Source organism: Rothia uropygialis (genome assembly GCF_004137765.1).
Classification (GTDB): domain Bacteria; phylum Actinomycetota; class Actinomycetes; order Actinomycetales; family Micrococcaceae; genus Rothia.
The window spans coordinates 57,672-173,014 of sequence record NZ_NOIS01000002.1 but is presented as its reverse complement, the minus strand read 5'-3'; the positions used below and the strand labels follow the sequence as shown (position 1 = coordinate 173,014).

Here is a 115,343-nt window from a genome sequence, read left to right as displayed (position 1 = left end):
GGACAATTTCTTCAGAACCGGCAATGACGCTTTGATTCGACCATCGTCGGTCACCGTGGTGCCGTCGAGGGGCACGTTCAGATCCGAACGGACCAGAACGTGCCTGCCCTCGACACCATCGGCAATCAGCTCATCGAGAGCATGTGCCATGGTGATTTTCTCCAAACCTCGTTGTAGGGAAAGTGAACCAATCCCTATCTTAGAGCTCTGCAGCCAGCTTGTTCACGAACTTCACGGTGCGGGACGTGAAACCCCACTCGTTGTCGTACCAGGCGAAGACCTTGACCTGACCGTTGAGAACGGAGGTGAGCTCGGCATCGAACACGGTGGAGATTTCTTCGCCGACGATGTCCGTGGAGACGATGGGATCCTCGGTGTACTTGATGATTCCCTTGTAGTCGCCTTCTGCTGCTTCCTTCACAGCCGCGTTGATTTCTTCCGCGGTCACGTCCTTCTCGAGAGACAGGGAAAGGTCAACAATCGAACCAGTGATGGTAGGAACGCGGAAGGCCATGCCGTCCAGCTTTCCAGCAACCGGTTCGTAGACCTTGCCCACGGTGCGAGCGGCACCAGTCGAGGTCGGGATCATGTTGACGGCCGCGGCGCGAGCACGACGCAGATCCTTGTGCGGGGCGTCCTGCAAACGCTGGTCAGCTGTGTAGGAGTGGATAGTGGTCATGAGTCCGGCCTTGATACCGAAGTTCTGATCCAGAACCTTGGCCAGCGGAGCCAAGCAGTTGGTGGTGCAGGAAGCATTCGACACAACATGCTGGGTGGCGTTGTCGTAGGTGTCATCGTTCACACCCATGACGAAGGTGCCGTCCAGGTTGGTGCCGGGAGCGGAGATGACGACCTTCTTGGCGCCGGCTTCGAGGTGAGCCTTGGCCTTCTCACCATCGGTGAACAAACCGGTCGATTCCAGAACGATGTCGATACCGAGATCCTTCCACGGAAGGTCGGCAGGGTTCTTTTCGGAAAGGACCTCGAGCTTCTTGCCGTCGACGAAGATGCTTCCGTCCTTGACCTCAACCTCAGCCTTCAGCGGTCCGAGGATGGAGTCGTACTTGAGGAGGTGAGCAAGGGTCTCAGGGCTGGTCAAGTCGTTGACAGCGACGATCTCGATGTTCTCGCCCTGCTCACGGACGGCGCGGAAGAAGTTGCGGCCGATACGACCAAAACCATTGATACCAATACGTACAGTCACTTGTGATCAAACTCCTCAGTTTGAGTGTTTATCGTTGAGGGCGGCTCCGTATGGAGTCCATCCCGCCGAACTGACGCGCCACCGAATTTCCACGGCTCGTGGAACTACTGGTCTACGCGTTCCGTTCGGTTCTGTTATTAGTTTACGTGATTTTGTGTGTGTTTGGGTGTGTTTTGCGGAAAATTTTCCAAACGCACCCACGCCTTCGCACCAAATATCAATCGTCGGGACACGCAAAAGGCCCGAGATGACGCTTCATCGCGGGCCTTTTCGTGCTCTTTTGTGGGAATGTGTGGCTAATTTGCGCTATCAGCTGACCGGACCGTGAGTTCGGATGTGAGTTTCTTCGGAATCGCTGACCCGAACGGATTAGCGAGAGCTCCCCTGGGGCGCAGTATCTGTACCCGGAATTCCTTCGGCCGATGCTTGTTTGTCTGCCATGGCCAGGAGACGGCGGATACGGCCGGCAATTGCGTCCTTGGTCAGGGGCGGATCGGCGAGACGACCGAGTTCGTCGAGGCTCGCGTGCCGGTGCGCCAGCCTGAGCTGACCGGCGTAGTGAAGATGTTCCGGAACGTCATCACCCAGTATTTCCAATGCCCGTTCGACTCGGGCACCCGCCGCGACGGCTGCCTGGGCCGAACGCCTAAGGTTGGCATCGTCAAAATTGGCCAATCGGTTGGCCGTGGCCCGTACTTCTCGGTGTGTTCTCCGGTCCTGCCACTGCGAGAGAACATCGCTGGCACCCATGCGGCGCAGTAGCTGCCCGATGGTTTCACCGTCACGTACCACCACGCGGTCCGCGCCCCGGACTTCCCTCGCCTTCGCGAAAATATCGAGGCGACGTGCCGAGCCGACGAGAGCCAGGGCCGCCTCCGGACCGGGACACGTAAATTCCATCGCGGAGGATCGTCCGGGCTCGGTCAGGGAACCATGGGCAAGGAATGCTCCACGCATGACGGCTTCTGAATCGGCCAAGGAACCGTTGACGACAGTGGGTGGCAGACCGCGAACAGGCCGGCCACGTGTGTCCAACAACCCTGTCTGGCGTGCGAGAGCCTCGCCTCCGCGCTGGACGCGAAGCATGTAATGCCCGCCCCGCTTCAAGGCCCCGCCCGAAACCGTCATCAATTCGCAGCGATGTCCGTAGAGTTCCTCGATCGCGGTCTGGATGCGCTGCGCGGTTGCACGGTGATCCAACTCGGCTTCGATGACGATCTGGCCTGAAACGAGGTGCAGTCCGCCTGCAAATCGCAACACGGTCGCCACCTCGGCCCGGCGGGTCGAGGACTTGGGGACCTCGAGCTTCGCCAATTCGTCTTTTACGAGAGCCGTCAGGGCCATTCAGTATTCCTCCAGGCTGGATGTTTTGGAGCGCTGACCACGCCCTCGCAGGGGCTTTGGGTCACTACGCGAGATTACACGCTCGGCGCGTCAGGTTCCACGCCAAAGGAGTTGTCCGGAACCCGCATGGCCTCTTGGTAGGCGGCCGCGAGTCTCAGAGGGTTGTGCAGGTTTTCCCTTCGCCGAGTCCGCAGGCGGTTCCACACCAGTTTTGCATTTCTTTCGGAGACGGCCTGCTCGAACAGTTGTTTCTCTTGAACAGAACTGGGATCCGCGATGACAGCGTCGATACTGAGTTGGGGGGCGTATCTTTCGAGAGCTTCGAGGTGACCGGTAGCCCCCAGACCCGCGGTTTCCTTCTCTTCGAGGCCCAGATTCATGGATACGCAGACCTTCGCAGAAGTCTCGCACAGCGCTTTTCGACTCTCGCGCAGTAGCAGGTGCGGAATCACAGAAGTAAACCAGGATCCCGGCCCCAAAATCACCCAGTCGGCATCCATGATGGCTTTAACCGATTCTTCGCAGACTCGTGCGTCGAGAGGTTCCAGGCTTAAATTCTCCACGCGTTCGGCCTTCGCTAGCTTGGCCTGCCCGACCAGGCGCTCCCGGAGGCCGTCGCCAGTAATGGCGTCCCCCGAGATCACGAGTGGATCCAATGCCATCGGCAATACCCGCCCTCGTGCTTCGAGAAGACGTGAGGCCCACTCCAAACCAGCTACCGGGTCCCCCAACAGTTGCCACAGGCTGACGAGCAGAAGGTTGCCCATCGCGTGCCCGTCGATCTCTCGTGGGGCGTCGGGCAGTGCCGAGAATCGATGCTGGATCGCTTCTCGCCACAGATGACCCCATTCCGAATCATCGCAGAGCGCAGACAACGCCATACGCAGGTCGCCCGGTGGCAAAACGTTGAATTGTTCCCTCAGCCGACCCGAGGAGCCTCCATCGTCGGCCACCGTCACGACGGCAGTGATATGCGGAGTGACGAGGCGCAGAGCACTCAACGAGGCGTACAGACCGTGCCCACCACCCATGGCAACTACCTTGGGTGAATGCCGAGAACCTGGAATTCTCCGGTCGGGACGGTGACGAGAACGTGTCATTGCGGGCTCCTATTCGCGACCCAAATCGCGGTGTTGGACGTTGGCTGTCACGTTGTCCAGTGCTCCGAGTCGGCGGGCAATTTCTTCACTGACGGCCACTGAACGATGCTTGCCGCCCGTGCAACCGATTGCGATGGTCGCATAATGCTTATTCTCGGTGCGGTACCCGTCGATCACGGGTGTCAAAGAGTCTACGTACAAGTCCACGAATCTTTTCGCTCCGTCGTTGCCCAGGACGAATTGGCGCACGGGCTCGTCTTGCCCGGTGTGCGGCCTCAAATCGGGTATCCAATGGGGGTTAGGGATGAAGCGGACGTCAGCAACGAAATTCGCGTCAGCGGGAACACCGTATTTGAATCCGAAACTCATGACCGTGATGTTGACGACCGATGGTCCTTCCATCGAATACGTCTGTGAGATCACGTGGGAGAGCTCGTGGACGTTGTAGCCTGTTGTATCCAGCACGACGTCCGCACGCTTCTTCAGATCCGAGAGCAAGTCACGTTCGGCCTGGATACCGTCCAGAATGCGTCCATTTCCTTGCAGCGGGTGCGGACGGCGTTGTGCCTCGTATCGGGCGATAATGGCCGCGTCCGAAGCGTCCAGGAACAGCATGGTGAATTCCACCGGCGCATTTTGCAGCACGTCCAGAGCTTCTTTGAAATCCGCGAAGAGAGCCTTGCCGCGAATATCGATGATGACGGCCAGTTTGGGCATCGACTGCGGAGCACGAGCAACGAGATCCACGAGTGGCCCCAGCAAGTTCGGCGGAATATTGTCCACGACGTACCAACCCGCGTCTTCGAGGGTGTGGGCCGCCGTTGAACGACCAGCGCCAGAGATACCGGTAATGACAAGCATTTCCGTCTGCTCAGGCTTCTCAGGCGTCAAGTCCTCAGGATTGAACGATGGATTCTCTTGGGTCACTGGAGAGCTCCCGGAGTCGCGACGAATCAAAAATGCCCGCTCGTGGGTGCGCTCGAACACGCCCCCAAGCGAAGCGAGGTACGAGTCCAGACTACCCGGATGCCTCGCCATTTTCCCCGGATTCACCGGAATCTGTGGACAAGTGGTCGCTTATTTTCTCGGCGAGCTTGGGGCCCACCCCTTTGACCCGCGTCAGGTCCTCGGCAGTGGCTTCCCGTATCGCTTTGAGCGACCCGAATTCCGCAATCAGAGCTTCTCGTTTTGACTTGCCTAGGCCTTCGACCCCGTCCAAGGCAGAGACAAGCATGGCCTTGCCGCGTTTGGTGCGGTGGAACGTGATGGCAAAACGGTGGGCTTCGTCGCGAAGTCTTTGCAGCAAGAACAACCCGTGAGAAGACCTCGGCAAGATCACCGGGAATTCGTCCTCCGGAACCCAAATCTCCTCGAGTCTTTTGGCCAGCCCTACGACGTAGACATCGGTGATCCCAAGATCATCGAGGGCCTGCTGGGCCGCGGCCACCTGCGGCGGTCCGCCGTCGACAACCACCAGATTGGGCGGGTACGCAAACTTCGCCGGCTCTTTCTCGGTCGAGATGTCCACCTCGCCCGAAGCCTGAGGCGAATGCCGACGCGCTTCCTGATCCGCAAGGTGCCGCTTGAAACGTCGCGATATGACATCGTACATCGAGGCCGTATCGTCTCGTGCGGCATCTCCGCGAATCGAGAATTTCCGGTAATCCGATTTGCGAGGAAGGCCGTCTTCGAAAACCACCATCGAAGCCACGACATTGGTGCCCTGGACGTGCGAGATGTCGTAGCACTCGATACGCATGAGCGGATCGGGCAGGTCGAGTGCTTCCTGCAACTCCTGCAACGACGCACTGCGTGTGGTGAGGTCTCCGGCCCGCCGGGACTTGTGCAAGGTCAGTGCTTGCTTCGCGTTGTCCGCCACGGTCCCCATCAACTGGACACGCTCTCCGCGTTGGGGCACCGAGATGGTCACTTTGCTTCCTCTGAGGCCGGACAACCACTCCTGAAGTTGCTCGGCGTTTTCCGGCATGACCGGGACTAGGACATTCCGGGGAATTTCGTTGAGATTGAGCTCCGCGTCGTCCGGCGCACTCGCCATGGTCACGGCCGACTCGCCGTAGACCTGTTGCAGCAGCTGTTCAACCATTTCGGGAGCTGACAGGTCTTCGACTCTCTCCACAATCCACCCGCGCTGACCCCGGATTCGGCCGCCGCGGACGTGGAAAACCTGGGCTGCGGCTTCGAGCTCGTCCTCGTGGAACGCAAACAGGTCAGCATCCACGGAATCGGACAGCACGACGGCGTTTCGTTCGAAGGCCTTGCGAAGCGCTTCGATGTCGTCCCGCAATTTCGCAGCGTGCTCAAACTCCATGTTTTCCGCGGATTTCTGCATGTCCGCGGCGAGTTTCTTGATGTATTTCTCGGAATCCCCCGCCATGAATTTGCACAACTGGTCCGCCAAATCCTTGTGGTCTTCTTCGCTGATGCGACCGACGCAAGGGGCCGAACACTTATCGATGTAACCTAACAAGCAGGGCCTGTCCGCAAGCTCGGCTCGTTTGAAAACGGCTCGGGTGCAGGTTCGGACGGGAAATACCCTCAGCAATGAGTCCAAGGTCTCTCGGATTGCCCAGGCCTGTGAAAACGGGCCGAAGTATCGCGTGCCCTTTTTCTTGGACCCGCGCATAACTTGGGCACGGGGAAAACGGTCCCCCATGGAGACGGCGAGATAAGGATAGGATTTGTCGTCCCGGTACATGATGTTGAATCGCGGCGTGTACTGCTTGATCCACGTGTACTCCAGCTGGAGCGATTCCATTTCGGAACCGACAACAGTCCACTCGACACTCTCCCCGGTATGCACCATGGCATAGGTCTTGGGCGGGAGCTGTTGGGGACGTTGGAAATAGGAGTTCAGGCGGTTCCGTAAATTTTTGGCCTTTCCGACGTAAATCACGCGTCCGAACTCGTCCCGGAAGCGATACACACCCGGTTGGGTCGGGATCTCGCCCGAGGCAGGCCTATAATTTGCCGGGTTTGCCATCTACTCTATTTCCTCCTTCTCCTCCACTCAGTCGGTGGTTCCCGCGTCCTTCTCGAGCGACGGCGATGTGTTGTACTCGTTCTTGCGGGATTGTCCGGAGAGCTGGGCGATATGGTCCATGATGATGTCCGTTGTTTCGCGTCGTTGCTTGCCCGTCTGCTGATCTCCGAGCTTGTCGAAGTACAAGGGCTTTCCCACGCGAACGGTGAATCGGACCGGACGGATCATCCGAGATCCCGAGGGCTGCAGCTTGTCCGTGCCGATGAGCCCTACCGGGACCACGGGCGCTCCGGTTTTGTGGGCGAGCCAAGCCACCCCGATCCGTCCGCGGTACAGAAACCCGTCCCTGGAGCGTGTTCCCTCGGGGTAGATTCCGAAAACCTGTCCCTGGTCCAGACGCTCCAGACCTTTTTCCAGTGCTTTGAGTCGCCCTGTCTGATCCGATCGGTTCACTGGAATGATGTCTATCAATTCGAACAGTGCCTTCATGGCTTTTCCCCTGATACCCGGCGAATTGACATATTCTGCCTTGGCCAGAAAGGCTACTCTGCGTGGCATCAATGCGGATATGATCACGCTGTCCAAAAACGCTTTGTGGTTCGAGGCCACAATCACCGGACCGGATTTCGGAAAATCCTCGAGCCCTGTCACTCGGGCCCTGAACCCGATCTTCATTAACCCGGTGACGGTGGTTTGTGCCAAGTGGTACAGCTTCACGGATTGCTCCCCTCACAAAGAATCGTCGAGATTACTGTACCCGTTTCCACGACGATGCACGGTCGTCGAAATGATGTGCCGATGCGAGCTGGTTCACTATGCGTGGACCAGCGCTTCGAGGCCGGTTTCTTGGGCAATGGCCGCCCGCAATTGCGCGGCGTCGTCCACCACAGTGATGGCACCCGCGCTGGCTAGTTCATCGTCGGATGCGAATCCCCAGGAAACGCCGATGCACGGAATCCCGTGGGACGTTGCCCCCGCGACGTCGTATTCACGGTCTCCGATCATGACCGCTCGCTCCGGGTCTGTCTTGCCGTACTCGGGATTTTGCTCAACACGCTGGTCGAGTAGAAGAAAGGCCCGGTCGATGACCCCAGCCTTGTCGGAAGGAAGATGCATCGTGGCTGGTTTGAGCTCGTCGCGGGCTCCCGAGACCACGTCGAAGTACCGAGCGATGTCAAAGTCGTCCAACAGCTTCTCGGTAGTAGGAAGGGGCTTTTGGGTCGCAACGCCGATCGCCGCAGGGAGCCGGGACAGGTCTTGAAGCAACTCCAGCATTCCGGGATACAGTTTGGAAGAGACCCGAGCTCGCTCCAAGTAGCCTCCTCGGTAGGTCGCAAGGATTTCCCGGTGATATTTTTCCGGAATGTCCGTGTACCTGCCCAACGACTGCTCAGTCGACGGCCCCACGAATTTGCGGAGGATCTCCGGGGCAGGCCGTTCGAAACCGTGAGCAGCGATCGCATCGGATAGACCTTCCGTGATCGCACCCGCCGGATCGAGCAGTGTTCCGTCCAAGTCGAAGAGGACTGTGGCAGTCGCACGCGTACTCATCGCTCACCCAGAATTTCGGCCAGGAAATAGCCTGTATGGCTGTTTTCGATACCGGCCACTTGCTCCGGTGTCCCTTCCGCAACGACCTGTCCCCCACCGGATCCACCCTCCGGACCCATGTCCACGATCCAATCTGCAGACTTGATGACATCCAAATTGTGTTCGATCGTCAGAACCGTATTGCCCTTCTCGACCAGCCCTTGGAGAACATGAAGTAGCTTGCTGATGTCCTCGAAGTGCAGGCCGGTGGTCGGTTCGTCGAGCACGTAGATCGTGCGCCCGTTCGAACGCTTCTGAAGTTCTGAGGCCAATTTGACGCGCTGCGCCTCGCCACCGGAGAGCGTCGGTGCAGGCTGTCCGAGCCGAATGTACCCAAGCCCCACGTCGACGAGAGTATTCAAGTGACGGGCGATGGGAGTGAAGGCCGAGAAGAATTCCGCGGCTTCTTCGACGGGCATGTCCAGGACGTCCGCGATGGTCTTGCCCTTGTACCGGATCTCCAAGGTTTCCCGGTTGTAGCGGGCTCCGTGACAGACTTCGCACGGCACAAAAACATCCGGCAGGAAGTTCATCTCGATCTTCAGTGTCCCGTCGCCGTGACAGGCCTCGCAACGGCCGCCTTTGACGTTAAACGAGAATCGCCCGGGAAGATAACCCCTGACTTTCGCTTCATTCGTCTCGGCGAACAGCTTTCGGATGTGATCGAACACGCCGGTGTACGTTGCAGCGTTGGAGCGCGGCATACGGCCGATAGGGCTCTGGTCCACATGAACGATCTTGTCCAGGTATTCCAACCCCTCGACACGCTGGTGTCGGCCCGGAACCTGCTTCGCTCCGTTGAGCTGATTGGCCAGGGATGTGTAGAGAATGTCGTTGACGAGGGTCGATTTTCCCGAACCGGAGACGCCGGTAATGGCTGTGAACACCCCGAGCGGAAATGAGACGTCGATCCCCCGGAGGTTGTTCTCCTTGGCTCCGACGACCTTGATCATACGTTTCTTGTCGATTTTCCTGCGCTTGGTTGGCAGCAGTATTTCACGACGTCGGTCGAGGTATGCACCCGTCAATGACCGTTGATTCGACAGCAACTCCTCGTAGGGGCCCGAGTGGACGATCTCCCCGCCGTGCTCCCCGGCCCCGGGGCCGACGTCGACGACCCAGTCGGATTCCTTGATCGTGTCCTCGTCATGTTCGACGACGATCAGGGTGTTGCCGAGGTCTCTCAATTTGGTCAGGGTTTCGATCAGACGCCGGTTGTCCCGCTGGTGAAGGCCAATAGACGGTTCGTCGAGTACGTACAGCACACCCACCAGTCCTGAACCTATTTGTGTCGCCAGGCGTATGCGCTGAGCTTCACCGCCCGAAAGGGTGGCCGCTGCACGCTCCAGATTCAGGTAGTCGAGGCCCACGTCCAAGAGGAATTGAAGACGCGCGTGTATCTCCTTGAGCACCTGGTCGGCGATTTTCGTCTCTCGTTCGGTCAGCTCGAGTCCCTGCATGAACTTTTGTGCGTCGGTCATGGACATGGACGTGACCTCGGAAATTGAGGCGCCACCGACCGTGACGGCCAGCATGGTCGGGTTGAGCCGTGCCCCGTTGCAGGCTGGGCAAGCGACCTGCCGCATGTACTGCTCATAGCGGTCCTTGGCCCAGTCCGACTCAGTTTCTTCGTGCTTGCGCTTGATGTAGGCGTACACGCCTTCAAATCCGGAGGTATATCGGCGTTCACGACCGAACCTGTTCCGGTAGGAGACCTCGACCTTGAAGTCCTTGCCGTCCAAGACGGCGTTGCGCGCCTTCTTGGAGAGGTCTTTCCACGGCGTGTTGAGGTCGAAACCGACTTCCTTGCCCAAACCGGCAAGGAGCCGAAGCCAGTACTCCGTGGTGGACTTGCCTTGGGACCAAGCGGCGATGGCGCCCTCGCCCAGGCTCTTCTCTGGGTCAGGTATGACCAGGCCCTCATCGACTTCGAGGCGAGACCCGATGCCGTCGCACTCAGAACACGCACCGAATGGGCTGTTGAATGAGAATGCCCTGGGCTCGATCTCCGTGGTCTCGATCGGATGTTCGTTGGGGCAGGCAAGATTCTCGCTGAAAGTTCTTTGGCTGTCCTCTGATTCGTCGTCGACGAAGTCCACGACCACGCGCCCGTCCGCGAGGCCGAGGGCGGTCTCGATCGAATCCGTCAGCCGTTGGTGGATTGATTCCTTGATGACCAAGCGATCCACCACCACAGAGATCGTGTGCTTGTACTGCTTCTTGAGTTTGGGGGCTTCGGAGAGCTGAACCTGCTCACCGTCGATGATGGCTCGCGAATAACCCTGTTGGGTCAAGGAAGTGAAGAGATCGGCGAACTCGCCCTTGCGCGAGCGAACCATCGGTGCAAGAACTTGCACACGAGTCCGCTCGGGATAGGCCATCAACTGGTCGACGATCGCCTGCGGGGTCTGCTTCTCGATGGGCTCACCGCAGATCGGGCAATGCGGATGACCGATCCGAGCCCACAAGAGGCGCATGTAGTCGTAGATCTCGGTGATCGTTCCGACCGTGGACCGCGGATTCTTGGACGTGGATTTCTGATCGATGGACACTGCCGGCGACAGGCCTTCGATGAAGTCCACGTCAGGCTTGTCGACCTGTCCCAAAAACATTCGCGCATAGGCTGAGAGGGACTCCACGTATCGACGTTGCCCTTCGGCGAAAATGGTGTCGAAAGCCAGGGACGATTTCCCCGAGCCCGAAAGTCCGGTGAACACGATCATTGCGTTACGCGGGATATCCAGATCCACATTCTTGAGGTTGTTCTCCCGGGCGCCCTTCACAAGGATACGGGTGAGGTCTTGTGGGGTACCGGGTTCGTGTCCCTGAATGTGCTGCGTGGTCATGAACTGCCTGTCTGCGTGGTTGCTAACGATCGGGAGTCCGCATCCGAACGCGGGCCCTTCCATTCGAAGATTTATTCTAACGAACCTGTGACTTTTCGGGGGCGGAATCGGCCCAGGGTGAACGTCACCCTCGCGCGGGTTGCGCGCGAGAGCCGGATACGACCTACACTCGAGAGCATGATGGCAATCGCTACCGAAAAGATCGATCTGAGTGACGTCACCATCCGTTATATCAGCGTCTCCGAGATGGACAACAAGGTCTACCTGGTGACCTGCAAGCAAACGGGTACTCAGCTCCTGATCGATGCGGCGGATGACCCCGACGCAATATCACGGCTCGTGGCCGCCGGCGCTCACGACGTCGACGCCGAGTGTGCCTGCTGCGGAAACGTGCAGTTGATCGTCACCACCCACTCGCACTGGGACCACGTCCGGGCCCTGCCCGAGATCAAGTCTCGGTCCGAGGCACTGACCGCATGTGGAGCCGAGGACGAGTCCGACATCAACGTGCCGATGGACATTACGTTCGAAGACGGTGACACCGCCGATCTGGAGGGGTTCTCGTTGGATGTGATCGGACTGTCAGGGCACACACCAGGCTCCATAGCATTGGCTTACACTCCGGAGGAAGGTCCCACCTACATCTTCACCGGTGATTCCTTGTTCCCCGGCGGCGTCGGAAAGACGGGTTCCCCCGGAGCATTCGAATCGCTCCTCCACGACGTGACGACCAAAATTTTCGACGTCTACGATGACGAGACCGTGATCCTGCCCGGCCACGGCGATTCGACCACTCTGGGAGCCGAACGGCCTCACCTAGAGGAATGGGCCGAACGCGGCTGGTAGTACAACCTATCCATGAGTGAGACCTCCGTTCCGGTCAAGGCGTAGACTTCCCGGCGCGGGGGTCTGTCACATGTGGAGGAGCCAGGTCAGAAGAGCCCCTGCATGTTCCCGGCGTCGTCGAATCCGATGCGTTCCGCAGCGGGGTGGTTCGAAAGCCCCGGCATAGTCCGCATGGTTCCGCAGATGGCGTAGACATAACCCGCACCTGCGGCGAGGCGAACTTCCCTCACCGGAAGCCTCCAACCGCTAGGGGCGCCTTTGAGCCCCGGATCGGAAGAAATCGACAGGTGCGTCTTGGCGATGACGACGGGAAGATCGCCGAAACCCAGTTTTTCGTATCGGCCGAGCTGTTTTGCCGCGGCCGCACTCAGGTCTACACCGTCGGCGCCATAGATATTTGTGGCCACTTTCTCGATCTTGTCAAGGATGGGTTCATTCACGTCGTAGGTGAACTGCAGCTCTCCCGGTTCCTCGCAGGCCCGGACGACCGAGTCAGCAAGGTCCGTGGCCCCGGCTCCTCCCAAGGCAACACCCTGGTGAATGGCGGCCTCCGCGCCGGCTTCCCGGGCTATATCGCGGATGACCTGATGTTCGGAATCGTGATCCGTGGGGAAAGCGTTAATGGCCACCACGGGCGAGACCCCGAAGGACCGCACAATATCCAGGTGCTTGCGAAGATTCGGAGCTCCGGCAAGAACGTCCTCCGGGCTCTCCTCCAGCATCTCTGCCGGCAGCGGTCGGCCAGGCACGATGTTGTAACGGCCGGAATGGGACTTGAGCGACCGCACGGTGACCACCAGCACCGCCGCATCCGGCCGAAGGCCGCTGGTGCGGCACTTGACGTTGAAGAATCGTTCCGCTCCCATGTCAGCGCCAAAGCCGGCTTCGGTAATAACGTAATCCGAATGTTCCAGGCCCACGTAGTCCGCCAGGATCGATGAGTTCCCCGTCGCGATGTTCCCGAACGGCCCCGCATGAATCAGGGCAGGACTGTGCTCCAGTGTCTGCATGAGGTTCGGTTTGATCGCATCGGCCAGTATCACAGCCATCGCACCATCCGCTTTGAGGTCTCGAGCAGTAACGGGCTCGCCATCGTGATTGAAACCGACGACGATTCGGGCCAAGCGGTCTTGAAGGTCGTCGATTCCCTTGGCCAATGACAGAATAACCATGACCTCGCTGGCCGAGGTGATGTCGAAGCCCGTCTGCCGGGTCACTCCGTCCGCCCGTTCCCCGAGCCCGATGACGACCTTGCGCAGCGCCCGGTCGTTGACGTCGAGGACCCGACGCCACGTAATGGTTCGCTCGTCGATGTGAAGGTCGTTGCCAAAGTGCAAGTGGTTGTCCAGGATGGCCGCAAGCATATTGTGGGCCGCTGTCACCGCGTGGAAATCCCCGGTCAGGTGGAGGTTGAGTTTCTCCATCGGAACGATTTGGGAATATCCGCCGCCGGCAGCACCGCCTTTGATTCCGAAGGTCGGGCCCATCGATGGCTGACGGAGGGCAAGCATCGCGTTTCGTCCGGTGGCGGACATCCCCTGAGCCAGCGAAACGCTGGTGGCGGTTTTCCCCTCACCGAGCGGCGTGGGGGTAACCGCCGTCACGACCACGTATTTCCCCCGCCGCCGACTTGCGTCCGGCGTCGAATCGAGCTCGATTTTGGCAACGTGCTTGCCATAGGGTTCGAGTCGGTCTTCTGGGATTCCCGCGCGTGCGGCAACGTCCGCGATGGGTTCAAGTGTAGCGGCCTGGGCGATCTCGAGGTCGGTGGGAAAGGCTTCGCTCATGCGTGACTCCTGGTTTCGTGGATGACGGCATTCATTATCCCGCGGCAGAACCGGAACTGACGAAGTTTTCCACACCGCATGTCCTGGCGGCCTTAGACCTCCTTAGGGCCCGGTATCATGGCGAGCAATGAAACTTCTCGAAGCCCTGGACCCTCGATTCGCCGAACCGGACCACCACTATTTCCGCGGGGACTACGCCTCGAACCCTCTGAGCCACGAAGAGATCTACGAAGGCTTCTCCGAGTGGATTGCGTCGCGGGACATGGAGCTTTACCCGGCGCAGGAGGAAGCAGTTCTTGAGATTGCCGGAGGAGCGAATGTCATCCTCGCGACTCCGACGGGATCCGGCAAATCGACGGTCGCGGTTGCTGCCCACTTTGCCGGTCTGGCGCAGGGTCAGCGTTCTTACTACACCGCTCCGATCAAGGCGCTGGTTTCTGAGAAGTTCTTTGACCTGTGCGCGATCTTCGGCGCGGAAAACGTCGGCATGATCACCGGCGACTCTTCCGTCAATGCGCAGGCCCCGATCGTGTGCTGCACAGCAGAGATACTGGCCAATGTTGTGCTGCGCGAAGGCGACGGAGCCGACGTGACACAGGTGATCATGGACGAGTTCCACTTCTATTCCGATCCACAACGCGGGTGGGCTTGGCAAGTCCCTCTCCTTGAACTTCCTCAGGCCCAGTTCCTCCTGATGAGCGCTACCCTCGGGGACGTCTCCCGATTCGAGCGCGAGCTCTCGGACCTGACGGGCCGCGAAACCGCTTATGTCACCAGCTCGGAGAGGCCGATTCCTCTTCATTATTACTATTCCGAAGAACCGGTCCATGAGGCGATCGAGGAATTGGTCGCCACGGGGCAGGCGCCCGTCTACGTGGTTCACTTCTCCCAGCTGCAGGCAATGGACCAAGCCCAGGCGCTCATGAGCCTCAATATTCTCAGCAAAGACGAGAAAGAGCGGATCTCCGAGTCGATTGCAGGTTTCCGGTTCTCCTCCGGGTTCGGCAAGGTCCTCAACAAAATGGTCCGCCACGGCGTCGGCGTGCACCATGCGGGCATGCTGCCCAAATATCGCAGACTCGTCGAACAGCTCGCCCAGACCGGTCTCCTCAAGGTCATCTGCGGCACCGATACACTGGGCGTCGGCATCAACGTTCCGATCCGCACCGTGTTGATCACGGCCCTATCGAAGTTCGACGGAGAACGAACACGCCGCCTCAAGGCTCGTGAATTCCATCAGATCGCCGGTCGCGCGGGTCGCGCCGGATATGACACGGCCGGCACCGTGGTCGTACAGGCGCCCGAGCACGACATCGAAAACGCCAAGATCACGGAAAAGGCCAGGCAGAAATTCGACGGTGATGAAAAGAAGATCGCGCAATCGACTCGAGGGAAGAAGAAAAAGGCACCCCAGGGTTTTGTGGCCTGGTCCCGGAAGACCTTCGATCAGCTCGTGCAAGCTGTTCCCGAGCCGTTGACCTCGACCTTTACCGTGACTCACTCGATGCTTCTGAATCTTCTCGAGCGTCCTGGTGACCCGTTCGCTGCGGCCAGGAAACTGTTGACCGAGAACCATGAGCCCAGACCCCGCCAGCTTCAATTGATCCGGAAGGCACTGGGGATCTATCGCGAGCTCTTGGCTGCGGGAGTCGTCGAACGGCTGGATCAACCCGATCAAGACGGCCGAACCGTCCGGTTGACGGTCCAGCTCCAAGAGAACTTCGCACTGAACCAGCCGCTGTCCCCCTTCGCTCTCGCAGCTCTCTCGCTTCTCGACAAGGAAGACCCCAATTACGCCCTTGACGCGGTATCCGTGATCGAAGCGACCCTCGAGAAACCCCGCCAGGTGCTCAACGCCCAAGAGAAGAAGACCCGTGGGGAAGCTATAGCCGCGATGAAGGCCGAGGGTCTGGACTACACCGAGCGGATGAACGCGGTGGACAACATCACATATCCGCAGCCGCTCGCCGAAATGTTGGAGGAAGCCTTCGAAACGTATCGTTCCGGTGCACCGTGGATTGCCGAATTCGAGTTGGCACCCAAGTCGATCGTTAGGGACATGTACGAACGGGCGATGGGTTTCGGCGATTACGTGCAGTATTACCAGCTGTCACGGTCCGAAGGTATCCTCCTCAGATATCTCTCCGATGCCTACCGTGCTCTGCGCCAGACGGTTCCGGTCTCGGCTCTTACCGAAGAGCTCGAGGACCTCGTCTCGTGGCTCGGCGAATTGATCCGACAGACCGACAATTCCCTGATCGACGAGTGGGAGAAGATGACCTCGGGCGAGGACGTCGAACCCACGCAGGATTCCCTCGAAGATTTGGTAGCCGAGTCCGCGCCCAAGCTGACCGACAACAAGCGGGCTTTCACGATCATGATCCGCAACGCGATGTTCCGGCGGGTCGAACTGTTCGCTGAGGAAAAGGAAAAGCTCCTCGGAGAACTGGATGCCGACCATGGTTGGGATGCGAACCGCTGGGCGGATGCGATGGATGAGTACTTCGACGAGTACGACGACATCTTCACCGACGCCGAAGCCCGTTCGCCACGCCACCTGACCCTGGACACGTCCGACCCAGAGGTTTGGACGGTACGGCAGGTCTTTTCCGATCCCCAGGACAACTTCGACTTCGGTATCACCGCGAAGGTCGACCTCTTGTCCTCGGATGACGTCGGGGCACCAGTGATCCGCGTTGACCACGTGGGAGCTCTGAAGGATGCGCCTCGGGACTGAATCCGTGGATCTAGAATGGGGCCATGTCTCATCCCGGAACTTCCCCCGTCCCTCACTCCTCCGGCCCGACCCACCGCATTGGTGATCTGGAGCTGACCGAACATCGCTTCTGCGTCCCGTTGACGCACGCTTGGTCATGGGGGCACGAGACCGAGTACAGCGACGTGGATCATCACGGCTTCGATGGTCTGTCGATCGATCTCTTCGCCCGCGTCGTGACGCATCGTGGTGCCGAGAGTTTTGGCGAGCCGGAGGCGCGCCCGTATTTGGTCTATCTCCAGGGCGGCCCCGGCATGGCCTCACCGCGGCCCATGACGGACTCCGGTTGGGTCCGGCACATGGCGAAGGCGTATCGGGTGGTCCTCCTGGACCAGCGCGGCACGGGTCTTTCCACCCCGATCTCGGCGGGCGGCCTGGCTCGTCTTGGCTCCCCCGAAAAACAGGCCGCCTACCTCGAGCACTTCCGGGCGGACTCGATCGTGGCCGACGCCGAATGCGTGCGGGCGACCTTGACAGCGAATGAGTCGGAAAAACGGTGGGCCAGCCTCGGACAGAGTTTCGGCGGATTCATCACGTTGACGTATTTGTCCTACGCGCCAAATTCGCTCCTTCATTCATGGATGACCGCCGGACTGGCACCCATCAACAGTTCACCCGCAGAGACGTACCGCTCGACTTTCGACCGCGTGGCAGAGCGGAATGCCCAATACTACGAGTGGTACCCCGAGGACCGGGCCCGCGGCGTGAGGATCGCGTCCTTCCTCGAGGCCCACGACGTCCGGTTGGCCTCCGGTGAGCGTCTCACGGCTCACCGGTTTCAAATGCTCGGTCATCACCTCGGTGGAAATTCGCGCGTCCACGGCTTGCATTACCTTCTCGAGTCGGCCTTCTCAGAAGGACCGGAACGACTCTCGGAGAGATTCTTGACCGACGTCGGAAACGCCGTGTCCTTTGCGGGCCAGCCGTTGTATGCACTCATGCATGAAGCAATATATTGTGACGGGCCAGGGGTGTCCAGCGACTGGTCGGCGGACCGGGTCCGCTCCTCCCGCCCGGATTATTCCGAAGAAGCCGATCCGCTGCTCTTCACAGGAGAGATGATTCATCCCTGGTACTTCGTCGAAGATCCTGCCCTTTCGCCCGTGAGTGAAGCGGCAGAGTTGTTGGCCCGCAAGAGTGATTGGGGAAACCTGTACGACATGGACCAGTTCGCTCGCAATACCGTGCCGGTAGCCGCCAGCGCCTACCGGCACGACGTCTATGTGGACTTCGACCATGCGATGGAAACGGCGTCGAGCGTTGCGAATCTGCGCACGTGGACATCGAATTCAATGCACCACGATGCGCTCGGGCACAATACGGAAGAGGTTTTGGCCAATTTGGGCCGCATTCTCGTGGAGGAGGGTGCGCTCGAAGAAAGCCCTGTTCCATTCACCGATCGCAAGACCGTCTGAGAGTTCTCAACAGGACGTCACCACACGATTTGTCGGCTCGTATTTCTTGGAGTCATCCCGTAAATGCAATCTGACAGCTAGGCTAGTAACTGACACGACCCACGGTCACACGGCGTGACCGGACGGAAAGACTCGGGAGGTTATCGTGAGCGGCACGATCACACTTATCGGAAAAACGTGGGCCAACACCCGCCCCCTGAAGGTCACGACGCGACCGGTCACGGCCGAGGACTCGGACGGCCTCGCCAAGCTCTTTTTCACCTCGTACGACGACCAGGACGTCATCGGCAGCCAAGCCGAGGCCCTGGAAATCATCCATAAGGTTTTCGCCGGGGAATACGGCAACCTCATCGAATCCGCTTCACCGGTGGTCGTCGACGACTCGGGCCGACTCGTGGCCGCTGCCCTGGTACTGGATTCCCGGGTCGGCAACGACGTCCCGAATGCCCCGTACGTGTTCGAATTGTTCACGGCCGCCTCGCGCCGGCGCGAAGGGTTTGCGGAACAGCTGCTGCGCATCGCAATCGATGAACTCTATCGTCAAGGACACGAAGAAGTTGCACTGCGCATTGCGGAAGACAATTCTGCCGCTCTGGCCCTGTACCTCACGCTGGACTTCAAGCGGTGGGTCCCGGAGGATGACTCCGAGCTCTAGCATCGTGTGAGCCGACGGGCCGGACTAGATCAGTCGGGAAACCGGCTCTGTCAGTTCCGGCCCGTTGTTCGCAACCGAGCCCACCTCCCGGCCGACTTCGGTCAGCACCCACTCCGCCGCGACGTCGTAGGCATTGTCCCGGAGCCGCGCCACTGCCTCCTGGGGAGCGTGGACACCACGCAACCAGGTCGTCAATTCGTCCTCCTCCCCCGTGTATCGCAAGGGTATGGGGAGACGGTCGTGAAGACGGCTCAGTTCAGCCAACGTTTGGTTGTCCCGGATCTGGGCGTCATCAGGCGAGGAGGTGGTGAGAATGGTGGTCGAGAGAAGCCATTGCCCCTCGTTCTCCCCCGACGGGATCTTCCACCACTCGTAGAGTCCGGCGAAGTAGATGCTGTCCTTCGGGTTCTCCGGGTGGACAAAGTACGGCGTTTTGGTCGTCTTGCCTTTGGACGAGCCATCATCAACATGTGTTTTGGCCCATTCGTAGTACCCGTTGGCGGGGACAGCGCATCGTTGAGCCTTGACGGCGTGGCGGAAAGTCGGTTTTTCGACCACGGTCTCCGAACGGGCGTTGAATGCTCGCGACGAGAAAGACTCGTCCTTGGCCCACCGCGGCAGGAGACCCCAACGAGCCGAATGGAGTTCACGGGTCCAAGACCCCTGGTCCTGGTGATCGACCAGTATCGGCACGGTCTGCGTCGGTGCCACGTTGTAGTTTCCCACGGCTTCGGTCAGTTCCACGCCGCCCAGCAGGTCGCCTACGGCTCTCGCAATCACGTATCGTCCGCACATCGCCTATTCCACTCCTCGTACTCGTCAAACACCGCATCTTCGACATCATCCCACTGAACTTCGGGCACGGTCATCGACAGGGCTCCGACCGTTTGCGGATCCATGGGGATTCCGAGGGCTTGATATACCTCGTCGAGGACCGAGCGCAATGGTTCCGGTCGCCTGATGACGATTCCCGCCGAGAACCACCACCCGCCGGCGACTACCCGTTGCGCGGTGCCAATCAATTTGACTCGCTCTCCGCTCGCGAGGACCCCGTGAACGCTAAATTCCCCCGCGCAATACTCGCCCGTCAGCTCACCGATTCCGGCTCTCACCCCGAGGCCTTCGAGAGCGCGCACGTAGAGGCCGCCAAAGTCCCGGTACCGCCTCTTGTTCCCGCTCGTCGCATCGGCGTCATGAGCGAGGTGGTCCACGATCATGCAATCCTCGTGGTATGCCGCGGCACGTCCCCCAACCTTCCGTACCCATGGGGTGAAACCATGTTTTTCGCAGGCGGACAGTGCCTCATCGAAGCCGGGATTGAGTTCGTCCCGTCGGCCGAAACCAACGACGCGGTTCGGTCGCGAGATCCGGAGGAGAGATTCTTCCTGCCCCGCAGCAATCCGACGCAATCGGCTCAAAGTTGACTCGTAGTCCTCGACGACGGAATCGAGGTGACGTTCAAACAGCATGTTCTGCTCCGCTCTGGAATCCGACTCTACGAGGTTACCGTTTTCCGATGACGTCTTCGTTGCCGGGAATCGGGATGGGTCCGATACTCTTGGTTCTGCTATATCTCCAGGTCAGGAGCGTATCCTCGTGGCATCTTCGTCCGCACCCCCTTCACATCGCGTCACCGTGATGTCCGCGCTGCGCAGCCCGCGCCGCGGCATCACCGAAGTTCTCGCGGGCGTCGTCACTTCCTTGGCGCTTATCCCGGAAGCGACCGCATTCGCGATTGTCACCGGCTTGGATCCACGCACCGGACTCTTCGGCGCCGTGATCATCGCACTCGTGACCTCAGTGTTGGGCGGCCGCCCGGCTATGGTGTCGGCGGCTGCGGGCTCGGTGGCCCTGGTCGCTGCCCCGCTCATCATGAGCCACGGCCTCCAGTACTACCTGACGGCTGTCATCATGTCGGGGGTCTTCCAGATTCTCTTGGCCGCATTGGGCGCGGCCAAGTTGATGCGTTTCATCCCGCGGTCCGTGATGAAGGGGTTCGTCAATGCCCTGGCTATCCTCATCTTCAGCTCACAGTTGCCCGAGCTGATGGGGGTCCCTTGGCTCGTGTTTCCTCTTGTGGCTCTGGGACTCCTGATCGTCTTCGTCCTCCCCCGGTTGACCACCGTGGTGCCTGCTCCACTGGTTGCCATCGTGGCGGTCACGGGGGCCGCTCTCCTTGCGGGAGGCGGCGTCCCGACCGTCGGGCAGAAAGGGGCCCTCCCCGATGCATTGCCTACCCTTGGCTTGCCCGACGTCTCCTGGACCGTCGATACGTTCACCACAGTGGCCCCCGTGGCCTTCGCCATGGCGGTCGTCGGCCTGATCGAATCATTGTTGACGGCTAAGCTCGTCGACGATCTGACGGATACGCATTCGTACAAGACGCGAGAGTCGTGGGCCCTCGGTGTCGCGAACGTGATCTCAGGGATGTTCGGATGCTCGGCCGGGTGCGCGATGATCGGCCAGACCATGATCAACGTGAAAGCGGGCGCGCGTACACGGCTCTCCTCCACTGTCGCAGCGTTGTCCGTGCTTGTTCTGATCCTGAGCCTCCATGGGGTTCTGGCGATCATTCCGATGGCCGCGCTCGTTGCCGTGATGATCTACGTTGCTTTCACGACCTTCGATTGGCATTCGATCAGCCCGCGTTTGCTCAAACGAATGCCCCTCGCGGAAACCCTGATCATGATCCTCACGGTCCTGGTGACGGTACTGACCAACAATTTGGCTCTCGGCGTCGGTGTGGGCGTCATCGCCGCAATGATCGCTTTTGCTCGACGAGTCGCGCACGTTGTGAACGTGGATCGGACGCTCATGTCCAACGCTGAGGGAAGACCCGTGAGTGTGAGGTACACGATCCACGGGACGCTGTTCTTCGCGTCATCGAACGATCTCTACTACTCGTTCCGATATGCGGACGATCCGCAGGAGATCGTCCTGGACTTCGGTGACGCCCAGATATGGGATGCTTCCACGGTGGCCGCGGTCGATTCGATAACCCACCGCTACGAAAGAGACGGGCATGAGGTCCAGGTGGTTGGCCTGGACCCCACGTCCGCGCACCTACATGGACGGCTGAGCGGCAATCTCTGACCGTGGTTGCGGCTTGTTCTAGGAGACCTCGGCACCTTTGTAGAAGGCTGCGGTGCGTTCGGCCTGCGCGCGGGCGGTCTCCTCATCCGTTCCGGCTTTGACCTGTGCCTGTTCCCAGGCTTTCGACGTCGCGTCGATGAAGCGGTGGCCTTGCTCGGACCCTTCGAGTTCACTCATCCGCTGACGGACTGTGGCGGCGCGGCCGTTGAGGAATGCGTGAAGAGCAAGGAAGGCGCCGTCCCAGCCGACGCCGGTCGCACCGGCACCGTATTTGTCCCAGTGATCATTGGCGGCAACACGGTGTCTCAGGGTCAGTGAGGAGCCGGCCGCGGTTTGAGTGATGGAGATCTGCAATTCCCCGACCTCGCCGCCGTTTTCCCACGTCAATTGAAGCAGTCGCGGAGGATCGAAGATTTGGATTGTTCCTTCGGTCCCCGTTTTCTCGGTCTTGAACCGACGATCTTCCTTCGAGGTCAGGTTTACCGGCTCAAGCCAGACGGCTAGGTTCTCCGGTTCCGTCAGCGCCGCCCAGACTTCTTGGGGAGGGTTGGTGAAGGTTTGTTCCACCACGATGACGTGGTGGTTTTCCTTGTTGCCGACCTGTCGGTAGACACGTTCTAGTTGCAACTCCGCCGGGTGCTGGGGCTTGGTCGACCGAGCGAAGGGATCCTTGCGCTCCTCGGCCTGCTCGTCCTGGGGTTCCGAAACAGGTGCTGCGGTATGTGCCACGGTGAGACTCCTAACCTCGATGTGCTTCCCTTCGAGAATACGGCGCGATGGCGCTCATCGCGACTCCGACGCTGGGCCGTATTAGGGGTCGCCGCAGGCGCCCAGGCGACGACGGCACACGGAAGCCATAGATCTCAAGCTGTCGATCGCCCGCGGAGCGGTTATCGGCCGAAAAGGGGAATTAACCCCGACTTCGAACGGTCACCGCTTCCGCGGCTTGCGACGGGAAAGACCCCGCACGGCGGCAAGGCCGTGAGTGGTCATCTTTAGAAGTCCCAGTCCTCGTCTTCGGTGTTCACGGCCTTGCCGATCACGTACGAGGAACCGGATCCGGAGAAGAAGTCGTGGTTCTCGTCCGCATTGGGCGAGAGCGCCGAGAGGATCGCCGGGGATACATCCGTCACCGACGACGGGAACATAGCCTCGTAACCCAAATTCATGAGTGCCTTGTTCGCGTTGTAGTGAAGGAACTTCTTGACGTCCTCGGAAAGACCGACGCCGTCGTAGAGCGAGTGGGTGTAGGCGACCTCGTTCTCGTACAGTTCGTACAGCAGATCGAAGGTGTAATCCTTGAGCTCCTGGCGACGCTCGACGCTTTCCTTCTCCAGCCCGCGCTGGTACTTGTATCCGATGTAGTAGCCGTGCACGGCCTCGTCGCGAATGATGAGGCGGATCAGGTCCGCGGTGTTGGTCAGCTTGGCGTGGCTTGACCAGTACATCGGCAGGTAGAAACCCGAATAGAACAAGAAGGACTCCAGCAGCGTGGAGGCCACCTTCTTCTTGAGCGGGTCGTCTCCCTGGTAGTAGTCCATGACGATATTGGCCTTCTTCTGCAGGAACTCGTTCTCACGGGACCAGCGGAAGACCTCGTCGATCTCTTTCGTCGAGCATAAGGTCGAGAAGATCGAGGAGTAGGACTTGGCGTGCACGGACTCCATGAAGGCGATGTTGGTGTACACGGCTTCCTCGTGCGGGGTCAACGCGTCCGGCAGGAGGGCGACGGCGCCCACGGTGCCCTGGATCGTGTCCAGCAGGGTCAAACCGGTGAAGACCCGCATGGTGAGCTGCTTTTCCTCGTCATTCAACGTCGCCCAGGACTGGACGTCGTTGGACAGCGGGACCTTTTCCGGGAGCCAGAAGTTACCGGTCAACCGGTCCCAGACCTCGAGGTCCTTCTCGTCGGGTATGCGGTTCCAGTTGATGGCCTCGACGTTGTGGACCAGTTCGACCTTTTCGCTCATCATGACGGGCATGACTCCTTTTGCGCTCGCGGCGCCTCGTCGCGTGGAATTCGGGATGTATAGGGGCGGCGCCCTCGGAGAATGGGACGCCAGGGCCTGACGAGGGCCGGTGGTACGTGCACCGGCCCTCGATTGGCACTACAGCATGCAGGAAACGCAGCCTTCGACCTCGGTGCCTTCCAAAGCCAGCTGACGCAAGCGCACATAGTAGATCGTCTTGATCCCCTTGCGCCACGCATAGATCTGGGCCTTGTTGATCTCGCGCGTCGTCGCTGTGTCCGGGAAGAACAACGTCAGGGACAGTCCCTGGTCCACGTGCTGGGTGGCAGCGGCGTAGGTATCGATGATCTTCTCGTAGCCGATTTCGTAGGCATCCTGGAAGTACTCCAGGTTGTCATTGTCCAGGTATGGGGCCGGGTAATAGACACGACCCAGCTTGCCTTCCTTGCGGATCTCGATCTTGGAAGCAATCGGGTGGATCGAGGAGGTCGAGCCGTTGATGTAGGAGATCGAACCGGTCGGCGGGACAGCCTGCAGGTTCTGGTTGTAGATACCGTGTTCCATCACGCTGGCCTTGAGGTCCTCCCAGTCCGACTGGGTCGGAATGTGGACCTCGGAGAACATCTCACGCACCCGGGGAGTCTGGGGCTCCCACGTCTGCTTGATGTACTTCTCGAAGAATTCCCCCGAAGCATAATCCGACTTCTCGAAGCCCGCGAAAGTCTCGCCGCGTTCGATCGCCAACTTGTTGGAAGCACGCAAGGCGTGGAATAGCACCGTGTAGAAATAGATGTTCGTGAAGTCGATGCCTTCTTCGGACCCATAGAACACACGTTCACGGGCCAAGTACCCGTGAAGGTTCATCTGACCCAGGCCGATCGCATGGGACATCGCATTTCCCCGCGCAATCGAGGGAACCGATTCGATATCCGACATATCCGACACGGCCGTCAGACCCCGGATCGCGGTCTCAATGGACTGGCCGAAATCCGGGGAATCCATGGTACGGGCAACGTTCAACGAACCGAGGTTGCACGAAATGTCCTTGCCGATGGTCTCGTAGTCCAGCCCCGGCTGGTATTCAGAGGGCTGGGATACCTGGAGGATTTCGGAGCACAGATTCGACATGATGACTTTGCCGTCAATCGGGTTGGCCCGGTTCACGGTGTCCTCGAACATCACGTACGGGTAGCCCGACTCGAACTGAATCTCCGCGAGGGTCTGGAAGAACTCGCGAGCGTTGATCTTCTTCTTTTGGATGCGCGAGTCATCGACCATCTCGTAGTACTTCTCGGTGACGTTGATGTCCGAGAAAGGCATACCGTAGACGCGTTCCACGTCGTACGGAGAGAACAGGTACATCTCTTCGTTGCGCTTCGCCAGTTCGAAAGTGATATCCGGGATCACGACGCCGAGCGAGAGGGTCTTGATGCGGATCTTCTCGTCCGCGTTCTCGCGCTTGGTATCGAGGAACCGGTAGATATCCGGGTGGTGCGCGTGCAGGTATACCGCACCCGCGCCCTGACGCGCACCCAACTGATTCGCATAGGAGAACGAGTCCTCGAGCAACTTCATCACGGGGATCACACCGGAGGACTGGTTCTCGATCTTTTTGATCGGGGCACCGGACTCACGCAGGTTGGTGAGAGCGAAAGCGACGCCACCGCCTCGCTTCGACAGCTGGAGAGCCGAGTTGATCGAACGACCGATCGACTCCATGTTGTCTTCGATGCGCAGCAGGAAGCAGGAGACCAACTCGCCGCGCTGCTTCTTGCCGGCGTTGAGGAAGGTCGGCGTGGCCGGCTGGAATCGACCCGAGATGATCTCCTCGACCAAGTTGGTGGCCAGCTCCTCGTCACCGCGTGCCAGGGAAAGAGCCACCATGACCACCCGGTCCTCGAAGCGCTCGAGGTACCGCTGACCGTCGAAGGTCTTGAGGGTGTAGGAGGTGTAGAACTTGAACGCCCCCAGGAAGGTCGGGAACCTGAACTTCTTGGAATAGGCAAGCTTGGACAGAGACCTGATGAAGTCCATCGAGTACTGTTCCAGAACCTGGGGCTCGTAGTACTGGTGCTCGACCAAGTACTTGAGCTTCTCCTCGAGGTCGTGGAAGAACACGGTGTTGTTGTTGACATGTTGCAAGAAGTACTGGCGGGCCGCCTGCCGGTCGGCGTCGAACTGGATCTGGCCGTCCGAGTCGTACAGGTTCAACATCGCGTTGAGCTCGTGGTAGCCCAACCCCTTGTACTTCTCCGGGATGGTGGGGTCGTCGTGACCGCGTTCGGCGTTCACTCCGGGTGCGGGAAGTTTTGTGTCCAAAACGCTTTCAATCCTTCGTTGACGCGGGCAACATCATCGCTGGTGCCCATGAGCTCGAATTTGTACAGGACGGGGACCTGACATTTCACCGCTATCTTGTCTGCCGCGATGCAGTACAGCTCCCCGAAGTTGGTGTTCCCGGCCCCGATGACACCGAGCAACATTTCTCGGTTTTTCGGTTCTCTGAGGAACTTCATGACTTGCGGAGGGACGGCCCCGCCCGAGCGGGGACGACCGTAGGTCGGAACGCACAGCACGAAGGGAGTGTCCATGCGGACAGTGTCTTCTGCGGTGCGCAGAGGAAGTCGAATCGATTCGACATTCAACTTCTCGACGAATTTGTGCGTGTTGCCGGAGACGGAGGAGAAGTAGACGAGCACGGGCTCGTTTGCCGACACCGGTTTGCCGCGTTGATCTTCAAGCACGGTTTCCATGTAGGGCGCCCCCAAAAAGCTTGTGATCTGATGCGTGGTTTTCACATCACTGGGCCTAGTCGAATGATGCCCCGCTGACATATTTAACGCCCGTGGGCCGCGGAAATGTTCCGCTGCTCGGCACCGGACGTGCCCAAACGCCTCCACACGGAGGTGGACGCGTTGTGGCGCTCGCTCAGGAGGCGAGAGCGGCTTCGAGGGTGCCGATCTTGTCCGGGCGGAACCCCGACCAGTGATCGTTCTCGGTCTCGACGACCGGGGCCTGCATGTAACCGAGGCCTTTGATGTGTTCGAGTGCTTGAGCGTCCTCGGTCACGTCGACGACGTCGTAGGAGATCCCACGCTTGTCCAGGGCGCGGTAGGTCGCGTTGCACTGGACGCAGGCAGGCTTGGTGTAAACGGTGATGGACATGCAATCTCCTCTTGCAGTGGTGTGGCAACCTCTGTTCCCATCCACGGTTTCGCTATGGAGAACCGTGGAGTGGGAGCCGGTTGAAGGGCTCGGCTCAATACTACATCTAGTGTTGCGCGGAAAAAGGCCCCACAACATATTAGGTTTTTCACCAAATGGGTTATCCCCAGCCTGTGCAAATGACACCGGTGTAGTTGTACCGCGGAAACACGCGGACGAAGCTTTCCAGAACGCGTTCTGACCACAAATTGTCCACAGACACGAGGGCGGAAAATTTTTCGTCGTGCCCGGATTGAACGTGTCGCGAAGAGAAACCTAGAGCAATCCCGAGTGCTTGAGCTTGTCCGAAAGGGTGCCGCCGTCGTTGGCTTCCATCCAGAGCGATCCCGCGGCGATTTCCCGTGCCCGATCGTCTCCCCAAACCCGCCCGGAAGCGAGAACCGTCTCCCCCACGGATAGATTGCGGATCACGATCGCCGCCACGTTCTCCGGGTAACGGAGGGCGAACCCGTTGTAGATATCAGGGTCACGCTGGCCGTCGTCGCCCACCAGGATCCACTTCATATCCGGGAACTCCTTGGCGAGACGTTTGAGCGAATCGACCTTGTGGGCAGCGCCGGAACGGAACCAGCGCGTTCGGGTCGGCCCCCAATCGGTGAGCAACAAGGTGCCTTCCGGATACGCATTTCTCGACAGGAAGCGACGAAGAGTAGGTGCCACGTTCCACGCGCCCGTCGACAGGTACATGACCGGCGACTGCGGGTGGGCACGGTGGATGCGTTCAAGCAGAACGGGCATACCCGGCGTGGGCATTCGAGCATGTTCGGACAGGACAAAAGAGTTCCATGCCGCGAGAAGCGGTCGCGGAAGCGCCGTGACCATGATCGTGTCGTCGACGTCGCAGATGATCCCTATCTTCTCGTCATCCGGAACCACGTAAATGCTAGACGAGACAGTCCTTGATCCCGCGGTACTCATTCTGACCTCGTGTATTCCGGGAGGCAGCTCAATATCGAGCTGCACGTCGAGGACGCCGCCACGATCCGCGGAAACCTGGAAATGCCGATCCGCGATCACGACATCGATCTCAGCGTTGGAGATGGGTACGGAAGTGAATGACCGCCACCCGCGGGCCGGGCTGGTTGCCCGCTGGTCCCCCGCAAAGGATTCGATGATGTCGGAGAACAACATGGTTTTGTACAGCGCCCTGCCGAGGACACGGACCCAACTGGTCGTTCCGTATCCGACAAAAGCAACAATGACAGGTTCGTTGCCGGCTTTGACCGCGGACTTGGCGCGTCGCTCGTGAATACGGTCTGCGACCCGATACGCGATATTCACGGCCTCGCGCCCTACCGAGGGCGATCGGCGCTTCTGAGGGACGAATCGTCGGGCCAGAGGCCGGGAGTCAGGCATGGGTCCAGTTTGTCATATGACCCGTGCGCCCGGGCGAGTACGTGGCCCCTGAATGTGGCGAACGGAACCACTTACAACGCCTGCCCTTGGGCTTCATCGGAGACCTGGTCGGAGGGCTGTCGCACTATGTTTCTGGGCCGGCCGGCATGATCTACGGCTCGGGGTAGGTCACCACCGGAGAACGGTTCAGGGTCGGTTTCTCCGCGTCCATCATCAACGTCCAGATCTGGACGGTTATCGGCTCCGCATGAACGTTCGTGATCGGAATGTGGAATTGGCGGTACCGATTCACGGACCATGTCGAGGCTTGCAGACTGATTCCGTACGATGGTTGACATGTCCGTCACGTCATTGACCGAAAGCACGCAGAACTACCTCAAGACCATCTGGTCGCTCAACGAGTGGTCCGACGAACCCGTCACGGCTTCCGCGATCTCCGCGGCAACCGGGTTACGGTTATCCTCGGTCTCTGACGCGGTTCGCAAACTCACCAACCAAGGCTTCCTCAAGCACGCTCCGTACGGAGCCGTGGACTTGACGGAGCAAGGCCGTCAACATGCCGTCGCCATGGTGAGGCGCCACAGACTGTTGGAAACTTTCCTCGTGGAGACTCTGGGGTACACCTGGGATCAAGTCCACGATGAGGCGGAAGTCCTCGAGCACTCCGTCTCGGATTTCATGATTGAGCGAGTTGCCGAACTCTTGGGTCATCCGGAGCGGGACCCCCACGGTGATCCGATCCCTTCGGCGGATGGCACGATCAAGTCGCCTTCGGCCACTCGACTGACAGACGTACAACCTGGTCAGTCGGTCCAGGTAGAGCGGATTTCCGACTCGGATCCACAACTGCTCCAGTATTTTTCGGCCCAGGGCCTTGCCGTCGGCACAAAGCTCAACACTTCTGCCGGCGCCCCCTTCTCGGGTGCGCTCGACGTGTCCGTGGACGGCGATGGGGCCTCGCTGAGTTTGGGCCGCGAGGCCACCGACGCCATCTTCGTCTCGGAAGACTCCTAGTAGCTTCCCGGTACCGTCATCCGGTTCGATCTGCCCCGAGTCGGCGGCCTCGCGCGACGAGGAGCCGTGCCAGCTGGCCATTCCGGGGAGCCAGAAGATAGACGATGAGGAACAGAACCCCTTGGCACAGGACAACCGTTCCTCCCGTGGAAGTATCCGCGAAATAACTCGTGTAGATTCCCACCAGCGAGCACAAGGAGGACAGCACGGGTGCAACCACAAGCATCCGTGACATTCTTTCGGTCAACAAACGGGCAGTCGCTCCGGGTATGATCAGCATCCCGACCACGAGGACCACGCCCACGGCCTGAAGCGCGACCACGCAGGTCAATGCCAGAACGCCAAGCAACGTCGCACCCAAAATGCGCGGGTTGAGGCCAATATTTCTGGCGTGGCCAGGGTCGAACGCATAGAGGCTCAGGTCGCGTCTCTTGAAAATCAGCACCGCCAAGCACACGCCGGCGAGCGCAGCGACCTGTCCGAGGTCCGAAGGCGATACACCCAACAGGTTCCCGAAAATGATGTGGTTGAGGTCGACTTGGGAGGGCGTCACGGAGACCAGGACGAGTCCCAGCGCGAAGAGAGTCGTGAAGACTATCCCTATGGATGCGTCCTCCTTGATGCGTGTGGTCTCCTTGACGCCTCCGATCAGGGCCACCGCGAGCAGCCCGAAGATCGCCGCGCCAAGGGCGAATGGCAGCCCCAGCGCATAGGAGAGCACGACGCCGGGCAGTACCGCGTGCGAGACAGCATCGCCCAGTAATGACCATCCCGTGAGTATCAGCCAACATGACAGCACCGCGCAGAGGATCGAGGCCAAGAGCGTTGCCGAGATGGCCCGGACCATGAATTCGAATTCGAACGGTTCGAGGAGAATGTGGACGAGGTTCATTCCTCACCTCCGAACGCCAACGCCAATTTCTCGGGTTTCAGCACGTCGAAGGCCTCACCTCTGTAGACGACACGACGTCGCAGGAGGATGGCTTCGTCGGCCCACTGGGCTATGTTGTCGATCTCGTGCACGGTGATGAGTACGGTGATTCCATTATGGGCCAAATCGCGCAGGACCTCCGTCATGGTCTGAGCGGAGACCCGGTCCACCCCGGCAAACGGCTCGTCGAGGAGAAGGACTTGGGCGTTCTGAGCGAGTGCTCGCGCGAGGAAGGTTCTTTTCTTCTGGCCTCCGGAGAGGCGACCGATCTGTCGTTGCGCAAATTCGGTCAGGCCCACGCGGTCCAGCGAACGATGGACAGCTTCCTTGTCCCGGGAGCGGGGGCGCCGGGAGGGTCCCATTGCTCCGTATCTGCCCATCATGACGACGTCGTGGACGCTGACGGGGAAATCCCAGTCGACGGCTTCGGCCTGGGGCATATAGCCTAACAAGCCTGATTTCTGGGCTTGTTTGACCGTGCGGCTAAGGATTTTCACGGACCCCGCCGTAGGGCTGAGGGCACCGGAGATCGCGTTGAAGAGCGTGGACTTGCCCGACCCGTTCATGCCGAGGAGGGCACATACCGTTCCTTTCTGAACGGTGAAGGTCACGTCTTCTAGCGCCCGGTACTTTCCGTAGTCGACGTTGATCCCGTTGACTTCGATGGCTGGTACTTCCGCCGAACCGCTCAATGGTTTGCCTCGTGTTTCCGACCGGTGAGTCCGTCGGAAATCACGCGGGCGTCGTATCGCAGCAATTCGAGGTATGTGGGGACTGGCCCGTTCTTGTCGGACAGCGAATCGACGTAGAGCGTTCCGCCGAATTGCGCGTCCGTGCTGCCGACGACCTGTTGCATGGTGCTGTCGGAGACCGTTGATTCGCAAAACGCAGCGGGTATCTGGTTGTCTCTGACTTCGCGTGTGATGTTGGAGACGCGCTGTGCCGACGGTTCTGCATCGGAGTTGACCGCCCACAAGTACTGCTCTTTGAGGCCGGCATCGCGAGCGAGATAGGAGAATGCGCCTTCACAGGTGAGCAGGGTCCGACGGTTCTCCGGAATTGCGTGAAGAGTGGAGGTCAGTTGGCCGTGAATATCTTTCAGCTGTTCTTTGTAGGCCGAGGCGTTCTTCTCGAAGTCCTCCCGATGCTCGGGGTCGAGCTCCGAGAGGGCCTTCTGGATATTGTCGGTGTACTTTTCGGCGGCTACCGGACTCATCCATGCGTGTGGATTCGGCTTCCCCTCGGCTTCGCCCTCGCCGATGGCTATGGGTTCGACCCCATCGGAGACCGTCGCTTTGGTCGCGTTGGAATCCTGCGTGAACTTGTCGAACCAAGCTTCAAGGTTCATCCCGTTCTCGAGGATGAGATCGGCCTTCGAAGCTTTCTTGATGTCTTCGGGGGTCGGCTCGTATTCGTGGATCTCGGCTCCGGGCTTGGTAATCGATTCCACCTGGACATGGTCACCTGCGATGGCTTGTGTCATATCGGCCAACACCGTGAACGTCGTGAGGGCTACCGGTTTCTTGTCGGCACCGACTGCCTTGCTGTCCTGTCCCCCGGCGCATGACGCGATCACGGGTACGACTACCAGGACCGCCGGGATTTTCAGCAGTCGGGACAGCTTGCGTCGACGACGAGGCGCGGGGACTACAGGGTGGGTTTGGTCGGGTGACTGCTCTCGATGCATCTTGGCTTCCTTGCCTCAGTACGGGTGCGGGCGAGAGCGGGTGGGCGTGTCCATGAGTAGGAGCTGGATCATCTTCAAGGAGTACCCCTCGGGGTGCCCACCCGCCTGTCAACATCATATGTTCGACTGAGCGAACTTTCCACTACCACTATGCCGTACTTGGTGAAAACATCATGCATCAACTGTCGATTCGTGGAAGTCGAAATCAACCATGCCCCCCTCATCGGGGGGGTCGTCCCACGCGCGTTGAGGCTTCAGGAATATTGCGGCCGAAGGATTCGACGCCCGCCGTAGTCGCGGACTTCTCGACGGCGCGCAGGGCATGGTCGTAGCTGTAGTCGCTGATCCACAGCTTGGTGTTAATGAAGACGTCGGACCGATCGACGTCCGATTGTCTGATACCTCGCCGGACTTCACATTCAATGAACATGTGAGGCAGCGGTGTCTATGAGTCGATAACCGACACACAAGCATTCTCGACGGTTGCAGCGGTGGTTTCGGATGGTGCGTGGAAGACGCCGAGCCCCAGCGCTGGCATCTCGATGCCAATATTGAAGGGCATGCTATTGCTCATGCTTCGAGCAGAGATACGTCTCCATGAGGTGAAAATGGAGCTGCCAGTAGGCATATCGGACGGCAGGCTCGATAACCCGAGGCCAGGCCATACACAAAAACCCCGCCCGTGAATCCACGAGCGGGGCTGTTGATATTCGTCTTGCGATATTCGTCTTAGTGGAGCTGAGGGGACTCGAACCCCTGACCCCCTGCATGCCATGCAGATGCGCTACCAGCTGCGCCACAGCCCCAAGAACTTCTATAGCTTAGCAGAGCTCGTCGCCGGATGCGGAATCCGGGCGACGAGCCAGCCGGCCTCAGTTCAGGTGCACTACCTCGAACTCGAGCAATCCCTCGGAGTTCGAAACCGTGGACTTGGGGTCCCTCGGTTGGCGTTGCGAGGCCCACGCCTGAAAACTCGCCTCGTCGGCCCACCGCGTCACCACGAAGTATTCCTTCTGTTCGCCGGCGGGACGGAGAAGTTCGAATCCTTCGAAACCTGGGGCGGAATCCACGGAATGCTTGCGCTCGGCGAATCGACGCTCGAGTTCCTCATGGGCCCCGGAAGGAACGGACAATTTGTTGATTTTGACGACGGTCATTGTCGGCCTCCTTGTACGTTGATACGGCCATTTTAGGCGGATCAAACATGCCCGCTCTGGTCGTCTCCGGCCGCAACGGGCCATGAATGAAGCCCGTAAGCGTCGGAGTCGCGGACTATTAAAAAACCATCCCCCGATAACCTTTTCGGTCATCGGGGGATGGTATCCACGGGTGGAGCTGAGGGGACTCGAACCCCTGACCCTCTGCATGCCATGCAGATGCGCTACCAGCTGCGCCACAGCCCCATGCTTCTCATTGAGAATCCATGATTTTTGTTGCCGGCCTCGGCAACTCCTCTACTATACGAACACCATGGGGTGGGGCGCAAACCGACGGAACGTGATGTACCCCACCCTTAATAGGACTTCGTTTAGGAGCGAGGCTCAGGTGCAAGCTCACTCGCATCCGGGAGGGCCTCGACCTCGTCGAGCTCGCTCTCAACACCCAACGGGATGCGGGGAGCTTCAGCCCAAAGCCGGTCCAGGGCGTAGAACGCACGCTCTTCCTCGTGCTGAACGTGCACGACGATGTCGCCGAAGTCGAGAAGCACCCAGCGTCCACCGGATTTTCCTTCCCGACGCAGCGGTTTGATATCGAGCTGCTCGCGCAATTGGTCCTCGACCTCGTCGACGATCGCATCGACTAGCCTCTCGTTCGAGGCCGAAGCTATCAGAAAGCCGTCGATCAGGCCCATGATCTCGGAAACGTCATATGCGTTGAGTTGGGTAGCCTGTTTGGACTCTGCGGCACGAGCCGCGAGTTTGATGGCATCGACTGATTCTTGTGTTGCGGTCATGGTGTCCTTTCGGGACGATTGTGCGGCCTCGTCAGATGAGGAAGATGATTCCCAACACCACGGCCACAATGAGAAGTAGAAGAACAACGGTGATCAAAGCAATCCGCCCACCGGATTTGGGAGCCTTACGATCCATTCCGGACAGATCCAGCCCGTGAGCATCCATCGCCCGCACGGGCTTGACGTCGGCGGGCTCCGACTCGGGTGTAACCGTCGATTGGCTCGGCTCCGCCACATCGGACTCGCCCTGTGCACGAGACAACGGCTTCTCGCCCGAAGAAGACTCCGCGTTCCCGGCCTCGGTCACATGGGAGCCGCCGATCCCCGGCTCGTCCTGCGAAGCACCCGAAGATTCGGCCGCCTGTGAGGATTCCGTCTGATCCGGAGCAGCCTCGGCTGGCGACGCAACCGCTCCCTCACCGGAGACGGAGCCTTGGGAAACCGAAGAACTTGCCGGCCCCAGAACCACGGGGACCCCCATGGTTACCGGACCCAGAATGTGTTCGTCGTAGTCGCGCTTGATATCTGTACTACTGAAACCGGAAAGGTGCGCAGGGTTGATCGACAGGCTGGGTGTGTCCGCGACGGTGCCTGACTCCCCCAGGATGTGCCGTTGCACGGCGTTGAGGACATCCTCTTCCTGGAACTGGACCGCGGAGGCATCCGCGGCGATCAAGGTCTCGAATTCGGCGTCCTCGCTGAGCTCCACGAACTCGCCGTCTTCGTTCAAAGCCCCGGCCAAAGCCTCGAATCGGCGCTGAATCTCGAGAACCTCTGGCGGCGGCTCGTGGACAGGAACAATCGGAACGCCCTGGGTGTGGAGAGGCGGTTCTCCCCTGACCTCAGACAGGTGCTGACGCCGGTAGCGGGCAAGGCGACGCGGACCATACGCCTCCGGTGCCGGAGGGACCTTCGTTCCGTCCTCCGCCACGTACACCTTTTCCGGTTCCGAATAAATATCGGTGGTGGTGGGAAGATTGCTACTCAGCTGAAACTCCTTGACGTGTCCGCTCGTCGCACATGCTAATGCGCTCCTCTCGAGTCTACCGGGGTTGTCACGGCATCGTGGTCCCCCGGCAGGCGATCAGGATTCCGACGGCTGTTGTCGTCACCGGAATCCTCGAGCGGATCATACAGGTTGTACTTGTTGATGTACTGGACGACTCCGTCCGGCACGAGATACCACACGGGTTTTCCTGCTGCGGACCGTCGTCGGACGTCGGTAGAAGAGATCGCCATGGCTGGTACTTCCAGAAGCCCGACGCCATCCCCATGATACGGCGCGGACAGCTCGTGGCCGGGCCTCGTCACTCCTACGAAGTAGGCGAGGTCCCACATTTCTGCGGCATCTTTCCATGAGAGAACCTGCGCCATCGCGTCCGCCCCGGTGATGAAGAACAGGTCGGCAGTGGGGCGAATCTCACGCAAATCGCGGAGAGTGTCGATCGTGTAGGTCGGCCCGGGGCGATCGATATCGACTCGCGAAACAGTGAACCGCGGATTGGATGCCGTCGCGACCACGGTCATGAGATACCGATGTTCCGCGGAGGAAACTTGTTTGTCCGCTTTCTGCCAAGGTTGGCCCGTGGGCACAAATACGACTTCGTCGAGATCGAAGACGGATGCGACCTCACTCGCGGCCACAAGGTGCCCGTGGTGAATCGGATCGAACGTTCCGCCCATGACGCCGAGGCGCGTGCGCCCCGGGCGGCGAGGGGGAACGGTCAGGCCGTCAGCGGTGGTGGCTTTGAGCTGAGGATTCATGGAACACAGAACCGGGACCGCACGCTGCGGAACGCCTGCGCGGGCCCCGGTCTCCCTATGACCGTCGTCTAACGGTGATGCTTTTCGTTGTACTCGGTCATTGCGTCTTGTTCATCCGGTGAGATCTCGGCGGGATTGGACAAGCCATCGCGACGGACCCCACGGCCCGAGAAGGAAACAACGACCAACAACATGAGCAGGAAGACGCAGAAGAAGATCACGGCAACCAACCAATGGGGAATACCGAGGTCGTAGCCGGCGCTTTCTTCCGCGACGGTTGCGGAGGCCAGGATGGCTGAGTTGAGCATGTGCCTATTGATCCCTTCCGGCGTGTCGCCCAGGGCGACCGCCGCTTATTTCCAGTGCGATGAAGTCACCCCTAGTTTAGCCCCTTGTGTGGCCTTCTCCTCGCACAACCCATTGTGAGGAAGTCAATTGGGCCAACCCCATCGGCCCGCGAGCATGGAGCTTCTGCGTCGAAATTCCGACTTCTGCCCCGAGGCCCAGCTCGCCCCCGTCGGTAAACCGGGTGGATGCATTGACCATCACGGTCGCCGAATCGATGCGAGCGACGAACTCGTCAGCCTTTCGGAGATCATTGGTAATGATGAGTTCCGTGTGACCGGTCGAGTACCGCTGAATATGATCCAGGGCCTCGTCCATCGACTCCACGACCCGAACCGACATCTCCAAGGCGAGACTTTCTGAGTCCCAGTCGCCGTCTTGTGCCGCGACGACCTGCTCGGAATATCCGCCGGCAAGTTCTGCAGCGGCTTCGTCGACGTGCAAGCGGACTTCGGCATCGAGCAGGCCTTTGAGGACGGCCTCAGCCGCCGGGGCATCTTTCTGGATCAGCAGGGTCTCGGCCGAGTTGCACGCAGAGGGACGATGAATCTTGGAGTTCACGACCAACGGAACAGCATTTTCCTCGGTCGCCGTCGTGTCAAGGTAAATGTGCACATTGCCCTCGCCGGTTTCGATCACCGGGACGCGCGCGTTATTCACGACGGACTGGATGAGATTTCCGCCGCCTCGGGGAATCAGCACATCGACTTTGCCGCGCGCGAGCATCAAAGCGTTGGCTCCGTCGCGACCGTACTCGTCGACCGATTGGACGCAATCCACGGGCAGGCCCGCGGAGTCGAGGGCATCGCGGATTACGCCGACCAGGGCTCTGTTGGTTTCAAGCGCAGCGGAACCGCCCCGCAACATGGCAGCGTTTCCGGATTTGAGGGCCAGGCCAGCAATATCGACCGTGACGTTCGGGCGAGCCTCGTAGATGGCTCCTACGACGCCGAGAGGCACCCGAACCCGGGAAACCCGAAGCCCGTTGGGCAGGATCTGGCCGTCCAGGATCTCCCCGATCGGATCGACCTGCGAGGCCAAGCTCTTGAGCGCCTCGATCAAACCGTCGATGCGGTCGTCGTTGAGCGTCAACCGGTCAACCAGGTTCTCGGCGAGACCTTTCTCCGCACCACGGGCGACGTCGGCCTCATTCGAGCGAAGGATGACTTCGCGTTGGGCATCGATCGCCTCGGCGATACGGAGCAACGCCCTATCTTTCCGACTTCGGTCCGCGGTGGCCAGCGTGCGTGAGGCCGCGCGGGCGTCATCGGCCATCGCATTGACCGCAGACTGGATGTCGTCCGGAACGGAAAATGTGGACTCTCGTGCCTGTACGTTTTGGCTCATGACCCCAACCTTAGCGGGAGCGTCGTCGGGATTCAGCCGCTTTCACTCTGAGTAAAAGCCACTGCCTTCCCCAACGGCGCCCCGTTGCCTTGCCTTCACGGGCGGAGCGCCGCCGCCAGAGATTCAATACTTACGGCGTAAAAGAGCGAGATTGTCGACATGGACCAGCACGCCGTCGAATCCCTCCCCGAGCTCGTCGAGGGCGTCATCGGTATGTTTGCCTGCCGTCTTGGCGCAATCCTCGCTCGAGTAAGCGGCGATACCATGGGCGATAGTCTTCCCGTTCGGCGCCTTGAGCGCGATGGCTTCTCCCGGCCGGAATATGCCTTCTACTTTGGTAACACCGGCGGCGAGCAGCGACGTGCGGCGACGAATGGCCTTGACGGCGCCGTCGTCCAGGGTGAGAGCACCCTTGGTCTTGGCCAATTGGGCCAACCACACCAGTCGAACCGAGCGTCTTCCGCCCGTCGGTTTGAACCAAGTGCCGACGTCCTGGCCTTCGAGAGCCGCTGCGGCGTTGGCCGTGGAGGTTACCAGCGCCGGGATTCCGGAGCTGGAGGCGATCTTGGCTGCCTCAACCTTGGTGACCATGCCACCGGATCCGACGCCGGCTCGACCGATCGTGCCGATTTCCACGCCTTCGAGGTCCTTCTCCGGATCCGTCACTTCCGGAATCCGCTCTCCGCCTTCCGCGGGGTGCTTGGTGTAGAGAGCATCCACGTCCGACAAGAGCAACAAAGCGTCCGCTTTGATGGTGTGGGCAACCAACGCGGCAATGCGGTCGTTATCCCCGAATTTCAGCTCGTGGGTCGCGACGGCGTCGTTTTCGTTGACGATCGGAAGCACGTTGAGGTCCAACAGGCGTTCCAACTGCCGGTGGGCGTTGTGGTAACGGTTGCGGTGCATGAGGTCCTCGGCCGTGACCAGGACCTGCGAAATCGTGACGTCGTACCTGGTGAAGAGCTCGGTGTACCGGGTCATGATCAGTGACTGCCCCACCGAGGCCGCCGCCTGCTGTGTGGCGAGGTCCTTGGGACGGCGGCTCAACCCCAGGGGGGCCAGACCCGCTGCGATGGCGCCCGAGGACACGAACACCACCTCGACATTGCGCGCATGTGCTTTGGCCAAGACATCCGTAATGGTCGCGACGGCCAACTCGTCCAACGAGTTGGCTATCGAGGTCAGAGACGATGAGCCGACCTTGACAACCACGCGCCGCGCCTTGGGAATGTCCGACCTGCTCTCAATGGGGCTGATTCGGTTCTTCCCGCGGTTTTCTGCGGAACGCTGTACCTCAGTCCTCTTGAGTTTGCCTCTAGCCTTGCTCATGCCCTGATTCGTCTCCTTGCGTGTCGCTCGTCCCGGCCGCCGACTCCCGCGCTTTGCGTTCCCGCCTTTGTTCCACGGATTCGGTCCATTTGCCCGCGAGGCGCTCGGATTCCAGCTCGTCACGAGCCGCAGCTCGTGCGTCCTTTCGCTGCTGGTAGTCCTCGCGCTTCTCAGCACGCGTGGGCCGAATGAGTTCTTCGAGACGGACGTCGGACCCGCGCGGACTCGTCAGATTCTCCGCACCGGTCACCATAGTCGGCTCCCAATCGAAGATCACTGCGTCCGCCTCTGATCCGATGACCACGGCGTCGCCGGGTTTGGCGCCCTGTTTGAATAATTCGTCTTCCACACCGAGCTTAGCGAGACGATCGGCCAAGAACCCCACTGCTTCATCATTTGAGAAATCGGTTTGCTTGATCCAACGCTCCGGCTTCTCACCCAGCACACGGAAGAGAGGCTCCAAATTTCGTTCTTCATGACGGATCGTGAACTCGGATTCTTTCTTCCGGCGGTAGCCTCGGGGCCGGATGACGGCCGGGGCCGGCTCCTCAACCTCCGCTTCGGCTTGGTGGGCGCGAGCTTCTTCGACAAGCTCTGCCATGGCGAAAGTCAGTTCGCGCAACCCCTCGTGCGAGGCCGTGGAAATCTCGACGACGCGCAGTCCGCGTTCCTCAAGATCGTTCCTCACGAACTCGGCCAATTCACGAGCTTCCGGAACATCGATCTTGTTCAGAACCGCGATGTGAGGCCTTTCAACCAGCGGAGTTGAGGTTCCCGCGGAGGGATCCACCTCATACCGAGAAAGTTCCTGGTTGATGGTCTCGAAATCGCTGATGGGATCCCTGCGGGGTTCAAGGGTCGCGCAGTCGATCACGTGCACGATCGCGGCGCAGCGTTCAACGTGTCGCAGGAAGCGGTGGCCCAACCCTTTCCCGTCTGAGGCACCCTCGATCAGGCCGGGTACATCGGCCACCGTGAAACGGGTGTCCCCCGCTTCCACGACGCCCAGATTGGGCACCAACGTGGTGAACGGGTAGTCGGCGATTTTGGGGCGTGCAGCACTGATCGCAGCGATCAGCGAGGACTTGCCGGCAGACGGGTAGCCGACCAAGGCGACGTCGGCTATCGACTTCAGCTCGAGGACGATGTCCCGCGTCTCGCCGTCCGTACCGAGGAGAGCAAATCCGGGAGCCTTGCGCTTGACGGACGCCAGCGCGGCATTTCCGCTGCCACCTATTCCGCCGTGCGCTGCGATGAATTCATCGCCCTCACGCACGAGATCCGCCAGGACCTCGCCGTCTTTCGTCTTGACGACGGTCCCCTGCGGCACGGAAAGGACAAGATCCTCGCCGTGGCGACCGTGGTTGAGAGCGCCCCGCCCGATGTCTCCCTTGGGAGCCGTCTGATGCGGGGAGTGATGGTATTCCAGCAATGTGGTCGATTGCCCGTCGACCCGGAGAATAACGTTGCCGCCGTGACCACCGTTGCCACCGTCGGGTCCGCCCAAAGGCTTGAACTTTTCTCGGCGCACGGACACGCAGCCATCGCCGCCCGCCCCGCCGCTGGCGTGCAAAACGACCCTGTCCACAAAATTCGCCACACAAACTCCTCGAACTGACACGTGCGCTTTGGGTGATTCTAACGATTTTAAACGAGAAAAGAGGGCGTGCGCTGCGAATGAGCACATGCCCTCTCATCTCTGCCGGTCAAAACGGCCGGCAGTGAAGCAACGAGTGAATTACTCGGCCGCTTCCAAAATGTTGACGACCTTACGACCCCGTCGACGGCCGAATTCGACCTGGCCAGCGGCCAGAGCGAAGAGCGTGTCGTCTCCCCCGCGGCCGACGTTGTCGCCCGGGTGGAAGTGGGTGCCGCGCTGGCGGACGATGATCTCGCCGGCGTTGACGGCCTGGCCGCCAAAGCGCTTCACACCCAGGTACTGGGGGTTCGAGTCGCGACCGTTACGGGTTGAGCTTGCACCTTTTTTATGTGCCATACCTGCCTACCTTCGGTTAAAATTTTCTGACGGAAAACCGTGTTGACGGTTACTAGGCGTTGATGCCGGTGATCTTGACCTTGGTCAGATCAGCACGGAAGCCCTGGCGCTTTTTGTAACCGGTCTTGTTCTTGTACTTCTGGATAACGATCTTCGGACCACGCAGGTCCTCGACCTTCTCTGCAGTGACCTTTGCGGATGCCAAGCTCTTGGCATCTGCAGTGACCGACTCGCCGTCGACCAGCATCAGCACGGGCAGCTCAATGGTGCTGCCGGCCTCGCCGGCGACGCGGTCAAGGGTCACGAGGTCTCCGACGGAAACCTTTTCTTGGCGGCCGCCAGCGCGGACAATCGCGTACACCACTTGGGAACTCACTTCTCTCGACGTTATATGTACAAAGTTTCTAGGGAGGGCGCCTGCTCAGACGACCCCTCACTGAGACGGAGGGTCGGCCTTCTCGCTTCCAGCGGCATAAACCGCGGGCATTGCGCTCTCATGCTCATCTCCCGTCTCAGCCCGCTTCGAACGGCCCGGACCATAACGCCCGTCATGAGGTGGCAATGAGCACCGACTAACAAGCCTACGGTACCGCACGAAGACGGGCAAGTGGAGGTGATGCGTGTCGCCGCCGTTCATGGGCGACCCGCATCACATTCCTCTACTCCGGTCGCCGGATTTCGGAAGCCTTGACTCCGACGCCCAACATCGGGACGTCCTCATTCGACGACGAAGGCTCGGCGGCAGCCGAATACGAGGCGGTGGACACGGAGCCGCCCTGGGCCTTTCCGCTCTCACCTGCTTGGATCGTGCCCCCGACTCCCGTGCTCGAGGCCGCACGCCGGCTCCGTCGCTTCTTCGGTTGAGTGGCCACGGCCTGGGGCGCGGCGGCGGCCTTCTCAGCAACAGGTTCCGGCGTATTCGACGGCTGTCCTGGCGTCGCAACGCCGGTCAGATTCTGATCATTCTCCGGCTCCACAACCGCCCGTGACGTCTTGCGCCGCGGAGTATCTCGCTGCTGCGGCTTGTCGGAACGCTGTTGATCAGCCTGTTTGCCCTGATTCGATTCCTGCGCAGGCTTCTTACGACGTCCGCCGCGGCCCCCGGGCCTCATATCCTCAAGCGCCTCGAGTGCCGCACGACGCGCAGCTTCTGCGCCTTCTCGACCCGAGCGGTTCCGAGCAGCATCACGGCGTCCGCGCCTGACCGGACGAACTTCACGGGCCTGCTGGTCCTCTTCCGAACGGTCCGCCTCGGAGACCGACTCCTCCGAACTGTCGAGATTGCTTGAGTCCCCCTTGTTTTCGAAGGCTGCCGCGAGAGAATCGAGGCTGAACGAGCCTTGCTCACCGTAGGACTCTTGTTCCTCGTCCGCCTTGGAGCCCTGAGGCAAGCTGACGACCTCACCCTGAATCGTCAGGACGGCGTCCGGCTCCCCCTCGGCTACACCCTTCTGGTGGCCGCCCGAACGCTCCTGGCCGGAAGGGCTGTCGGAGGTCTGGGCCTCGTTGGACCCGGCCAAAGGATTGCGGTCCTTGTTCCGCTTGCGGCGCTTACGCTTCTTCGCGGACTTCGATTCGCCCGATTCGGGTGTGTGCTGTCCGCGGTTGCGGGAATCCTCACCGGTTTCGGAGGTTTCCGAGTCTTCCTGATGAGAGGAAGCTGCCGCTATATTGGCCAGAGCATTGCGCGCGGCCTCGGCCTTCGCCTCGTCCTGCTTCGAGTGCTCGTCATGATTTCGCTGTTTGCCGCGGTCCTTGTTGCGCTTGCGGTCGTTGCGACCGTTGTGCTCTGTTCCGGCTCCGCCGGCGCGACCCTTGAGCGGCTGGTCGTGGACGATGACACCCCGACCTGCGCAGTGCTCGCACGTCTCGGAGAAGACCTCCAGGAGGCCCGTGCCCATGCGCTTGCGAGTCATCTGGACCAAACCAAGCGAGGTCACCTCGGCGACCTGGTGCTTGGTTCGATCCCGTCCGAGGCATTCGATGAGTCGACGCAGGACAAGATCGCGGTTCGATTCCAGAACCATGTCGATGAAGTCGATGACGATGATTCCGCCGATGTCGCGCAGGCGCAGTTGACGGACGATCTCTTCGGCCGCCTCCAGGTTGTTCTTGGTCACGGTTTCTTCCAAGTTTCCGCCGGAACCGGTGAACTTTCCCGTGTTGACGTCGATGACGGTCATTGCTTCGGTGCGATCAATCACCAAGGAGCCTCCGGAGGGCAAGAAAACCTTGCGATCCAATGCCTTGGAAAGACCTTCTTCAATGCGGTAATGGTCGAAGAGGTCTTCCTCGCCATCCCACTTCTTGAGTCGGTCGATCAGATCCGGTGCCACATAGGTCACGTACGCCTCAATGCTGTCCCACGCTTGGTCGCCCTGAACGACCATGGCGGAGAAATCTTCGTTAAAGACGTCGCGAACCGTCTTGATGGTCAGGTCCGGCTCTTGGTAAAGCATCTCCGGAGCCAAGGTCTTCTTGGACTTGGACTTCGATTCGATGTCTTCCCACTGCGCGCGCAGTCGGTTGATGTCGTGGGCCAGCTCTTCTTCGGCAGCGCCCTCCGCGGCCGTGCGGACTATGACTCCCGCCCCGTCCGGCAGTTTGTCCTTGAGGATCTTCTTGAGACGGGCTCGCTCGGTATCCGGCAATTTGCGGGAGATGCCCGTCATGGACCCGCCCGGGACGTAGACCAGAAAACGGCCGGGGAGGGAGACCTGGGAAGTCAAGCGGGCGCCCTTGTGACCGATGGGATCCTTGGTGACTTGCACCAAAACCGAGTCGCCTGACTTGAGCGCATTCTCGATCTTTCGAGGCTGGCCATCGAGTCCGGAAGCATCCCAATTGACCTCGCCGGCGTACAAGACCGCATTGCGCCCGCGACCGATGTCGACGAACGCGGCTTCCATGGACGGAAGAACGTTCTGGACCTTGCCTACGTAAACGTTACCGATGAGCGAGTCCTGCTGGGTTTTGGACACGAAGTGCTCCGCCAGGACACCGTCTTCCAGAACGCCGATTTGGATCCGATCGTCTTTCTGACGAACGATCATCTGGCGTTCGACCGATTCGCGACGGGCCAGGAATTCCGCTTCAGTGATCACATGACGACGCCGTCCTGAAGCGCGGGAATCGCGGCGACGCTGACGCTTCGCTTCGAGCCGCGTCGAACCCTTGACCGAAGTGACCTTGTTCGAGGCCGCTCCCTCGGTCAGACGCGGGGTCCGGACCTTGGTCACGGTGTTGGGCGGGTCGTCGTCGTTCCCTCCCGTCAGTTCGAGATCTTCGCCGCCCCGGCGTCGACGTCGACGGCGGCGGGAAACGACTTCGCCGTCTTCGGCCGAGTCGTCTTCCTCCGGCTCTTCGTCGTCCTCGTCGGAGTCCTCGTGCTTTTTCTTGGTCAAGGCTGCGGCCTTGATTTCGTCGAGGTCCGGGGCGTGAAAAAGAAGAGAGGTCGGAGACAACGCAGCGACCGGAGTGCTCGGTTCTTCTTCCTGCCCCTGATGGGGTTCTTGTCCCTGCTCCGAAATATCGGGTTCGCCCGGCTGGGAAGCCTCGGGTGTTCCGGGCTGTTGGCGCTCGACGTCGGTTTCGGCGGTCTCCTGCGACTTCGCTTCGGGGGCGTTGGTGGGTTCGTCCACTTCGGCCCCGCCTTCTGCGGCGGTGCCTTCGTTCTGCATGCTCATGTTTAGTTAGTACTCCTATGGAGCCGATCCCGAGCCGCACCCGCGATCTGGCCGTTCATGTCGGTCCTGCCGCGATCTACGCGACGACCGGAAGTCGTTCTCTACCCGGGTGGGGCTCATCGAGCCTGCGCTGTGGGGATGCCGGCGAAGGGCTCCACACGGGCCAATGGATCCGCCGAGCTTCGCATCCCGCTGAAGTCTTGTGCAAAGGTGGTCTTCGCTTCGTTGTCCGAAGCGGTGCACGGCACCTGTCGGCGTCACATTGGGCTTTGAGCCGCGTGCGGCGCGACTCTCACCTCTCTCAGTATCGCACAGCCAAGCCTTGGCTCGCTGTTCATTGAATTGCCAGCGACCTTTGAGACGAATTCGTAACGCCTCAAGTACCACATTCATGTCGCCTCGATAGGATGAATTCGTACGTGCACAGAAGGATACTGTGCGGAACCGACCCCAAGGAATGACCAGTGAGCACATCCAGCGTCGATCCCGCGCCAAGGCGTCGCGCGAAACCCTCATCCTCGAGGACCACCGATGCCCGTGAGAAACCATTTGCTTGGCTTCTGGTTACCACAGGCGCTATTGGATTCATAGCCTCCGCGGCGTTGGTCTTCGAAAGGCTCCAGGTATTTCTCGACGCCGGCCACAAGTCCAGTTGCGACATCAATGCACTTCTCAACTGCGGAACCGTGATGCGCACGCCGCAGGCCGAGCTCTTCGGATTCCCCAACCCTTTCATCGGGATCGTGGCCTACGCCGTCATCCTCACCATCGGCGTGGGAGTCTTCGCAGGAGCTCGGTTCGCACGCTGGTACTGGATCTGCGTCGAAGTGGGAGTGCTCCTGGGGTCACTCTTCACATTTTGGCTGTGGTACGAGACCACTTTCCAGATTGATGCTCTGTGCCTGTACTGCATGATCGTTTGGATCGTTCAGACCGCGTTGGCGGTCAACCTCACGATGCGGAATGTCCGGACAGGGGTGATTCCCGTATCGCCGCGCTTGGCCGAGTCGCTGCCGGGATGGTCCTGGTTCCTCGTCATTATGATTCTGCTGGTTCTCTTCGGAATCATTTTCATCCGGTTCTTCTCTAATATTCTGACTTTGATTTGAGTCAGCCTCTCGACGACGACGCCCCCGGCAGATGGATCTGCCGGGGGCGTCGTCGTCAATGCCGAAGGGCGTCATGCCCGGGCGTGTCTAGCCGAACCAAATGCTGATCTCGCGTTCGGCGGACTCGGGCGAGTCCGAACCGTGGACCAAGTTCTTCTGCACTTTCTCTCCCCAGTCCCGGCTGAGATCGCCACGGATGGTTCCGGGGGCCGCAGCGGTGGGATCCGACGGCCCCATCAGGGTCCGAACGGACTCGATGACGCGGTCGCCTTCGACCACTGCCGCCACAACGGGACCGGACATCATGAATTCGAGGAGAGGCTCGTAGAAAGGCTTACCCTTGTGTTCCTCGTAATGCTGCTCGAGGATCTCACGGGTGGGCGTGAGCTGCTGAAGCTCAACAATCTTGTAGCCCTTGGTTTCGATGCGGGACAGGATGGCGCCGATAAGATTGCGCTCGACTCCATCGGGCTTGACCAGGACCAGCGAACGTTCGGACATCAATGAACTCCTAAATATGGGGTAAGTCTCCGTTACCGATCCTAACGGGGCTGAAGAGGCGCGTTGTCATGACCCCGATCTCATTCAAGACGGAAGTACCGAAAGTTATGGTTCCGGCAAGCAACGAATGCGGGTGCAGGCTCTCGAGGAGACGGTCCCGCGATGCGATCCGCAGGCGACCGGCCATTTCGGCGGAGAGATCGTAGTTCAAATGATCGCTCTGGAGGGGAACGAAGAAATGTTCGATGCCCCGGTCCTCGAGCCACCGGGCCATCCCCTCAATGTCTTTGGTCGTGGGAACCGACCAGTACACTGTCGATACCTCGCCCCAGCGCTCCTCTGCCCGTTCGAGCGCGGCCCCCAGACCGGAAGGATCGATGCACGCGTCGAGGCAGAACTCGGCCCCGTTCCGAGTCACATAAAACTGCCCGCGACCCGGACGGTCCAATTCAACCGTGCCCGAATACGGTTCCCGTCCCAGGGCCGTCGCGGCGTACGAGGCCAGTTCACATCCCAAATTCTGATTCTGACTCAGGAAATCTCCGGCCGGAATCTCGTGCGGTTCGACAGCGCGAATCGCGCACAGGGAGCGCATGACGTCGGCCGCGACACTGTCCTGCGGAACGGTGAAAACAACGTCGTGAGGTCGGATCAGACCGAACTTCTCTCGCGCAACATCGGCCAGAGTAGGTCCGAATACATCCAGATGTTCGGGAAATACGCTCGTAAAACCTACCGCCAAGCGATCGAGAACTGAGATTTCGTCGTGCGCGCCGCCCATCCCGGCTTCATGGACAATCACATCCGCTCCGTTCGCCTGGAGCATCGCATGGCCCATGACAGTGAACAGACCGGTCGGCGACAGGTATCCGTCGGGCTCAATGTGAACACGACGAACGGCGTCTTCGGTTCGCCCGAGCCACCGATTGTACTCGTGTACTCCGACCACCATCCCGTCCAGGCTGAACCGGTCAAGATTCGACAGAATACCCGGGGAGGTAACCAACCCGGTCCGCAAACCTGCGGCACTCAGGTACGCCGCGGCGGTCGCCGCCGTCTGGCCTTTGCCCTTGGACCCTGTGACGAGCACGGTAGGTGTGCCCTGCGTACCGCCAAGGGCCTCGAGCACGGACCGGGCGGCGGCGACGTTGCGACGAACACCAGGCCTTTTCCGCCCCCAGGATCCGAAGATCGCCCCTGATTCAAGCACCTGATCGATCTGCTCGGGGGCAGGTTCTCCGGCCTCGCCGCCAACCCATGGGGTCATCCGGTCAGGCCCGCCCGTGGGTGCGCTCCCACTCCTGCTCGGCTTCCCAGCGCTCCTTCTTCTCTCTGTCGATCTTGGTGCCCGTGACCATGGAGTACCACCATGCCGCGAGGAAGCAGAGACCGACGATGAACATCGCGGGAAGCAGGAATCCGGTGGCGACCAAGAGCAATTGGAGGATCCAGCCCATCGCGTACCCCCACGACTTCCTCAGGACCGCACAGTTGTAGACGAATGCCGCAGCCAGGACTATTCCCCCGACCATCACCGTGATCTTGGTTCCGGTGCCGGAGTGCAGGTGCTGAAGACCGAAATACGCCAATGTCCCGAAGAACACGACGAAGGCCTCCAGCAGAAGCACCGTCGAGGCGAACATGACCTTGACCGAGCCGGGCTTCTTGACCTGGCCGGGACGCCACTCGCGTTGTGCCTTTGTCAGGCGTGCCATGTGATCCTCCTACCGTCCGAGAAGTACGCGTGCTTCGCCGACAACGGTGATTGACCCCGTGATCAGCACGGCGGCGTCGAGCTCTTCACGGGTTGCGGCATCCGAAATCGCCGCAACCGATGCATCGTCAATGCGTTGATGAATCTCGATCGCGTCGTCGTCAAAACCTGCGGTCAACGCGAGATCGGCGAGTTCCTCGGCGGGAATGGCCCGCGGGGACGTCGACGCCGTCACGTACAACCGCGTTTCGAAATCCGTGGACTCCGCGTACTTCTCCCGCATGATCTCGAGCATTCCCAACGCGTCCTTGTCCTTCAGGATTCCTACGACGAGGTTCAGTTGCCTGATGTCGAAGGATTCACGAACCGCTGCGGCGGAAGCGACTATCCCATGAGGGTTGTGGGCTGCATCCAGCACCACGACCGGAGCAGTTCGGACGATCTCGAGTCGGCCGGGAGAGGTGACCTCTTCGAAAGCCGTACGGACGAGATCAATGGACAGCTCTTTCTCCCCGCCTCCCAACAACGCTTCGACGGCGGCTATCGCCAGGGACGCGTTCTCGGCCTGGTGCTCTCCGAACAGTGGGAGGGCCACATCGGGGTAACGAGCAGCCAACCCCTGTATCGTCACGACTTGGCCGCCGACCCCCGGGGTCCTTTCCGTGACACCGAATTCGACGCCTTCGAAACGGAATTCGGCGCCGCGGTCTCGGGCTCGGCCGAGGAGAATCTCCGCCACCGAAGGCCGTTGGGCGGCCGAAACCAGGAAGCCCTCGGCTTTGATAATGCCGGCCTTCTCCGAGGCGATGTCCTCGACCGTGTCTCCCAGCATGTGAGTGTGGTCCAGATCGATAGGAGTCACCACGGAAACCTGCGCGTCCGCAACGTTCGTGGCATCCCATTCGCCACCGAGGCCGACTTCCAGCACCATGATGTCCACCGGGGCGTCGGCAAAGATCGCGAACGCCAAAGCCGTCATCGCTTCGAACTCGGTCAGGGGCACATCGCCCTGATCCGCCAAACGCTGATCTACAAGCTCCAGGGACGGACGAATTTCGTCCCACACCCGTACGAACGTGCGATCATCGACGGGTTCGCCGTCCACGCAAATACGTTCGTTGACGCGCTCAAGATGCGGCGAGGTGTACCTGCCGGGGCGCAGATCATGGGCCATCAGAAGTCGTTCCACAAGGCGGGCCGTCGACGTCTTTCCATTGGTCCCGGTGATGTGGATGACCGGGGCACAATGTGCGGGATCTCCCAGGAAGTCCATGGCCATCCGCATCGCATCCAGCCGCGGAGCCATCTGAGTCTCCGGGGCTCTTCCTTTGAGCTCCGCGAAGATCGATTCGACCGAAAAGGCATCGTCTCTCGTCTCCCCCGAATCCTCCGACGTCGGCGAGGCCGCATCGGCGTCCTCGTCCAGGTCGATCTCTTCTGCTTCCTCGATGTCCTCCGGCCCCAACGGGCTCAGCTCCTCCGGAAGGTCATCGGAAGGATCCTGGGATTCGTCATCGTTGAATGGTTGCTCGCTCATGCATCACTCTTTACGGTTTCGTCCGCTACCGTTTCCACGGTCACGGACCGTTTCGGGTCTTCTTCCAAAACCAGTTCGGTCGTCAGCGTCTCCCCCGCGACCAGTTTTTCATTCTCACGCAGGGCCTGGACGACCTCGGCCGAGTCGCGAACGACGGTCCGAATCCGGTCGGAAACCTGAAGGCCTGCGTCTTTCCTCGCCTGCTGAATCACACGAACCATGTCGCGAGCGGTTCCTTCCGCCTGCAGGTCAGGCGTCAGCCGAGTGTCGAGCACGATGAAACCACCGTCGATCACTGACACTGCCTGGTCCGCGTCGTTGCCTTCGGCGACCACGGTTTCCAGTTCGTACTCGCCTTCCTGCAGAGCGAGGCCGGATTCCAATGTCTCGCTGCCCACGACGACGGTGCCATCCTGCTCGACCTTCCAGTCCCCGGACTTAGCAGCCTTGATTGCGACCTGGACCTGTTTTCCCAAACGAGGGCCCGCAGCCCGAGCGTTGACTTTAAGACTGCGCGAAATGCCGTACGACTCGGCCGAAACCTCCCCGGACTCCAATACGACGACCTTCTTGATATTCAGTTCGGAGGCGATGATGCTGGCGAACGTGCCGGCCAGCTCCTTGCCCCTGGGAACTGCGACCGTCATGGTTGCCAAGGGCTGACGAACCCGAAGGTTCTCGGCCTTCCGCAGAGCCGATCCGGCCGAGCAGATGGCCCTGGTGGTCTCCATCAGGTCGATCAGGTCGTGCTCCTGGGCCAGGACCCCCTCCTTCGGCCAGTCCGTGAGGTGTACGGAACGGCCTCCGGTCAGCCCACGCCAGATCTCTTCGGCCTCCATCGGCAGCAAAGGTGCTGCGATACGGCACGCGGTCTCCAAGCATGTGTACAGAACGTCGAATGCCGCGATGTCTTCGTCGAAGAAGCGTTCGCGTGAGCGGCGCACATACCAGTTGGTCAAGGCGTCCGCGTAGACGCGGAGGTGCTCGCACGCGCTCCAGACGTCGTACCGTTCGAAATCCGCCGTGGTTTCTTCGATGAGCTGCCGCGTCTTCGCCAAGATGAAACGATCCATCACGTTCTCGCACGAATACCGGAAGCGGGCGTCATAGCCACGACCGTCGAAAGCCGCATTCGAGTACAACGTGAAGAAGTGATACGCGTTCCACAGAGGCAGCATGACCTGTCGAACGCCCTCGCGAATTCCCCGCTCGGTGACGATCAGATTGCCGCCCCGAAGGATCGGCGAGGACATCAGGAACCAGCGCATCGCGTCGGAACCGTCTCGGTCCAAGACCTCGGTCACATCAGGGTAGTTCTGCAGTGACTTGGACATTTTCTGTCCGTCAGAGCCGAGAACGATGCCATGGGAGATCACGTTGGTGAATGCCGGTCGGTCGAAGAGCGCCGTAGCGAGGATGTGCAGAGTGTAGAACCATCCACGGGTCTGACCGATGTACTCGACGATGAAATCGGCCGGGTAATGGTTCTCGAACCATTCCTTGTTCTCGAAAGGATAGTGAACCTGCGCGTACGGCATCGATCCGGAATCGAACCACACGTCGAGCACGTCAGGTACGCGACGCATTGTCGATTTCCCGGTCGGGTCATCAGGGTTCGGTCGGGTCAGCTCGTCGATGAACGGGCGGTGCAGATCCGGCTCCCCCTTATGGTTGAGCGGCATCCTGCCGAAGTCGGCCTCCAACTCGGCGAGTGAACCGTAGACGTCCGTCCGCGGATAATTCGGATCGTCCGAAACCCATACCGGGATCGGTGAACCCCAATACCGGTTTCGGGAAATCGACCAGTCGCGAGCGTTTTCCAGCCACTTGCCGAACTGACCGTGCTTGACGTTTTCGGGGATCCAATTGATGTCTTCGTTGAGCTCGACCATCCGGTCCTTGAACTCGGTGACGGAGACGTACCATGAGGTGATGGCGCGGTAGATCAGAGGATTCCGGCACCGCCAGCAGTGCGGATACGAGTGAACATACGATTTCTCCCGCACCAGCACGGCCTTGGAACGCAGGTGCCTGACGATCGGCGTATTGGATTCGAAGACCTGCAATCCGACGATGTCTTCGAGCTCGGTACCCGTGAAGAGGGGCAGCACTTTGGCTCCCTCATCGATCGTCAGGACGACGGGGATTCCGTAACGTTCGCAGGTTGCTTGGTCGTCTTCACCGTAGGCCGGGGCCTGATGGACGATGCCGGTGCCGTCCGTGGTCGTGACGTAATCGGCCAATAGGATCTGCCACGCATTTTCGGTCCGGTACTTCTCAGTGTCGGCGAAAGTATTGAAAACCGGTTCGTAGCGGATCCCTTCCAGGTCCTTGCCCTGGTAGTGGGCTTCGACGGCACCTTGTGCCGCTTCGACGTCCTCATAACCCAGATCCTGTGCGTAATCGGCCAGACGCTCGGTCGCGAGCAAGAAACGGCTCGCGTCCGTGTCGGTTCCGTTGGGGCCGGCCGGAACGACGACGTAGTCAATCTTGGGTCCAACCGCAAGGGCGAGGTTGGCGGGGATCGTCCAGGGTGTAGTGGTCCAGCCGATGGCCGCGACTCCGGCGAGATCGTGGCTGATCTCGGATCCACCGTCTTTGAGCGTGAACGCGACCGTCACCGTGGGATCTTGACGGTCCTTGTAGACGTCGTCGTCCATGCGCAGCTCATGGTTGGACAAAGGAGTCTCGTCCTTCCAACAGTATGGAAGGACCCGGAACCCCTGGTACGTCAGACCCTTGTCATGCAGGCGTTTGAAAGCCCAGATGACCGATTCCATGTACTCGACGTTCAGCGTCTTGTAATCGTTCTCGAAATCCACCCAGCGCGCTTGACGGGTGACGTACTTCTCCCACTCGTCGGTGTATTTGAGGACGGAAGAGCGGCACGCATCGTTGAATTTGTCGATGCCCATCTCTTCAATCTGCTGCTTGTCGGTCATTCCGAGCTGCTTCATCGCTTCAAGCTCGGCCGGCAGACCGTGAGTGTCCCAGCCGAAGCGCCGGTCGACTTTGTTCCCGCGCTGGGTCTGATAGCGGGCGACGAGGTCCTTGACGTAACCGGTCAACAAGTGGCCGTAATGCGGCAACCCATTGGCGAAAGGAGGACCGTCGTAGAACACGAATTCCTCGGTAGAACCCTGACCGCGGTCACGCTGCTCAATGCTCTGAGCGAAGGTGCCGTCCTCGCGCCAATACTCGAGGACGCCCTCTTCCAGGGCGGGGAAAGAAGGGGAGGCCGGTACGGCGCCCGAAGAGTTGCTGGTGGCCTTGGGATAGTGAGTGCTCACGCGGTCATCCTGGATCTCGAAATGGAACATTCGGTTGCGTCAGGACGCCGAAACGACGCGGTACCACCTCACTTGCCGAGCAACTGGGACTGCCCGCGGTGGCCGTGGAAAGGCCACCGCGGGAGTGTCTCAGCGGACTCGGCCGCTTCATGACGGCTGTCTCGGGCCTACCCGTCCGGGTCTAATAAGGCTGTATCTATTCCGTGAATTCCCGCGCCGCAACGCATAGGTGGGACATCACAGGTACTGCCCGTTCTTCCGGATTGCTCGCCGGTGATGGCCGGGTCTTCGCACTACCCATCAGTCTAAGCAGTAGGGACATCCCTGTCTAACCCCTGACGGTGATTAAAATCGGGCCGCGGCATGAGCGCCGGGCGGGTGGCTCGATACCCGATACGACCATGCGGACCACCGTTGCCCGCACCATATCGAGGAGGATTGCGGAGCTATCGGTTTCACGGTCCTAGACTCGACGTATGACGATTTCTCAGCAACGCAAAAGTGCAAGTCGGTCCGCTCTCGTCCACGGGGCATTCTTGGCCACGGCGGGGACCATGCACTTCCTCCGCCCCGCGGTATTCGAAAGGCTGGTTCCTCCCCGTCTCCCCGGCTCGGCGCGGACATGGACCCTTGGGTCGGGCGTCGTGGAGCTGGGCGTCTCGGCCTTGCTGCTGAACCCCCGCACTCGTCGCGTCGGAGGGCAAGCAGCCACGGCCCTGTACCTGGGGGTGTGGCCCGGGAACTTCAAGATGGCCTGGGACTACCGCAACGAGGAACCTGGCCGCAAGGCTCGAGCTTTCGGCAGGCTCCCGCTCCAGCTACCGCTGATCGCCTCAGCGCTCAAAATTGCTCGGCACTCGCGCTGACCCGATTCGTCGACCATCCTTTTCAGACGAATTCAGGGGCTAAGCGGACGACGTCGCCCACAACGATCACCGCAGGCGCCCGAACCCCGCGTTCCCGTGCAACTTTTCCGATCGTCGACAGAGTTCCAAAGGTCGTGCGCTGTTCAGGGGTCCACCCGCGTTCGATCACGGCAACCGGTGTCGAACTCGGCCTTCCCGCATCGATCAGGCGGCTTGCTGTCTCGGAAAGTCGCGTGACTCCCATGAGCAGTACCAAGGTGTGTTCGGCACCCCCAGGCACTGCGGCAATGTGCTGATGTCCGGTGATCACTGAGAATCCGGTCGCTACGCCTCGATGCGTCACGGGTATCCCCGCGGCCGCCGGAACGGAAATCGCCGAGGTCACGCCTGGAACGACCTCAGTTTCGATTCCGTGAGCAGCGCAATATTCGACTTCCTCGCCGCCACGGCCGAGCACGAACGGGTCGCCACCTTTCAAACGTACGACGCGCAGCCCATTTCGTGCTTCCCGGACGAGGATCTGGTTGATGTCCTCCTGAGGAACCGGATGGTGGCCGGCCTTCTTACCGACCTCGATCACCTGGGCATCCTCTCGGATCCTTGTCAGGACCTCACGCGGTCCGAGTCGGTCCGCGACCACGACGTCCGCCATTGCGACGAGGAACCGCCCCCGAACCGTCAGCAGGTCCATGTCGCCGGGACCGCCCCCGACCAGCGCAACGGTCCCGGGCACCTGGTCTGCCGCGAGTGCGGCTGACTCCGAGCCTGGGCGGACGGGTGCCTCACCAGCGTCGAGAGCAGCAGACACCCACGAGGAGACGGCCTTGGCACGTCGGGGGTCCCCGCCCGCGTTGACCGCAACCGTGACTCCCTGGGCTTTCGCAACACTCGGAACCCACGCGGTCCCGGCGTGGGGATCCCCGCCTTTGACGCAGAAAACCCGTCGTCGCTCGGCTTCCTCTGCCACCTCGTCCTGTGTGAACGGATCTGACGTGTGGGCAAGAACCAGCCAAACCCGATCGAGGTCGGAGTTCTGGAAGCCTCGCTCGTGCCACACGAGTTCTCCGCGATGACTTTGCTCTCGTATCTCCTGGCTGACGCTTGGGGCGACGACAATAACGCGAGCTCCGTCGGACACGAGTGCACGTATGCGACGCGTCGCGACGGGACCGCCACCGACGACGAGCACCTCGCGCCCGCGCAATTGCACGCCAAGTGGGTAGGTCATGAGCTCGTGTCGTTACCCTTCGGCCGTCAGCCAGTCGTCGTGTGAAGCATCCGTCTCGGGGTGGTCCGGTGCAGCAATGCCTGCTCCCAGGGTGTCCCCCGATTGAGGATCAATGACCAGGAATGCTCCCGTTTGACGGTGCGATTCGTAGTCTTCCACCGGCAACGCTGACGCGGTCCTGAGCCTGACCGAACCGATATCATTGAGGTCGAGCGACTCCGACGGGATATCCGTCAGATTCGTAAGGTCCAGTCGCCCCCGCACCTCCTCGATCACCGCTTTGACGGTGGCTGTGCCGTGTTTGACAAGAACCTTGGACCCGGCAACCAACGGCTTGCTCGCCAACCAGGCAACCCGCGCCCCGAATTCTCGGTGAGCGGTCGGCACTTCCTCGGCGTCCGTCAACATGGATCCCCGTGTCAGGTCCAGCTGGTCATTGATTTCGAGCACGACCGACTGAGGAGAACGAGCCGAACCGATTCGCTCCGACCCGCTCCAGATAGCGGTCACGCGTGTCGTCCCGCCGGTCGCCGCGACGGAGATCCGGTCGCCTACGTTGATGGACCCGGCCGCAATCTGGCCCGCGTATCCCCGGAAGTCGCGGAACTCGTCCTCGCCCAAACCTTGGGCCAAGGAGCCCTGAGGCCGGATGACGGTCTGCACGGCCATGCGGAAGGGCTCAGCCGTCTGGAGGCTGCGGTCTCGATCCGGCAATTCTTCCAGGAGGCCCAAAAGGGTCTCACCGGTGTGCCACGGGGTCTTTGCGGAGGGGCTCACCACGTTGTCGCCCTTGAGGGCGGACACGGGCACAGTCAATACCGTGTCCATGCCAAGCTCCGTCGCGACCTGACGGATCTCCTCGACGATTCCTCGGTACGCGGCCTCGTCGTAATCGACGAGGTCGATTTTGTTGACCGCGACAATCACGTGCGGCACCCGCAGCAAACGGGCAACTGCCAGGTGCCGCCTGGTCTGTTCGAGGACCCCGTTCCGTGCGTCGACCAGCAGAACCACCGCGTCGGCCGTCGATGCTCCAGTGACGGTGTTCTTGGTGTATTCCACGTGGCCCGGGCAATCCGCGAGAATGAAATTTCGCGTATCGGTCGCGAAGTACCGATAAGCGACGTCGATGGTAATCCCTTGTTCGCGCTCGGCCCTCAACCCGTCGGTCAGCAGCGCGAGATCAATTTCTTCTCCGGAGGCCCCGAAACCGCGTTCAGCCGATGTGCGGGCCACGGCTTCCAACTGGTCGGCCAGAATCGCCTTGGAATCGAAGAGAAGCCGCCCGACCAGCGTCGATTTTCCGTCATCGACGGACCCTGCTGTCGCGAACCGGAAGAGTGTCCGAGTATTCGTGCTCGAAGCCGCGAGCGTATCGGTGATGGTCATTTAGAAATACCCGTCCTTCTTGCGGTCCTCCATGGCCGCTTCGGAAATGCGATCGTCGGCTCGCGTGGCACCGCGCTCGGTAAGAGTCGAGATCGCGACTTCTTGGACCACATCGGAGGCGGTCGCCGCCGTCGATTCGACGGCGCCCGTGCATGACATGTCACCGACGGTGCGATATCGAACCACACGAGGCACAACCTCCTCGTGCGGTTCCGGCTGCGATACTTCCCCGACGGCCCGAATCATGCCGTCGCGCAGGAAAGTTTCGCGTTCGTGCGCGTAGTACAGGCTCGGGATCTCGATGCCTTCGCGCTCGATATAACGCCACACGTCCAGTTCGGTCCAGTTGGACAGCGGAAACGCCCGAACGTGCTGTCCCGGTGTGTGGCGGCCGTTGTACAGGTTCCAGAGCTCGGGCCGCTGGCTACGAGGATCCCATTGGCCGAAGTCGTCGCGGAGACTCAGCACGCGCTCCTTGGCCCTGGCCTTGTCCTCGTCCCGGCGGCCCCCACCGAAGACCACGTCGTAGGCGTTGTGGGAGATCGTGTCGAGGAGGGGAACCGTCTGCAACGGATTGCGCGTTCCGTCGGCTCGTTCTTCAAGTTCTCCCCTGTCGATGTACTCCTGCACGGATCCGACCACGAGCCGTGTTCCGAGCCTTTCGACCGCACGGTCGCGAAAATCCAGCACCTCGGGAAAATTGTGTCCGGTATCGATGTGGACCAGCGGAAAGGGGATCCTGGCCGGAAAGAAAGCTTTAGCGGCGAGGTGGGTCATGACCACAGAGTCCTTGCCACCGGAAAACAGCATTGCGGGTCGGTCGAACTCCGCGACCACCTCACGGATGATGTGCACGGCCTCCGACTCCAAAATGTCCAGGTCCGTCAGATTCTGACCCGTGGGCTGGCTCTCGAGGTAGGTTTCGGCCACACGGGCCGTCCCGGATGTGATGTCAGTGCTCATGACGTCAGTCGCTCTTTCGGTCCTTGTGGTCACAGGTGGATCCCGCATTTTGTCTTGGATTGGCCGGCCCAACGACCGGCGCGCGGATCCTCGCCTTCTGCTACTCGGCGCGTGCACGGCTGGCACCCGATCGAGGGGTACCCGTTAGTCAGGAGCATATTCACCGGCACTTTGTGCTCGTTGGCGTAATCGACCAATTCGTCGAAGGACCAAGGAGCCAAGGGGTTCACCTTGATGAGACCGTGCGTATCGTCCCACGTGACCAAAGGCGTGTTCGTCCGGGTGGGAGCTTCTTCCCTGCGCACCCCGGTGAACCACACTTTGTAGCCCTCGAGCGCCTTGTTGAGGGGCTCGACCTTACGCATACGGCAGCACGCGGTCGGATCCGAGCCGAACAGATCCTTGCCATAGGTTCTGTCCTGTTCCTCAACCGTGAGCTCGGGCTTGAGGTCGACGATGTTGACGTCCAAGCTTTCCTGAACCATGTCGCGTGTTCCCATGGTTTCCGCAAAGTGATACCCGGTGTCGAGGAAGAGCACGTCCACACCCGGCACTTGGTCTGCGACCAGCGCCGGCAGGACGGCATCTGCCATCGAGCAAGCCACGGCGATATCAGCGGTGTCGAAGTTTTCCGCAACCCAAGAGATGACCTCCTGGGCCGAGGACTCCCATTCAAGACCTTCCTCGCCGCTGCGGGCAAGTGCCCGAAGTTCGGTGTCCGTGGTGGGGGTCATACCAACTCCTCTTCATCGGCGTTCTTGGCCCAGCGAGCAAAGGTTTCCCCTTCTTCGCGTGAGGCTATGTACCGTCGGATCAGCTTCTCGACATATTCGGCGACGTCGTCGGAAGCGACTTTCAAGCCCCGGACGGTTCGCCCGAGCTCGCCCGCGGCGTCATTTCGGTAATTGGCGAGTCCTCCGCCGAGGTGCACCTGGAACCCCGAGGTCTGTCCGCCTTCCCCGTCAGGGATGATCTGGCCCTTGAGCCCTATATCGGCGGTTTGAATACGAGCGCACGAGTTGGGGCAACCGTTGACGTAGAGACTCAGCTGTTCGGGAAGTTGGTCCCGTACGTCGGCGAGCCTCTCTTCCAGTTCCCCGACGACCCTCGTCGCGGTGTCCTTGGTCTCGACGATGGCCAGCTTGCAGAACTCGATACCTGTGCACGCCATAGTGTCCCGCCGAAAGACGGATGGTGCCGCCGTCAGCCCGAGTTCATCGGTCTTCTCGACGAAGGAGTCGACCGATTCCTCGGGAATGTCCAGAACCACCAGCTTCTGATACGGCGTCGTGCGCAGTCTGGCCGAACCATGCTGTTCCATCAGATCCGCCAAGGCATTGAGCGTCGCGCCATTGACTCTGCCCACCATAGGATTCAGGCCGACATAGTATTTGCCGTCTTTCTGCGGGTGAACACCCACGTGATCGCCGGAGTGATCCGGAGCGATCGGCTCCGGGCCGTCGGCCAGCGAGTAGCCCAGGTATTCGTCCTCGAGGACTTGTCGGAATTTCTCCGGGCCCCAATCTGCCATGAGGAATTTCAATCGAGCGCGGTTCCGCAGTCGGCGGTATCCGTAATCGCGGAAAATCCGGATGACGCCGTGCCACACCTCGGGCGCCTGCTCCGGGGTCACGAAGGCCCCAAGCCTTTTGGCGAGCATCGCGTTGGTCGAAAGCCCACCCCCGACCCACAGGTCGAAGCCCGCCCCGTACTCGGGGTGTTCGACCCCGACCAGGGAGATGTCGTTGATTTCGTGCACGACGTCCTGGCTGGGGTGCCCGGAGATCGCCGTCTTGAATTTCCGGGGCAGATTGGCCAATTCGGGATCGCCGATGAATCGACTCTTGATGTCTTCGATCACCGGTGTCGGATCCAGAATCTCGTCGGCCGCAACGCCTGCCAAGGGAGATCCCAGGATCACGCGTGAGACGTCACCACAGGCTTCCGTGGTCGACAGTCCTACGTTCTCGAGTCGGCGCCAGATTTCGGGGACGTTCTCGACCTCGATCCAATGCAGCTGTATGTTCTGCCGGTCGGACACGTCCGCGGTGCCGCGTGCGAATTCTTCCGAGATTCCCGCAACGGTTCGCAGCTGCTCGAGGCTGAGCTGGCCGCCGTCGAGCCTGATGCGCATCATGAAGTAGCGATCTTCGAGTTCACGGGTATCGAGCTTGGCCGTGCGTCCCCCGTCGATGCCTGGGCGTCGTTGAGTGTAAAGGCCCCACCAGCGGAATCGACCGTGCAGGTCGTCATCGGTGATCGCATCGAAGCCCTCGTGGGCGTACCGCTCTTCAATGCGCTGCCGTACGTTGAGTCCACTGTCCTCGAGCTTGAACTCCTCGTTGTGGTTCATCGGCTCAGTGCCGTCAATCTTCCACTGAGCGTTCGGCTTTTTGGCGCGCGGTTTTGCGGACGCGGCGCCTCGTTGGTTATCCCGTGTGTCTGCAACCATGCATGGAACTCTAGGAAGACTGGGCGACCAGCAAAAGCCCGAACTCAACACGCATCAACACAACGTCTTTCGGAGTCACACTCGGCCTCTGCCGCTGGCGAAATGCCTGCATGCCGGCACAAGGCGGCCTGCAGGGCTTCCGGGGGGGGGCAACATCGTGCGCCTTGTCCGGATGCTGTTGGGTGGGGGTTGCCGGATTAATTCGTCAAGCCGCACGAACCACGACCGGTGGAGCCCGCCCCGGTAGAAGGCCCCGCCTCTGATTTTTGCGAACAGCAGATCCGTGCCACGGCCGGCCAGGGCGGTCACGGCTTGGGTGTGGCGTTTGCCTTCATCCGGTTTCCGACCCTCCTATCCCGGGGGACCTTGTGATGGCTGCGAGTACTAAGAGGAGCAGTGCCCGTTTCAGGGCCTTGTTCCCACGCCGGGATGGTGGCCCTCTCGGATCGAGCCATCAGACGGGGGGGGGGGACGATCAGCCTCGCCGATCCCCGACATGGGTTGCCACCGAGGGCTCGAGGCTTCGTTCACGCGCCGTCCGCCTGAAGCAACCGATGAAAGCACTCCGCTGCACGGGAGAGCGCAACCTCCGAAACAAGCCCCAGAGAATACGGGTCATCCGTTCTGAGCAGAGTATCGGTCACATTGTCTGCATTAGTATGCATCAAGCGGTCCTGAAACGTCCCCGGAGCAAGAATGTAAGAGGAGACGAATACGCGTGGGGCGCCTTGACGTCTGCATTCGTCGACTGCTTCCGAGACCGTGGGGCTGGCCGCAGCCCCGAATCCCAGGCGAACCGGCGACTGAAGGACCTTTTCGAGGTAAGAGGCCTGCGTTTCCGCGTCAGTCTTTCCAGCGGCAACCGATGACCCCACGACCCCCATGACGACGGCCTCGCCCCGCCGCCAGCCGGTCTCTTCGAGCCGTCGTGCCTGGAGTCGCGCCAAACGAACCGAAGGACCCAACGGGTCGGCCACGACGATCTGATGATCGACTGCTTCGGGGCCTCCGGACCCGTCTTGACCGAACCGCCGGGCCGCATTCTTGAGGTCGACCCGCGTATGGAATCCGGTTGACAACAGAAGCGGAATGATTATTCCCGAACGATCGATGGCGAGTCCGGCGACCACGTCGCCGACCTCGGGATTCTGAACGTCGACCGAAGCCCCATGTACTTCCTGCGGCACTCTGCGATTGATCGAATCGACCAGAGCTTCAACCGTTCTTTGCCCGAGTTCATTTCGCGTACCGTGCCCGCTGGCCACGAGATGGAGGTTTTCAAGGATTCCAAGATCCATGGGGGGAATTCCTAAGACTCGCGAATCACTTTGTACTGAGCCGCCTGAGCAACCGGGCGCATGGTGATCTGGTCCAAATTGATATGGTGCGGAAGCGTCACCGAAAACGTGACGACTCGCGCCACGTCTCCAGCGGTGAGAGGCTCTTTCACTCCCGTGTACACGTTGTCCGCGGCGGCCTGGCTGCCGCCGAGCCGCTTGACGGAGAATTCTTCGGTCCGGACCATTCCCGGACAGATTTCGACGACCCGGATGTTGTTTTCGGCCTCTTCGAGTCGCAGAGCCTGCGTCATACCTCGTTCCCCGAATTTCGCGGCGTTGTATCCGCCGCCGCCTTCGTATCCTGCTTCCGCAGCGGTCGACGTCAGGTTCATCACGGTGCCTTGACCGTTCGCCCGTAACGCGGGTAGAAACGCCTGAGTCATGTTGAGGGTTCCGATGACGTTGAGATCGAACATTTGTTTCCAGTCCCCGGGATTTCCGCTTGCCACGGGGTCGACACCGATAGCGGCGCCCGAAATATTGAGCAGAGCGTCGACGGTTCCCTGCTCTTCGATGACCCTTTCGGCAAGCTCCTCTACGGCTTCCCTGTCCGTGACATCCAATGAGTGAGGGATGACACCCGTCTCCTTTGCCAGCTCCTCGAGTCGCTCGAGCCTGCGGGCCACGGCGTAAATCGTCCAGCCTTGCTCCGCAAGTTGGCGAGCCGTTTCTCTTCCGATTCCCGAGCTCGCTCCGGACACGACCGCGATCTTTGTCGCTTTGGTTTGTCGGGGTGAGTTGTCTGTGATCTGCTGCGTCATGCTTCAAGACTACAAACGGATCCACGTCTTCGATAGCAAAATCTCTGTTTGTCTTGACATTACGACAAATTCAGAGACACAGTGCGACCTCACGCGTAGGGTCATCGCATGGGCTGTTTCCGCGAAGCCGTGACAGAATGTCGGCATGGCTGAATTCGACCAGGGCACAGACACGCCCACCACAGTGACCGTTCCCGACAAGCCCGGACTCGAGGGGCTCGAGGAGAAGTACTCGCAGTTCTGGCGCTCCGCCGGGACTTACGCATTCAACGAGGACACCGAGCGGGCCTCCGTCTACTCCATCGACACCCCTCCTCCTACGGCCTCCGGTTCATTGCACGTGGGCCACATGTTCTCCTATACCCAGACTGACGTCATCGCCCGCTATCAGCGGATGACGGGCAAGAACGTTTTCTATCCCCTCGGCTGGGACGACAACGGCCTACCGACGGAACGACGCGTCCAGAATTACTACGGCGTGCGATGCGACCCCACGAAGCCCTACATCGAGGATTATCGGCCGCCCGAGAAACCCGCGAAGAACCAACGCGACTGGGACGTGGTCTCACGCCAGAATTTCATCGAGCTGTGCGAAGAGCTCGCCGTCGAAGACGAAAAAGTCTTCGAACACCTCTTCATGACTTTGGGCCTCTCCGTCGACTGGGACCGGACCTATCGGACCATCGACGATCACTCCCGAAAAGTTTCCCAGCTGGCTTTCATCAAAGACCTCCAGGCCGGAAACGCGTACATGGCCGAGGCGCCGACCATGTGGGATGTATCCTTCCGTACTGCCGTCGCGCAGGCCGAGCTCGAGGACAAAGAACGCGATGGCGCCTACCACCGCGTGTCTTTCCATCGTCCCGATGGTGGCAAGGTTTGGATCGAAACCACCCGCCCCGAACTGCTCCCCTCGTGCGTGGCATTGGTAGCCCATCCCGATGACGACCGCTACAAGGACCTCTACGGAACCACAGTGACCTCACCGCTGTTCGGCGTCGAGGTTCCCGTCAAAGCTCATGAGCTCGCCCAGCCCGACAAAGGCTCGGGCATCGCCATGATCTGCACCTTCGGCGACACCACGGACGTCACCTGGTGGCGCGAGCTCCAGCTGGACACGCGTGCGCTGATCGGCCGCGACGGTCGCTTCAGCAGGGAAACCCCGGAGTGGATTACCGACAGCGCAGGGCGCGAACGGTACGAACGCTTGGCCGGTGCCACGGTTTTCTCAGCCCAGAAGGCCGTTGTCGAAATGCTCGCCGAATCCGGCGAGATGGAGGGTGAGCCGAAGAAGATCACGCACCCAGTCAAGTTCTACGAGAAGGGCGACAAGCCGCTCGAGATCGTGACCTCGCGCCAGTGGTACATCCGCAATGGCGGACGGGACGCTGATCGACGTCAAGACCTCATCCGGCGCGGGCGCGAAATCCAGTGGCATCCCACCTTTATGCGGTCGCGTTACGAGAACTGGGTCGAAGGCCTCAACGGAGACTGGCTCATCTCGCGGCAGCGCTTTTTTGGGGTCCCGTTCCCTCTTTGGTACTCCGTCGACGAGGCCGGCGAGCCGGATTACGACAATCCGATCCTCCCGGACGAGAACCAGTTGCCGGTCGATCCCGCGGCGCAGGCTCCGAAGGGATTCGACGAGTCCCAGCGGAACCAGCCGGGTGGATTCACTGCCGATCCGGATGTCCTCGACACATGGGCGACGTCCTCTTTGACGCCACAAATAGCAACAGGCTGGGCCGTGAATCCGGGTCTGCACGAGAAAACATTCCCGATGGACCTGCGTCCCCAGGGCCACGACATCATCCGAACCTGGCTGTTCAGCTCCGTGGTGCGTGCCGAGACCCTGGCGTCGACGGTCCCGTGGACCAATACCGCATTGTCGGGTTGGATCCTTGACCCGGATCGCAAGAAAATGTCCAAGTCCAAGGGCAACGTCGTTGTTCCGGACGAGGTTTTGACCAAGCACGGGGCGGATGCCGTCAGGTATTGGGCCGCTTCCGCGCGTCTGGGCGCAGACACCGCCTACGACGAAGGGCAGATGAAGATCGGTCGTCGCCTGGCCATCAAACTGCTCAATGCATCCAAGTTCGTCCTGATGCAAGGGGTCGACGAGTCATCCATCATAGGCCGGGGAGCAACTGCCGACGTCGTGACGAACGGTTTGGACCATTCATTGCTCGCCCAGCTGGCCACCGTCGTCAATGCCGCGACCGAAGCATTCGACAAATACGAGTACGCGCGCGCACTGCAGATGACCGAGTCATTCTTCTGGACGTTCACGGACGACTACGTCGAATTGGTCAAGGATCGTGCCTATGGCGCCAGAGGGGAGGCCGAGCAGGCGTCCGTGCACGCGGCACTCGCAACCACGCTCGATGCGCTCCTTCGCCTCTTCGCGCCGTTCCTCCCGTTCGCTACAGAGGAAGTCTGGTCCTGGTGGCGGGAAGGCTCTGTCCACCGCGCATCCTGGCCGACGACTCAAGGCTGGGCCGAAACGGCCCAGTCCGGAGACCCCGAAGTGCTGACTGTAGTCGGCCGGGCTCTGTCTGGTCTTCGCAAGTCGAAGTCCGAGGCAAAGGTCAAGCAGCGCACGGAGGTTTCTTCCGCAACCATTTCTGCTCCGACCGAACAGATCGCTCAATTGCGGGCGGGGCTGGAGGATCTCAAAGCCGCTGGCAACGCCAGAGAGATCGAGCTGGCCGCATCGGTTGGCGACATCGGAGTTTCAGACGTCGAGCTGGTGCCGGGCGAATAGTCTGACAGCAGAGAGTCTTCCGTGACAGGCCGCAGTGTCCGGAAGCTCTGATCGAGAAAGGCTCGGCCCCGCATTCTTCGGACCGCGGGGCCGAGTCCGTACGACCCGAGGCAAAGGACCCTAATGAGAGACGATCCGAATTATCCCGTTTACCAGGGAGACACGGAAAAGTCCGGAGAACCCCGTATCAAGCAACAGTTTTCGGACAGCCGAAGGCTGGTCGACGGCTTGTCCGACAAGATCTATTTCGTCTTCGCGGGTCTTGCATCTCTCTGGTTGGCGGTTGTGTCCTTGACCGAAGCGGTGCACCTGAGTTGGTGGTCCGTCCTCTTCATCTTGATCTTCTGGGGCCTGGCCTCCTACCTGACGCTCCCACGGATGCACCGGATCCTGACCAATATTTACGTGCCCGACTACTTCTTCGGCCGTACGCAGACCGGCGACGGTCTCCTCGGGGACCCCGTTAATCTTTCCTTCAAGGCTGAGGAGGACGACATCCACGAGGCGATGACCAACGCCGGCTGGACCAAGGCTGAAAATGTGTCCCTGAAGAGCTCCTGGCGGATCGTCGTCTCGTCCTTGCGCAAGAGCTCCTATCCAGAGGCCCCTGTCAGTCCGCTGATGCTCTTCGGTCGGAAACAGGACTTTGCCTACCAGCAGGAAGTCGGCGGCAACCCCAGCAAGCGTCACCATGTGCGCTTCTGGAAGACCCCTAAAGGTTGGAAGCTTCCCGGAGGTTTGGAAGTCGACTGGTTGGCCGCGGCGACCTACGACCACGCTGTGGGTTTGTCCCTCTTCACTTTCCAAGTAACCCACAAGGTCGATCCGGACACCGATCAGGAGCGCGACTACGTCGTCTCCACGCTCGAATACAAGAACCCGGGCGTCAGCCACGAGACGCTGAATGACTTCATGGGCGGCTACAACTCTCGTAACGGCGGCGGGGATCACATCAATACGGACGGGAACCTGCCGATCGTCGACCTCGACGAGGTCGTCCCCGGTGATCACGAGACCGAACAGGCAAAAGACCCCGACCACAAGCACCGAAACCTATCCGAACTCGCCAAGAAAGCCCCGCCGGATGTCTGGATCGCGGCCGGGCTGGTGTCTTTGGTGGCCCTTCTGCAACTCGGCCGAAGCCTTGTCCGAATCTTCAGCCCCGGGGTCATTGGGGAGGCCGACAACGACCTCTCGGTCTCCGCACGCAATTTCGTCAACGATACGGGCAACGATCTGTGGAACTATGCCCTGACTATCGTGACGATCGGCGTGACTCTCGTCGCCCTCTTCCAGGTCTTGTTGGCGATCAACGTTGTCCGGGGGCATCATAGGGCCCGCCAGATCAACTTGGCCTTTCTAGGGGCAAGCTTCATCGTGGTCGCGATTCAGATCGTGACCGATACCGCGGACTCGAGCAACGTCTACGCCGTATTCGTGCTCATGGCCAGTCAGGTTTTCGCGATGCTTTCGTACACGTCGGACGAAGCCGTCAATTACACCTGGGCCAGCTCACAAGAAAAGCGCCGGGCCAAAGAGGCCCGGCGCAATTCCGGTCGAAGGTCCTCTGGGGGCTCCCCAAATCGCTCGAGGACGAAAGCCGAATCAGCCTCGGAGCAGTCTCCCGGAAACCATGTCAGCGATTCCGGTCGGTCCCAGAATTCCGAGAAGGTCTAGTCAAAAATCGGCCCGTTCGTGCGAGACCGTTTGAGTTCGAAGAATCCGGGATAGGAAGCAAGGGCGAGCGTTCCATCCCAGACTTTGGCCGCGTCCTCGCCCTTGGGGGCCGGTGACATCACCGGTCCGAAGAAAGCGGTGCCGTCAACCGAGATGATCGGAACCCCGACGTCGTCGCCGACCAGCTCGAGGGCCCGTGCGTTGGATCGACGGAGTTGCTCGTCGTAGGTGTCCTTCTCGGCATATTCCGCAAGTTCGGGCGGCAGCCCCGTTACCTCGAGAGCTTTCTCGATCGCCTCACGGAATCGACGCCGGTTGTCTGACTCATCGGACTTCTCCGGATGAAGGGCCGTACCCACCGCGTCGTAAAAGGGCTTGACCTTCTCCTGGCCCTGCTCCTCACGAACCGCCATCGCGACGCGGGCGGGGCCCCACGAAGCGTCGATGTTCTTCCGGTAACCGGCGTCCAGGTCTTTGCCTTCATTGAGTACTGCGAGGCTGAAGGGGTTCCACGTCACCTCGACGTCACGGAGCTCCTCGACTTCGCTCATCCAACGCGAGGTCATCCATGCCCACGGGCAAATCGGGTCAAACCAAAATTCGATATTCTGTGTCACTGGTAATCCCACTCCTTGGAAATGAAAATCTGTGAACGGTTCCAGTGGGTGTAACGCAGCGCTCAAAGGATTTATGCCCGGCCGTGATGCGCCAAGTCTCGGGATTCAGAATCCGTGGTTTCGCGAACCACTTTCTTGTTCTCGGACAAGCGCCCCTTGCGGAGCCGGTACAGGTCAATCGCGTAGGTCGCCGCTGACAGCAGTATCAAAACCAGTGATATCCACCCGTAGGTCGGCTTGACCGACGACTGGTAACTCAAACTGACCGCGTTGGTGCCCACGAGAATTCCCAGAATGAGCCACCCATAGGCCACTGCACACGAGGTCACGATGAAGCCCGCCGTTATGGAATCACGCGTCCGCGGTTCCGGCTCGATTCCGCAACGAACCGCTACCGCGTACATCGACAAACGGACGATCCCCACGATCGCCAGAACGAGAAAAAAGCCGACGGTCTGGTCAGGAAGACTCAAGATCCTCTGGTCCACCATGACGGTGACCGCGAAAAGTCCCGTAATTCCCCAAAAGGAGGAAACGGCTATTCGCAAGATTCGGTGCATGTCATCTCCTGTGTGGTTCGTACCGTCGCCGGACCTAGCCAAACACGCGCATAAGCACCACTCAAGCTGAGGAGAAAATCTTGATGAAACCGTTATCGAAATGCGGTGATCGCACGTCACGGAGACCGAATCGTGATCTTTTGACGTGCCATATCACTGAATTTTCAAAGGTGAAACCAATGTTTAAGATGCATCCTTCTTCTCGGCATCCAACATGTCTCGAGTGACGATCTGGGGTTCGGAGCCGTGCCGAATCACCTCACTCGTGATGATGACCTGCGCGACGTCCTCACGTGAAGGAATATCGAACATGACTGACTGGAGGAGGTCTTCCAGGATGGAGCGGAGCCCACGAGCGCCTGTCCCCCGTTCCATGGCCAGTTCCGCGATCGCACGAATCGCGTCGTCTTCGAATTCCAACTCGACGTCGTCCAGAGCGAACATCCGCTTGTACTGTTTGATCAAAGCGTTCCGCGGCTCCGTCAGAACACGGCCCAGCGTCTCGACATCGAGGCTGGACAGGCTCGTAAGAACGGGAAGGCGGCCGATGAATTCGGGAATCAAACCGAACTTCAGCAGATCTTCCGGAAGGAGCTTCTGCAAGATGTCGGTTTCCTTGGAAGCCTGCTCTATGGGAGCGCCGAAACCGATCCCCTTTTTGCCGACCCTTGAACCCACGATGTCCTCGAGGCCAGCGAACGCACCGGCGACGATGAAGAGCACGTTCGTCGTATCGATTTGCAGGAATTCCTGTTGGGGATGTTTGCGTCCCCCCTGCGGGGGAACCGCGGCCACGGTGCCTTCGAGGATTTTGAGGAGTGCTTGTTGAACTCCTTCGCCGGATACGTCCCTCGTGATCGACGGATTCTCGGATTTGCGCGAGATCTTGTCGATCTCGTCGATGTAGATGATCCCCGTTTCCGCTTTCTTGACGTCATAGTCGGCGGACTGGATCAACTTCAACAAGATGTTCTCGACGTCCTCGCCGACGTAACCGGCTTCCGTCAGGCTCGTGGCATCGGCCATCGCAAAGGGGACGTTGAGTTTCTTAGCCAGGGTTTGGGCCAAGTAGGTCTTGCCGGAGCCCGTCGGTCCGACCAGAAGAATGTTCGATTTGGCCAAATCGACATCCTCGCCACCCGTGGCAAGCAATGATTGGCCGCTCTGCGGCTGCCCCGAGTCCTTCGCCTGAATGCGCTTGTAGTGATTGTATACGGCCACTGAAAGCGCCTTCTTGGCAGGTTCCTGACCGATCACGAATTCTTGCAGATATTCGAAGATCTCCCGGGGGCGAGGCAATTCCATCGACGTGATCTCGGAGACTTCGGCAAGCTCTTCTTCGATGATTTCATTGCACAACTCGATGCATTCGTCGCAGATGTACACGCCAGGTCCCGCGATGAGCTTGCGCACCTGTTTCTGTGACTTTCCGCAGAAAGAACATTTAAGCAGGTCCGTGCTCTCACCGATTCTCGACATGCTGGCTCCTCATTTCTGAAGGTCTTGCGTGGAAGCCACGTGACGGGTATCCGTACATCATGGATGGCTCGCACTCACTAGGCTACAGGTTGACAACGTCCTGGGCATTATTCGCGTCACTTCAGGGCCTCGAAAACCGGCTCATGACCACCGCGTTCTTACACCTGAGAGGACCGGGTGGTCATGCCGGGAGCGTGGACGGGACAATCCCGACAGACGACGACGCCGTCCAGTTCGTTAGTGCCGAACCGGACGGCGTCCCTTGAGAACCAGCCGAGGTCAGTCCTGGGTATTGATCTGCGGCTTGTTGATCTTACGAGATTCGAGGACCTGGTCGATGAGTCCGTACTCGTGTGCGTCCTTGGCGGTTAGGATCTTGTCCCGCTCGATGTCCTTGTTGATCGTCTTCGAATCCTTGCCCGAGTGCAGAGCGAGGGTATCCTCCAACCAGGTGCGCATCCGCATGACTTCGTTGGCGTGGATCTCGATATCCGACGCCTGGCCACCTTGCTGGCCTGCCAATGCAGGCTGGTGAATCAGGACCCTGGCATTCGGCAGTGCCAGACGCTTGCCCGGAGTACCCGCGGCCAACAGGACCGAGGCGGCCGAAGCTGCCTGGCCCAGGCAGACGGTCTGGATCTCGGGTCGGATGTACTGCATCGTGTCGTAAATCGCCGTCATCGCCGTGAATGAACCACCGGGCGAATTGATGTACATCGTAATGTCACGGTCCGGATCCTGGGCTTCGAGCACGAGCAACTGAGCCATGATGTCGTCGGCGCTCGCATCGTCAACCTGGACGCCCAGGAAAATGATGCGGTCTTCGAAAAGCTTCGCGTAGGGGTCCTGGCGCTTGTAACCGTAAGGAGTCCGCTCTTCGAAGCTCGGAAGAACGTATCGGTTGGAAGGCATCTCGACGCCGGTTGCTGCGGCGCCCTGAGCCTGCGGTGAATTGAAGTTCATGTGTCTGTTTCTCCTGAAAAGTCTGTGCCTTGATCGCCTTGGGCCCGCGGCCCCGCGGTCTTACTTCTCGTCCTTGAGCGTTCCGCCGCCACCGGAGACCGAACCGGCACTCTGGGCGATGTGATCGAAGAACCCGTATTCGAGCCCTTCATCCGCGGTGAACCAGTTGTCGCGGTCGTTGTCTTCCAGGATCTGCTCCACGGACTTGCCGGTTTGCTCCGCCGTCAATTCTGAAAGACGACGCTTCATCGACAGAATCAACTCGGCCTGGGTGCGAATATCCGAAGCAGTACCGCCGATACCACCGGAAGGCTGGTGCATGAGGATCCGTGCGTTGGGGGTCGCATAGCGCTTTCCTCGAGTGCCGGAGGAAAGAAGGAACTGACCCATTGATGCGGCCATACCTGTCGCGATGGTCACCACATCGTTCGGGATCAGCTGCATGGTGTCATAAATCGCCATCCCTGCCGTGATCGAGCCACCCGGGGAGTTGATGTAGAGGTAGATATCCGCTTTGGGGTCTTCCGCCGACAAGAGAAGCATCTGCGAGCAGATCAGATTCGCGTTGTCGTCACGCACCTCGGAACCCAACCAAATGATGCGTTCCTTGAGCAAGCGGTTGTAGACGTGCTCGTCCTGGCCGTTGCCCGTCTCGCGACTCATGACGGGCTGATTATTCGCCGCGCCCTGTCGGGTACCCGCGTCGTATGGAAGGTTATGAGCCATAATGCTTCTGACCTCTCTCGATGTCTTGGAGTTACTCCGAACCCTGACATTTCAGGGCCGGGTCACTTGTTCTGCCTTCGAGACTAGTAGGCGAATTCTCTCCTCGCCCGGCTGAGCACCATGAGTTCGCTGATGGCGTGCCGAGCCCACCCCGTCGGGCCACGTTTTCGCTCATAGCACCACTCACGTTGCGTTCCTGCGGTCATATTGCAGGAACGGCGAAAGGGACGACGACCGGTTCCCCGGTCGTCGCCCCTTTCACTGTGCTCGTTGCGCTCGAGCGCGAGCGAATCACCTATGCTTCGGTGGACTCGACGTCCTTCTCGGCCTCGACGGTCTCCCCATCGCCCTGCGGCTTGATGTACGAGGACAGGTCGACCGAGTTGCCTTCGGTGTCCACGACCTCGGCCTTTCCCAGAACGCTGGCAAGCGCCTTGGACCGACGGACCTCGCCGACCATCATTCCGGCCTGACCGGAAGAATCCAGCATTTGCGCGAACTGGTTGGGATCCATGCCGTACTGCGAGGACATCGAGATGATGTAGTCGATCAGTTCGGACTGTTCGACGCCGACTTCTTCCTTGTCCGCGATGGCATCCAGAATGACTTCGTTCCGGAAGGCACGTTCGGTGTTCTCGCGAACCTCGGCACGGTGCTCTTCGGAGTCGTGGTCTGCTTCGGCGTTCGGATTATTGAAGTGCTGTTCGATCTGGTCTTCGATGACCTTCTCGGGCACCGGAACCTCGATGAGCTCGACCAACTTGTCCAAAACCTTGTCGCGAGCGGTATTTCCCTGCTCCACGATCTTGGCCTGGGCAGCCTGGTTCTTGAGGTCTTCCTTCAGTTCGTCGATCGTGTCGAATTCCGAAGCGAGCTGCGCGAAGTCGTCGTCGGCCTCGGGCAATTCGCGTTCCTTGACCGCGGTGACCTTGACCTTGACGGTAGCTTCCTCGCCCGAGTGCTCTCCGCCGGCCAACTTGGTCTCGAAGGTGGCGTCCTCGCCAGCGGACAAACCGGTGATGGCTTCGTCGAGGCCATCAAGCATGGTGCCCGCACCCACCTGGTAGGAAAGGTCATTCGCCGCGTCGACTTCCTCGTCACCGATCGTCGCGTTGAGGTCCAGCGTCACGAAATCGTCCTGAGCGGCGGGGCGCTCAACTGACTTGAGGGTCCCGAAACGACCGCGCAGCTCGTCGAGGGCCTTCTGCTCGTCCTCGGCAGTGACCTCCACGGCGTCGACCTCGACCTTGATGTCGGAGTACTCGGGGAGCTCGACCTCCGGGCGAACGACAACCTCGATCGAGACAGACACATCCGCCTCGCGGTCCTGTTCCTCCGGCTTGTTCTGAACGGCAACCTCAGGCTGAGCCAAAGGAGTCAATTCGTTCTCGGACAAAGCCTCCTGGTAAAAGCCGTTGAGGCCTTCGTTCAGTGCGTTCTCCACAACAAAGTCAAACCCGACGCGCTGCTCGATGAGCTGGTTGGGGATCTTGCCCTTACGGAAGCCAGGCATCTGGATCTGCTCGGCCAGTTCCTTGTAAGTCTTGGTGAGAAACGGCTTGAATTCCTCGAAAGGAACATCAACCTGGATCTTTGCCAGGGTCGGATTCAGTTTCTCGACGGCGGTCTTCACTTCCGTTGATCTCCTACGATTCGGGGTCAGGAACCGTCCCGCTGTCTGCGGGACAGTATGTCGAATACCTCTGATTTTCACGTGTCAGAGTCACATCGTGACCTCACGAATACTGAGCCACTAGGGCCGGCACTCGTCGGTCCAAATGTTCCAACGTCGGGGCGACAGGACTCGAACCTGCGATCTCCTGCTCCCAAAGCAGGCGCGCTAGCCACTGCGCTACGCCCCGTAAGGCATACGCTAGTTTATGCGGGAATGCCCCAATGTGCGAATCTTTCCCGCGACACGGTCCGTGATCGATTTGACGAACGGTCCAAAGGTGCGGTTATATTGTCGAGGCCCACCCCGGGGATGTAGCTCAATGGTAGAGCCTCAGTCTTCCAAACTGATTACGCGGGTTCGATTCCCGTCATCCCCTCTCTGGTCAATCCGCCTCCGAAAACTCGGAGGCGGATTTGTTTTTAAGGCCAAGCAGCTCAACATCGCTTTCGGCAAGCTGAGGCGCCTCCAGTCCCTCGGCTCATCAGGTGTGAGTCGACGAGTCAGGCTTGACAGACCGCGCACCAATAGAGCTTCCGACCTGACATTTCCTCCATCACGATGTTTTCTCTTCCGCATACCCGGCACGTGTGACCGGCCCGTGCATAGACATAATTCGCGTGGGTCGGCCATGCCTCAGCCGACGAGATGCCCGGTCGATGTTCGGGCGCCGTCGTGACGATGCGTCCCAATTCGACGCCCGCCCGCATGAGTTTGACGTTGTCACGCCACAGCATCGCCTTGGTCTCCTCCGAGAGCTGATGGGAAATGGCGTACGGATTGAGACCGGCCCGGAACAACGATTCGGCACGAAAGATGTTCCCTATGCCCGCGATGACTTTCTGATCCATCAGCACCGCCCCGATGGGCCGCGACGTGTTGGAACAGGCACGGAAGAAAGGCTCAGGGTCAGCTCCGGGGTCGAGCGGGTCAGGACCCAGAGTCTTGCGGAGCTCCACGACGCCGGTTGGTTCCAGAACCCGGCACGTCGTCGCCCCTACCAAGTCAGCCCACCCGTTGCCGGATTCCAGCCGAACTCGCGTCGTGGGTTTTGGCGCAGGAGGCCCTGAATATTCGGAAGTCGGATCGTCAGGTGCCCCGACGGTCTCACTTTCACCCATTTTTCGCGGAGCCCCGATGGAGGAGGCAGCACGGAATCCGGCGTCCCCACCGAAGGTCCACGCCCCGTACATTCCCAAATGCACGTTGAGCGTCAACTGGTTGTCGAACTCCAGAAAGAAATGCTTGCCGTGCGCATACGACTCGACAGCCGTGGCACCATCCAGTAATGCGGCCCCCTGCGCAAACCTTCCCTGAGGGCTCGAGGCCCTCAGAGACTGCCCCACGAATGCATCATGGAATCGCTGGGCGACACGATGTATCGAATGCCCCTCAGGCACGCCCTCTCCCCCTGGCGTTGACGAATTGCGTACGCCGAGAATCGAATTCAGTCATCGGTATCGAGGTGTTTGCCCTCAATGTGACCGGTGTTTTCGAACTCTTCCATCTGACCGATCCGGCGGACGTGTCGTTCTTCGCCGGGAAAACTCTGGGCCAAGAAGACCTTGATGATGTCCAGGGCTTCTTCTTTCTCGTGCTGTCGGCCTCCGACGGCGACGACGTGTGCATTATTGTGCTCACGAGCAAGTGCCGCGGTTTCATGGTTCCATGCCAACGCCGCGCGGATCCCCGGAACCTTGTTGGCCGCCATTTGCTCGCCGTTGCCGGAACCACCGAGAACGATACCCAGGGAATCGACTCCGTTTTCCCGGTCCTTCCGTACCCCGAGAGCCGCATTGATGCAGAAGGCCGGATAATCGTCCTGCGGATCGTACCCCTGTGGGCCGTGATCGACCATGTCGTAACCAAGTTTAGTGAGTGATTCGATGAGGTAGCGACTCAGGTCGAGCCCTGCATGGTCAGTGGCAATATGAACGCGCACGTCTTACCCCGTCCTCGTAGATTAAGTGATGAAATCGTGTGGCGCGTCCAAGCCTACCGGCTCCTGTAATAACCTGAGAGGCAGACCGAATTCTCATTGAAAGGTGGCCCACATGCCGGGACTCAATCTGACGCGCCAGGAAGCAACCGAACGCGCCGAGGTCGTGACAAAGGTTCGTGCCTACCGCGTCGACCTGGACCTGACCGCTTCGGAGACATATTTTCCCTCGACCACCACCGTTGAATTCGAAGCCGTACCGGGTTCTTCGACCTTTATCGATGCCATTACGGAACGGGTCCACTCCGTGACCCTGAACGGTCAAGAGCTGGATCCGGCGAAGGTCTCGGACGGTGTCCGAATCGTTCTGCCGGACCTGGCGGAGAACAACCAGCTGACCGTCGTCGCCGACGCCGCTTACACGAATACGGGCGAGGGTCTTCACCGTTTCGTGGACCCCGTCGACGGAGAAGTGTATTTGTACTCCCAGTTCGAGGTTCCGGATTCCCGCCGCGTATTCGCCGTCTTCGAACAGCCCGACTTGAAGGCAGAATTCACGTTCACCGTCAAGGCCCCCAAAGCCTGGGACGTGATTTCGAATCAGCCGGTGGCCCAACGTGAGGAAGGTTCCGAGGCCGACATATGGTCCTTCGAAACCACTCCCCGTATTTCCTCCTACATCACGGCGCTCGTGGCGGGGCCGTATTCGAAGGTGTCCGATGCCCTGACCACCGCCGACGGCCGGACCATCTCTCTGGATATCTATGCGCGCAGGTCCTTGATCGAGTACCTAGACCATGAAGAGATCTTCACGCTGACCAAACAAGGCTTCGAGTTCTACGAGCGTCAGTTCGGGGTTCCCTATCCGTTCGACAAGTACGATCAGCTCTTCGTCCCCGAATTCAACGCCGGGGCCATGGAAAACGCTGGGTGCGTCACGATCCTCGAGGACTACATTTTCCGTTCAAAGACCACCGACGCCATGATCGAACGGCGAGCCATCACGGTTCTGCACGAGCTGGCACACATGTGGTTCGGCGATCTGGTGACCATGAAGTGGTGGAACGACCTGTGGCTCAACGAATCGTTCGCGGAGTTCATGTCGCACCTGAGCGCCGCGGAAAACACCCGATTCACGCACGCCTGGACAACATTCTCCGCGATGGAGAAGACATGGGCGTACCGCCAGGATCAGTTGCCTTCTACCCACCCGATCGTCGCGGACATCAAGGACCTTCATGACGTCCAGGTGAATTTCGACGGCATCACGTATGCCAAGGGCGCCTCTGTACTTCGCCAACTAGTCGCATGGGTCGGCCAGGAGGAATTCATGAAGGCCCTGAATGCGTACTTCTCCAAACATTCATGGGCAAACGCGACGCTGGCCGATCTTATGGTCGAGCTGGAGGCCACGTCCGGCCGGGAATTGAAATCCTGGTCCCGAGCCTGGCTGGAGACCGCAGGCGTCAATACGTTGACACCGTCGATCGAGGTCAACGAGGACGGAATGATCACCCATTTGGAGGTCATCCAGACCGCACCCAACGAGTACCCGACGCTCCGCCCGCACCGCATGACAGCTGGCTTCTACGATTTCATCGACGGGAAGTTGGTTCGGGTGCACGGCGTCGAGTTCGACGTCGACGGCGAGCGGACGGAAATTCCGGATACGGCGGGGCGCCAGCGTCCAGCACTCATACTGCTCAACGACCAAGACCTCGCCTATGCCAAGGTTCGTCTCGACGACGCCTCATTCGACACCGCCAGGACTCATCTTCGAGACTTCGAAGAGTCCCTGCCGCGAGCAGTCGTCTGGGGTGCGGCGTGGAACGGCACGCGTGACGGGCAGATTCCGGCACGGCACTTCGTCGACTTGTTGTTGGGCAATATCGGGGCCGAGACGGATTCCACCACGATCCTGACGCAGCTTCGCAATCTCGCGACGACCCTGCGCATGTATGTCCGGCCCGATGCCCAGGAAGAGACTCGGGAGAAGGCGGCGTCCAAGCTGTGGGAAATCTCCCAGTCGGCTCCCGAGGGTTCCGATCAACAATTGCAGTTCGTCCAGGCCTTCGCCTCCCATGCGACGAGCGACGAACAGCTCGACACCGTCGAATCGCTATTGGCCGGTTCGACCCGATTGCCCGGGCTGGCCATCGACAAAGACCTCGCGTGGAAGCTTCTGACGGCGCTCGTGGCCGCTGGCCGCAAGGGTCTTTCTGATATCGACTCCGCCGCCGAATCGGACAAGACCTCGACCGGGGCCCAGCGTGCCGCCCAGGCACGGGCGGCAATACCGACGCACGAAGCCAAGGAGAAAGTTTGGGAGCTTGTGGTCGAAAGCCACGATCTTCCGAACGTCATCCAACGCTCCGCAATCGCAGGATTCAACACGACCACAAGGGACTCGTTGATCAGGCCCTTCGTGTCCCGGTACTTCGCGTCGATCGAAAAACTGTGGGGGGAGCTGTCCCACGAAATCTCGCAGCAGATCGTCACCGGTCTCTTTCCCCAGATCGTCGACCGCGATGTTCTCGACGCTGCGGAAGAATTCCTGGTTCAGTTGGGCGAGGGCAAAGATTCCCTCAGGCGCCAGGTCATGGAAGGGCGGGACTCCATCGAACGCGCGCTGCGCGTCCAGTCAGCCGATGTGATTTCCTAAGCCGTCTTGGGGCTTCTCGGCAGCCGGGCTCGTCAGTAGAATGTTTTTTCTATGACGAGTCCGGCTTCTTCTGCACCCAGTCCGTACGAACAGATCGGCGGGCACGACGCTTTCCACAAGCTGACCACGGAATTCTACGACCGTGTGGCCGCGGATCCGGACTTTCGGGCGCTATACCCCGAAGAAGATCTGGAGCCCGCGCGCGAACGGCTCGAGATGTTCCTGGAACAATATTTCGGCGGCCCCACGACTTATAGTCGACGCAGGGGACACCCACGTTTGAGGATGCGTCACGCGCCGTTCGAAATCGACTCATGGGCACGGGAAACTTGGTTGAAGTTCATGCGCGAATCGCTCGACACCTTGAATCTTCCACCCATGATCGATGGCATGATGTGGGATTATTTCGACCGAGCGGCCAGAGCCATGACCAATACTCCTGGCTAGCCGAGTGTCGTCTCGGCCGAGTGCTCCGAACTACAGGTTGCTCCCCGGGCGGGAGAGTATATGGCCGCTTTCATTGGATATGCGGTGCCATGGCCCGTACGTGTAGACCTCGAAGCCCTTGTTCGATTCGTTGAATCCCAACACGGTAGCCCCGAATGCCGCACCCGAGACCATGCCGAACGACGTCGCCGTCCCCCATATTCGGGCCCGAACGGTGCTGACGACGGCTCCACCGGGGTTCGAGGGCAATGCTTGTTCGACTGCAGACATTCCGTCACGCGCTATGGTCTCTACGTTTTCCGAGTCCAGATGTCCTTGACGTATCCAGCCGGAGGACGGAGGCGCTATTCCGGACCACGGTGCGTGGACCGTCGTCGGCGGGATCTCGATCGTACCGTCCGTTTTGGCGATCCGAGCAAGCCGATCAAGCACCGCCGCAGCTTCGACCGTGACATCTATCTCTGACGGTTCCGACAAATGCAGAGCGCGCATCCCGAGAACAGTCGGAACCTGTTCGAGAAGAGTTTCCGCGCTCATGACGGGGACCCATACGGCCACGACGGATCCATGGGCTTGAAACCTCACGGCCGACGATGAATCAATGGACCTGACCCGGGACAACAGGGTCGCAAGGTCCTTGGCTTGGCGGAGGTCGGCGAATTGTAGGGGTGCTGACGAGGACGGTATGGGCATGGTTTCACGATCGACGGGGACTTTTGTATCCATTATGTCCTGCCTCGCCCGCGCCGACATCGTCGGGACCTTAGCTTTGCCCCTTATGACACAGGATTCGACTCGCTCTAAGATCGATGGGTGAGTACTTTCCACGATTCCCAGGTTCCTGCGGAGGATTTCGATCCGACCCGCTCTCTGCTGAGCATGCTCGATCTCGAGCCGAATACCCCGTTGCGCACCACGGAGGATATATTCGTCGGCTACACCGTCAGTCCGGAAACGCCACGGGTTTTCGGCGGTCAGGTATTCGCTCAGTCCGTCATGGCAGCCAGCCGAACGGTGGATCGCGACCGACCAATTCATTCGATGCACGGATACTTCCTGCGCCCGGGAGATGTCACCAAACCCATCACCTTCGGCGTAGAGCGCATGCGGGACGGAAGGTCATTCTCAGCTCGCCGTATTCACGCTTATCAAGACGGGAAGGTCATTCTCTCGTCCATCGCGTCATTCCAAACACACGCACCGGGGATTGAACATCAGGAGCCGATGCCGACCGACATCCCAGAGCCCGAGAGTCTGCGCAGTCCCAAGGAGCTCTGGGGGCACCTGGACCACCCCCTGGCCCGCCGCGTGGTCCACGGTCGGCCTTTCGAGATTCGCTACATTACGGACCCGATCTATTTGAAGCCTTCCGAGTCCCGGGAACCGGTCAATGCGGTGTGGTTCAAAACCCACGGGGCTTTGCCCGATGACCCGCTAATTCATCGCGCGGCGATCGCTTACGCCTCGGATTACACCCCCATGGATCCGATCCTCCGGGGACATGGAAAAACGTGGCAGGACCCGGGTCTGACCATGGCGTCTCTGGACCACGCGATTTGGTGGCACCGTCAGGCACGAGCCGACGAGTGGCTGCTGTATGTCCAGAACTCCCCCAATGCGTCGAATTCACGCGGGCTGTCCTGCGGCCGAATTTTCGACAGGGAAGGCCTTCTGGTCGCCACGACCACTCAGGAGGCCATGGTCCGCGTCCGTGAAGACGACGCGGATTCGTGATGCGAGGTCACGTCTTGTGGGCCTGGACCGGTTGACGACAACGGCCGCTCCCCTTTTGAGGGGAGCGGCCGTTGTCGTCAACAGACCTTCTAGTCGCGCGTGAGTCGACGATGAGTCAGCCGATGGGGTCGGGCAGCCTCGGGACCCAACCTTTCGACCTTGTTTTCTTCATACGATTCGAAGTTGCCTTCGAACCAATACCATTTGTCCGGTTCTTCCTCGGTGCCTTCCCAGGCCAGGATGTGGGTGGCCACGCGGTCGAGGAACCAACGGTCGTGAGAGACGACCACGGCGCAACCCGGGAAATCAAGGAGTGCGTTCTCGAGCGATGCAAGAGTTTCCACGTCGAGGTCGTTGGTCGGCTCGTCGAGGAGGAGCAGGTTTCCGCCCTGTTTGAGCGTCAACGCGAGGTTCAGTCGGTTGCGCTCACCACCGGAGAGGACGCCCGCTTTCTTCTGCTGGTCCGGCCCTTTGAACCCGAAGGCCGAAACGTAAGCTCGCGAAGGCATTTCGACTTGACCGACCTGAATGTAGTCGAGTCCGTCGGAGACGACTTCCCAGAGCGATTTTTCGGAATCGATGTTGGCTCGGTTCTGATCGACGTAGGCGATTTTGACGGAGTCGCCGATTTTCAGGTTACCGCTGTCCAAGGACTCCAGACCGACGATCGTCTTGAACAGTGTGGATTTACCGACACCGTTCGGCCCGATCACGCCTACGATCCCGTTGCGCGGCAACGAGAACGACAGGTCCTTGATGAGGCTTCTGTCCCCGAAGCCCTTTTGCAGGTCCTCAGCTTCGATGACCACATTGCCCAGCCGGGGTCCCGGAGGGATCTGGATTTCCTCGAAGTCGAGTTTGCGGGTTTTCTCGGCTTCCGCCGCCATCTCTTCGTAACGCGCGAGGCGAGCCTTCGATTTGGTTTGACGCCCCTTGGAACTGGAACGAACCCAGTCGAGTTCGTCCGCCAGGCGTTTGGCGAGCTTGGCGTCCTTCCTGCCCTGAACCTCCATGCGCTTGCGCTTGGTCTCGAGGTAGGTGGAGTAATTGCCTTCGTATCCATACAGGCGTCCGCGCTCCACCTCGCAGATCCACTCGGCAACGTGGTCCAAGAAGTAGCGATCGTGGGTTACTGCGAGGACGGCACCCTCGTAGGACGAAAGATGCTGTTCGAGCCAGAGCACGGACTCGGCATCCAGGTGGTTGGTGGGCTCGTCGAGCAGGAGAAGATCCGGCTTCTGCAAAAGGAGTTTGCACAATGCAACACGACGGCGCTCGCCGCCGGAGAGCTTACTGACCTCTGCGTCGCCGGGCGGGCAACGCAAGGCGTCCATGGCCTGTTCCAGTTGGCTATCCAGGTCCCAGGCGTTGGCGGCGTCGATATCGCCCTGCAACTTGCCCATTTCTTCCATGAGCGCGTCGAAATCGGCATCCGGGTTGGCCATCTCTTCCGAGATCTGGTTGTAGCGATCAAGTTTTTCCTTGATCTCTCCAACGCCTTCCTCCACGTTGCCAAGAACGGTCTTTTCCTCGTTGAGGGGCGGCTCCTGCAACAGGATGCCCACGGAGTAACCGGGACTCAGCCGTGCTTCACCGTTGGACGGTTCATCCAGACCAGCCATGATCTTGAGGATGGTGGACTTACCGGCGCCATTGGGGCCGACGACGCCGATTTTGGCGCCTGGGTAGAACGACATGGTGACGTCGTCCAGGATGACCTTGTCGCCCACCTTCTTGCGGGCTTTAGACATCGTGTAAATAAATTCAGCCATATGGACAAGGCTACTATGTTTGCCTAGTCCGTGTAGGCATGCCCGATCATGCAGCGTCCCGTGCTGAGAGCAGGCGCGCCGACGGCGGTCACCGTCCTATCAGCCCGAACATCGACCATCACGCATTGCTCGTGGATTTTGACCGCGGCGTCCACGTTGCCCACGTCCAGCCCTGTAGGCGTACTGTCCTGTCCGCTCTCCACATCGTCACTGCTTCGGCCGCTCCGTACGATTGCGTCGCGAACACGAGCTTCGGTCACGTCGCCCTCGGACAATGCGGCCTCAACGACTTCCTTGATCTTGGCTGCATCTTCTTGAACCTGGTCATCGGAGCTTGTCGGGCCGGATATTTCTCCAACTGGAGTCCGCGGCTCCACCCCTGCCGTGGAACAGCCGGAAATACCACCGATCAATCCCAAAGCGACTAGCACGATCGGCCATTGTCCTCGTGATGATCTTTGGCCCTTGCCCACATAACCCCCGCTCGCATCCACATGGCAACGAAACGCCGACGTACGACGTCGACGTCATGATACTTCCATCGTCTTTCTCATACCGAGTGCCCCCATCCGGACTGTCGAACACTACGAAGAAACGAACAGTTGGCGTTGGACACTCGCGGGCCGGGAGGTAGACCCGTTGTCTTGCTCAGCCTCAGCACCACCTGTCCCGCCGCATGTCAGCCGTCCCGGGGTTGTCGCGGCGATTTCGGCGGACTCGTGAGATTTTGGGAGGCTGTCCCATGAGCCGCATCCCTTGCCTGAGGCGTCCGACGTGATCTGCTCGTCCCTGCTCCGGCCGCCTCCGGCGCGCACGAATGTCGAACTGCCGAAAGCCAAATCGTGGCCGACAGACCGTGCTTCGATGTCCACGCTCGTCCGTCTCTCCCGATGCACTGTTTCCCAATTCCTGATTTTGAGTTTTCCCTGTACCAGTAGGGGCTGGCCAACGTCCACGCTGGCGGCAACGTTGGTGCCCAACGAACGGAACGAATTCACGGTGAACCAGTTGGTGTGGCCGACGGTCCAATCGCCTGTTTTGCCGTCGAACCAACGTGCCGTGGATGCCAGACGAAATGAGCACACCGCGGTCCCATTCGGGAGCCTCCGCAAATCCGGTTTCGTGGCGACAAAGCCGCGAATAGTCACGTAGTCAGTCATATCGAGTCCTCCAGTCCATTCCGTTCGCGTCGCGAGCTACGCGATCGCATGTCCTGGGAAGAGCTTGCCTCGGAAACTCGCCGCGCCTCCGGGCCGTTCTTCAATAAGGCGCGTGTTTGTGGATAACTCGCCCACGTTAACGCCGGTTTGCTCTGTTGGGGAGGAACTCATGTGACGCTCGGGCCAAGACACCCGATTTCCATATTGAACAATAGCCGGATGCATTTCGACTCATAACCAAACAACCTGTTCTCATTTTAGGAATTTCGGACCCATATTGCTGTTCTATAACCTCTTATCGAAGCCGTTCGACCCCGATCCGGAGAAGGAGTGCCCCATTGACCCAGCCCGTTGTGAGCGAGACAAACCCGAGCGTGGAGGTAGGTCATCCGCAGAGCCATGTCAGTTCAAGGGACACCCGGCCCCAGCAAGCCCCACGGCAGATAGTCCTGGTACGCCCGCATCGATTCACGCCCAACCCCCTTACCGAGCTGGACAACCGCTTCCAAAGCCGACCGACCCAGGACCCACGCCAAGTAGCACGCGTTGCATTCGAGGAAGTCACTAGTCTTGCCGAGAAACTAGAGAAACTAGGCCTCGGCGTCGCTGTCTTCGAGGACCTGACGAACGAGACTCCGGACAGCGTCTTCCCCAACAACTGGTTCAGCACGCATGATGACGGAACCGTCGTCCTCTACCCCATGCATGCCCCCAACAGGCGCGCCGAACGGCGCGAGGACGTCCTGGCCCACCTCCGAAAAAGCGGAGTAGTTCGACGCGTCGTCGATTACAGCACCGCCGAATCCGAGGGCCAGTATTTGGAGGGAACCGGCGCCATGGTCCTCGATCATGTCCATCGGCTTGCCTACGTGTGCCGCTCCCAGAGGGCCTCGAGTCACTTGCTCGCCAGGTTCTGCTCGGATTTGGGTTTTCAACCAGTGGTCTTCGACGCCTTCGATTCCCGAGGCGTACCCGTCTACCACACCAACGTCTTGATGTCCGTCGGAACCCATGTAACCCTCATCGGAGCAACTATGATTCGCGATCCCAGGCAGCGAGCCAGGGTTCTCGACAGTCTACGATCCACAGGCCGTCAGGTTATAGAGCTCGAAGAATCCCAGATCCAGAGATTTGCAGGCAACTGCTTGGAAGTATCTGCCGTCGGCGGCCCGACGCTCGTCCTCTCCGCGACGGCCGCCTCGAGCCTGACCCCGCAACAACGCCGGGCGATCTCCGTCCACGCGCATCTCGAGCCGGTCGATGTATCAATGATCGAGTCGGCAGGTGGTTCGGTTCGTTGCATGATGGCGGGCAACCATTTGCCTCCACGACAGTCAAAGCCCTAGTCGCCGAGATATGACGTTTCAACCAGTGGTGTGCGTTCCCGCAAATTTACTCAAATTTCCTAGCTGACAAGGGAAAACAGGTGCCTATACTCGGCTCATGAACGAATTTCCAGAATCCATCCCCCAGAATGGACCGATCTTCCCCTACAAGGTCGGCGATACCTTTGCCGGTGCAACCATCACCTCGGCGTTGAAGCGCGGAGGGCACGTCGCCATCGAACTCGAAGACGGCCGACAAGGGACCTACACCGACCAGTCGAAAATGCGCGACGCATGGAAGCTGGTCTCCGAGAACCGAGCCAGCGGCTCATGAACCTGCCCAAGCAGTCCACCTGGCACCGGTTAATGAAAATAGAACCCCGTCCCAGGGGTCGCATGGCCCGGTATTGTGGGGTTCTTGGTGCCCCAGGAGGGAGGCGAAACCCCGACCAAGAGATTCTAGCTGGCGTAATTCCGATGGGTATCGCTTAGTGTGCAACCGTTGCGATCAGAGGTGATGAGCGAACAATTTCATCGAATATAGTTTCGTTTGATGCGACTAAGTATCACTGTTTCTGTTGGGTAACATCACGTTCCAACCGAGCGGTTAATCGCAGGAAACAGGATATCGTCCGGGCTCATACTCACTCAACGAATAGGCGTTCCATGACACGGAAACCCTCGACCGGTGCCGGGCAACCCTCGCGATTTGGGAGGGTTGAGGCATTCGAAAAACTGCCCAATTTGGGACTTTTCGTCCGAAACTAATTTTCCAGACGAGCTGCGCACGGCAGAGCACAAGCGGGGTACGCAGATTCTCGATACCTCCTGGGTACGATGAATCCGGGCCAGTTCCGGACATCAACCGGGGCGACAGCACAGAAATTGAATACACCTCTAGTAGGCGGTCCATACTTTACCTCCGCCCGCCAGTTTCCGGTGCCGGCTCAGCACCCCAACTCCGATGAGGTAAATCCTCCGAACCTGTCCAGGAGTCCAGGACTGCGTACCAGCACGCTGATTCACCACATGCTACGGGTTAGCCACCGACCGGGCCGTCGCGGAGATAATGACCTGCCGTAATCCCTCCACCGGCACGCCCAGCCAGTACTGCGAATTCCAGTGCCATTTTCACTGAACCACGCGCTCAGTACCAACATGTGCGCTGATGTGCCTCGGCGGTCTTCCTCGCTCCCCGAATACTTCTCAGACTTGCGGACGATCACTTCATCGGGCACAGCCCTTCGATCCATAGTGAACGACTCCCCCGACAGGTCGGGCACACATCCGTTCTCATAGCCTTAGCGTTACAGTAAGGACAAAACTCAGCACTAGATCAACATCAATCCCGCACCACAAGGTCATGCCGTGACCTAGGCCGCTCATCTCCAGCCACAGGCATATCAGACTGCATGAGACGTATAGCACGGATCCTCAGAACCTCTCCGGATTTCAAATATAGATTTGATAACGATTCCGGAAATGGCTTGCCTCACTCTCCAGTACCATGCTTACCGTTAGTCGTGCTCGTAGACGAGCACTACAGCAGAAAACCAACTCGATCGACGCTAAGGGCTAAAGAACTATGCCCCACGTACGCTCCCAGCCTCTCATCGCCTCAATGGTAGTCTCCAGCCTCGCACTCTCAACCGTCAGCATCGGCCCGGCCCTGGCCGTTGCCAACGGGCCACCACCGGCCACAGAACAGAGTCAAGAGAATGGACCGACCCAAGGGATAAGCGAAGAGCAGTTCCAACATCTCTATCAGACGCTCGATAAGCTGCCAGAAGATATCAAAAACGCAGCCCCAAAAACATACCCGAATTACGAGCAGCGCCTAGATGAAGAACTCAGGAAAATTGACCCATCCCTTTCCACCTCGGCACAAGGATCACCCAACGGAGCTAGCACATACATCAACTGGGTATCCTGTGGTGCCGCAGTAGCAGGGGCCGTCGCCCAGTATGGCATCCCATTCGGTCAGGCCATCAGCTGGCTCAAAGAGGCCGTTAGCATCTACAAAAACGAGATACCCCCAAGAGCGCACGGAGGAAGCCTTACCGAATCTCCCGTGCCGCCAGTCACTACTCATTATCCGAGGTAAACCAAATGACCGACCAACAATTCACTCCCCCAGGGATTGGATACGCGCTCTCAGGCTCAACTTTGACTGGCGTGCTAACCAGCATCCCGGTCTTCATTGTAAGCCTCATCCTCAACCAGATCGTCTTGAGCCGCCCATATCAGATCGGTTCCTTAGTGGTCCTGGCATTGCTCATTGGCCTAATCGGTAGCTACCTACAAGTCTTCCTGAACCGTCCACTTCAGCACAGACAGCAAAAGACACTTCCTCACGGACCAGCGGTTACCCTAAACGCTCTCCTGGCACCAGCAATAGCAGGTGCGGTCTTCGCTCCGATTTTTGGCGGGGCCTTTTCGCTGGCTCTTTTCGGGCTAATGAGTGGAATTATCGGGTTCATGCCCGACCTTCTCCTAACCAAGCCTTGGAAGGAAGACATTTCCGAACAAGAGCTGAATCGCAGAACCCGAGAATTCGGCGACATGACACGACGGCGAGTCAAAGAATACAAAGATGCACTGCAAGAGCAACAGCGGCAAAAGAGCCGCGGCAAAAACGGAGACCCCTGGGACCAGGCAGACAGGCAGGGCTGGTGGGAATAACGTCATCTCTTTCTGATAGCTGGCAAACCGGCTCCTGGCGCTCATTATACGAGAGGCGCATCAAAGAGGCATCCGAGAGCCAAGAACATCTCCGAGGTCGTCATCGCCCACAAGACCCAGAAATAGCCGTGGGAGAAAGGGAGATCCGACGCGATGGTCACCGTTCGCGACCTCTACGCGCTGCACCTTGCTATCGACTGGATCGTGCCGTTGTTGTTGGGGTCCTCGTTGCGTTACCAGGACACTTCGTCGGCTGGCCGCCAGCTGCACCCACTCGCCTAGCGCTTTACGGCGCGGTTGCCGGATTTGCGGGCCTGATACTGACTGCTAACATCTTTGCCTGCACCATGTCTTGCGAATCAACCAACTTTATAATCACGGTGATCCGCAAGAAATCTTCAGGGTTGATCACTCGTAGCTGGGCATTCATCTTTGCTCTACTGCTTGTGTCAGGGGCTTCCGCTGCGGCCGTCTTCTTGTGGACGCTTTTGCCCCACGTCTTGCTCCAGTTGTGGCTTGTGCTCTATTGGTTTCTAACCTTCATGCCGGAGCGCGGGCAGTGTCCTGGTTGTTACTTACTTTAAGGACTAGCGAAGGCAGTTCTGGGGCTGCGTCTCCAATCGAGCGGCACGTGGTGCCAGACCCCACTCGGAATCAGAACACGAGTTCCTAAATTGTCAGTCCCTTCAACTAACAGTGGAAGACAAGTTCGATCCTTGGTTTGAAACAACACTCCCTGACATCCGCATATACCTCGCCCCCCCCTGAGGGGCCGCTCCGCCTGCATCGACGGCGCCCACCTCTGGCTCGCCACCAGGCTCACCTACACCGAAGCCAGATGTTCACTCACCCATGAGCTGATCCACGTCCTACGCGGCCTTTGCTGCAACCAGAACGGGCGCATCGAAGAAATGGTTCACGAACGCACAGCCCGGCTACTGATCGCCCTTTCGGCAATCCTCGCCCGTACCCAATCCTAGAGACACCCGGGCGACATCGCCGAAGACCTCGACATCACCCTGGCCCTCCTCACCGATCGGATGACTACCCCCACCGGGGCGGAGCGTGCCCAGCTGCGGGAGGCGACCCTGCCCCACGTCGTTGCCTGAAAGGACCCCTCATGCCTACACGTAACACCCGCCGGGATAACGGTGAAGGGTCCAAACCCATCCAACGCGCCGACGGCCGCTGACAAATCAGCATCCGCGTCTCCAACACGACCACCGGCAAACCGATCCGTAAAACCTTTACCAAAAAGACCCGCGCCGAACTCGTCAACGCCGCCAAAAAAATATCGCAACGGGCTCATCCAAGGCGTCCTCGCCGACCCGGAGCGCACCACCCTAGACGCATGGTGCACCCACTGGATCCAGAACATCGCCCGGCCCGGCAAAGAAACAACCTGGTACTCCTACCGCAACACGCTCAACAAATGGGTGATCGGATCCCGCGAAGGCAAGGTCACCCTCGAGAAGCTGCCCCCGTCCACATTGAGAGGATCCAGGCTCGGATGCGTGATGGCGGCCGGGCCGAGGCGACGATCCTGAACATGCACCGGCGGATCCTGTCTAAAGCGCTCTCCAATGCCGTAGACCGAGGCCCCTCGGCCCCAACCCCGCGCTACGTGCTGCCACACCCAAAGCAGCCTCATTCAACCCACAAGTTATCTCCCCGGCCAAAGCACGCGAACTCATCCAGGCCACCGACAAGGACCCGTTGTGCGGCTCGTCATGGATCATTGCATTAGCGTTCGGACTCCGTCAGGGAGAGAGGCTTGGCCTGTGTGGGGACGACCTCGACGTGGATTCCAAGACGCTGCATATTCGTCGTTCGCTGACGAGACTGCCGTGGAAGCACGGCCCGGAGTGTGGGTGCCGCCAGGGTGTCCGCCCGGACCGGACTGGAGGCGGATATGTGATGACCGAACCGAAGACGACGCGGTCGCGTCAATCGTGGCGGGTTCCGGACCAGATCACGGCCGCATTGGCGTCCCAGCGTCAGCTGCAGGAACAGTGGCAAAAAGAGGACGGGCCCGAGAATTGGGTTGGTTCTACTGATTACCACGGGAAGTTGTGGGATCTAATTTTCACGCAGCGTGATGGTCGGCCGGTGAGTAATAAGACCGATCGGGCCGCGTGGAAGGCTTTTACGGCTGCGCACGGGGTTGAGGGCATGCGGGTTCATGATGCTCGGCATACCTCCGCGACGGTATTGCTCGAGTTGGGGATCCCGGCGCGTGTGGTGATGGACATGATGGGCTGGTCACAGATGGGCATGTTGACTCGCTATCAGCATGTTTTAGACGAGGTGAAAGATTCCGTCTCGGAACGGGTGGCAGGCGCCCTCTGGGGTGAGGAAAACCACCCGGAGGCTGACCCGGATCCGGAAGTCGTCGGTGGTGTCTTTGGATGCTTTCAGTGCCCGTCGTCAGGGCTGATCTGCAGGTTTCGGGCACGAAAAAGGACCCCGCTGGGATGTGCTCCCGGCGGGGTCCTTGTGTTAATGGCGTGCAGCTTGTTCCGAAAACCTTTTGCGTATCTTTGTTTGTATCAGGCTGTTCGCTGCTTTTCTGCGGTTTTGGTGGTGCCCCAGGAGGGAGTCGAACCCCCGACCAAGAGATTAGAAGGCTCCTGCTCTATCCACTGAGCTACTGAGGCGTGGCCAAGTCGACCTCGTCTAGATTACCGCGCGAAGCCGTGGCTCTCCACTCCGCGGTGCTAAACGATTGCGCTGCCCCTGCGTTCCCGCCGAAAAACGCGCCGGGTGGAGGGATCGATGAACATGATGTACAGCCCGTACATCAGGGCAACAACGGCCGCGACAAGACGACCCATGTTGACGTCCAAGCTCAAATACGGGAAGACATCCAATTGATCGGACACGGCCCACATCATAAAAAAGAGCGTGGTCAAAAGGAAGAAATCGACGTGCCAATCCGAGCGGATTCCAGTGGCAGCAAAAAATGGGATCAGCCAAACCACGTACCAGGCCTGAATCATGGGGTTGAGCATCACGACAAGCGTCAATGCGATCGTGATGCGACGGATCAATTTCTCGTCCCGTCCCACGAATGCGAGAACCGCGGCGCCGAGCACGCCCACCATTTGTCCGATCTTCTGCACGAAGGACTGGAGGTCCCCACCGGGTAAGCCGACGGAGTCGCCCCACAAGCGAACCAAGAAGCTGAACAGCCCGACCGGGGCATACCAGATCCAGACGCCTCCCGTCGTCGAGAGCGCTCCCACCCAATCGAAGCCGAACCCATTCGCAAGGCCCATGAGCCAAAGTTCCAGGAGCGCGATACCCGCGGTAAGGAACCAATAGACGAATTTCCTGGGCCAAGAAGCACCGCGGCCCGCCCAGAGCAGGCCGATGAAGGGCAGGATCAGCAACGCTATCGGCTTGACCGCAACCGCGACGGTCGTGAGCGTGATTCCGCCCAGTCCGCCAGCGGTATTCCTCCATCGAGCAGAGACATATACCGCGGCCATCATCAGACCGATCATCAAGGCATCATTGTGTGCGGAGACCACGAAATGCACCAAGAACATCGGGTTCGCCAAGCACAGCCAGCAGGCCCTCGTCGGATTGACACCGTGGAGCTTGGCGAGTTTGGGAAGAAAATAGGCGATGAGCGCCACACCGACGAGCGCCACCCCTCGGAATAGATAGAAAGCGACGTCCGGAGAATCACCGGCGACTTGTACTACTAATCCTTCTATCCATAGAAAGACGGGACCATATGGCGGGGGCGACTGGCTCCACAACTGGTCTGCGCCGTTTTGCAGGAAGTTGTTGACCGATGAGACTCCGGCCTCATACGGGTTCAGACCCGACTGGTAGAGACGACCTTGAGCGAAATAAGAGTAAACATCGCGGCTGAACAGCGGGAATGCGACCATCAACGGGATAGACCACGAGATGATCGCCGCAGTAACCCATTTCTTGGCCGATTTCTGCGCCCAATCGACCTTCTGGCTCAAACGCATCCATTCGCGCGTCAGCGCCATGGCCCCGATGGAGGTGACGACGATGCACAGAACCACCGCGCCGTCGGTATACCTCAGCGAAATAATCCACGACTGAAGCCGAAGTGAGGATATGGGCGCGAGCCACCCGATACCGAATGATCCGAACATCAGCAGGAGGGAACCAATCGTTCCCATAATGATGGTGCGGAGCGGGCTTCGTTGCACGAACCGGGGTTCCCTGGTGCGTCGCCTCCGAAGCATCGCGCTGTGGCTCAAGCTTCCCCCTGCAGATATCTCGTGGCCTGAAGTCCGCCAGAACTCGGGCGAGACTCTGTTCGATTTTACAGACACAGAAGGGAACGCGCCGACCCTTAGGCGAGGGAGGGGCCGCGAGGTAGGTTTGAGGGGTGTCTAAAACGAATGAACGAATAGTATGGATCGACTGCGAGATGACCGGCTTGGATCTGGAGCGCGACGCCTTGATTGAGGTCGCGGTCCTGATCACGGACGCAGAATTGAACATTCTGGACGACGGACTGGACGTACTGATCAAACCAAGGCCTGAAGCCCTGGCTCAGATGAATGACTTCGTGAGGAACATGCACACCACATCAGGTCTTCTCGACGAACTCGACGAAGGCCTGTCCATGTCCGAGGCCGAAGACTTGGTTCTGGCGCACATCAAGAAATATGTGCCGGAAGCCGGAAAAGCCCAATTGGGCGGAAATTCGATAGGAACCGACAAAACGTTCCTGACGCGGGACATGCCGCGCGTCATCGAGCATCTGCACTACCGAGTTGTCGACGTCTCGACGGTCAAGGAGCTCTCCCGCCGCTGGTACCCACGGGCTTACTACCAGGCCCCGGCCAAAACAGGGAATCACCGCGCCCTGGGAGACATCAAGGATTCGATCGTCGAGCTTCAGTACTATCGCAAAGCCGTGTTCGTACCCCAACCGGGTCCGAGCTCCGACGAGGCACGGGAAATCTCGCGACGTTTCTCCTCTGCTTCCTCCGACGGAAATTCGGGCGAATAGCCCACGGACCCTACGACTCGTGACGCTTCTCACTCCAGTGACGTGGCGTCGAGTTGGCTCCGTCGATGGCGCTCATGTAAGCTCTAATTCGTTGTCCGATAGCAGGTTCTCAGCCGCGAAGGACATCCTATCTTGGTGGGCGTAGCTCAGTCGGCAGAGCGCCTGGTTGTGGTCCAGGAGGTCGCGGGTTCAACCCCCGTCGCTCACCCCAAATGTGCGAGGTGTGAACCCTTGACAGAGGAACCATCCTCGGTCGGGGTTCGCACCTCGTTCTCGTTGCGGGCGTTCTGCGCCCAGGTGAGCGCGTCGGCTTGGACCTCGCGGCTGGTCAGCGCGTCGAACGGCCGGGCGTAGTCGGCCCGCACTTCCCCTTCTTCCTCGATGTAGATCTTGGTGAAGAACGCCTCGTTGCACAGGCGCCGGTTCGCGTCGTCGCAGCGGGCGTAGATGTCGGCGGCGTGCTCCAACAGGTGCAGCGAGTCGTCCAGGTTGTTGCGGGCGTCGGCGTACTCATCGTGGTGGGCCTCGATCCGGTTCTTGATCGTCTCCAACCCGGCGGTGATGCGTTCCTGCTCCTTCTTGAGCAGGTCCAGCGGGATCGCTCCGGCGTAGTGGGCGTGCAGCAGCTTGCTCTGCTCGTCCTCCAACCGCGCCCGTTCCTTGGTCAGGTCTGCCAGAGCGTCGGATTCGGAGGCCATGAGCTCATCGAACTCACTGTGCAGTTGCTCGGCCACGGCCTGACGAGTCGCGGCGCTGATCTGCACGGTCTCGTAGTGGCGTTCGACCAGGCGCTCGACTTCCTCGATGAGCATCGCTTGGCGGGAGCAGCCGCCCCGGCCGGCGTGCTTGTTCGCGCACATGAAGTAGGGGTAGATGTTGCCGTGGCGGTTCTTGGCGTTGCAGACCAGCAGGCGTGATCCGCACTGGCCGCAGAACACGGTGCCCTTCAGGTAGTGGTCATGCACCTGCGAGGCATCCGCGGCGCTGCGGTGGGTCTGCAGGACGGTCTGCACCTGGTACCAGACCTCCGGCGGCACCAGCGGCTGATGGGTGCCCTTGTAGGTCACGCCCTGATAGCGGACGTCGCCCTTGTAGTAGGGGTTAGTCAGCATCCGGTGGATCGAGGACTTCCCGATCGAGCGTGAGGGCCGGCGCGGTGTCGGGGGGGTGTGCGCAGGCCGCGGGCGGTGAGCTCGGCATGCAGCTGGCTGGTGGTCCATTCCCCGGAGGCGTAGACCATGAACGCCCACGCCACGAGCTTGCCCCGTTCGGGGTCGATCTCCACGGTGCGGATCTCGCGCCCGTACTCATCGCGGACGCCGACGTTGCGATACCCCAAGGGGGCTTTGCCGATCGTGCCACCGTGGGCGGCCTTCTGCGAGAGGCCCTTGACGGTCTCGGTGGCCAGGTTGCGGGAGTAGAACTCCGCGATCGTGGACATGATGCCGTGCAGCAGCATCCCCGAGGGGGTCTCATCGATGTTCTCCGTCGCTGAGACCAGCATCGCCCCCGCATCGCGCAGGGCGAGGTGGATGGTCACGTCATCGGCGCGGTTCCTGGCCAGCCGGTCGACCTTGTGCACGATGCAGTAGTTCACCCGATGCGTGGCGACGTACTTGATCATCTTCATCAGCTCGGGCCGGTCGGCTTTGCGGGCGGACTCTCCGGCGTCGACGAACTCGGCCACGATCGTGGCGCCCATCTGCTCGGCTTTGCGCTGGTTGGCCTCTCGCTGGGCGGGATCAAGTAGCCCTCGTCGGTGCCGCCCTTCTCGGCCTGCTCTTTGGTCGAGACCCGCAGATACGACACCGCGACCGCCCCACCGGGCGCGTTCGGCGCGACCAGGCTGTTCGGCGCCAAGGAGTCATCCTCAAGGATCGTCATCGCTCTTCTCCTACAGTCGGTGATCCTGACTCCCGGCAGGAGGAGACGACTGCGGATGTTGAGTGGAGAAGATGAGCCCAGTAGGGCCGTTGAGACGAGACCGTGAGGGTCAAGTAGAAATTTCCCCCACCCCGGAGGGTGAGGTTCAGTATCACAACACCCGCCTCCCGGCGGGACACTCTCATTCTACGTCAGCGAGCTGGCCGGCGTCTGGCGGCGACCTGACCGCGCCGGTGGCTTTTCGGTCGGCGGTCCGGACTGGCTCAGCGACAAGCGCATCAGCAGCTCGGTCAGCTTCTGGTAGTCAGCGGACTCGCGCAGCTCGGATCGCACGGACAGTCGCCGTTCTTCCTGACGGCGCCGGTTGGTCTTCTTGACGTAAGCACCCATCAGCCGAGCACCTCCCCGGTGCCCGGGTCGACGCCGGTGTAGAAAGCGTCTTCGGCGCTCCGACGGGTCTCGACCTGTTCGGCGACGTAGTCCACGAAGTCACGATCACGGTCGGACGCCGTGACCGCGCACCGGGCACAGGGCATCACCGTGGACACCGCGCACGTCCTGGTCCAAGCGGCGACCACGCGGGAGAACTTTTACGTCGCGATGACCCGCGGCAGAGACTCCAATCGGGCGTGGGTGATCCTCGACCGCCCCGACGACGCCCACACCGCCCCGCACCCCTCTGACAACGAGGAGGCCACCGGCCGCAGCGTCCTGTACGGAGTGGTGCAGCACTCCGGTGCCGAGCTGTCGGCGCACGAGACCATCACCGCCGAGCAAGACCACTGGGGCTCGATCACCCAGCTCGCCGCGGAATACGAAACCGTCGCGTCCGCCGACCAGCACGACCGGTGGGCCACCCTCATCCGCACCAGCGGGCTCACCACCGAGCAGGCCGACGCGGCTCTCGACTCGGAGGCATTCGGAGCGCTCACGGCCGAGCTGCGGCGGGCCGAAGCCAACCATCACGACGTGGATGCCCTGCTTCCGAGGCTGGTCGCCGCCCGTGGGGTTGAGGACGCCGACGATATCGCCAAGGTCATGCACTATCGGGTTGCCCGCGCCACCGCCCGACCCGCCGGGTCCGGACGCACCCGCAAACCCCCGGTACTGATCGCCGGACTGATCCCACAAGCCGCTGGGGCCATGAGTCCGGAGATGCGCCAAGCACTCACCGAGCGGCGCGATCTGATCGAACAGCGAGCCGACGCCGCCCTCGACACCGCCCTCATCGAACAGCAGCCCTGGACTGGCACGCTGGGCGATCCGCCGGACGACGAGGCCAGGTGGGCACGGTGGCGGCAGTCGGCCCGCACGATCGCCGCCTACCGTGACCGTTACAGCATCAGCGACGACACACCGCTCGGCCCGCAACCGGAATCCGCAGCGCAGAAGATCGGCCACGCCAGCGCTCCGCACGCGCTCGACCAAGCCGCCCGATTGACAACTGGCGACGCGCCGCTTCAAGCACCCCGCCATGGGCCGGACCGACAAGTGCCGAAACTCTAGCGGCGCGTCGCCACCACTCTGAAAGGACCGACCTCACTGACGGCTCTCGGTGATAGCCTAACGTTAGAACCCGCAAGAGGAGTGTGCGAGAAGATGGCGGAAGAACACGAAGTTCTCACGACGGAGGAGGCTGCAGCGCTGCTGCGCGTGAGCACCAAGACCGTGCTCGCGCTCGCCGGCGAAGGCTCCCTGCCCGGCGAGAAGGTCGGACGAGCCTGGCGCTTCCTCCGTAGCGACGTTCTCGCAGTCGTACGAGGCAGCAAGGACACAGCGAAGAGTGTGGAGAACTGAGTGACAGCACGAGATACCGTCCGCACGCCCCTTACCGATCAAAACGCTATCGCTGAGCGGGGGACGTCATGATCGACATGTCCATGTGGGAGGAGCTGGTCGTCGACGTTCTCAACGACGTCAAACTCGACCCCCGCAACGTCCGACTCGACATTCCCGAAGGTGTCCCGGAATCCGACATCGTCCAGGACTTGTTCACCAACGAAAAGGCACTGAGCCTCGTCGAAGGTATCGCCAAGGTCGGCCTGTTGACACATGAAGTCCCCATCGTCCTGGAGCGTGACGGTCAACTGATCGTGGTTGAGGGCAATCGCCGCGTCGCTGCACTGAAAGCTATCCAGAACCCGTATCTCGCACCCGATCACCAAGCGCGCATCGGAAAGCTCGCGCAGTCAGTGCCCGATCGCGCCGCGATCCGTCGTATCACCGTCAAGAGAGCACCTTCCCAGGACGACGCCGACCAACTCGTCGCAGCGCTTCACACCAGCAATCAGCGCGTGGCGTGGGGTCCGGCGAGGCAGGCCGCGTTCTTCCAGGCGCAACTCGACGCCGGCAAATCGCCGGAAGGGCTGATCGCCCAGTATCCAACAATCGACGTCCGGAAGTTCATCACACGGAGCAAGATTCTCGAACTGTTCCGCAACGTTACCTACGACGACCCGTCACTGGGCGACTACGCACGCAAACGCCGCTTCCCAGTGTCGACCCTTGCGCGCCTCTATGAGAATGAGAAGTTCCTCGACCTCGTTGGAATTCACATCCAGAACGGCACGGGAGAGGTCTCCCTCATCTCAAGCGCCGGCTTGTTCAAGCGAGTCGCGACGAAGATCGTGAGGGACATCCGCGACGGCGTGATCAACACGCGTACCCTCAACAAGTCCTCAAGCGACCGTTACGTCGAGTACATGGACGACCTGCGCGACTTGCTTGACGAGCATAGAGATGACGAATCATCCAATGGCGAGTCGGCCAGCACAAATTCCGACACGTCGGATTCTTCGGCGAAGGCGAGTAAGCGTTCGGATTTCGGCGGTCAGGGCGAGGGATCGCAGGCTCGTGACGGCGCAGATGGCGACTCGCGTGAACCTAACGATGCTGGACGGGATAAGCCGAAGCCGCTTCCGCGGAAAAGGAACTATCTCAACACCGACAACCTGACGGTCCCCCCGTCGTTCCCGGCTTCAATACACGAGATAGTGAAGGAACTGTCAGCGATCAACGTCCAGCGCTTCCCGAACGCGACGCTTGACTTGCTCCGCACCTTCTTGGAGAAGACGATTAAGGCCCACGCCGAGATGCTTGGCGAGGAGATCAAAAAGAGTTCAAATGAGCAGGGCTTCGTGTACCTCTCGAACTGCCTCGTGTGGCTCGAACAGCACTTCAAGTCGACCGGACAGACCGCATTGATCCAGCCCGTTCAGAAGATCCGAGGTGGACGTCACGGCTTTGTCGGCTCTAAAGCACACCTCGATGCCACCAATCACAATCATCACATTTTTGCTACACCCGACGACGTTCGTGAATGCTGGGCGACCATCGAAGGAGTCATGAAGGCGGTCCTCAAACCATGACCCAAACAGCGACATCTGCACGTAAACGAGTGACCATCTCGCCGCTCCGGTACCCAGGCGGGAAGGGCCTGCTTTACTCGCGCCTGCGGACGATTATCCGGGAAAACAAGCTCACCTCAAGCGTATACGTCGAACCATACGCAGGAGGTGCGGGCGCGGCTCTCGCCCTGCTCGTGTCTGGCCAGGTCGAACGGATCGCTATCAACGACCTAGACCCTGCCGTGTTCGCGTTCTGGAACGCAGTCGTCACTCAGCCCGACGAATTCACCGCGCTAGTCAATAGCGTCGAACTTTCCGTCGATGAGTGGGAACGACAGCGTGAGGTCTATTTGACCTCCGCCCGCGACAACCACCTCCCGCTCGGATTCGCAACGTTCTATCTCAATCGGACCAACCGCTCAGGCATCCTGAACGGCGGTCCCATCGGTGGTAAAGACCAGACGGGCAACTACAAGATCGACGCTCGCTTCAACCGCGAAGGCCTAGCCGAGCGCATCCGACTGATCGCGCTCCACGCAGACCGCATAGCCGTGACCAACGAGGATGGTCTGCGCGTCATCGGCCGGTACTCGGACCGCGACGACGCCTTCATCTACGCCGATCCGCCCTACTTCGAGAAGGCAGGATCGCTCTATCTCAACGCCTTCCAAGACTCCGACCACCGCGCTCTAGCTGACTGCCTCAAAGGCGTGCGGCGAGCAAAATGGATTCTCACCTACGACAACGTGCCTCAGGTCGCAGAACTCTACTCGGATCTGCGCAGGAGACTATTCGCACTAAACTACTCGGCTCACCGCGTGATGAAAGCCAGCGAAATCATGGTGTTCTCGCCGGAACTGTCTATTCCCGAGGAGCTTGAATCTGCGCATGCCGACCTCGTGCAGGTGGCAGACGCCGCTATAGGAGGAACACACTGATGGCGCGGCTAGACAAAGCATCACCGGACACGCTCTCTCTCGACCTCGCGAACCCGCGTATCCCCGACGCGAAGTTCACCGACGAAGACGAGGCAATCGCCTACCTCTATACACAGGCCGATCTGGGCGAGCTGATCCAGTCGATCGGCAACTCAGGGTGGCTCGACTTTGAGCCCCTCATCGTCGAGGAATCAACCCGTACCGTCGTCGAGGGCAACCGCCGCCTCGCGGCCCTGCGCATCATTGCGAACCCCCGCTTCCAGCAGCAGTTCAAAGTCACACTGCCGCAACCTCTCCACGCGAACGCCATACCGACCGAGATCCAGGTCAACTACGTCAGTAGCCGTAAAGAAGCACGCGACTTTATCGGGTTCAAGCACGTCAACGGTGCCTTCAAATGGGACTCCTACGCGAAGGCGCGATTCGCACATTCATGGCTCCAAGACGGAGACGACATCGACGAAGTCAGTCGCAGGCTGGGCGACGGGCACAACACCGTCAGCAGACTCGTCAATGGCGTCGTTGTGCTAGAGCAAGCGGAGAACGCCAAACTCTTCGACCGCGAACTCCGTTCTAAGAAATCCTTCTACTTCTCCCACCTCTACACCGCGCTCTCGACAGCGAACGTCCGTCAGTTCCTAGGCCTGCCTGAGAGTGACAACTCAGTGCTTCCACCCGCGCCAGTGCCACCATCGCACCGAGCGCATCTACGTGACCTCCTGTCATGGCTCTACGGTCAAGAAGACGAACCAGCGCTAATCAGGAGCCAGAATCCCGATCTCGGACGACTCATCAACGTGCTCGGCAGCGAGCGGGCAATCCGAGTGCTCGAATCCAACCGAGACCTCGACCGCGCCTTCGACGTCGTAGAAGACAAGGCAAAGGCGTTCGAGAAGGCGTTCTACCAACTCGCCAGCTCTGCCGAAGACGTCTCCCGGATTATCGCTCGCTACGATCCGAAGTCCGATCTGGTCGATGACGCGGAAGCAACTCTTCGCGTGGTGACCATCGTGGTCAACGCCATGAAAGAGGCGCACCTCGGAAGCCGCTCTTCTGATGAGAGTTAATGCGCCTCTTGAGCGCTCAACGAGGAGCGTAGCGGCCGACTGGGTGGAGCTACATGCCCTGCTGGACGCGTCGGTCGCGAACGAGCAAAGCCTGATCCGAAGCCAAACCGTTCAACAGGAACCCGACCATGGAAGCCTGCTGACTGACATCGACGCTGAGTTGGTCGACGAGGAAATTCTGGAACCCGACAACGACGAGCTCTCGGAACGCGTCTACGAGGAACTCGCGTATCGTGAACGGGTGCTCGGCGCTCGTTACCCGTTCGAACTTGTTTCGGAGTACGGAAAATGGGCGCTACGGCGTCGCGAAGCGGAGAGCGAATCTGAGGCCGCAGCACACGACTGCTACATCTGCTGCCTCCTGATCTCTGCGATCCACTCCGAGCTACTGCCGACAAAGAGTGACCACGAAGTGTTCAAGACAAGTGCGAGAGCTTTGCAAGTCGAGTCGTATTTGACGGCAGCCGAGGTGCTTGGCGGCCGCGCGTACTGGTTCGGCTTCCCACGGCCAGACGGCTCGGGAATGCTCGAAGCGATCCAGGACCTCGCGTCGACGATGGGCACTGCCGTGGCGCCAGAAGTACGGCCGCTGGGTCTCTCTGCCAATGCTGCGGACGGTACCGTTGACATCGTCGCCTGGCGTCCGTTCCTCGACGGGCAGGCAGCCTCGATCGTCGCTTACGGGCAAGTGGCTTCGGGCCGGAACTGGACCGCTAAGCCCATAAAGTCCTTCATTGATGGCAATTTTCTTCCCTGGTTCGACAAGACGCCATCGCACAAGCACATCGAGATGCTCTTCGTACCGTTCCCGCAGCACCATGAGCAGTCCGAGGAGAAGAAGCTGGACTTCCGCACCGTCGCCTCGGAGAAGGCCCGACTCCGTGAGAACGACTACGGGGTAGTGATTGACCGACTTCGTCTGACCGAGCTGATGGCACTTTCGAAGGTCAGCGGAAGGTACGACAAGCAGGAGTATGAGCAGCACGAAGACTACGTCCGGGCCTGGGCGGCAGAAGCGTTGTCCTACGCCGAGGGGAGAGCCGCGGCAGCCTGAGCGGCTGCCGGACCGCCAACGTGGCGAAGCGAACCGATCAAGTGGCCAAGAGTCAGCGCAAGACGCGATACCCAGAGCAGTCTCCCGAAACGCGAAACCGAAGGCACGGGCGACAACACGGCCGGTTCTGGCACTGGGGGGGTTCCGTTTGTCACACGGCGGGCGTATGGTCAGAAGTGAGGCAGAAACCCCTCCTCATGTAGCCCCGGCTCCGGGGCTGTCCGTCGGACACTCCACACGTACTGCCTCTCCCACAGTTACGTGTTTGGAGGCACATCATGTTCCGACTCGTCTGGATCGCCAGCATCCACGTCGCCGGCTTCTTACGCCGCTGGATGCCCACCAACGTGCTGCTCGACAAGATCCGCACGCGCTCCGGGCTCAAGTATGGGGTTCTGGCCATGCTACTCGCGATTCCCTACCTCTACGTCGCCAGCCTGCTCGCCGTCATCGTTCGTGACGGGGGTCCCGGCTGGCTCAACCTCTTCGTGCTCCTGGCCTTCTGGTCGGCCCTGAAGATGCTCTGGATCGGCCCGATCAGCCTTGTTACGCTCGCCAAGGTCCACTGGCACGAGCACACCGAGCGGCGAACGCCCGAGCCCTCGCCCGGCTTCGCGCAGGTTCCGGCGATGGCAGGAGGTGCGTCATGACCAAGGCGATCATCTACCTGCGCAGCGCCACCGTGAACTGTGACCAGGTCCGCCAGCAGGAGGCCGACTGCCGTGCCTACCTGCGTGAGCGCGACCTGGGCGACGTCGGCACAGTCACCGACACCGGACACCCGCAGGACGGGCTCACCACCCTCATCGACACGGCCGTCAAGGTCGGGGCCACCGAGGTGGTCGTCACCGACATCTCCCGTCTGGGCCGCCGGACGCTGGCCGCGACGCGCAACTTCGACGCGCTCGCCGAAGCGGGACTGACCCTCCACGCCGCCAGCGGCACCCTCAGTGGACCCGTCCTCGATGAGTGCATCCGCGACATGATGTACGAGTTCACCGTCGCGGACGCCCGCCGCATCCACGGCGACACCGAGTCCGGGGGCTGATACCCGGTCCACTCCACGAGTCGGCGCCCGCCTCCATTTCGGAGGCGGGCGCCGACTTCTCTTTGCGATCGTGACGGGCGGCGAGCACCTGGCTGCTATGAGGCCGCCTGCAGTTCCGCGCCGCCACCGGCGACTTCGCTGGACGTCCGCGAGTCCGACGGCTCGGCATCGACTAGCCCCGCTTCCACCAGGCACGTGCGAACCGACCTACGACCAACCCCGAGGCGACGGGCGATCGCACGCATCGACACTCCCGCACGGAACAGACGAACCGCCTCGGCACACTCATCCACATCAAGACCCGGACGACGCCGAAGCGTGCTCCGCCGACTCAGATGCGCAGACACCGTGGCCCGATGGATGCCGTACTTCTTCGCCAGACCCACAACGCTCATGCCAGCGTTGTAGTCCTCGATCAGACGGTCCACCTCAGAGGGCGTCAGAAAGGTTTGAGTCGTCTCGATTCTCCGGACTAACGAACCACGGGTATCCCTCACAGGAGGCGTTGACGGCCGCTTCGGCCCCTCGTACATCCCCCGAGAACACCGTGTTACCAGCGTTCTCGCCCTGCGGGGAATGTTGCTAAACGTGCTACGAAGTGACCCCAAGTACGAGGCCCGAATGTTGCCGCAGGATCCCCTGCACGCAAGCATTCGGGCCTCGTTTTTGTCTACGGGGAAGGACCTTGCCCGGTCTCACTCCCCCTCGTCTGCACGACCGATTCCCCTGGCTTCCAACGCATCCCCGACCTGGTCCGCGTGCTGGAGCGTCAACACCAGAACCGGCATGACCCAAGCCCAAGGAGCAATCCGAACCCCTCGCGCTTTCTGGGCATCCCTAACTTCGCGAATGATCGCGCCCAATTGGTTGACTGAGGTCAAGGTCAATGCCATGGCCAATCCAATCCGTTCCGGGTCGAGACCTACACGGCGAAAAGGACCCAGCACGCGTTCACAGGTTTCGATCATGCCTTGAACGGGAGTTGTGCGCGTGACCACCTGAGCCAGCATGATCACCGAAATCACCCGGACCGTATTACGGACCGCTTCCAAAGGCTCAAGGAAAACGGCCTGAGTTGCGGCGAGAAAGGCAACCACCACGACAAGTCCTCTGAGATCGCGCAGAAACAGCCCTATACCCAAGCCTGCGAGCGCGTAGCCCGCGGGCGCTATGGCAATACATGCGCTGACGGTCCACCAGGTCACGGGGGCCAAGGAGAGCGCCAGAGCGAAGAGCGCAAAGAGCAACAGCTTGACCCCCGCCGGGAGCCGGTGGACGAGGCTGTGCCCCGGGTAGTAGAGCGAGATCATGTCAGGACCCGTTCGTAGGATTCAATGACTTCGGCCGGTTCGCCTTGTGCTGCGAGTTTTCCGTTGGCGATGAGGATTGCCTGGTCGCAGCGACGGGCGAGGTCCAGGTCGTGAGTGACCAAGAGAACTTGTGGGGCTGCCGGTTCGAGGAGCCGGCGTGCGATGATCCTGCGGTGCCGTGCATCCAAGAGGCTTGTGGGTTCGTCGGCAATGACAAGCTCCGGTTCCCCCACCAGAACCGAGCACAGAGCGAGGCGCTGCATCTGGCCGCTGGAGAGAGCGTGGCAGGGCCGCTCGGCGAGGTCCTCGAGTTCGTGCAGTCGGATGGCCTCCTCGACCTTGGCCGCGGTCTCTTCCCGAGTGAGCCTGCGTCCGCGCAACGTGAGAGCTATGTCTTCGCGAACCGTGGGCATGATTGTTTGGGCTCCCGGATTGGCGAAGACAAAGCCCACTGCGCGCCGTAGGCGTTTGACGTTCTTGACCGAATCGATCCCGTTCACCGTCACGCGTCCGGAGGAGGGACGTACAAGGCCCGCTATCGCCTTGGTTAGGGTCGACTTGCCGGAGCCGTTCTCGCCGATGATCGCGATGCGAGGCGCCTCGAGAGTTGTGGTGACTCCGTCCAGCAAGACGGTGCGCCCCTCGGGTCCGTCCGCCTCGACGCGCAGGTTCTCAATGCTGATGCTCATTCCACGTACTCCAGAATCATTGTTGCGCCCATGCCTCCGCCAATGGCGCAGGTTGTCAGCCCCCGGGAGCCGGGTCCTTCATGTCTGAGTCGGTGCAGGAGCCTCACAAGACCCACTGCCCCGGATGCGCCCCATGGATGGCCCAAAGCGAGAGCACCGCCCCATGTGTTGACTCGTGGGTCGATCTCTCCATGATGGGCTATCCCTAGACCGTCGAGTACCGCAAGAGATTGTGCCGCGAATGCCTCGACGACCTCGATGGCCTGAAGATCGTCAATCCTCAGACCTGCCCTGTTCAAGGCTTGCCGGGTTGATGCTACCGGTACAATCCCGGGAAGCGCCGGGTCTCCCCCGGTCGTTGTCGACGCCAGGATCTTCCAGTGGGGGCCGGTAACCCTGCCCAGGGTCGTCACGACGACGCCCGCTGCACCGTCCGAAATGCGCGCGGTGGTGCCTGGGGTGACCGTGGCACCCGGTTTGTCGCAGACAGGGGAAAAGCGTCGGAGGGCGTTGTTCCCGAGGCGGCGCGGACCGTCGTCAATAATCGTTGTCCTGGCCGGGCCCCGGGCCACGGAGACCGTCTCTGCTCGGAGGAAAGACTTTGCTCCTAAGGAAAGCTCGTGACTGCGTTCGGCAAAGGATTCTTGGCTTTCGCGTGAGATGCCCTTCAGTCGGGCCAGCTCGTCGGCGGCTTCGATCATGTCCGGATCGGGGAATCCTTGGGGCGCAAAACGCGCCCGTGCAAACGGAACGCCGTGATGCGAACGTGTCGGGGCGGTCGATGCGGATTCGGCTCCGCCGGCGAACATGGTCGCTCCCGTGGCCGCGACGTGGTGCATGGCCTGTTGAACGGCGACCAAACCCGAACCGCACTGAGCGTCGATGCCCCAACCTATGCACTCGGCACCGAAGCCCGCCGCCAATGCCGTATTCCGTCCGAGGTTTCCCCCTGGGCCGGTGCAATTGCCGAGCACCACACCGACTGGGCGCTGGCCGGTTGTCGTTTCCAATTCCGCCATGACCATGGCGGCCAATTCTTCGACGCCGTAGTTCGCGAGCGCGCGTGATCGACCGGTGATGGGGGTCCGGAGCCCGGCTGTTATGGCAATGTTCTGCATGGGATTCCTTGTAATGGCCGTTCGCAGGGCTGTGGATTTCCGGCTAACGGTGTGTTGAGCGAAGCTCCTGGAATTCTTCGGGCGAGAGTCGCCGGATTTTGCCGACCCCTGTTCGAGGCAGGCATTCGCATGTTTTCCATAGCCTGGGAAGCTGAGCTGGGGTCAGATGACGCCGGGCCATGTCTTGAATGGCCGCCAACGGTGGCGGGCTCTCTATCCGGTTTGTCTCGATGGCCGCGGCCACCAGATGCCCGGCACGCCCGTTGGGGATGCCGAGTACGAGGGAGGCGGATACTCCCGGCATCGAGTTGAGCACATCTTCGACCTCGGCGGGGATAACGGTGGCTCCCGCTGTGAGAATGGCGTCATCGACACGACCGTGGAGTACCAGCAGACCATCGTTGAGGCTTGCCCTGTCTCCGACTGTTGCCCATGGCCCGTCGGTTCTGAGGCCACCACCGGTGCCCAGCACGGCAAGTGCGCGTTGACTTGTCCGGACCCAGAGGATGCCGTCCCGGATTTCAAGGTCTACGCCGGGGAAGGCACGGAGACCATCCCCGGCGTCGACGGCCACCAGGGACAGCTCGGCTGCGCCAAAGTAGCTCACGATGTGCAGTCCGTGGTCTTCGGCTCGAGCCCTCAGCGGCGCAGGCAGTCTGTCTCCTCCGACGATCACGGACTTCAGAGCCGTCGGGTGGCCGGTGTCGAGGAGTTCGACTACGTCTCGCAGGTGCCACGGGGTGCCGTGCATGACCGTCGTCTCGGCGATGTCGCCGGGCGTGATTCGGTGTGTCTTCGGAACCTGGAAGCGGAACCCCGTGAACTCCGCGTGGGAGACGGCATAGGTACTCATGGAGGAGACCGGGTGGACGGGGATCAGCATGACGTCGTCGGAACCGATGTTCGCTAAACGATTCAGACCCGGATACGAGATGTCCCAGGAGTGTTGGGTTCTTACGACGATGCGCGGTTCCCCCGTAGTTCCGGACGTCAGGGCCGCCCACGCTGCCTGGCTAGGAACTCTTGCTTCGGAAACCCGCTTGACCAAAGATTTCCATCGAGCTTCGCTCCAGCGCTCGTCACCGACGAGAGGGACGCCTCCCTCGCGCCGGATGGACAGCGCTTCTCGCAGCACGTGTCCGTGGTCCCGCCCCTTCACAACGCGGATACGACGCGTGGAATCGTCGCCCTCCGTCGGTGTCACTTTTGGAATGCTCTCGGGTAGGCCTTCCAGAGCCCCATGGTCACGAGCGTGGCGATGACAACCTTGATGAGGTCGCCGGGGAGGAAAAGCAGCGATGCCGTAGCGGTCTGGCTCAAGGACATTCCGGTCACGGCGGCCTGTACTGGTATTCCCACTGCGTAGAGCGCGATCATGCCTCCGAGGATGCAGCCAAGAGATACTTTGACCCATGTGAGGCGCCCGTTGCCTGCCCGCACGACGACGCCGACCACGGCCGCTCCCAAGATCCACGCGACAAGGTAGCCGGCACTTGGTCCGACGAATGCGCCCAAGCCGCCACGCCCTCCAGAGAGCAGTGGCAGCCCCAAGGCAACGAGCGCCAAGAACAGCGTCATGGACAATGCGCCCCGCCATGGCCCGAGAACGGCTCCAGCAAGCATGACGCCCAACGTTTGTGCCGTGATCGGGACCAACCCGGGAAGCGGGATGTTTCCTGGCATTCCCAGGACCGCGACCAGCGCCGCGAATACCGCAATGTAGGCGATTGAATGCGCAGCCGAGGCGGGTGCCGCAGGAGTGGCCGTCGGGGTGTCACGGGTTACTGAACTCACTGTCTGCTCCATTTCTTTCACGAACGCCGTGGACCCGAGGGATCGTGAAGGGCCAGTCGAATCCGCCTATCGGATTTTGAACAGTGTTCAGGTTAGTCGAGAAGTGCACGATTCGCCGCATTGACGTCTTATGGTCTGGTCAGCTTTCGGACTCGAGCATGAACGGATCGCCCGTAGGCGAGGTCGCGTCCTTGTTTTCCACGGTCACGCCGAATGCCGCTACGTCATGAAGGTCCTGGTCCGTCATGGTGGTCATTTCGCCGCCCGATGCCGGGTCGGAGGAGCCTCCGGAATTGAGGGCTCCGTTGCCGATGACCTGATGATCTTTGTCCATGAGCCACATCATGTAGACCTTGCCCTCGGGCAGTTTCGGGAGATCATTCGTCGCAACTCCCGCCATGTTGTGCGAGGCCGAATACATCACGGAAATATTCGCGCCATTCATATTTCCCTTGGCCAGTGAGAGATCGGAGGCCGCGGAGAGCTGGCCCATAACCGACGTCGACGAACTCGACTGGGCTTGCGCCGCGGAGAGTTCGGATCGGGTCGCATCCAGCTGACGCTTCTGATCCATGCCCCAGACCCCTGCGAAGACTGCCAGTCCAGCACAGGCGGCGGCCACGACACCGGAGGCAACATTCCAGCGGATGCGGGCTTTAAGGCGGCTCGGAGGCAGTTGGTTGACAGACTTTCCGTCGGACGGACCCGAAGAGTCACGCTCCGAACCGAGCGGGAATGCTCTCGACAGGGAGTCTTCCTCGACCGTGGCCACTCCTCTGGTTGCGTGCCGAGGGACGCGGTTCAACTGCGGTGTCGTCTGAATCTGTCGCATCACCCGTTCCTTGAGGGCCGCGGGAGGCTGTTCCTCCGGGATCGACTGGCCCAGGGCGGCGCCAACCTGGCTCCATTGATCCGCCAGTTCTTTCTGCTCCTGAGAGGCCTCGGCCTCGAATCTTTTCTGTTCCTCGGGCTCCAGGGCGTCGAGCGCATATGCAGCGACGGTGTCCTCCAAAGGGTTTTCAATTCGCTTCATATTCGCCTCCCAACTCGGAGCGTAACCGCATCAATCCCTGTCTCATTCTCGTTTTCACCGTGCCCAGCGGTATCTCCAACATTTTGGCGATCTTGCTCTGGGACAAGCCGCCGAAGTACGCCAATGTCATCACCTCTACCTGGGTTTGCGGTACACGCGAGAGGGCAGCGTGAACGGATTCGCTGTCGAGGCTCTGCTGGACGGTGGACTCGACGTGCTCATATGTTTCCCTGAACTCGGTTTTCCCCGTCCGCATCTCGCGATCCCAGGCCGCCTGGGACGCGCGGACCCTGTCTACCGCGCGGCGATGGGCGATCACGGTCACCCATGACCCCACCGAGCCCCGGGAAGGATCGTATTGAGGAGCTTTCTGCCACACCTCGAGGAAGACTTCCTGAGTGACTTCTTCGGCGTGGGAACGGTTGCGCAGAATGCGCTGGACGAGACCGTAAATCCGAGGAACCAACAGGTCGTACAAGCGCTCAAAACAATTCTGGTTGCCCCTCGAGGCACAACCCATCAAGGCTTCGAGCAGATCGTGCTCGCTTTCCGAGGCCCTGACGGCTTCCGCCACTTCAGGATCTCGGGGCTCTTCGTCCGTGGCACGGAAGCTTCGGGCCATAATCACCATTGTCATTCCGCCGGCCTGTAGACCGGACTCGAAACCGCCCTCTTTTCCGGGGTGGTCTTGCGCTGAGTAATCACACGTCAGATGATCCGACGGTGAGATGAACACCGCAACGCCCGCTGCACGAGGGGGGTCGTCGAAGGTCACATCGTGTTTTCTCCCGTCATTCTAGTCTTTATTCGATTCGCTTTTCCGAAAGTGAAGTCTCGACCCGCGGACAAGCGAGCTTCGACGAATGCTCGGAGGTTGCCGAACATTACACGAAGTATTCGGAGCCGCCCGGCCATCGGTTTTCGTCCGACCATACGGGAGCCCGGTTGCACCCGACCGAAGAGCCAATCGACAGAAAGCTCGATACGGTGTGGGTAGACACCAACATTTGACCCGCACTGGAGACCTCATGTCTGTACGCCCCATTGTGATTACCGGCGAACCCGTCCTGCACGCACCGACACAATCAGTCACCGTCTTCGATGACGATCTGCGCACGCTTGTGGCTGACATGTACGAGACCATGGACCTCGCTCATGGAGTCGGTCTTGCAGCGACACAGGTCGGCATCCCGTGGAGGCTTTTCACTTTCTCCTATGTAAACGACGACGATGCGCCCGACCGTGGGGTACTCATCAATCCCCGTCTTACGCTCGGCAAAATTTCCGAGGTGGAGCCGGACAAGGAAGAAGAAGCCGAGGGTTGCCTTTCGGTACCGGGCCTCTCCTTCCCGCTGAAACGTGCCGATTGGGTTCGAGTCAACGCCCAGGACGAATTCGGAGCAGCCATCGAGTTCGAGGCCAATGGGTGGTTCGCGCGAGTTATGCAACACGAGACCGATCACCTGGACGGCAAGCTCTACGTCGATCGTCTCAACGACCGATGGGGAAAGCGCGCCAAGAAAGCCATCAAGAAGGAAGGCTGGGGGGTCGCCGGCCTGACGTGGATGCCCGGGGTCGACGAGGACCCCTTCGGCCATTCCGAAGATTAAACTTATAGTCTAACTTAATCTTGAAACTTCGCGCTTTACCTAGTCAGCGCCGAGAACCAAGGTCAGGTACTGCCCCGAACTTGCGTCGCTTTCAATTTCAACCTTCCATTGAGATTCAAGTATGTCGACAAGGTCCGGGACGCTCTCAGGAACCGTCGCGGATTCGAGGAGGGCTCGGGCGACTTTCCCGCGGAAATATTTGGCCATATGCGAGACAACCTGACGTTTGCCATCAAGTTCCCGTACGACCCGAATCGTGACCGTCCTCTCTGAGGGTGCCTTCCACACCGCTGCATAGCTCGACGATCTGCAATCGATCACCAGGTGGCCTCGGCTGTATTCGTCCAGAACCGGCTTGAGCTCCGATCTCCACCACGCCGCGAGGGAGCCCTTGGGCGCGACCCTAGATCCCATGGACAAGCGATAGGCAGGTATCACGTCTTCTGGTCGCACCGCTCCCCACAACGCCGAGATGACCACCACGGACCGTCGAGCGCGCTCCTTGGCATCCGTCGAGAGGCTCGGATAGTCCAAGGCATCGAAAAGCACCCCGGTGTAGACATCTAGCGCCGGTGCGCTGGCTTCGTGAGCCAGACGAGTATTCCGTTGGACCTCCGTGGTCAAGCTGGGACCCGTTTTGAGGAGGTCGGCGGCGTCGTCACGGGAGCTGACCTCAATCAGCCTCTCGAGCATGGCTTCGCGGGCCTCTGTGAGTTCGGGAAAGCTCAGTGCCGAAAGGTCGACGCTCGGACCTGCATCGGGAGCGGTCTTGGACTCTGAGGGAGGAAGCAAAATCAACATCCCTTCCAGTGTAGAGTTGTCCGACGGACGGGTCGGCCGGGCGATCGCGCGGCGTGTATCACGCCTCGAGGAAAGTCCGGGCTCCGCAGGGCAGAATGGTGGATAACGTCCACTCGGGGCAACCCGCAGGCCAGTGCCACAGAAAGCAGACCGCCCGCTTCGGCGGGTCAGGGTGAAACGGTGGTGTAAGAGACCACCAGTTCCCGCGGTGACGCGGGAAGCTCGGTAAACCCCATTCGGAGCAAGGCCAGACAGAGTGCGTTACGAGGGCTGCTCGCCCCAAGCATTCGGGTAGGCCGCTTGATCCCTTGAGCAATCAAGGGGCTAGATGGATGATCGCCACTGCGCAAGGGAAACCGAGCGCCAGCACAAAACCCGGCTTACAGGCCGGCCCGTCCCTCAACACTGACAAGCCTGTTGTCTATCGGCCCGAGGCCCGCCGTTCCCGCGCGTAGCCGATCGCGTCCGGTTCCGTCGACGCGGATGACGGAGCCGATTCCGGGTGAATCGTGAAATCCCAGGGGTCAGTATTGAGACTGCTCAATAGCGTTTCGACCTCATACCCTTGCTCGGCCAGCCTGTTCCGGAGCATCCGTGCGCCATGAGCGAGCCACAGTTCTTCGCTCGCGAAATGGGAACAGTCGACAAGGTACGGCTTTCCGCCGGCCAACAAGGCGCGTTCACGGGCTTCTGACGCCGGATGGTGCCGAAGATCCGCAGTGACGTATACGTCGGCGTCTGCGCTCCGGACCTCGTCGAACAGCGAATCTCCCGCGCCACCGCACACCGCAACGCGGCGCACGACGCCGTCCCTCGGACCTGCGATTCGGAGTCCCCCAGCGGTCGGCAGCAGCGTGGAGGACAGTCTCTGGCCCAACCTCTCGAGCGTGATTTCCTCCGGGAGGTCACCTACCCGGCCGATCCCCGTCTCAGACTCAGGGTCACCCAACGGAACCGAGGTGTCGATCCCACAGGCTGTGATCAGCGCATCAGAGACGCCTCCTGCCATACTGTCCGCGTTCGTGTGGGACGCCAAAAGCCCGCAGCCAGCTTCGATCAAGGTATGCAACACGGCGCCTTTGTCGCTCGATGCCGGCAGAAATTGGGCGCCGCGGAGCAACAACGGGTGGTGGGTCAGGAGCAATTGGCATTCGGCCCCGACCGCTTCCCGCGCAGTGGCTTGGACGGCATCTACCGCGAACATAATTCTTCGGACGAGCTGGTCTCCTCGTCCGCTCACCAGACCACTCGCGTCCCACCCTTCGGAAAGCGATACTGGCCAGAGCTCATGAGCTGAGCGGACGACGTCGTTCAAGCGAGGAGTCTTCATGGATCCAGTCTAAGGATTGCCGTAGTCATTGCCACGGCTCCCCCAACAGCGAACCCCGGTGACGTCGCGGCTCCGGGAGGACCAGAATGGAGCGCATGAAAGAATTCACCGTAGCCGCCGGATGTTTCTGGTGCTTGGATGCCGTTTACCAACGAACTCGCGGAGTGGAGTCCTCGGTCTGCGGATACACCGGAGGTCATACGTCCCACCCGACCTACGAAGAGGTCTGCAGCGGCCGCTCCGGTCATGCCGAGGCGATACAAGTCCGATTCGACGAAAACGTGGTTCCGGAAGACGTCATCATGGACATGTTCTTCACGACCCACGACCCCACCAGCTTGAACCGGCAAGGGTACGACGTCGGCACTCAGTACCGTTCGGCCCTGTTCTACAAGGACGAAGCAGAGAAGAGATTCTTCCAGAGCCAGATCGACCGGGCTCAACAGCTCTTCGACCGGCCGATCGTCACGACTTTGGAGCCGCTGGAAACTTTCCACCCGGCCGAAGACATTCATCAGGACTTCGAGCGCGAGAACCCCAACAACGGGTACTGCCAAGTGATCATTGATCCCAAACTCCGCCGAGCCAGGGAATATTACAAGATGTGGCTCGTAGCCGCCTAAGGCGGCACGCACGGACTACCGTAGTGAGCAGTACGGGACCTTTCTCGTTTACGCCGTTTTACAGCTCTAGAAAGGCGACAACATGGCTAAAATTCTCGACAACGTCACCGAGGCCATTGGGGCGACTCCATTGGTCAAGCTCAACCAGCTGGACAAGGACCTGCCCGGCAACGTAGCGGTCAAACTTGAGTTCTACAACCCCGCAAATTCCGTCAAGGACCGCATCGGCAAGGCCATCATCGATGCCGCCGAGAAGTCGGGCCAGCTTCGTCCGGGTGGCACCATCGTCGAGGGCACTTCCGGCAACACCGGCATTGCCTTGGCCATGGTCGGTGCCGCACGGGGGTACAAGGTTGTTCTGACCATGCCCGAGACCATGTCGACTGAACGTCGCGTGATGTTACGCGCCTACGGCGCCGAAATTGTCCTGACCCCCGGTGCCGAAGGTATGCGCGGGGCCGTTGACAAGGCCGCCGAGATCGTGGAGAACTCCGACAACGCCGTCCTGGCCCGTCAGTTCGAAAACGAAGCGAATCCCCAGGTTCACTACGACACGACCGGACCCGAGATCTGGGATGCCACCGATGGCGAGGTCGACCTGTTCGTTGCGGGCATTGGCACCGGCGGAACCATCTCCGGCGCGGGCAAATACCTCAAGGAGCAGAACCCGGATATCAAGATTGTTGCGGTAGAACCGTCCGATTCCCCGCTTCTGACCGAAGGCAAGGCCGGCCCTCACAAGATCCAAGGCCTCGGCGCCAATTTCCTCCCCGAGACGCTGGATCGCGAGATCTACGACTCCGTTACCGACGTCAACCTTGACGACGCTGTCCGCGTTGCCCGACAGCTCGGTGCAGAAGAAGGCATTCTCGGCGGCATCTCTTCCGGGGCCAACGTCTGGGCCGCATTGGAAGAGGCGAAGAAGTCCGAGAACGAAGGCAAACTCATCGTGACCGTGGTGTGCGACTTCGCGGAGCGTTACATTTCGACCGTCCTGTACGAAGACATCCGCGGCTGATCACCGCTCACGTTTCAGTACGCAGCCTGTGCCCACGCGAGAATTCGTGTGGGCACAGTTCTGATTTCGGCCTCCTTCCCCGATTGCGGGAATAGGGCCGGCGCATCAGCGGTTGAAACCCAACGAAGCATCTGCATCACACCTGTACCTCGCCGGCAGCCGAGTGCCCTAGCCTGCTCTGCGCCTGCTCCCCACGATGAAAGCGACACCGTGAGTTTCCTCAGCCGTCTCAGGGAAGACCTGACCACAGCACGCACGCACGACCCCGCAGCGCGAGGGGACCTTGAAATTGTCCTCAATTACTCGGGGCTTCACGCCATTTGGATCCACCGGGTGACTCACCGGCTGTGGCAGAAGAATGAACTTCGCACCCTGGCCCGCACCCTCTCGCAGCTCACCCGGTGGCTCACCGGGATCGAAATCCATCCGGGGGCAACGATCGGTCGACGCTTCTTCATTGACCACGGTATGGGCGTCGTGATCGGCGAAACCACCGAGATCGGAGACGACGTCATGCTCTACCACGGAGTGACCCTTGGCGGCCGTTCCCTGGAGAAGGTCAAGAGGCATCCCACACTCGGGAATCGCGTCACGGTCGGGGCGGGCGCCAAAGTTCTTGGACCGATTGTGATCGGAGACGATTCCGCGGTCGGAGCCAACGCCGTCGTCGTGCACGACGCCCCCGCTTCATCGATCGTCACCGGAATTCCGGCCGAGGCACGTCCCCGGACCCCGGAGAAGAAAGCGCCGTTAGTCGATCCGGTGACCTACATCGACCCGGCCATGTGGATCTAAAGTCTGCTTCTGTTGACGAAAACGCCCGCTCGCGATTCACAGCGAGCGGGCGTCTTCGTCAATGACCGGGGCGAACTACTTGGTCTGCCGGCCCACGGGAGCAGGAGCCTTCTCGCCCGCGCTGCTGACCTCTGAACGGTCCTCGGACCACAACGTGTGGAAGGTTCCGTCTTCGTCGACGCGTTGATACGTGTGAGCGCCGAAAAAGTCCCGTTGTCCCTGGATCAAGGCGGCGGGAAGACGGTCCCGACGGAGGCCGTCGTAATAGGACAGTGACGAGGCGAAGACCGGGACGGGAACGCCCAGGGCCGTAGCCTTGCTGACCACACGACGCCAGGACGGGAGCAGATCTTCGAGGGTGCTCAGGAACCCGGGAGCGAGCAACATGTTGACCGGCGCGTTGTCTCCCTTGTACGCCTCCATGATCTCCGCAAGCAGTTCGGCACGGATGATGCAACCGTTCCTCCACAGCGACGCGATGGTGTCCAGCTTGAGGTCCCAGCCGAATTCTTCGCCTGCGGAAGAGAGCATGTCCAAGCCCTGGGCGTAGGAAACGAGCTTGGAAGCGTACAAAGCCTTGCGCACATCTTCGACGAACTCGGGATCGCCCTTGGCGACCCCAGTTGCTGCGATCAGGCCCGCGGGCAACTTCTCCTGCGCTTCTTCGCGCGCAGCGGGATTGGATGAAGACAGTGCACGCGCGAAGACTGATTCAGCGATCCCCGACACGGGGGAACCGAGATCCAGAGCAGACTGAACGGTCCAACGACCTGTTCCCTTCTGTCCCGCCTGGTCGACGATGACGTCCACGAGCGGTTTACCGGTCTTCTCGTCCACCTGGGACAGCACCTCTGAGGTGATCTCGATCAGGTACGAATTCAGATCGGTCTTGTTCCATTCCTGGAAGACCTCGGCCTGCTCCTGGGGCTCGAGACCGGCAACGGAGCGGAGGAGATCAAAGGCCTCCCCGATAACCTGCATATCGGCATATTCGATGCCGTTGTGCACCATCTTGACGAAATGACCGGCGCCATCTGTATCGATCCACGCGCAGCACGGGGCGCCGTCGTCAGCTTTGGCTGAAATCTTTTCGAGCATCGGACCGAGAGACTTATAGGACTGCTTGGAGCCACCCGGCATGATAGACGGTCCGTTGAGAGCTCCTTCTTCGCCACCGGAGACTCCGACACCGACGAAGTGCAGGCCGTGTTCGGCGCACTCCTTCTCGCGTCGGATCGTGTCCTTGAAGTAGGAGTTTCCGCCGTCGATGATGATGTCGTCCTCGTCCAACAACGGGATCAAGGATTCGATCACGGCGTCAACCGGCGCACCGGCCTTGACCATGATGAGGATCCGCCTTGGGCGCTCCAGAGAGTCGACCAATTCCTGCAGGGTTTCGGTCCGGATGAACTGACCGTCCTCGCCGTGTTTGGCCAACAGTTCGTCGGTCTTGGCTGTGGTGCGGTTGTGCAACGCAACGGTGTAACCGTTGCGGGCCAGGTTGCGCGCCAGATTGGCGCCCATAACCGCCAGACCAGTCACACCGATCTGCGCCTTGCCGGAATTTGCCTCGGACTTTTGGGGAGAAGTGCTTTCAACTGCCATGAGTCCAGATTACGCGCAAAACGTTGCTGACGAGCAGGGGCACCCCGAAAACTGCTTCGGGATCGCACACGGCGTACACATGACCGGAACATGACGACGCGGTGGGGGCACCGTGAGCTGATCTTCCCCTACAGCAACGCAGAAGGCCGGCTCCTTGAGTGAAAGGAACCGGCCTCGTGCTGTCGGTGGGTCCTACCGGGATCGAACCGATGACATCCACGGTGTAAACGTGGCGCTCTACCAGCTGAGCTAAAGACCCTTGACAATCGAGTGGGCCACTTTTACAGCGGCCAGCACCCGATCTGATTGATTACAGTACATGAACCGATGAATCGGTGTTAATTCGAGAGGGACCTCAACGCCGTGGCGTTGGACACACCCGCTCGACGCTCAGAACCGAGTCGTTACCAGTCGTGTCGCGGACCACTCATCACTGACCTGCACGCTCGTGGTGAGCTTGAGGCCAGCCGTCGGCGCCGCTTCCTGGATATCGGCGGGTGGCACATGTCCGTCCCGGCCCGCTTTGGGGGTCATGACCCAGACAACGCCGCCCTCGTCCAGGGTGGTCAGCGAGTCGACAAGGGCGTCCACGAGGTCACCTTCGCCATCTCTCCACCAGAAGAGAACAGCGTCCACAACTTCCTGGTCTTCTTCGTCGAGGAGCTCGGATCCGGTGACGTCTTCCAGATCGTCCCGCAGGGCGAAATCGACGTCCTCGTCATATCCGAACTCTTGGATGAGGTCCCCATCCTTGAAACCAAGCAGGACAGCCGGACGATCTCCGGCGGTCTTGGTCTCGCTCACGTATTTTCCTCCTGAATGTTGGATCGCTCCGGACATGCCCCGGACCGAGCTTTGCGATGGTTACATCGCAATCGCGTTGACTCTAAGCCAACACTGGATTGCCTACACTATCAAGTAGAACCGGACAGTGGGTGATCCCGAACACTGTTGAAATTCTAGTTTCCCAATTCTACGGGGATCGGAGGGTCATTTTGCCCTCCAAGCCGGGGCCGATCGGCGTCAAAAGTCATCCTGGACGGAACAGTTGTGACACCATAGGACTAAAGCCCAGGTGGGTCGAGTGTGCCTGCCGTTATCATCCCGTCACGGGATGTGAGCTTTCTCCTCACATCGACAAAGAGAGGTTCAACGTGGCTCCCTCAGAGACGAATGACCACATCCTCAGTGCCCTCACCCTGGGCCTGTCGGATCAGGACCACGAAGAGACGTCAGAATGGATCGAGGCATTCGATGCCTTGGTCGAGGCACAGGGCACGGAACGTGCGCAGTTCATCATTCGACGCCTTCTCCAGCGTGCTGGTGCCAAGAGCATCCAGGTCCCGACCGTCACCACCACGGACTACGTCAATACGATCCCAGTGGATCAGGAACCCGAATTCCCCGGCGACGAGGAAATCGAGCGCCGGTACCGTGCCCTCATGCGTTGGAACGCTGCGGTCATGGTCCACCGCGCGCAGCGCCCCGAAATCGGGGTAGGTGGTCACATCTCCAGTTACGCGGGTGTCGCCACACTGTACGAAGTCGGCTTGAACCACTTCTTCCGCGGCCAGGATCACCCGGGCGGCGGAGATCAGATCTATTTCCAGGGGCACTCCTCGCCCGGCAATTATGCGCGCGCATACCTCGAAGGCCGTCTGACCGAAGAACAGCTCGACGG

General features: G+C 60.3%; 105 protein-coding genes, 7 tRNA genes, 1 other RNA gene and 2 pseudogenes (2 of these 115 cut by a window edge). 35 read left to right on the top strand and 80 right to left on the bottom strand.

Going from position 1 to position 115,343, the window contains the following annotated elements; translation table 11 throughout:
* The 9 genes from EWV35_RS04405 to uvrA all read right to left on the bottom strand — a co-directional run.
* Positions 1-150 carry the 5' portion of a phosphoglycerate kinase gene (locus EWV35_RS04405; RefSeq protein ID WP_129658540.1) on the bottom strand. The gene continues 1,074 nt to the left of window position 1, outside the view, so only the first 150 of its 1,224 coding nucleotides appear in the window; the start codon lies at positions 148-150; its stop codon lies off the left edge, out of view.
* Positions 151-199: 49 nt separating this feature from the next.
* A complete protein-coding gene (gene gap / locus EWV35_RS04400) occupies positions 200-1,204 on the bottom strand; it encodes a type I glyceraldehyde-3-phosphate dehydrogenase (protein WP_129658538.1) in 1,005 nt (334 codons plus the stop codon).
* Between the two features lie 369 nt (positions 1,205-1,573).
* On the bottom strand, positions 1,574-2,548 hold the full coding sequence (gene whiA / locus EWV35_RS04395; protein ID WP_129658536.1) for a DNA-binding protein WhiA: 975 nt from the start codon (positions 2,546-2,548) through the stop codon (positions 1,574-1,576).
* 74 nt (positions 2,549-2,622) lie between these two features.
* Entirely contained in the window at positions 2,623-3,648 is a 1,026-nt protein-coding gene (locus EWV35_RS04390) for a gluconeogenesis factor YvcK family protein (RefSeq protein WP_129658534.1), read from the bottom strand.
* Between the two features lie 9 nt (positions 3,649-3,657).
* Positions 3,658-4,575, bottom strand: coding sequence for an RNase adapter RapZ (rapZ, locus tag EWV35_RS04385; RefSeq protein WP_394342432.1), 918 nt, complete (start codon positions 4,573-4,575; stop codon positions 3,658-3,660).
* Between the two features lie 91 nt (positions 4,576-4,666).
* Positions 4,667-6,649: an excinuclease ABC subunit UvrC gene (gene uvrC, locus EWV35_RS04380; RefSeq protein ID WP_129658532.1), complete on the bottom strand. Its 1,983-nt coding sequence runs from the start codon at positions 6,647-6,649 to the stop codon at positions 4,667-4,669.
* 27 nt (positions 6,650-6,676) lie between these two features.
* Positions 6,677-7,324 carry a lysophospholipid acyltransferase family protein gene (locus EWV35_RS04375; RefSeq protein ID WP_129659515.1) on the bottom strand — a complete coding sequence of 216 codons (648 nt, stop codon included), beginning with the start codon at positions 7,322-7,324 and terminating at the stop codon, positions 6,677-6,679.
* Positions 7,325-7,462: 138 nt separating this feature from the next.
* On the bottom strand, positions 7,463-8,200 hold the full coding sequence (locus EWV35_RS04370; protein WP_129658530.1) for an HAD hydrolase-like protein: 738 nt from the start codon (positions 8,198-8,200) through the stop codon (positions 7,463-7,465).
* The gene (gene uvrA / locus EWV35_RS04365) at positions 8,197-11,085 is read right to left on the bottom strand and encodes an excinuclease ABC subunit UvrA (protein WP_129658528.1); all 2,889 of its coding nucleotides are present in this window, start codon (positions 11,083-11,085) and stop codon (positions 8,197-8,199) included. The genes EWV35_RS04370 and uvrA overlap by 4 nt, the downstream gene beginning before the upstream one ends.
* 177 nt (positions 11,086-11,262) lie before the next feature.
* Between uvrA and EWV35_RS04360 the strand changes: the two genes are divergently transcribed.
* Entirely contained in the window at positions 11,263-11,931 is a 669-nt protein-coding gene (locus EWV35_RS04360; protein WP_129658526.1) for an MBL fold metallo-hydrolase, read from the top strand.
* 86 nt (positions 11,932-12,017) lie between these two features.
* Here EWV35_RS04360 and EWV35_RS04355 read toward each other — a convergent pair whose 3' ends face one another.
* Complete coding sequence (locus EWV35_RS04355; RefSeq protein WP_129658524.1) at positions 12,018-13,718, bottom strand: formate--tetrahydrofolate ligase; 1,701 nt, start codon at positions 13,716-13,718, stop codon at positions 12,018-12,020.
* Positions 13,719-13,845: 127 nt separating this feature from the next.
* On the opposite strand from EWV35_RS04355, the gene EWV35_RS04350 reads away from it, so the two are divergent.
* The 3 genes from EWV35_RS04350 to EWV35_RS04340 all read left to right on the top strand — a co-directional run bounded on the left by EWV35_RS04350 (position 13,846) and on the right by EWV35_RS04340 (position 18,564).
* A complete protein-coding gene (locus EWV35_RS04350) occupies positions 13,846-16,455 on the top strand; it encodes a DEAD/DEAH box helicase (RefSeq protein ID WP_129658522.1) in 2,610 nt (869 codons plus the stop codon).
* Between the two features lie 23 nt (positions 16,456-16,478).
* The gene (locus tag EWV35_RS04345) at positions 16,479-17,909 is read left to right on the top strand and encodes an alpha/beta fold hydrolase (RefSeq protein ID WP_129658520.1); all 1,431 of its coding nucleotides are present in this window, start codon (positions 16,479-16,481) and stop codon (positions 17,907-17,909) included.
* A gap of 145 nt (positions 17,910-18,054) precedes the next feature.
* Positions 18,055-18,564 (top strand): GNAT family N-acetyltransferase, encoded by a 510-nt coding sequence (locus EWV35_RS04340; protein WP_129658517.1) that lies wholly within the window; start codon positions 18,055-18,057, stop codon positions 18,562-18,564.
* A 24-nt stretch (positions 18,565-18,588) separates the two neighbouring features.
* Here the strand turns inward: EWV35_RS04340 and EWV35_RS04335 are convergent, their stop codons facing one another.
* Together EWV35_RS04335 and EWV35_RS04330 are read right to left on the bottom strand one after the other, a co-directional pair.
* Entirely contained in the window at positions 18,589-19,359 is a 771-nt protein-coding gene (locus EWV35_RS04335) for an SOS response-associated peptidase (RefSeq protein ID WP_129658515.1), read from the bottom strand.
* Positions 19,341-20,033 carry a lipoyl protein ligase domain-containing protein gene (locus tag EWV35_RS04330; RefSeq protein ID WP_129658513.1) on the bottom strand — a complete coding sequence of 231 codons (693 nt, stop codon included), beginning with the start codon at positions 20,031-20,033 and terminating at the stop codon, positions 19,341-19,343. Before EWV35_RS04330 ends, EWV35_RS04335 begins: the two co-directional genes overlap by 19 nt.
* A gap of 169 nt (positions 20,034-20,202) precedes the next feature.
* Between EWV35_RS04330 and EWV35_RS04325 the strand changes: the two genes are divergently transcribed.
* The gene (locus tag EWV35_RS04325) at positions 20,203-21,657 is read left to right on the top strand and encodes a SulP family inorganic anion transporter (protein ID WP_129659512.1); all 1,455 of its coding nucleotides are present in this window, start codon (positions 20,203-20,205) and stop codon (positions 21,655-21,657) included.
* A gap of 18 nt (positions 21,658-21,675) precedes the next feature.
* Here EWV35_RS04325 and EWV35_RS04320 read toward each other — a convergent pair whose 3' ends face one another.
* The 6 genes from EWV35_RS04320 to EWV35_RS04295 all read right to left on the bottom strand — a co-directional run bounded on the left by EWV35_RS04320 (position 21,676) and on the right by EWV35_RS04295 (position 28,208).
* The gene (locus EWV35_RS04320; protein ID WP_165168335.1) at positions 21,676-22,386 is read right to left on the bottom strand and encodes an SRPBCC domain-containing protein; all 711 of its coding nucleotides are present in this window, start codon (positions 22,384-22,386) and stop codon (positions 21,676-21,678) included.
* Positions 22,387-22,652: 266 nt separating this feature from the next.
* The gene (nrdF, locus tag EWV35_RS04315; RefSeq protein ID WP_129659510.1) at positions 22,653-23,627 is read right to left on the bottom strand and encodes a class 1b ribonucleoside-diphosphate reductase subunit beta; all 975 of its coding nucleotides are present in this window, start codon (positions 23,625-23,627) and stop codon (positions 22,653-22,655) included.
* A 138-nt stretch (positions 23,628-23,765) separates the two neighbouring features.
* Positions 23,766-25,886 carry a class 1b ribonucleoside-diphosphate reductase subunit alpha gene (gene nrdE / locus EWV35_RS04310; protein ID WP_129659505.1) on the bottom strand — a complete coding sequence of 707 codons (2,121 nt, stop codon included), beginning with the start codon at positions 25,884-25,886 and terminating at the stop codon, positions 23,766-23,768.
* A 29-nt stretch (positions 25,887-25,915) separates the two neighbouring features.
* The gene (gene nrdI, locus EWV35_RS04305; RefSeq protein ID WP_129659507.1) at positions 25,916-26,380 is read right to left on the bottom strand and encodes a class Ib ribonucleoside-diphosphate reductase assembly flavoprotein NrdI; all 465 of its coding nucleotides are present in this window, start codon (positions 26,378-26,380) and stop codon (positions 25,916-25,918) included.
* 175 nt (positions 26,381-26,555) lie between these two features.
* The gene (nrdH, locus tag EWV35_RS04300; protein WP_129359711.1) at positions 26,556-26,792 is read right to left on the bottom strand and encodes a glutaredoxin-like protein NrdH; all 237 of its coding nucleotides are present in this window, start codon (positions 26,790-26,792) and stop codon (positions 26,556-26,558) included.
* Between the two features lie 315 nt (positions 26,793-27,107).
* Positions 27,108-28,208 carry an App1 family protein gene (locus EWV35_RS04295; protein ID WP_129658509.1) on the bottom strand — a complete coding sequence of 367 codons (1,101 nt, stop codon included), beginning with the start codon at positions 28,206-28,208 and terminating at the stop codon, positions 27,108-27,110.
* 336 nt (positions 28,209-28,544) lie between these two features.
* Here EWV35_RS04295 and EWV35_RS04290 point away from each other — a divergent pair, with 336 nt between their 5' ends.
* Positions 28,545-29,222 carry a metal-dependent transcriptional regulator gene (locus EWV35_RS04290; protein ID WP_129658507.1) on the top strand — a complete coding sequence of 226 codons (678 nt, stop codon included), beginning with the start codon at positions 28,545-28,547 and terminating at the stop codon, positions 29,220-29,222.
* Between the two features lie 16 nt (positions 29,223-29,238).
* On the opposite strand, the gene EWV35_RS04285 is transcribed toward EWV35_RS04290, so the two are convergent.
* From EWV35_RS04285 to EWV35_RS04205, 18 genes are all read right to left on the bottom strand, one after another.
* Entirely contained in the window at positions 29,239-30,114 is an 876-nt protein-coding gene (locus tag EWV35_RS04285; RefSeq protein ID WP_129658505.1) for a metal ABC transporter permease, read from the bottom strand.
* Positions 30,111-30,845, bottom strand: a complete 735-nt coding sequence (locus tag EWV35_RS04280; protein ID WP_129658503.1) for a metal ABC transporter ATP-binding protein — start codon at positions 30,843-30,845, stop codon at positions 30,111-30,113. Before EWV35_RS04280 ends, EWV35_RS04285 begins: the two co-directional genes overlap by 4 nt.
* Positions 30,842-31,840 carry a metal ABC transporter substrate-binding protein gene (locus tag EWV35_RS04275; RefSeq protein ID WP_129658501.1) on the bottom strand — a complete coding sequence of 333 codons (999 nt, stop codon included), beginning with the start codon at positions 31,838-31,840 and terminating at the stop codon, positions 30,842-30,844. Before EWV35_RS04275 ends, EWV35_RS04280 begins: the two co-directional genes overlap by 4 nt.
* Positions 31,841-32,060: 220 nt before the next feature.
* Positions 32,061-32,270 (bottom strand): hypothetical protein, encoded by a 210-nt coding sequence (locus tag EWV35_RS04270; protein WP_129658499.1) that lies wholly within the window; start codon positions 32,268-32,270, stop codon positions 32,061-32,063.
* A gap of 15 nt (positions 32,271-32,285) precedes the next feature.
* Positions 32,286-32,414, bottom strand: coding sequence for a hypothetical protein (locus EWV35_RS13515; RefSeq protein ID WP_274542942.1), 129 nt, complete (start codon positions 32,412-32,414; stop codon positions 32,286-32,288).
* A 159-nt stretch (positions 32,415-32,573) separates the two neighbouring features.
* Positions 32,574-32,646, bottom strand: a tRNA-Ala gene (locus EWV35_RS04265).
* Positions 32,647-32,712: 66 nt separating this feature from the next.
* Entirely contained in the window at positions 32,713-32,997 is a 285-nt protein-coding gene (locus EWV35_RS13145; protein WP_165168331.1) for an antibiotic biosynthesis monooxygenase family protein, read from the bottom strand.
* Positions 32,998-33,170: 173 nt separating this feature from the next.
* Positions 33,171-33,243, bottom strand: a tRNA-Ala gene (locus EWV35_RS04255).
* Positions 33,244-33,368: 125 nt separating this feature from the next.
* Positions 33,369-33,794 carry a ribosome silencing factor gene (rsfS, locus tag EWV35_RS04250; RefSeq protein ID WP_129658497.1) on the bottom strand — a complete coding sequence of 142 codons (426 nt, stop codon included), beginning with the start codon at positions 33,792-33,794 and terminating at the stop codon, positions 33,369-33,371.
* A gap of 31 nt (positions 33,795-33,825) precedes the next feature.
* Positions 33,826-34,725, bottom strand: coding sequence for a hypothetical protein (locus EWV35_RS04245; RefSeq protein WP_129658495.1), 900 nt, complete (start codon positions 34,723-34,725; stop codon positions 33,826-33,828).
* A 92-nt stretch (positions 34,726-34,817) separates the two neighbouring features.
* Complete coding sequence (gene nadD / locus EWV35_RS04240) at positions 34,818-35,558, bottom strand: nicotinate-nucleotide adenylyltransferase (RefSeq protein WP_129658493.1); 741 nt, start codon at positions 35,556-35,558, stop codon at positions 34,818-34,820.
* 68 nt (positions 35,559-35,626) lie between these two features.
* Entirely contained in the window at positions 35,627-35,866 is a 240-nt protein-coding gene (locus EWV35_RS04235; protein ID WP_129658491.1) for a hypothetical protein, read from the bottom strand.
* A gap of 76 nt (positions 35,867-35,942) precedes the next feature.
* A complete protein-coding gene (locus EWV35_RS04230) occupies positions 35,943-37,250 on the bottom strand; it encodes a glutamate-5-semialdehyde dehydrogenase (protein WP_129658489.1) in 1,308 nt (435 codons plus the stop codon).
* Between the two features lie 123 nt (positions 37,251-37,373).
* Positions 37,374-38,579 carry a glutamate 5-kinase gene (proB, locus tag EWV35_RS04225; protein ID WP_129359727.1) on the bottom strand — a complete coding sequence of 402 codons (1,206 nt, stop codon included), beginning with the start codon at positions 38,577-38,579 and terminating at the stop codon, positions 37,374-37,376.
* Entirely contained in the window at positions 38,566-40,179 is a 1,614-nt protein-coding gene (obgE, locus tag EWV35_RS04220; RefSeq protein ID WP_129658487.1) for a GTPase ObgE, read from the bottom strand. The genes proB and obgE overlap by 14 nt, the downstream gene beginning before the upstream one ends.
* A gap of 138 nt (positions 40,180-40,317) precedes the next feature.
* Positions 40,318-40,575: a 50S ribosomal protein L27 gene (gene rpmA / locus EWV35_RS04215; RefSeq protein WP_129359729.1), complete on the bottom strand. Its 258-nt coding sequence runs from the start codon at positions 40,573-40,575 to the stop codon at positions 40,318-40,320.
* A gap of 52 nt (positions 40,576-40,627) precedes the next feature.
* Positions 40,628-40,939: a 50S ribosomal protein L21 gene (gene rplU / locus EWV35_RS04210; RefSeq protein ID WP_129360143.1), complete on the bottom strand. Its 312-nt coding sequence runs from the start codon at positions 40,937-40,939 to the stop codon at positions 40,628-40,630.
* Between the two features lie 295 nt (positions 40,940-41,234).
* The gene (locus EWV35_RS04205; RefSeq protein ID WP_394342439.1) at positions 41,235-44,255 is read right to left on the bottom strand and encodes an Rne/Rng family ribonuclease; all 3,021 of its coding nucleotides are present in this window, start codon (positions 44,253-44,255) and stop codon (positions 41,235-41,237) included.
* A gap of 470 nt (positions 44,256-44,725) precedes the next feature.
* Here EWV35_RS04205 and EWV35_RS04200 point away from each other — a divergent pair, with 470 nt between their 5' ends.
* On the top strand, positions 44,726-45,370 hold the full coding sequence (locus EWV35_RS04200) for a vitamin K epoxide reductase family protein (RefSeq protein ID WP_238654145.1): 645 nt from the start codon (positions 44,726-44,728) through the stop codon (positions 45,368-45,370).
* Between the two features lie 87 nt (positions 45,371-45,457).
* Here EWV35_RS04200 and ndk read toward each other — a convergent pair whose 3' ends face one another.
* From ndk to ileS, 5 genes are read right to left on the bottom strand one after another with little or no spacing between them, the layout of a single operon-like run.
* On the bottom strand, positions 45,458-45,871 hold the full coding sequence (ndk, locus tag EWV35_RS04195) for a nucleoside-diphosphate kinase (protein ID WP_129658483.1): 414 nt from the start codon (positions 45,869-45,871) through the stop codon (positions 45,458-45,460).
* Between the two features lie 10 nt (positions 45,872-45,881).
* Positions 45,882-47,138 (bottom strand): folylpolyglutamate synthase/dihydrofolate synthase family protein, encoded by a 1,257-nt coding sequence (locus EWV35_RS04190; RefSeq protein ID WP_129658481.1) that lies wholly within the window; start codon positions 47,136-47,138, stop codon positions 45,882-45,884.
* Between the two features lie 4 nt (positions 47,139-47,142).
* Positions 47,143-47,586, bottom strand: a complete 444-nt coding sequence (locus EWV35_RS04185) for a DUF4233 domain-containing protein (RefSeq protein ID WP_129658480.1) — start codon at positions 47,584-47,586, stop codon at positions 47,143-47,145.
* 9 nt (positions 47,587-47,595) lie between these two features.
* A complete protein-coding gene (locus EWV35_RS04180; protein WP_129658478.1) occupies positions 47,596-49,122 on the bottom strand; it encodes a bifunctional folylpolyglutamate synthase/dihydrofolate synthase in 1,527 nt (508 codons plus the stop codon).
* A complete protein-coding gene (gene ileS, locus EWV35_RS04175; RefSeq protein ID WP_238654143.1) occupies positions 49,119-52,412 on the bottom strand; it encodes an isoleucine--tRNA ligase in 3,294 nt (1,097 codons plus the stop codon). Before ileS ends, EWV35_RS04180 begins: the two co-directional genes overlap by 4 nt.
* 476 nt (positions 52,413-52,888) lie before the next feature.
* Here ileS and EWV35_RS04170 point away from each other — a divergent pair, with 476 nt between their 5' ends.
* Positions 52,889-53,278 carry a DoxX family protein gene (locus EWV35_RS04170; RefSeq protein WP_129658474.1) on the top strand — a complete coding sequence of 130 codons (390 nt, stop codon included), beginning with the start codon at positions 52,889-52,891 and terminating at the stop codon, positions 53,276-53,278.
* Positions 53,279-53,300: 22 nt separating this feature from the next.
* Here the strand turns inward: EWV35_RS04170 and cobA are convergent, their stop codons facing one another.
* The 7 genes from cobA to EWV35_RS04135 form a co-directional block, all read right to left on the bottom strand.
* The gene (cobA, locus tag EWV35_RS04165) at positions 53,301-54,506 is read right to left on the bottom strand and encodes a uroporphyrinogen-III C-methyltransferase (protein ID WP_129658472.1); all 1,206 of its coding nucleotides are present in this window, start codon (positions 54,504-54,506) and stop codon (positions 53,301-53,303) included.
* Positions 54,507-54,518: 12 nt separating this feature from the next.
* Positions 54,519-55,895: a sulfate adenylyltransferase subunit 1 gene (locus tag EWV35_RS04160; protein WP_129658470.1), complete on the bottom strand. Its 1,377-nt coding sequence runs from the start codon at positions 55,893-55,895 to the stop codon at positions 54,519-54,521.
* Positions 55,896-56,858 (bottom strand): sulfate adenylyltransferase subunit CysD, encoded by a 963-nt coding sequence (gene cysD / locus EWV35_RS04155; protein ID WP_129658468.1) that lies wholly within the window; start codon positions 56,856-56,858, stop codon positions 55,896-55,898.
* A gap of 29 nt (positions 56,859-56,887) precedes the next feature.
* Positions 56,888-57,592: a phosphoadenylyl-sulfate reductase gene (locus EWV35_RS04150; protein WP_129658466.1), complete on the bottom strand. Its 705-nt coding sequence runs from the start codon at positions 57,590-57,592 to the stop codon at positions 56,888-56,890.
* Complete coding sequence (locus EWV35_RS04145; RefSeq protein WP_129658464.1) at positions 57,589-59,310, bottom strand: nitrite/sulfite reductase; 1,722 nt, start codon at positions 59,308-59,310, stop codon at positions 57,589-57,591. Before EWV35_RS04145 ends, EWV35_RS04150 begins: the two co-directional genes overlap by 4 nt.
* 527 nt (positions 59,311-59,837) lie before the next feature.
* A complete protein-coding gene (locus tag EWV35_RS04140; protein WP_129658462.1) occupies positions 59,838-60,608 on the bottom strand; it encodes a sirohydrochlorin chelatase in 771 nt (256 codons plus the stop codon).
* An 11-nt stretch (positions 60,609-60,619) separates the two neighbouring features.
* Positions 60,620-61,411, bottom strand: a complete 792-nt coding sequence (locus EWV35_RS04135) for an SDR family oxidoreductase (RefSeq protein WP_129658460.1) — start codon at positions 61,409-61,411, stop codon at positions 60,620-60,622.
* 145 nt (positions 61,412-61,556) lie between these two features.
* Between EWV35_RS04135 and valS the strand changes: the two genes are divergently transcribed.
* Both valS and EWV35_RS04125 read left to right on the top strand, forming a co-directional pair.
* Entirely contained in the window at positions 61,557-64,175 is a 2,619-nt protein-coding gene (gene valS, locus EWV35_RS04130; protein ID WP_129658458.1) for a valine--tRNA ligase, read from the top strand.
* A 123-nt stretch (positions 64,176-64,298) separates the two neighbouring features.
* Complete coding sequence (locus EWV35_RS04125) at positions 64,299-65,852, top strand: LssY C-terminal domain-containing protein (RefSeq protein ID WP_129658456.1); 1,554 nt, start codon at positions 64,299-64,301, stop codon at positions 65,850-65,852.
* Here EWV35_RS04125 and EWV35_RS04120 read toward each other — a convergent pair.
* From EWV35_RS04120 to EWV35_RS04090, 7 genes are all read right to left on the bottom strand, one after another.
* Positions 65,849-66,469 carry a mycothiol-dependent nitroreductase Rv2466c family protein gene (locus EWV35_RS04120; protein ID WP_129658454.1) on the bottom strand — a complete coding sequence of 207 codons (621 nt, stop codon included), beginning with the start codon at positions 66,467-66,469 and terminating at the stop codon, positions 65,849-65,851. The genes EWV35_RS04125 and EWV35_RS04120 overlap by 4 nt on opposite strands.
* Positions 66,470-66,540: 71 nt before the next feature.
* The gene (locus EWV35_RS04115; protein WP_129658452.1) at positions 66,541-67,029 is read right to left on the bottom strand and encodes a hypothetical protein; all 489 of its coding nucleotides are present in this window, start codon (positions 67,027-67,029) and stop codon (positions 66,541-66,543) included.
* Between the two features lie 183 nt (positions 67,030-67,212).
* On the bottom strand, positions 67,213-68,508 hold the full coding sequence (clpX, locus tag EWV35_RS04110; RefSeq protein ID WP_129658450.1) for an ATP-dependent Clp protease ATP-binding subunit ClpX: 1,296 nt from the start codon (positions 68,506-68,508) through the stop codon (positions 67,213-67,215).
* Between the two features lie 279 nt (positions 68,509-68,787).
* Complete coding sequence (locus EWV35_RS04105; RefSeq protein WP_129658448.1) at positions 68,788-69,471, bottom strand: ATP-dependent Clp protease proteolytic subunit; 684 nt, start codon at positions 69,469-69,471, stop codon at positions 68,788-68,790.
* Between the two features lie 60 nt (positions 69,472-69,531).
* Positions 69,532-70,134 (bottom strand): ATP-dependent Clp protease proteolytic subunit, encoded by a 603-nt coding sequence (locus EWV35_RS04100; protein WP_178946288.1) that lies wholly within the window; start codon positions 70,132-70,134, stop codon positions 69,532-69,534.
* Between the two features lie 358 nt (positions 70,135-70,492).
* Positions 70,493-71,830 (bottom strand): trigger factor, encoded by a 1,338-nt coding sequence (gene tig, locus EWV35_RS04095; RefSeq protein WP_129658446.1) that lies wholly within the window; start codon positions 71,828-71,830, stop codon positions 70,493-70,495.
* Positions 71,831-71,986: 156 nt separating this feature from the next.
* Positions 71,987-72,059 (bottom strand) — tRNA-Pro (locus EWV35_RS04090).
* A 118-nt stretch (positions 72,060-72,177) separates the two neighbouring features.
* Between EWV35_RS04090 and EWV35_RS04085 the strand changes: the two genes are divergently transcribed.
* A tRNA-Gly gene (locus tag EWV35_RS04085) sits at positions 72,178-72,248 on the top strand.
* 124 nt (positions 72,249-72,372) lie between these two features.
* Here EWV35_RS04085 and EWV35_RS04080 read toward each other — a convergent pair.
* Complete coding sequence (locus EWV35_RS04080; RefSeq protein WP_129658444.1) at positions 72,373-73,269, bottom strand: Fpg/Nei family DNA glycosylase; 897 nt, start codon at positions 73,267-73,269, stop codon at positions 72,373-72,375.
* 47 nt (positions 73,270-73,316) lie between these two features.
* Positions 73,317-73,811 carry a ribose-5-phosphate isomerase gene (locus EWV35_RS04075; RefSeq protein WP_129658442.1) on the bottom strand — a complete coding sequence of 165 codons (495 nt, stop codon included), beginning with the start codon at positions 73,809-73,811 and terminating at the stop codon, positions 73,317-73,319.
* 112 nt (positions 73,812-73,923) lie between these two features.
* On the opposite strand from EWV35_RS04075, the gene pepN reads away from it, so the two are divergent.
* Both pepN and EWV35_RS04065 read left to right on the top strand, forming a co-directional pair.
* Entirely contained in the window at positions 73,924-76,470 is a 2,547-nt protein-coding gene (gene pepN, locus EWV35_RS04070) for an aminopeptidase N (protein WP_129658440.1), read from the top strand.
* A gap of 51 nt (positions 76,471-76,521) precedes the next feature.
* Positions 76,522-76,917, top strand: coding sequence for a globin (locus tag EWV35_RS04065; protein WP_129658438.1), 396 nt, complete (start codon positions 76,522-76,524; stop codon positions 76,915-76,917).
* A gap of 30 nt (positions 76,918-76,947) precedes the next feature.
* Here the strand turns inward: EWV35_RS04065 and EWV35_RS04060 are convergent, their stop codons facing one another.
* On the bottom strand, positions 76,948-77,643 hold the full coding sequence (locus tag EWV35_RS04060; RefSeq protein WP_129658435.1) for a hypothetical protein: 696 nt from the start codon (positions 77,641-77,643) through the stop codon (positions 76,948-76,950).
* A gap of 153 nt (positions 77,644-77,796) precedes the next feature.
* Between EWV35_RS04060 and EWV35_RS04055 the strand changes: the two genes are divergently transcribed.
* Entirely contained in the window at positions 77,797-78,651 is an 855-nt protein-coding gene (locus tag EWV35_RS04055) for an acyl-CoA thioesterase (RefSeq protein ID WP_129659496.1), read from the top strand.
* 89 nt (positions 78,652-78,740) lie between these two features.
* Here the strand turns inward: EWV35_RS04055 and ettA are convergent, their stop codons facing one another.
* The 3 genes from ettA to EWV35_RS04040 all read right to left on the bottom strand — a co-directional run bounded on the left by ettA (position 78,741) and on the right by EWV35_RS04040 (position 81,583).
* Positions 78,741-80,423, bottom strand: coding sequence for an energy-dependent translational throttle protein EttA (ettA, locus tag EWV35_RS04050; protein WP_129658433.1), 1,683 nt, complete (start codon positions 80,421-80,423; stop codon positions 78,741-78,743).
* 23 nt (positions 80,424-80,446) lie between these two features.
* Positions 80,447-80,854, bottom strand: a complete 408-nt coding sequence (locus tag EWV35_RS04045) for a DUF6993 domain-containing protein (protein WP_129658431.1) — start codon at positions 80,852-80,854, stop codon at positions 80,447-80,449.
* Between the two features lie 153 nt (positions 80,855-81,007).
* Positions 81,008-81,583, bottom strand: a complete 576-nt coding sequence (locus tag EWV35_RS04040) for a single-stranded DNA-binding protein (RefSeq protein ID WP_129658429.1) — start codon at positions 81,581-81,583, stop codon at positions 81,008-81,010.
* 338 nt (positions 81,584-81,921) lie between these two features.
* Here EWV35_RS04040 and ctlX point away from each other — a divergent pair, with 338 nt between their 5' ends.
* The 5 genes and pseudogenes from ctlX to EWV35_RS13605 all read left to right on the top strand — a co-directional run.
* Positions 81,922-82,929: a citrulline utilization hydrolase CtlX gene (gene ctlX / locus EWV35_RS04035; protein WP_202976029.1), complete on the top strand. Its 1,008-nt coding sequence runs from the start codon at positions 81,922-81,924 to the stop codon at positions 82,927-82,929.
* 97 nt (positions 82,930-83,026) lie between these two features.
* On the top strand, positions 83,027-83,242 hold the full coding sequence (locus EWV35_RS04030; RefSeq protein WP_129658427.1) for a hypothetical protein: 216 nt from the start codon (positions 83,027-83,029) through the stop codon (positions 83,240-83,242).
* Positions 83,243-85,017: 1,775 nt separating this feature from the next.
* Positions 85,018-85,590 (top strand): MFS transporter, encoded by a 573-nt coding sequence (locus tag EWV35_RS04025; RefSeq protein ID WP_129658425.1) that lies wholly within the window; start codon positions 85,018-85,020, stop codon positions 85,588-85,590.
* A 153-nt stretch (positions 85,591-85,743) separates the two neighbouring features.
* Complete coding sequence (locus tag EWV35_RS13510; RefSeq protein ID WP_274542941.1) at positions 85,744-85,872, top strand: hypothetical protein; 129 nt, start codon at positions 85,744-85,746, stop codon at positions 85,870-85,872.
* Positions 85,873-87,306: 1,434 nt separating this feature from the next.
* Positions 87,307-87,882 (top strand): annotated as a pseudogene (locus EWV35_RS13605) (tyrosine-type recombinase/integrase); the annotation flags it as partial.
* Positions 87,883-88,171: 289 nt separating this feature from the next.
* On the opposite strand, the gene EWV35_RS04015 reads toward EWV35_RS13605, so the two are convergent.
* A tRNA-Arg gene (locus EWV35_RS04015) sits at positions 88,172-88,247 on the bottom strand.
* 60 nt (positions 88,248-88,307) lie between these two features.
* Positions 88,308-89,786 (bottom strand): polyprenol phosphomannose-dependent alpha 1,6 mannosyltransferase MptB, encoded by a 1,479-nt coding sequence (mptB, locus tag EWV35_RS04010; RefSeq protein ID WP_129658423.1) that lies wholly within the window; start codon positions 89,784-89,786, stop codon positions 88,308-88,310.
* Positions 89,787-89,968: 182 nt separating this feature from the next.
* On the opposite strand from mptB, the gene orn reads away from it, so the two are divergent.
* Together orn and EWV35_RS04000 are read left to right on the top strand one after the other, a co-directional pair.
* Positions 89,969-90,598, top strand: coding sequence for an oligoribonuclease (gene orn / locus EWV35_RS04005; protein ID WP_129658421.1), 630 nt, complete (start codon positions 89,969-89,971; stop codon positions 90,596-90,598).
* 135 nt (positions 90,599-90,733) lie between these two features.
* Positions 90,734-90,809 (top strand) — tRNA-His (locus EWV35_RS04000).
* On the opposite strand, the gene EWV35_RS13415 is transcribed toward EWV35_RS04000, so the two are convergent.
* The 4 genes from EWV35_RS13415 to EWV35_RS13140 all read right to left on the bottom strand — a co-directional run bounded on the left by EWV35_RS13415 (position 90,802) and on the right by EWV35_RS13140 (position 93,030).
* Positions 90,802-91,710: a recombinase zinc beta ribbon domain-containing protein gene (locus tag EWV35_RS13415; RefSeq protein WP_238654141.1), complete on the bottom strand. Its 909-nt coding sequence runs from the start codon at positions 91,708-91,710 to the stop codon at positions 90,802-90,804. The genes EWV35_RS04000 and EWV35_RS13415 overlap by 8 nt on opposite strands.
* Complete coding sequence (locus EWV35_RS13410) at positions 91,704-92,300, bottom strand: recombinase family protein (RefSeq protein ID WP_238654139.1); 597 nt, start codon at positions 92,298-92,300, stop codon at positions 91,704-91,706. Before EWV35_RS13410 ends, EWV35_RS13415 begins: the two co-directional genes overlap by 7 nt.
* Before the next feature lie 368 nt (positions 92,301-92,668).
* Positions 92,669-92,872 carry a hypothetical protein gene (locus EWV35_RS03990; protein ID WP_129658419.1) on the bottom strand — a complete coding sequence of 68 codons (204 nt, stop codon included), beginning with the start codon at positions 92,870-92,872 and terminating at the stop codon, positions 92,669-92,671.
* A complete protein-coding gene (locus tag EWV35_RS13140; RefSeq protein WP_165168327.1) occupies positions 92,872-93,030 on the bottom strand; it encodes a hypothetical protein in 159 nt (52 codons plus the stop codon). The genes EWV35_RS03990 and EWV35_RS13140 overlap by 1 nt, the downstream gene beginning before the upstream one ends.
* On the opposite strand from EWV35_RS13140, the pseudogene EWV35_RS03985 reads away from it, so the two are divergent.
* The 8 genes and pseudogenes from EWV35_RS03985 to EWV35_RS03950 all read left to right on the top strand — a co-directional run.
* A pseudogene (locus EWV35_RS03985) lies at positions 92,990-93,988 on the top strand (C-terminal helicase domain-containing protein); the annotation flags it as partial. The gene EWV35_RS13140 and the pseudogene EWV35_RS03985 overlap by 41 nt on opposite strands.
* Positions 93,989-94,081: 93 nt before the next feature.
* Complete coding sequence (locus EWV35_RS03980) at positions 94,082-94,279, top strand: helix-turn-helix domain-containing protein (protein ID WP_129658417.1); 198 nt, start codon at positions 94,082-94,084, stop codon at positions 94,277-94,279.
* 68 nt (positions 94,280-94,347) lie between these two features.
* The gene (locus EWV35_RS03975; protein ID WP_129658415.1) at positions 94,348-95,850 is read left to right on the top strand and encodes a hypothetical protein; all 1,503 of its coding nucleotides are present in this window, start codon (positions 94,348-94,350) and stop codon (positions 95,848-95,850) included.
* Positions 95,847-96,767, top strand: coding sequence for a DNA adenine methylase (locus EWV35_RS03970; protein ID WP_165168325.1), 921 nt, complete (start codon positions 95,847-95,849; stop codon positions 96,765-96,767). The genes EWV35_RS03975 and EWV35_RS03970 overlap by 4 nt, the downstream gene beginning before the upstream one ends.
* Positions 96,767-97,834, top strand: coding sequence for a hypothetical protein (locus tag EWV35_RS03965; RefSeq protein WP_129658413.1), 1,068 nt, complete (start codon positions 96,767-96,769; stop codon positions 97,832-97,834). The genes EWV35_RS03970 and EWV35_RS03965 overlap by 1 nt, the downstream gene beginning before the upstream one ends.
* A 43-nt stretch (positions 97,835-97,877) precedes the next feature.
* Positions 97,878-98,888, top strand: coding sequence for a hypothetical protein (locus tag EWV35_RS03960; protein ID WP_129658411.1), 1,011 nt, complete (start codon positions 97,878-97,880; stop codon positions 98,886-98,888).
* Between the two features lie 278 nt (positions 98,889-99,166).
* Positions 99,167-99,538 (top strand): sulfate permease, encoded by a 372-nt coding sequence (locus EWV35_RS03955; protein ID WP_129658409.1) that lies wholly within the window; start codon positions 99,167-99,169, stop codon positions 99,536-99,538.
* A complete protein-coding gene (locus EWV35_RS03950; RefSeq protein WP_129658407.1) occupies positions 99,535-99,936 on the top strand; it encodes a recombinase family protein in 402 nt (133 codons plus the stop codon). Before EWV35_RS03955 ends, EWV35_RS03950 begins: the two co-directional genes overlap by 4 nt.
* A 95-nt stretch (positions 99,937-100,031) precedes the next feature.
* Here EWV35_RS03950 and EWV35_RS03945 read toward each other — a convergent pair whose 3' ends face one another.
* From EWV35_RS03945 to EWV35_RS03910, 8 genes are all read right to left on the bottom strand, one after another.
* Positions 100,032-100,364 (bottom strand): helix-turn-helix domain-containing protein, encoded by a 333-nt coding sequence (locus tag EWV35_RS03945; protein WP_129659490.1) that lies wholly within the window; start codon positions 100,362-100,364, stop codon positions 100,032-100,034.
* A gap of 267 nt (positions 100,365-100,631) precedes the next feature.
* Positions 100,632-101,246, bottom strand: a complete 615-nt coding sequence (locus EWV35_RS03940; RefSeq protein WP_129658405.1) for an energy-coupling factor transporter transmembrane component T family protein — start codon at positions 101,244-101,246, stop codon at positions 100,632-100,634.
* Positions 101,243-101,935: an energy-coupling factor ABC transporter ATP-binding protein gene (locus EWV35_RS03935; RefSeq protein ID WP_129658403.1), complete on the bottom strand. Its 693-nt coding sequence runs from the start codon at positions 101,933-101,935 to the stop codon at positions 101,243-101,245. The genes EWV35_RS03940 and EWV35_RS03935 overlap by 4 nt, the downstream gene beginning before the upstream one ends.
* On the bottom strand, positions 101,932-103,053 hold the full coding sequence (locus tag EWV35_RS03930) for a thiolase family protein (protein WP_129658401.1): 1,122 nt from the start codon (positions 103,051-103,053) through the stop codon (positions 101,932-101,934). The genes EWV35_RS03935 and EWV35_RS03930 overlap by 4 nt, the downstream gene beginning before the upstream one ends.
* Positions 103,054-103,096: 43 nt before the next feature.
* On the bottom strand, positions 103,097-104,257 hold the full coding sequence (locus tag EWV35_RS03925) for an AMP-binding protein (protein ID WP_165168323.1): 1,161 nt from the start codon (positions 104,255-104,257) through the stop codon (positions 103,097-103,099).
* Positions 104,254-104,847: a biotin transporter BioY gene (locus tag EWV35_RS03920; protein ID WP_394342431.1), complete on the bottom strand. Its 594-nt coding sequence runs from the start codon at positions 104,845-104,847 to the stop codon at positions 104,254-104,256. Before EWV35_RS03920 ends, EWV35_RS03925 begins: the two co-directional genes overlap by 4 nt.
* Positions 104,848-104,986: 139 nt before the next feature.
* Positions 104,987-105,880, bottom strand: coding sequence for an anti-sigma factor domain-containing protein (locus tag EWV35_RS03915; RefSeq protein WP_129658397.1), 894 nt, complete (start codon positions 105,878-105,880; stop codon positions 104,987-104,989).
* Positions 105,867-106,655 (bottom strand): sigma-70 family RNA polymerase sigma factor, encoded by a 789-nt coding sequence (locus EWV35_RS03910; RefSeq protein WP_238654137.1) that lies wholly within the window; start codon positions 106,653-106,655, stop codon positions 105,867-105,869. The genes EWV35_RS03915 and EWV35_RS03910 overlap by 14 nt, the downstream gene beginning before the upstream one ends.
* A 253-nt stretch (positions 106,656-106,908) precedes the next feature.
* On the opposite strand from EWV35_RS03910, the gene def reads away from it, so the two are divergent.
* A complete protein-coding gene (gene def, locus EWV35_RS03905; protein ID WP_129659484.1) occupies positions 106,909-107,490 on the top strand; it encodes a peptide deformylase in 582 nt (193 codons plus the stop codon).
* 39 nt (positions 107,491-107,529) lie between these two features.
* Here the strand turns inward: def and EWV35_RS03900 are convergent, their stop codons facing one another.
* Positions 107,530-108,291 carry a YaaA family protein gene (locus EWV35_RS03900; protein WP_129658394.1) on the bottom strand — a complete coding sequence of 254 codons (762 nt, stop codon included), beginning with the start codon at positions 108,289-108,291 and terminating at the stop codon, positions 107,530-107,532.
* 28 nt (positions 108,292-108,319) lie between these two features.
* On the opposite strand from EWV35_RS03900, the gene rnpB reads away from it, so the two are divergent.
* Positions 108,320-108,690, top strand: an RNA gene (gene rnpB / locus EWV35_RS03895) — RNase P RNA component class A.
* Positions 108,691-108,712: 22 nt separating this feature from the next.
* Here rnpB and EWV35_RS03890 read toward each other — a convergent pair.
* On the bottom strand, positions 108,713-109,621 hold the full coding sequence (locus tag EWV35_RS03890) for a Nif3-like dinuclear metal center hexameric protein (protein WP_129658391.1): 909 nt from the start codon (positions 109,619-109,621) through the stop codon (positions 108,713-108,715).
* A 95-nt stretch (positions 109,622-109,716) separates the two neighbouring features.
* Here EWV35_RS03890 and msrA point away from each other — a divergent pair, with 95 nt between their 5' ends.
* The 3 genes from msrA to epsC all read left to right on the top strand — a co-directional run bounded on the left by msrA (position 109,717) and on the right by epsC (position 112,057).
* On the top strand, positions 109,717-110,244 hold the full coding sequence (gene msrA, locus EWV35_RS03885; protein ID WP_129658389.1) for a peptide-methionine (S)-S-oxide reductase MsrA: 528 nt from the start codon (positions 109,717-109,719) through the stop codon (positions 110,242-110,244).
* 82 nt (positions 110,245-110,326) lie between these two features.
* On the top strand, positions 110,327-111,262 hold the full coding sequence (gene cysK / locus EWV35_RS03880) for a cysteine synthase A (RefSeq protein ID WP_129658387.1): 936 nt from the start codon (positions 110,327-110,329) through the stop codon (positions 111,260-111,262).
* Positions 111,263-111,472: 210 nt separating this feature from the next.
* Positions 111,473-112,057 (top strand): serine O-acetyltransferase EpsC, encoded by a 585-nt coding sequence (epsC, locus tag EWV35_RS03875; RefSeq protein WP_129658385.1) that lies wholly within the window; start codon positions 111,473-111,475, stop codon positions 112,055-112,057.
* 75 nt (positions 112,058-112,132) lie between these two features.
* On the opposite strand, the gene gndA is transcribed toward epsC, so the two are convergent.
* The 3 genes from gndA to EWV35_RS03860 form a co-directional block, all read right to left on the bottom strand.
* Positions 112,133-113,662, bottom strand: a complete 1,530-nt coding sequence (gndA, locus tag EWV35_RS03870; RefSeq protein ID WP_129658383.1) for an NADP-dependent phosphogluconate dehydrogenase — start codon at positions 113,660-113,662, stop codon at positions 112,133-112,135.
* Between the two features lie 186 nt (positions 113,663-113,848).
* A tRNA-Val gene (locus tag EWV35_RS03865) sits at positions 113,849-113,921 on the bottom strand.
* 131 nt (positions 113,922-114,052) lie between these two features.
* Positions 114,053-114,466 carry a DUF3052 domain-containing protein gene (locus EWV35_RS03860; RefSeq protein ID WP_238654133.1) on the bottom strand — a complete coding sequence of 138 codons (414 nt, stop codon included), beginning with the start codon at positions 114,464-114,466 and terminating at the stop codon, positions 114,053-114,055.
* A 350-nt stretch (positions 114,467-114,816) separates the two neighbouring features.
* Between EWV35_RS03860 and aceE the strand changes: the two genes are divergently transcribed.
* Positions 114,817-115,343: the start of a pyruvate dehydrogenase (acetyl-transferring), homodimeric type gene (gene aceE, locus EWV35_RS03855; RefSeq protein ID WP_129658379.1), read on the top strand. Its footprint extends 2,215 nt past the window's final position; only the first 527 of its 2,742 coding nucleotides appear in the window; the start codon lies at positions 114,817-114,819; the stop codon falls past the right edge of the window.

Coding starts and splice junctions, on each gene's coding strand:
- EWV35_RS04275 (WP_129658501.1), bottom strand. CDS start 31,840: ATGCATCGAGAGCAGTCACCCGACCAAACCCACCCTGTAGTCCCCGCG.
- EWV35_RS04375 (WP_129659515.1), bottom strand. CDS start 7,324: ATGAAGATCGGGTTCAGGGCCCGAGTGACAGGGCTCGAGGATTTTCCG.
- EWV35_RS04360 (WP_129658526.1), top strand. CDS start 11,263: ATGATGGCAATCGCTACCGAAAAGATCGATCTGAGTGACGTCACCATC.
- EWV35_RS04390 (WP_129658534.1), bottom strand. CDS start 3,648: ATGACACGTTCTCGTCACCGTCCCGACCGGAGAATTCCAGGTTCTCGG.
- EWV35_RS04105 (WP_129658448.1), bottom strand. CDS start 69,471: ATGAACTTCAATTCACCGCAGGCTCAGGGCGCCGCAGCAACCGGCGTC.
- nrdH (WP_129359711.1), bottom strand. CDS start 26,792: ATGTCCATCACCGTTTACACCAAGCCTGCCTGCGTCCAGTGCAACGCG.
- EWV35_RS04345 (WP_129658520.1), top strand. CDS start 16,479: ATGTCTCATCCCGGAACTTCCCCCGTCCCTCACTCCTCCGGCCCGACC.
- EWV35_RS13415 (WP_238654141.1), bottom strand. CDS start 91,710: ATGCTGACTAACCCCTACTACAAGGGCGACGTCCGCTATCAGGGCGTG.
- ndk (WP_129658483.1), bottom strand. CDS start 45,871: ATGTCCGAACGTTCGCTGGTCCTGGTCAAGCCCGATGGAGTCGAGCGC.
- EWV35_RS04065 (WP_129658438.1), top strand. CDS start 76,522: ATGACGAGTCCGGCTTCTTCTGCACCCAGTCCGTACGAACAGATCGGC.
- EWV35_RS04170 (WP_129658474.1), top strand. CDS start 52,889: ATGACGATTTCTCAGCAACGCAAAAGTGCAAGTCGGTCCGCTCTCGTC.
- EWV35_RS03950 (WP_129658407.1), top strand. CDS start 99,535: ATGACCAAGGCGATCATCTACCTGCGCAGCGCCACCGTGAACTGTGAC.
- EWV35_RS04235 (WP_129658491.1), bottom strand. CDS start 35,866: ATGCTCAACTCAGCCATCCTGGCCTCCGCAACCGTCGCGGAAGAAAGC.
- cobA (WP_129658472.1), bottom strand. CDS start 54,506: ATGACCTACCCACTTGGCGTGCAATTGCGCGGGCGCGAGGTGCTCGTC.
- EWV35_RS03965 (WP_129658413.1), top strand. CDS start 96,767: ATGGCGCGGCTAGACAAAGCATCACCGGACACGCTCTCTCTCGACCTC.
- EWV35_RS03915 (WP_129658397.1), bottom strand. CDS start 105,880: ATGAAGCGAATTGAAAACCCTTTGGAGGACACCGTCGCTGCATATGCG.
- EWV35_RS03955 (WP_129658409.1), top strand. CDS start 99,167: ATGTTCCGACTCGTCTGGATCGCCAGCATCCACGTCGCCGGCTTCTTA.
- EWV35_RS04145 (WP_129658464.1), bottom strand. CDS start 59,310: ATGGTTGCAGACACACGGGATAACCAACGAGGCGCCGCGTCCGCAAAA.
- nrdF (WP_129659510.1), bottom strand. CDS start 23,627: ATGAGCGAAAAGGTCGAACTGGTCCACAACGTCGAGGCCATCAACTGG.
- EWV35_RS04055 (WP_129659496.1), top strand. CDS start 77,797: ATGCTCGATCTCGAGCCGAATACCCCGTTGCGCACCACGGAGGATATA.
- EWV35_RS04330 (WP_129658513.1), bottom strand. CDS start 20,033: ATGCTGTTTGAACGTCACCTCGATTCCGTCGTCGAGGACTACGAGTCA.
- EWV35_RS13145 (WP_165168331.1), bottom strand. CDS start 32,997: ATGACCGTCGTCAAAATCAACAAATTGTCCGTTCCTTCCGGGGCCCAT.
- EWV35_RS04205 (WP_394342439.1), bottom strand. CDS start 44,255: ATGCAGAACGAAGGCACCGCCGCAGAAGGCGGGGCCGAAGTGGACGAA.
- EWV35_RS13515 (WP_274542942.1), bottom strand. CDS start 32,414: ATGAGCAATAGCATGCCCTTCAATATTGGCATCGAGATGCCAGCGCTG.
- whiA (WP_129658536.1), bottom strand. CDS start 2,548: ATGGCCCTGACGGCTCTCGTAAAAGACGAATTGGCGAAGCTCGAGGTC.
- rsfS (WP_129658497.1), bottom strand. CDS start 33,794: ATGACCGCAACACAAGAATCAGTCGATGCCATCAAACTCGCGGCTCGT.
- EWV35_RS03980 (WP_129658417.1), top strand. CDS start 94,082: ATGGCGGAAGAACACGAAGTTCTCACGACGGAGGAGGCTGCAGCGCTG.
- valS (WP_129658458.1), top strand. CDS start 61,557: ATGGCTGAATTCGACCAGGGCACAGACACGCCCACCACAGTGACCGTT.
- EWV35_RS13510 (WP_274542941.1), top strand. CDS start 85,744: ATGGTCACCGTTCGCGACCTCTACGCGCTGCACCTTGCTATCGACTGG.
- rpmA (WP_129359729.1), bottom strand. CDS start 40,575: ATGGCACATAAAAAAGGTGCAAGCTCAACCCGTAACGGTCGCGACTCG.
- EWV35_RS04025 (WP_129658425.1), top strand. CDS start 85,018: ATGACCGACCAACAATTCACTCCCCCAGGGATTGGATACGCGCTCTCA.
- EWV35_RS04060 (WP_129658435.1), bottom strand. CDS start 77,643: ATGGATACAAAAGTCCCCGTCGATCGTGAAACCATGCCCATACCGTCC.
- EWV35_RS04140 (WP_129658462.1), bottom strand. CDS start 60,608: ATGGATCTTGGAATCCTTGAAAACCTCCATCTCGTGGCCAGCGGGCAC.
- EWV35_RS03930 (WP_129658401.1), bottom strand. CDS start 103,053: ATGCAGAACATTGCCATAACAGCCGGGCTCCGGACCCCCATCACCGGT.
- pepN (WP_129658440.1), top strand. CDS start 73,924: ATGCCGGGACTCAATCTGACGCGCCAGGAAGCAACCGAACGCGCCGAG.
- EWV35_RS04190 (WP_129658481.1), bottom strand. CDS start 47,138: ATGACCCCATGGGTTGGCGGCGAGGCCGGAGAACCTGCCCCCGAGCAG.
- EWV35_RS04355 (WP_129658524.1), bottom strand. CDS start 13,718: ATGAGCGAAGCCTTTCCCACCGACCTCGAGATCGCCCAGGCCGCTACA.
- EWV35_RS04295 (WP_129658509.1), bottom strand. CDS start 28,208: ATGCCTGACTCCCGGCCTCTGGCCCGACGATTCGTCCCTCAGAAGCGC.
- EWV35_RS03970 (WP_165168325.1), top strand. CDS start 95,847: ATGACCCAAACAGCGACATCTGCACGTAAACGAGTGACCATCTCGCCG.
- EWV35_RS04160 (WP_129658470.1), bottom strand. CDS start 55,895: ATGACCATCACCGATACGCTCGCGGCTTCGAGCACGAATACTCGGACA.
- EWV35_RS04230 (WP_129658489.1), bottom strand. CDS start 37,250: ATGAGCCAAAACGTACAGGCACGAGAGTCCACATTTTCCGTTCCGGAC.
- EWV35_RS04135 (WP_129658460.1), bottom strand. CDS start 61,411: ATGACGCAGCAGATCACAGACAACTCACCCCGACAAACCAAAGCGACA.
- EWV35_RS04040 (WP_129658429.1), bottom strand. CDS start 81,583: ATGACTGACTACGTGACTATTCGCGGCTTTGTCGCCACGAAACCGGAT.
- EWV35_RS03990 (WP_129658419.1), bottom strand. CDS start 92,872: ATGGGTGCTTACGTCAAGAAGACCAACCGGCGCCGTCAGGAAGAACGG.
- uvrA (WP_129658528.1), bottom strand. CDS start 11,085: ATGACCACGCAGCACATTCAGGGACACGAACCCGGTACCCCACAAGAC.
- clpX (WP_129658450.1), bottom strand. CDS start 68,508: ATGTCGAGAATCGGTGAGAGCACGGACCTGCTTAAATGTTCTTTCTGC.
- cysD (WP_129658468.1), bottom strand. CDS start 56,858: ATGAGCACTGACATCACATCCGGGACGGCCCGTGTGGCCGAAACCTAC.
- EWV35_RS04335 (WP_129658515.1), bottom strand. CDS start 19,359: ATGTGCGGACGATACGTGATTGCGAGAGCCGTAGGCGACCTGCTGGGC.
- EWV35_RS04350 (WP_129658522.1), top strand. CDS start 13,846: ATGAAACTTCTCGAAGCCCTGGACCCTCGATTCGCCGAACCGGACCAC.
- EWV35_RS03975 (WP_129658415.1), top strand. CDS start 94,348: ATGATCGACATGTCCATGTGGGAGGAGCTGGTCGTCGACGTTCTCAAC.
- def (WP_129659484.1), top strand. CDS start 106,909: ATGTCTGTACGCCCCATTGTGATTACCGGCGAACCCGTCCTGCACGCA.
- EWV35_RS03890 (WP_129658391.1), bottom strand. CDS start 109,621: ATGAAGACTCCTCGCTTGAACGACGTCGTCCGCTCAGCTCATGAGCTC.
- EWV35_RS03900 (WP_129658394.1), bottom strand. CDS start 108,291: ATGTTGATTTTGCTTCCTCCCTCAGAGTCCAAGACCGCTCCCGATGCA.
- EWV35_RS04270 (WP_129658499.1), bottom strand. CDS start 32,270: ATGTTCATTGAATGTGAAGTCCGGCGAGGTATCAGACAATCGGACGTC.
- EWV35_RS04290 (WP_129658507.1), top strand. CDS start 28,545: ATGTCCGTCACGTCATTGACCGAAAGCACGCAGAACTACCTCAAGACC.
- EWV35_RS03940 (WP_129658405.1), bottom strand. CDS start 101,246: ATGATCTCGCTCTACTACCCGGGGCACAGCCTCGTCCACCGGCTCCCG.
- EWV35_RS04370 (WP_129658530.1), bottom strand. CDS start 8,200: ATGAGTACGCGTGCGACTGCCACAGTCCTCTTCGACTTGGACGGAACA.
- EWV35_RS04185 (WP_129658480.1), bottom strand. CDS start 47,586: ATGGCACGCCTGACAAAGGCACAACGCGAGTGGCGTCCCGGCCAGGTC.
- EWV35_RS03935 (WP_129658403.1), bottom strand. CDS start 101,935: ATGAGCATCAGCATTGAGAACCTGCGCGTCGAGGCGGACGGACCCGAG.
- uvrC (WP_129658532.1), bottom strand. CDS start 6,649: ATGGCAAACCCGGCAAATTATAGGCCTGCCTCGGGCGAGATCCCGACC.
- EWV35_RS04115 (WP_129658452.1), bottom strand. CDS start 67,029: ATGCACCGAATCTTGCGAATAGCCGTTTCCTCCTTTTGGGGAATTACG.
- EWV35_RS04150 (WP_129658466.1), bottom strand. CDS start 57,592: ATGACCCCCACCACGGACACCGAACTTCGGGCACTTGCCCGCAGCGGC.
- nrdI (WP_129659507.1), bottom strand. CDS start 26,380: ATGGAAACCGTGCTTGAAGATCAACGCGGCAAACCGGTGTCGGCAAAC.
- msrA (WP_129658389.1), top strand. CDS start 109,717: ATGAAAGAATTCACCGTAGCCGCCGGATGTTTCTGGTGCTTGGATGCC.
- EWV35_RS04100 (WP_178946288.1), bottom strand. CDS start 70,134: ATGAGTCGCGAGACGGGCAACGGCCAGGACGAGCACGTCTACAACCGC.
- EWV35_RS04285 (WP_129658505.1), bottom strand. CDS start 30,114: ATGAACCTCGTCCACATTCTCCTCGAACCGTTCGAATTCGAATTCATG.
- EWV35_RS04030 (WP_129658427.1), top strand. CDS start 83,027: ATGAACGAATTTCCAGAATCCATCCCCCAGAATGGACCGATCTTCCCC.
- EWV35_RS04180 (WP_129658478.1), bottom strand. CDS start 49,122: ATGAGCGAGCAACCATTCAACGATGACGAATCCCAGGATCCTTCCGAT.
- proB (WP_129359727.1), bottom strand. CDS start 38,579: ATGAGCAAGGCTAGAGGCAAACTCAAGAGGACTGAGGTACAGCGTTCC.
- nadD (WP_129658493.1), bottom strand. CDS start 35,558: ATGAATCCTCAGCTCAAAGCCACCACCGCTGACGGCCTGACCGTTCCC.
- ettA (WP_129658433.1), bottom strand. CDS start 80,423: ATGGCTGAATTTATTTACACGATGTCTAAAGCCCGCAAGAAGGTGGGC.
- EWV35_RS13410 (WP_238654139.1), bottom strand. CDS start 92,300: ATGGGCGCCACGATCGTGGCCGAGTTCGTCGACGCCGGAGAGTCCGCC.
- cysK (WP_129658387.1), top strand. CDS start 110,327: ATGGCTAAAATTCTCGACAACGTCACCGAGGCCATTGGGGCGACTCCA.
- EWV35_RS04125 (WP_129658456.1), top strand. CDS start 64,299: ATGAGAGACGATCCGAATTATCCCGTTTACCAGGGAGACACGGAAAAG.
- EWV35_RS04325 (WP_129659512.1), top strand. CDS start 20,203: ATGTCCGCGCTGCGCAGCCCGCGCCGCGGCATCACCGAAGTTCTCGCG.
- gndA (WP_129658383.1), bottom strand. CDS start 113,662: ATGGCAGTTGAAAGCACTTCTCCCCAAAAGTCCGAGGCAAATTCCGGC.